Genomic DNA, 115,343 nt, shown 5'->3' with positions numbered 1-115,343 from the left:
ACGTAGAGGGTCATATATCAGGCCAGGAACTTTCCGACCAGCTGGGAATATCAAGGACAGCCGTTTGGAAGCATATGAACGAATTAAAAAAGGACGGATATGAAATTGAAGCCGTCCAACGTAGAGGTTATAAAATTTTGTCTTCCCCCGATAAGATCAGTGAGAACACCCTTAGGTGGGGATTGGGCACAAAATGGATCGGTCATGAATTGCATCATTACGACCAGGTAGAATCTACCCAGGAAATTGTGCATCAGCTTGCTAAACAGGGAAAACCCCATGGAACCGTAGTCATTGCAGATGAGCAAGTGAAAGGGAAAGGGCGAATGTCGAGAAATTGGGATTCACCGAAAGGAAAGGGGATATGGATGAGTGTCCTCTTACGCCCGAATCTACCTCCTGTGCAAGCACCTCAAATCACTCTCCTGGCAGCAACTGTATTAGCAAGGATGATTGCAGAAAGGTCTGCGTTGGTTCCACAAATCAAATGGCCCAATGATTTATTGATCAATCATAAGAAAGTGTCCGGAATTCTTACTGAAATGCAAGCAGAACAGGATACCATCCAATATATTGTGCTGGGTATGGGAATGAACGTAAACCAAGAAGACCGAGAAATCCCTGCAGATATTAAATACAAAGCATCTTCACTGAAAATCGAATCCAGACAGCATTGGAATATTCAACAAACGGTTCAGCACATTCTCCGTCTTTTTGAAGAAACGTATGAACGGTTTGAGGCCAATGGGTTTGCATCCATTAAAAAAGATTGGGAGCACTTCGGATACAAAATCGGCGAAGAAGTGACCATATCTACAATGAAAAAAACGTGGCAAGCGACCCTTATAGGAATTGAGCCTGATGGAGCTTTGCGCGCGAAAAGCAAAGACGGAGAAGAAGAGAAACTATATTCAGCGGAAATTCACTGGGGAGAGGGAGGATATCATGCGTAATAAGGGACAGTTCCTTCGTATGAAGCATGACAAAGATAAAATCGTTATGATCACAAGTTATGATTATCCATCAGCGAAAATGTCAGAAGAAGCGAATGTTGATATGATTCTCATCGGAGACAGCTTGGGAATGACGGTCCTTGGTTATGACTCAACGATCCCGGTGACGATGGAAGATATGATCCACCATGGAAAAGCGGTCTATCGTGGTGCACCTGACACATTCAAAGTCATAGATATGCCCTTCATGTCCTATCATATTTCCACAGAGGATACGTTGAAAAATGCGCGTAGACTTTATCAGGAAACAGGAGCTCAGGCATTGAAGCTTGAAGGAAGCGGCGAGGTCTCTGAAGTGATGAAAAAGCTTGTCCATGCCGGGATACCTGTGGTCGGACATATCGGTTTGACTCCGCAATCGGTCAATGTTCTCGGGGGTTACAAGGTTCAGGGGAAAGATCAGGGATCAGCCGAACGACTCATCGAAGAAGCGCTTGAAATCGAAGCGGCTGGTGCAATGGCTCTTGTTCTAGAGTGTGTTCCTAGGCAGTTAGCAGAGAAAATTACGAACCGCTTGTCCATCCCAACAATCGGGATTGGTGCCGGGGCAGAGTGCGATGGCCAGGTTCTCGTTTACCACGATATACTAAAATATGGGGTTGATCGATTACCAAAGTTCGTCAAGCCATATATTGACAGCAACCATCTTCTAGGAGAAGCGGTACAATCTTATGTGAAAGATGTGAAGATGAAGGCATTTCCTGAAGAAGCCCATACATTTACGATGAACCTTAATGAACTGCCAGAGGAGTAAGGTGTAAAATGAAAGTATTAAGAGAAATAGATCAAGTGAGCACATTAGTTTCAGAGTGGACGAAAAATGGGGAGAGTATTGGCTTCGTCCCTACGATGGGCTACCTTCATGAAGGGCATATCCGCCTTATTAAAGAAGCGAAGAAGGAAAATGATAAAGTGATTCTCAGCATTTTCGTGAACCCGCTGCAATTTGGGGAAGGGGAAGATTTGGATACATACCCTCGTGATGAGGAACATGATCGAAAGGCAGCAAAAGTAAACGGTGTTGATCTTGTTTTTCTTCCTACCAATGAAACGATGTATCCGCAGTCATTATCCGTTAATATGACGGTTACCAAACGGACGAATGTTTTATGTGGAAAGACCCGTCCGGGTCACTTTGATGGGGTAGTTACCGTCCTCACTAAGTTATTCAATATTACAAGACCTGACAACGTCTACTTCGGAATGAAGGATGCACAACAGGTAGCTGTCGTAGATGCGTTGATCAAAGATTATAATATGCCTGTCAATCTCATCCCTGTCCCTACGGTAAGAGAGGAAGACGGTCTTGCGAAAAGCAGTAGAAATGTCCGTCTCTCCGATAAGGAACGAAGAGAGGCTCCGTCCATACAGGAAGCGCTGCAGTATGGCAGGAGACTTGTTATGGAAGGACAAAGGTCCAAAGAATTAATCATTGAGGCGACAGAGAAGTTTCTTGAACAGAAAACTCGTGGTAAGATAGATTATATTGAATTATTATCTTATCCTGAGTTAGAATTTATAGAGAAGATCGATCGTCCTGTGATTCTCGCTGCGGCTGTATTTTATGACAATGTGAGGTTGATTGACAATGTCGTTTTCGATCATGAAGGACATGTCATTTATGGGTGATCGTCAAGGAGGTCATTTCATATGTTACGTACAATGATGAAAGCGAAAATACACCGGGCACGCGTAACGGAAGCGAATTTGAATTATGTTGGAAGTGTGACGATCGATCAGGATTTGCTTGATCAAGTCGGTATACTTCCCCATGAAAAAGTGCAGATTGTTAACAATAATAATGGTGAACGTCTTGAGACCTATGTGATTGCTGGTGAGCGTGGGAGTGGTGTTATCTGCCTGAATGGTGCAGCGGCCCGCCGTGTCCAGCCGGATGATATTATCATTATTGTTTCCTATGCGATGCTTAATGAAGAGGAACTTGAAGAATTTCGTCCAAAGATTGCCCTGATGGATGAGAATAACAAGGTCGAGAAAATCATCGAGGAAGAACCACCTTTACAAGCATTGCCATTATAAGAAGTGACTAGCGAGTGAAGAAAGGATCTATGCCACGGTCTTAGGCAAGGTCCTTCCTTTTTGTTGTGAAAGTAGGGATGAACATGAAAAGATTTGCAATTGTGGATTTAGAGACAACAGGAAATGCGGCTTCAAAAGGGGATCGCATCATAGAAATCGGTGTCGTTGTTATGGAGGAAAATGGGACCATCGTGGAAGAGTTTTCTTCCCTTGTTTATCCAGAAAAAGAGATCCCTCCGTTTATTCGGTCATTAACCGGAATTGAAAATGACGATGTTTTAGATGCACCGCTCTTTTCTGAAATTGTAGGGGATGTCTATCCTCTGTTTCAACATGCTTACATTGTGGCGCATAACATCGAATTCGATCTGGGTTTTCTAAATGATGAATTGGTACGGTGCGGTTATCAACCTTTACATAATCCGATTATTGATACCGTAGAATTCGCACGCATTCTTATGCCGACTTCTCCTACTTTCAAGCTGGGACAGCTGGCAGAACGGTTAGAGATGGGCCATGATCGACCACACCGAGCATTGTCAGACGCTCAAGTAACCGCTGATCTGCTCCTTTATTTATTGAAAGAACTTCAGCGTCTCCCAGAGCGCACGATCCAGCATCTGTTAAAAATCGAAGGGAAATTGAAAAGTGATTTCAGAGAGTTCTTTCTGAAGTATTTGGAGGAAAAGCGGTATGGCAGCAACAACGAATCTGATGTGATGCTTAAGCACGGGATTGCCGTCCGTAAGCAAGTACCGGATCGTGCACCTAAAACCATTCAACTTCCACCGTTCAATACGTGGAAAGCGCAAGTGTTTGAAGGAGAAAATGGCCTTGGAAGTCTGCTTCCTGATTATGAAATCCGCAAAGGACAGCAGGATATGACAGCAAGTGTCAAGCAAGCTCTTGAAGAGAACAATCATGCGATATTAGAAGCAGGTGCTGGAACGGGCAAGTCAGTCGCTTACCTACTATCCGCAGCTTTCCAGGCTATGGAAAGTGGAAAACGTGTCGTCATTTCCACCCATACGACGAGTCTGCAAAAACAATTGCTGGAAGAAGAAATACCTAAGGTCGAGCGGATGTTTCCCCGCCCGATTAAGGCTGTACTTTATAAAGGGAAATCTCATTACATTAGTTTAATTCACTTCCATTATGAGCTTGAGAGGTCGTATCAAGATAATTATGATATTGCACTGACAAAGGCGATGATTCTCGTTTGGTTGACCATAACCCGTACGGGGGACGTGGATGAAATTCAACTTCCGTCTAATGGCAGACAATTTTGGCATAAAGTATCATCGGAACAGTCAAGCAAAACCGTAAGGCTCGGTTTTACTGACGACAGCTTTTTCCAATGGGCCCAGGAGAAAGCGGCTCAAGCGGACCTTGTGATTACAAATCACGCTCTTCTTTGCATGGATATAATGAAAGAGGAATCAGCCCTGCCGGATTATGAGCATGTGATTATTGACGAAGCTCATCATTTGGAAGCAGTGGCTAGTCGGTACTTTGGAGTACGAATGAATTATCGTGAACTTCAACGGCATTTGACCCAATTTGGAGAGATCTTTCATAAGAGTCTTTATAAGGAATGGTCTTTGCAGGAAGATTTTTATATGAACCTGATGAAAGGCCAACAATCTATTGATGAGGCGAAAGAAGAGCTGAGTCATCTTTCGCGTTATATTTATCAAAGTGTCAAAAAGCAGAAGAGGTTTGGGAAAGGGAAGAGTGATATTGGACGTACCCAGCTTCTTTTAAAACCTGGAGAGATGCCGTCATTCATTGACACAGCTAAAGAAATGTCCCATCGTTTCTTAGCTATGATAAAAAAATTGATTGTCCACATGGGAAAAATGGAAGAACAACTGAGAATGCAGCTTGCGGTTAGAGAAGACTACAGTATTCCCATTCTTCTCTCACGGTTGAACAATCAAATTGATGTATGCCACCAGATTCGCTCCCAGCTCATTCATTATTTTGATTTCACAAGAGAAGAAGAAGTGAAATGGGTGGAAATTGAAGGAGAAGGAGCCGTAAACGCGATCTATTTATTTAGTGAACCTTACGATGTCGCTCACCTTCTCGAACAACGGCTTTTTAGTAGAAAGCGTAGTGCAATATTGACGAGTGCCACTTTATCAACAGATGGTTCCTTCCAGTACATTCGAAAGTCCTTGGGGTTAAAAGACTTTGCCAATACCATTGAAGCTGTCATTCCATCTCCCTATCAGTTTAAGGAGCAGGTCCAGCTTATGGTACCGAATGATTTCCCAAACATAAAAAATGATCCCGACTCGTTTGTTGAAGCTCTTAGTGAAGCCATTTATTCTGTTGCTGAAGTGACAAAAGGGAGAATGCTTGTTTTATTTACTTCTTATGAAATGCTTCGTCAAACCTACACACTTCTAAAAGAGTTTATTGACCCAGAAGAGTTCATGGTTTTCGCACAAGGCGTATCAAGTGGAAGTAGAGATCGTTTGAAAAAAAACTTTCAAGCGTTCGATCAGGCTATTCTCTTAGGGACGAGTTCTTTCTGGGAAGGTGTGGACATACCTGGAGAAGATCTCTCCTGTCTAATGATGGTCCGTTTACCTTTTCAACCACCAGATCAGCCTATACAATCGATGAGGAACGAACGAATGCAAAAAGAAGGGAAAAATTCCTTTATGGAGAAATCCCTGCCTCATGCAATCATCCGGTTCAAACAAGGTTTTGGAAGATTAATTCGAAGCAGTTCTGATCGAGGAGTCGTCTTTATTTGTGATCAACGGTTGATAGAGGCAAGGTATGGGAAATACTTCCTGAATTCCTTACCAGAAGTCCCCGTATCTTATGAGTCCACCCGTCAATTGATTAATAAGATTGAAAAATGGCTCTGACGCTAGCGCATTGGACTAGACGAACCTGTTATAATAAAAAGCGGACCCCGCACAATGGAGGTTTTTAACCGATGGAAAATAAGATTGAAACGTTATCGACGGTCAGAATCCAAAAGTCTGATGATCTTTATAAAATTGTCGATACATTGAACCGCACACTGAAAGAAAATAATCTGATGTTTGGGTTGGCACTGGATGATGACGATGCTGAGACCGCAGTCTTCACCATTTACCGTACCTAGTTGGTTGAAGTGGAGCCTTGCGATAGTAGGAATCCTCTTTATTCTAGCTTTTATCCTTTTCCTATGGGTATATATAGATGTGAATCAGGACCGGAAAGAGGGTCACCCTCAAGCGGAAGCGATTGCTAGAGAACAAGGGGACCTTACAAGGATCGACCATGTTTCTACATACCATGGCGCAAGAGAATTTCATATCGTCCAAGGAATCAACGAATCCAAAGAAGCATCAATTTTATTCATGGACATAAAGGAAAAAAAGATCCTTGATGAGGTTCCTAAAGAAGAAGCGCTGCCTTTGGAGGAGATGCGCTCCCGGTGGGGGAATACTTGCTCCAATTGTACATTCAAAGATATACAATATGGTTTTGAGGAAAACGAACCTGTCTTTCAATTGACTTATATCGATGAACAGAACCGTTACGTACTGGATTATTTTACATTGCAGGGTGAAGCGTTTGATCAGCGTTTTGCTTTCAGACAGAATGAGTAAAAGGAGTGAACGTTTATGGAATTAGCACAACGCGTGCAAGCTTTAACACCATCAACAACATTGGCAATCACAGCCAAAGCGAAAGCATTGAAGGCAGAAGGTCATGATGTGATTGGATTGGGAGCTGGCGAGCCCGATTTCAATACACCCTCTTATATTTTGGATGCTGCCAAGCGTGCGATGGATGAGGGAATGACGAAATACACACCAGCTGGCGGTGTTCCTGAGCTGAAGAACAGCATTACAGCAAAACTGAAACGCGACCAAGACCTAACCTACACAAATGAACAAATTATCGTTACCACAGGTGCGAAACATGCATTGTTCACTTTGTTCCAGGTCCTTTTGAATAAGGGGGATGAAGTCATCGTCCCGGCTCCATACTGGGTCAGTTATCCAGAACAGATAAAACTCGCTGAAGGTACGCCTGTGATTGTTTCAGCAGAGGAATCCAATGACTTTAAGCTTACACCAGAGCAACTGAAAGAAGCCATCACACCAAAAACGAAAGCTGTGATCATTAATTCACCAAGTAACCCGACAGGTATGATGTACTCGGAATCAGAATTAAAGGCGCTCGGAGAAGTGTGCCTTGAGCATGATGTCCTCATTGTATCGGATGAAATCTACGAAAAATTGATCTATACAGATGAAAAACATGTTTCCGTAGCTCAGCTGTCAAAAGAACTCTATGATCAAACGATTATTATCAACGGGGTTTCCAAGTCCCATTCTATGACAGGGTGGAGAATCGGTTTCGCTGCGGGAAATAAAACGGTCATTAAAGCGATGTCCAATATGGCTTCCCATTCGACATCCAATCCGACGACCATTGCCCAGTACGCAGCACTCGCTGCTTATACGGCATCTGAAGAAAAAGTAGACGAAATGAAAGAAGCGTTCAAAGAGCGGCTGGACGTGCTTCACAAGCGACTTGTTCAAATTCCTGGTGTGAACTGTGCGAAACCATCCGGCGCTTTTTACCTTTTCCCGAATGTGAAAGAAGCGGTTGAACAGGGTGGCTTTGAGAACGTGGATGCATGGGTGAAAGCTCTATTAGATGAAGAAAAAGTTGCGCTCGTCCCTGGGTCTGGATTCGGAAGCCCTGATAATGTGCGCCTGTCCTATGCGACATCTCTGGATCAGCTTGAAAAAGCAGCTGATCGAATCGAACGTTTTGTAAACAAACATCAATCTTAAGCTTTTGGAGGTTTTAGTGTGAAAACAACTATTTCTGAAGTATCAAAATATGTAGGCGAAGAAGTGACGTTAGGAGCCTGGCTTAGTAACAAACGCTCCAGTGGTAAAATTGCATTCTTGCAACTTCGTGATGGAACAGGATTTATGCAAGGGATCGTCGTTAAAGCAGAAATCGGGGAAGATAAGTTTCAAGATGCTAAAGCTTTAACACAGGAGTCTTCCCTTTATGTGACAGGTGTGATCGTGGAAGATACTCGTTCGCCACTTGGATATGAAATGCAAGTGAAAGATTTTGAAGTCATTCATGAAGCTGTCGACTATCCGATCACACCAAAGGAACACGGTCCAGAGTTCCTGATGGACCACCGCCATTTGTGGTTACGTTCTAAGCGTCAACATGCCGTCATGAAAGTACGAAATGAAATCATTCGGTCCACTTACGAATTTTTCAATGACAATGGGTATGTCAAAATTGACCCACCTATCCTTACGGGATCATCGGCGGAAGGAACAACAGAACTCTTCCATACGAAATATTTTGATGAAGATGCCTACTTGTCTCAAAGTGGTCAGCTTTACATGGAAGCTGCGGCCATGGCGTTTGGACGTGTATTCAGTTTCGGACCAACGTTTCGTGCTGAGAAATCAAAAACCCGCCGTCATTTGATTGAATTCTGGATGATTGAGCCTGAAATGGCCTTCATGGACCATGAAGACAGCCTTCAAGTACAGGAACAGTATGTTTCTCATGTGGTTCAATCGGTTCTTAAAAACTGTAAGATTGAACTTGATGCACTCGGTCGTGATACAGAAAAACTTGAAAAAATCCAAGCTCCATTCCCGCGCATTAGTTATGACGATGCCATTCAACTTTTGAAAGATAAAGGATTTGATGATATCGAATGGGGAGAAGACTTTGGAGCCCCACATGAAACAGCCATTGCGGAAAGCTATGATAAGCCTGTTTTCATTACGAATTACCCTGCTGATATCAAAGCGTTCTATATGAAGCCAGATCCTGAGCGCCCAGAAGTGGTTCTATGTGCAGACTTGATCGCTCCTGAAGGATATGGTGAAATCATCGGTGGATCTCAAAGAATTGATGATCTAGAGTTAATGCAGCAGAGGTATGAAGAACATGATCTCACAGGGGATGCGTACAAATGGTATTTACAATTACGTGAATACGGCAGTGTTCCACACTCCGGCTTCGGATTAGGACTTGAACGTACGGTCGCTTGGATTTCAGGAGTCGAGCACGTTCGCGAGACTATTCCATTCCCTCGTTTATTGAATCGACTTTACCCGTGATCACCAATCATGTGGATGAACGAACACCGATTTAACGCCTGTGGCGTATCGGTGTTTTTCATTCCATAAAGATTAAGAATGGAGGGATTGATTTGGCTAAATACCAAAGCTTTCAAAACATCATGGATAACCAAATGGTCGTTCCAACCAAACTTCTTGAACATTTTCATCAGCTGAAGTTGAATGAAACAGAATTGGTCGTTCTTTTGCAAATCCACCGTTTTCGCACAGAAGGCAACGGTTTTCCTACACCTGAACAACTGGCAACTCATCTTTCCATTACAGCGCAAGAATGTTCAAGAGTGCTTAGAAGCCTGATACAAAAAAGAATGATGACCATTGAACAAAATCAAAATGAAGATCGTGTGCTTAATGAGTACTATTCATTGGAGCCTTTGTGGGAAAAACTTTTTGCTGCATCACCGAAACCTCAAACGAATGACCGGTCGTATGATGAGAATATTTTTCCGTTGTTCGAGCAAGAATTCGGGAGACCCCTGTCTCCATTTGAAATTGAAACCATCAATATATGGCTTGATGAGGAAGATCAATCCCCTGCATTGATCAAGGCCGCGTTAAGAGAAGCTGTATTAATGAGCAAATTGAATTTTAAATACATTGACCGCATCCTGAGGGAGTGGAAACGTAAAGGTGTCAAAACGGTGGAGCAAGCCCGGGAACAGGGCAAGCAGTTCCGCCAAGGCCAACAGGCACCAAAAACACAAAAGCAGGAAAATAAGAAGCGGGATATCTCCCTTTACTATAACTGGTTGGAGGAGGATTCTTAAAACACACGATGTTGAATAAACAGCAAATCCGTCATTGTTTAGATACGTTTGAGGAAATGTTTCCTGAGGCCGAGTGTGAATTAACACACAGCAATCCTTTTGAACTCCTCGTTGCTGTCGTTCTCTCTGCTCAAGCGACAGATGCATTAGTGAACAAAGTGACCCCTCAACTTTTTGAAAAATATAAAAAGCCCGAGGACTATATCGCTGTTCCATTAGAAGAGCTCCAGGATGATATCAAACGAATCGGCTTATACAGGAACAAGGCAAAGAACATAAAGAAGCTTTCCCAAACACTTGTGGAGAAATTTAATGGGGAAGTTCCCCCGACAAAAAAAGAGCTGGAAAGTTTAGCTGGAGTGGGGAGGAAAACGGCAAACGTCGTAGCTTCCGTTGCTTTTGATGAACCTGCCATAGCAGTGGATACACACGTGGAGCGTGTTTCCAAACGCCTCGCTCTTTGTCGATGGAAAGATTCTGTTTTGGAAGTCGAAAAGACGTTGATGAGGAAAATACCAGTGGAAGAGTGGAGTGTGACCCATCACCGGATGATTTTTTTCGGCCGCTATCACTGCAAAGCGCAGCGTCCCAATTGTGAAGAGTGTCCTTTATTATTTCTGTGCAGGGAAGGACAAAAACGAATGAAAAAGAAAGAGAAATCCTAATAAAAATACCCTCTCGAATTTTCGAGAGGGTATTTTTTGTTTAGGCCGCATCTTGTTGATTATCCTGATCGTCTTCGGCTGGCGGTTGTTCTTCATCAGAACCACTGTTCCCGTCTGAACCACTGTCTCCACCTGAACCAGAACCATCATTTTGATTTTGGTCATCGTTTTCACTGTCATCATTATTGTCAGATCCATCGTCTTGGCCATCGTTTTGTCCATTGCCTTGACCGTTGCCTTGGCCTTCGCCTTGACCATTGTCTTGGCCATTGTCTTGGCCTTCGCCTTCGCCTTGGCCATCACCGTTATTATTATCGTTTCCGTCGTCATTGTTTTCTTCAGGAGGACCTTCACCTTCAGGGTTCTCTTCTTCATCTTCCTGATTTTCTCCCTCTTCGGATTCATCAGGAGTTTCCTGTTCAAGAGAACCAGGCGCTTGAACCGTGACGGTAGCCGGATCACTATTGGCTGTATTATCGTCATCACTGACGACCACAACAGAAAATTCGTAAGAGGCCCCAGGATCGACATTCGTAATCTCGACGCTTGTATCTTTCGTTGTTGTCAGTTCTCTCATTTCTCCACCATCGATGGAGGCAGCAATACGGAAACTGATTCCATCTGTATCTCCGTAGGACCACGAGAGATCTATACTGGATGTTTCTTCATTGAATTTACCAGCCAACGATTGGACGGGATCCAATTGCTGGTAAGTTTCTGATACTTTGGATGGCTGATTGTCTACATGGAATAGTTCTGTGACAATGCGGCCCGAAGGTGTATATTCACTAGGTAAACGTGCAGGTCTGGAACCTTTTTCTACATCCACCCAGGCCACAGAATCCGGTTTAGTAAAGTCAGCCGTTTCTATTTCTTGCGATAATTGAGTCATCAAAGGCTTGTAAATCTGTTTGGGTATATCTTTTGCCGCCTGAGACATCGGATCTTCTTCATCGTAACCTGCCCATATGGAAATGGAATAGTTCGTTGTGTATCCATTAAACCAGGAGTCAGAGGCATAATCACCACGGTTTGTCGTTCCGGTTTTTCCTGCGTCAGGCACACCAGGTACGTTAGCTGCGGTACCTGTACCTTCACTCATAGTCGTTTGCAGCATGTTAGAAATCATGAAGGCTGTATAGCTGTTCATCGCTGATTCAGGCTCTGGAGTAAGTTCGATCGTTCCTTCACCAGGTACCTCGACTTTTGTTACGGTATGTGGTTCGTTATACACGCCTTCGTTACCAAAAGCCGCGTAGGCGCCAGCCATTTCTTTAGGGTTGGTTCCCACTCCTCCTCCAATAGCATCTGAAAGCATAAAACCTTTATCCGGCACTTCAAAACCGAGGCCCTTTGCAAACTCTTCGGCTTTATCAATACCTACTTCTTCCATTAATTTAATCGTAGGAATATTTAATGAACGACTTAGTGCATATCTCGCTGATACCCAACCTCTAAACTTATTATCAAAATTATTGGGTGTCCATCCGTTATTGACATCAAATTCAGTTTTTTCATCTTTAATCTGATGATAGGTGGACATTTTATTATATTGAATTGCTGGACCATAAGCTGTAATCGGTTTAAATGTAGAGCCTGGCTGGCGGTTAATTCGAGTGGCCGTATTGAATTGGCCTTTTTGATAGTTACGGCCTCCGCCAATTGCTCGTATAGCACCTGTCTGTGTGTCAGTGACAGCAATTCCCGCCATTAATTTTTCATCCGGCCACGGAGTAGGGCCTTCATTACTTAAGAGCTGCTGAACTTGTTCCTGAGCTTTAGGATCGAGCGTTGTATAAATTTTCAACCCGTCTTTATATATATCTGAACCATCCATTTTCTCTTTAATTTCACGTTCCACTTCATCCAGGAACGCTTGGAATGGTGCTTCTTTTTCAGGTTGTCTTTCAATCAACATGTCTTCGATCTTCACTTGTCGTGCTTCTTCTGCTTCAGCTTCTGTTATTTTCCCGTGCTGTACCATCAAACTAAGAACCGTGTTCATTCGATCCTTCGCTAAATCTGGATTCTCAAAGGGCATATAGCCGCTTGGTCTTTGCGGAAGACCTGCCAATAGGGCAGCTTCAGGCAATGTGAGTTCACTCAGGTCTTTCTTGCCGAAATAAGTTTCCGCTGCTTCAGCAACGCCGTAGGACCCAGCCCCATAGTAAATCTTATTCAAATACATTTCTAAGATCTTTTCTTTGGAATATTCCTGATCTAACTTAATAGCCAAATACTGTTCTTGCACTTTACGTTTTATGGTTTTATCTTTCGTCAAAAATGATTCTTTGACGACTTGCTGTGTAATTGTACTTGCTCCTTCAGCACCGAACCCGCCAGTGATGTTCGCCAGTACGGCGCCTCCGATTCTTCGAAAGTCAATTCCAATATGATCGAAAAAGCGTACATCTTCGGTCGCTAATACAGCGTCTTCAAGAACGGTAGGAATGTCGTTGTATGTGATTTTCGTCCGTCGTTCGTCTCCGGCTAAATCAGCAAACAAGTCTCCGTTTTTGTCATAAACTTTGGAAGAGAATGGATCGGATAATTTCGATTCATCTAAACTTGGAGCCGTAGCGACATAATAGGCAAATAGTGCTCCAACCCCTAACATCAGAACAACTCCGATGGTTAAGAGGGTCATAAAAATCCTTTTGAATTTTGAATTGCTTTTTCCTTTTTTCGATGATTTCATTTGTTTTCTTCTTGATGTACGTGACTGGCTATCGTTGGCCATTTACATTTCCTCCATTTCAGAAATAAAGCTTATCGATGGCAGTGGCATAGTGAACCCTAGCCTGATAATGAAAAGGGATTTTGATTCCTTCATTTGTAATGTAAGCATAAGGAATCGATTTCCTTCCACCATTCCACTGATCTTCCCAAAAAGAAAAAATCGCTGAGGATGGAAGGAGGTATGTCTCGTCCAGAGGTGTGAACTTTATGATCATAAAGCTGACTCCACCATGTGCTTGGACAGCCCTCATATGGTCAATCTGGTGTTGGTGAACGTTACTTAATGGAAAAGACGTTTTGTTTTTCGTTTCTTTAGCCTCAAAATCGATGTACTTCCCACGATAAACTCCATTAAAGTCTGTCGTTGAGGCTTGTTTGAAATACGCTTCTTTAATGACAGCGGCGCTACGCTTCGGGTAATCCACTTGTACAATTTGAACAGGCGTGGGTTTTTTATGGACCACCGCGACTCCTGCTTGCAGATAATATTCATTTGTTACATTAATATCTTCTTCCAGTGACATTCCCCTGTTACTGAAATCCGGTTTTGTTTTTCCTTTGGGAGCTAAATTTGTCTTGGAACCACGTCTCCCATTGGGATAATTCACAACCAATCCCTCCCTATAGCCATGAGAGTATCATACCAAATTTTCGTGTCCAAGAATATATACATGCGACTCATTTTATTTAGACGTATAAAAGAAAGGAAAGTTTCACCTGTTCACACGATTGACACATATAAGAGAACCGCCATGACTATCTTCCCTTCCATATTCCATTCAAAACCCTAATCATATTCCTTCGATAATGGAAGGGGTTTTTTGTCTCGTGTAGAGAGTGAATGGTATCCTTTACTCCCGAAATTATTAAATTTTATAAAAAAAGCTGCTGCTATAAAAAATAGCAACAGCATCTGTCCAATCACGTAGAAGGGCGGTTCTCACCAGCTAATTTAGGATTGTCCGTTTTTGCTGGTGTCGGTTTCTTATTTTTCTGTTCTTTTTTCTTAGCCATATGCTTTTCTCCTTTTATGTCGAAGATTAAAGTCTGGTTTGACTTGTTTTGTTGCTTTAGTTCTAGTCTTGTCATCCGTAGAGGAGTTATGCATGCAATAGAGAATTTGTATAACACCAATAAAAGGGGGAGTAGTGTATGAAGAAAAATAGTGTCATCACACCAAATGAATTTGAGGAACAGCTCTCGCACTTACAGGAAAAATTCTCCTTACTTGAGCGCAGGTTGTCGATCAAAACAGATGAAATCGTGTTTAATATGGCCGTCTCCCACCGTAAAGAAATGGATGAATTGAAGAATGAAGTCTTCGGGCTTCGTGATGAATTAAGGAAGATGAAAAGAGAACGACGGTTTGAATATATGGGTAAGGTTGCTCAACAGGCCAGACGTCGTTCCGTAGGTTGATTTTGATACCCTTTGATCCCTCATGATATTATGAAGGAGGAAAGGTGTGGGAAGTAATGAATTTAAAAGCCAATACGAACGAACTGAAGCGTCTCATTGATGAACGTCATCAACGCTTTTTAAATACGGAAGGTCCCGTTGATAAAAAGAGCTATGACTTTTTTAATCAGGTTAAAAAGGAAACGGATCCGATGTTTCAGATGACTAACGAATGGGTGAAAGAAGCGGAAGCTTTCGTGAAAGACCGGAAGACGAACGTCCACCCGAACCAAGTGAAATCAACACATGAAAACATTGAAATGATCATCCTTCATAGTTATTATCTGGATGTTCACCGCAAAAGGTTCAAGGAATTATATCAATCCTCCCATTACGTTTTGGATATGGTCCTTAACGATATAGAACAAAATGAAAAAAGCTCCCAGTAAGGGAGCTTTTTTCATTTGACTGAAGCTTTACTCTTTAATCACTCTTCTGCCAGTTATTTTCTGGATATTAACAAGTAAAAAGAGGGGACAAGCAGCAGCGTGAGTACTGTTGAAAAAGCAAGTCCGGAAACGATCGATACCGCCAATGGTTTGAATAGCACATCTCCTGTATAAATGATTGGAGCCAGGGCTGCAATCGATGTTAACGACGTCAGGACTATCGGACGGATCCTTGCCCTGCCTGCTTCAATAACAGCTTCTATATTACTGCTGTATCGTTCACGGTTTTGCTCAATAAACTCGACAAGGATTACTGAATTTCTTACAACAATACCTGAAAGAGAGACGATACCTAATACAGCTAGGAAACTGAGAGGTTCTCCAGAAACGAAAAGTCCGATTATGGCCCCTGTCACAGCTAAAAATACGGTTCCTGTAATCAGTAAAGGCATAAGCAGAGAATTGAACTGGATGGCAATCGTTAAGTAAATGAGGAACAAAACGATGACAAACAGTTTTGTTACTTCTATAAAGAACTCGGACCGTGCATCGGATTCGCCGCTTTCAACAAGCGTATAACCATCTGGTAGGTCATTCTTGATTTCGTTTATGACTTCCGATGTTTGTTGGTTGAAACTGCTTTCCATTCCCTCTACAGGATAGGCTTCAACTGTGATGGTCCGATCTCCATCCAAGTGCGGTATGACACCGATCCGTTCGGTTGAATCTGTCGTGATGATTTCATCAAGGGTAAGGATTTCTGGTGGTCCATCGCCTTGGCTGGCCTGTTGACTGACAACGTTCAGCTCAGAAAGGGCTACACCATCCTCTACACCGTCGTCAACCATTATCTCGATCGGTAAGCGTTCTACCCCATTATCAAAGGTTCCCAAAGGAACTCCGATGTTTGCCAGTTGGAGCTGAGATGTAATTTGGTTGATCGCAATGTCATTTTCCGCAAGCAGTGTACGGTCAGCGCTGTATTCCGTAAAAGGCTGTGTCTTCGCATTGAGTGTAGCTATTTCTGCGCCTTCAAGATCACTTAATTTATTTTTTGCATCCTCTGCCTCGGAAATCAACGTTTCTATCTCTGGACCTTGGATTTGGATCTGAACAGGTGGCGAAGGTGGAGGACCAGAGACAATGGTCTCAAGGAAAATTTCACTTTCTGGAAACTCCTCCCTCAAAGGCTCCTCCCATTCCTCTATAAAATCACTTGCGCTCGTCTGGTCTCTGTCTACCCGGACAAGCACTTGACCTGTATTTTCACCTGAACGCTGCAATCCTGAACTGAATAAGTTAGGAAGGCCACTGCCTGAATAAATGGCTGTTTCAGTAATGGTTTCTTCAGATTCCTCTAAGAAGTCAGTTAATTCTTGCAAGCCTTGTTCTGTTTCCTGAATCGTAGTTCCTTGAGGATTCTCAACAGAAATGGTGACCTCAGGACGATCGGCAGCAGGGAAAAATTCAAAAGGAATCCGAATGGCCAGTGTGGCTAATAGGGCACACACAACAAGACCAATTAAGGAAGTGACGAGTGGCTTCTTCGTAGTAGTAGGAAGTATCCTATCAGCGTAGATACGTTCTACTCGATCAAACAAACCACCAAGAAGTCCAGACTTTGCCTTTTTGGATTTTCTCCTCCGTTTTTTCCTTGCATATTGAACGGTAGGGATGAAGGTCAGAGCAATGATGGTGGATGCCAACACCGTAAAGATTAATACAGATGGCAGGGCTCTGATGAAATCTCCGTTCGATCCCGATAGAAACGTCAAAGGCAGGAAACTGAAAATGATCATGAGTGTTGAAGTGATGATGGACTTGCCGACTTCCTTCACACCTCGGATGGTACCTTCCATCGGGCCATCTCCGAGTTGGAACCTTCTTTGAATGTTGTCATTAACAACAATAGCGTCGTCTACCAATATACCGATGGCTATAATCATTCCGATGACTGAAATTTGGTTCAAATCGACTCCAACATACGGAAGCGGAATTAAACCGATCAGAATGGATATTGGGATCGATAAAGCAACGAGAATCGCTGAAGACAATGGAAGACCCAATACCATGATAATGATGACAGCAAGAAACGATATGGCAAAGGAAGTGATCAGGTTTGAAAACACTTCATCAATAATCGTACTCTGTGTATAAAATCGATCGACCTGGATCTCTGCCGGCAACTGTTCAGACAAAACGTTAACCTTGTCTGTCAGTTCTTCTTGCAGGGCACTAATGTTTACTCCTTCTTCAGTAAGTATGGTGACGGATAGAGCAGCCTGGTCTTTATACGTAATCAGGTCTTCGACTTCTTGGTTCGTCATTTCAATGGAACCAATTTCAGCGAGAGTGACAGGCTCACCTTCCGAGCTGTTTCCGACAAATAAACGTTCCAGCTCTTCAATGTCCGAATATTTTTCAAAGATGAGTTGATGGATGGTGCCATCTCGTTGTTCCGTACCAATTGGTGAAGGACCCAATTCTTCATTCAAAGAACGGATGACGGAAGATGGAGGAATTTGCAACTCATTCAATTGGTCATTATCCAAACGGACGGAGACCTTTTGATCAGGTAAGCCTTTAACCAGAATGGAGTCGACACCAGGTGTCTTGGTTAATTCCGCTTTCCATTCTTGCATTTCTTCCCGCAATTTATATAATTCCGTTCGATTTTCACTGTAAAGGTGATAGGAAGCAACAGCTGACATGGTTGTGTCCGTGTTCACATCAGGGGATTGGACTTCGTCTGGAAAAGTCCTTGATACATCTGATACGGCCTGTCGGATCTTAGCATTCGTTGTGTCTACATTTACATCTCCGGATAGAGTAGCAGTCACGGTACCAAACCCTGTTGTGGATGCAGACGTGATTTCATCAATCCCTTCTGTATTCAAAAGCTCTTCCTCTAAGGGGTTGATGATTGTCCGTTCCACTTCTTGGGGAGTTGCCCCCGGATAAACCGTGGAAATTGATGATACATTTACATTAATTTCAGGAATTTCCCGTTTTGGTAGTTGAAGATAAGTGAAAATACCTGTGAAAATCAATAACAAAATAAAAATCCAAATGATTTTGTTGTAATTTAAAATTGATTTCATTTTGTTCCTCCTGATCCATATGATTTTTATGCTCTTTCAGTATAAACTTTTTTCCGACACATGTGTCAATTATATGCTCCCCCGATGTGCTATAATAAAACCGAATATGAAACCGCTTTACATTTTGCCAATATTCATATATAATGACCTTCCCATGAGTAGGGAGGGATGTAAATGGAATCAAACCAACTAATCAATGAAGCTAAGAAGATAAGGGAAAAAGCTTATGTCCCTTATTCAAATTTCCCCGTAGGTGCTGCTCTAGTCACAGAAGACGGAACCCTTTATACGGGATGCAATATTGAAAATGCCGCCTATCCTGTTACCTGTTGTGCTGAAAGAGTGGCGATTTTCAAGGCTGTTTCTGATGGACATAACAGTTTCAAGGAACTAGCGGTTGTCGCTGACACGAAAAGGCCGGTTCCACCATGTGGATCTTGTCGTCAGGTCATGAGTGAATTTTTCCAGTCAGATGTTAAAATTCATACGACAAATCTGCACGGAGATACAAAAACATTCACAATGGATGAAATTCTTCCATTCTCGTTTTCATCTGCTGATCTATCCGAAGAAGAAGCGAAATAAGCAGGAAAAGGATGAGACTCTCATCCTTTTTTTATTGGCAAAATTAAAAAAACAATGTCCACGCGTAGAACTTGTCCCCACCCTATTCGTCTAGTACATTTACTGGAAATAAAAGTATGCTTCTAATGATGATATCCATGTTTCTATGTAAGTGAGTGGGTATCTGTCGATAAGAAAGTAAAGGATATGATGATATCGCCTAGTACATTCACGCTCTTTGTGACATACGCTGATAAGGAATAAAAGAACAAGGAGTGAAAGCACGATGCATCAATATTCTATGCAGGACTCTTGCGGCTGTGGACCGATGTCTTCTCCAGCCGGAAACCGTAGACCGATCGTCTGTCCTGTCCAAAATTGTGTGGTAGATAACTATTTCAGTGAAAACCAAGACTACATTCATCCTACCCACATTCTCGTTCGAAATAATCATACGTTGAACAATAACCACTATTTCCCATATATGGTTTCTGAGCAAAACAACTTCCGAACTCAAGACTTCGCTTTTCCTCAAGGGTCTTCACCAGACTATAACTGGATGGATTATATGAATCCTCAAGATATGGGTCAAATGCCTTCGGGTCAAGGCCAAATGCCGATGATGAACGAAGAGGATATGGAAGAGATGGAAGGTATGATGGGCCAAGGTGGTCAAATGCCAATGACGGCTCAGGGTCAAATGCCGATGATGGGTGACGGTCAGATGCCAATGATGGGTCAAGGTCAAATGCCGATGATGGGTGACGGTCAGATGCCAATGATGGGCCAGGGTCAAATGCCAATGATGGGTCAAGGCCAAATGCCGATGATGGGTTCAGGCTCAAATAGTTAAGATGAGATAAGCCACGAAACAGTGGCTTATTTTCTTATTTCTAGGAAACATATTAAAATAAATGAAGGGTAAGGAGGAAGAACATTGAAAACCATTGTTGTGACGGGTTATAAACCGATGGAAATGGGTATTTTTAAGCATAATGATCCAAAAGTTGATTTCGTAAAAGAGACTATAAAAAGAAGATTACGTACTTACATAGAAGAAGGTTTGCAATGGGTGCTCATTTCAGGACAAATGGGAGTCGAGTTATGGACGGCTGAAGTCGTGCTCGATCTAAAAGAAGAGTATGATGTGAAATTAGGCGTTCTTCCACCTTTTGAAAACCAGGAAGAGCGATGGCCTGAAGATCTTAAGCTTGTTTATGAGGAAATAACAATGACCGCCGATTTCTACCAGCCGATCTATAATAAAGGGTATGAAGGTCCTTATCAATTCAGAGCAAAAGATCAATTTCTAATCGATCACTCGGAAGGATGTCTCGTTTTATATGATGAAGATACAGAAGGTAGTCCACAATATTTCTTAAGAGTTGCGAAAAAGTCTCAAGACCATGGGGAGTATGAGATCGTTTATATTACTCCATTAGACCTGGAAGAGACGGTAGAAGAGCTTCGGATGGCCGATCCAGATTTCTGGAGTCAATAAATGTTCCAGATTTGAAATTGACATTTTCGTTACCTTTTGAAAAAATGGATGTAATGTGTGAAACAGAGGTGAGAAAAATGAACTTAGAAGAGTATCATTTAAGCGGTAAGGATATACTTGAGAAAGACTTTAAAACGTCTATGAGAGGGTATAACCAGGAAGAAGTAGATGAGTATCTGGACTTGATCATTCAGGATTATGACCGTTTTCAGCAGGAAATTGAACGTCTACAGCAGGAAAATGACCGTTTGAAGAAGGTGTCATCACGTGAAACGACACAGAGACAAAGGCAACCATCCACGAATAATCATCAAGTGAATTATGATATTTTGAAGCGTGTTTCAAACTTAGAGAAGGCTGTTTTTGGCAATAAATACGCTGACTAGTATTCAATTTTTTCCAATGACAAGCGTGTAAGTGTCTGTTATAATGGTTTAGCACGTCTTAAGAGGCGTAATGACAAATGTTAATGCTCATTTGAATACTCGGGTAATCGCTGTATAGGTTTCTATACAGAGGAAAGTCCATGCTCGCACAAGCTGAGATGCTTGTAGTGTTCGTGCTTGACGAAACCATAAGTCAAGGGAGTTCTTTAGAACTTACGGCAGGGAAAATTCCTAAGTCTTTGATATGGAATGACTACCTTGAAAGTGCCACAGTGACGGAGCCGGAGTAGAAATACTTCGGGTGGAACGAGGTAAACCCCACGAGCGAGCAACCCAAATATAGGTAGGGGCACTTTTCAATGGGAAATGAACCAGAGAAGAGGCCGTTTGACGGCAGATAGATGATTGCCACCGGAGTACGAGGTTGACCACCGTTTGCAGTACAATGGCACAGAACATGGCTTACAGAGTATTCAAAGGTCGCTAATGATACAGATGACACCCTTCTGAAAAGCCGTATGCTTTTTAGAAGGGTTTTTTCTTTTTGTAAAGCATTTATTAGTGAAGGAAATCGTTTTTGTTTGTTCATGCTACATATGAAGGAGGTTCATTATGTCGAAAAAAGTTACGTTGATTGCAACGGCAGCTATGGGACTTGAAGCCATAGTGGGTAAAGAGGTTAAAGCTTTAGGCTATGAAGACATTCAGATAGAAAATGGAAGAGTTGTATTTGAAGCGGACGTTTCAGCAATACCGAGAGCCAATCTTTGGCTTCGAACAGCGGATCGTGTCAAATTGCTGGTTGGAAAGTTCAAAGCCACATCATTTGATGAACTTTTTGAAAACACGAAGGCATTGCCGTGGGAAACTTTTATAGAGGAAGACGGAGAATTTCCGGTTGTTGGTAAATCGGTAAAATCGAAGCTATACAGTGTTCCGGATTGTCAATCGATTGTTAAGAAAGCGATTGTAGAACGATTAAAGGTCAAACATGGCATTGATTCATGGTTGAAAGAAACCGGGGCCTTTTACAGAGTAGAAGTGGCGATTCATAAGGATGAAGCGTTATTGACAATTGATACATCGGGAAGTGGACTGCATAAGCGAGGATATCGCGTAGGCCAAGGGGAGGCGCCATTAAAAGAGACACTAGCCGCTGCACTCGTACAGATTACAAATTGGACCCCTGACCAACCGTTTGTGGATCCGTTTTGTGGTTCAGGGACGATTGCCATAGAAGCCGCATTAATTGGTCAGAATATCGCACCTGGTTTTAACAGGGAATTCGCTTCAGAGAATTGGAGTTTCATACCGCAGAAGGTTTGGGATGATGCGTTTCAAGAAGCGGAAGATTCAGCGAATTATGACCAGCCGCTTCAAATCTTTGGCTCTGACATTGACCCCGACTTGATTGAAATCGCGAAAAAAAATGCAATGGAAGCAGGACTCGGAGAATTGATCACTTGGAAACAAATGCAGATGAGTGATTTCAAACCGAAGCAGGAAAACGGGTACCTCGTGTCTAATCCTCCTTATGGAGAGCGTATGGGTGAGCGGGAAGAAGTGGAAGAGATGTATCGCAACCTTGGTACGATTATGCGTGATCATCCATCTTGGAGTGTGTACATTCTTACTTCTCATGAAGGATTTGAGAAACTTTACGGTAAGCCTGCCACTAAAAAACGGAAGCTCTTCAATGGCTTTATCAAAACGGATTATTATCAATATTTCGGAAGGAAGCCAAAATCGAAGCCTGACAATGGCAAAGGATTTGGTTTCTAATTTGTTTGATAAAGTTATTCATTTAGGTGAAGGGGAGAGGTAGATTTGAGTCAAACAACCGAACAGAAATTTATGGAGCTATTAAAAGAACAATCGGCTTATGGGGAAGCGATCGGGCTGATGGCTTGGGATATGAGAACAAAAGCCCCACGAAAAGGAATCGAAGGTCGTTCGGAAGTGATCGGGGTCATGTCCCAAAAAGTTCATGAGATTCAGACCTCGGAGAAAATGCGCCATTATATTGATGAACTGAAAGGAAAGACCCAAGATCCCATTTTAAAAAGAGCGGTGGAAGAAGCGGAGGAAACGTACAACAAAACGGCTAAGATTCCAGCCGATGAGTATAGAGCTTATGTGACGCTCCAAACCAAAGCTGAATCCATGTGGGGAGAGGCGAAAAGCAACAACGACTTCGAAAGTTTCCGCCCATACTTGGAAAAGTTGGTCGAGTACAACCGCAAATTCGCAGATTATTGGGGATATGAAAACCATCGTTATGATGCTTTGTTGAACAATTACGAACCGGGAGTAACTGTGAAGGTCCTGGATGAAGTGTTTCCAAAAGTGAGGGAAGCTTTATCTTCTCTTCTTAAACAGATCAAAGAAGCGCCAAATCAACCTGACCCCTCAGTCCTGCAGGGCCACTTCCCGAAAGAATGCCAAGCTGAGTTCAGTGAAGCGATTTTAGAGCGTATGGGTTATGATTTTGATGCCGGACGTTTAGATGAGACGGTGCACCCTTTTGCGATCGGACTGAATACCAATGATGTGAGGGTAACAACGAAATACGACGAAAAAGATTTCCGGACAGCTGTCTTTGGAACGATTCACGAAGGAGGACATGCCCTTTACGAACAGAACATCGATCCAAAGCTTGCTTTTACACCACTTGCGGACGGGACTAGCATGGGTATTCATGAATCACAATCTTTGTTTTGGGAGAATTTCATCGCTCGTAGTGAAGGCTTTTGGAGAAATCATTATAATTTGTTCAAGACCTATGCCCCTGAACACTTCCAACACTTACCCCTTGAGAAGTTTTATCCAGCTGTCAATGAAGTGAAACCATCCTTGATTCGGATTGAAGCGGACGAGTTGACGTATTGTTTGCACATTATGGTCCGCTATGAGTTGGAAAAAGCTTTGATTGCTGGTGAAATTGAAGTGAAGGACCTCCCTGAACTGTGGAATCAAAAGATGGAAGACTACCTTGGAATCACGCCTGAGAGTGATTCTGAAGGAGTCCTTCAAGACATTCACTGGTCGGGTGGGGATTTCGGCTACTTTCCATCCTATGCATTAGGATACATGTATGCGGCCCAGTTGAACTCCAAGATGAGAGAAGAAATTGATGTGGATCGTTACATTGAAGAAGGCGACTTCCACAAAATAAAGGAATGGCTGACGGAAAACGTCCATCAGTATGGAAAAATGAAAAAACCGCTGCAAATCTTAAATGACATTACTGGTGAAGGATTGAATCCTGATCATCTTATAGATTATTTAACAAATAAATATAAAAAAATCTATCAGTTTTAACATGAAAAGAGCCCGGCTGGATAAGCCGGGCTTTGCTTTATTTAAGACATTTCTTCCATCAAATCTGGAGTTGCTGGGAAACCAGCTTCTTTAAGGATTTCATTGAACTGATCGTTGAATTCCGTGAATTTCTCTTCAGCTTCCGTAAAGTCAGCATTTTCCGTGTTTTCATTCAATGCTTTCTCTACACCTTCATAATAAGCTTGAAGGGAAGGCAGCGTTTCTTCGAATTTTGTCATGACATCTTCAGGTAGATCAGCTTCAACTGTATAATTGTCGACCATGGAAGAAGCTTCGTTTGCTGCTGTCTTAGCTTCTTCAGCTGCAGATTGGATCGCTTCTGGATCAGGTTCTTCTGCTGAGACAGCTGCTTTATAAGCAGAAATTTTCTGTTGATATGGTTTGAAAGTGTTCGTCAGAGCCATTTGAGCACTGAGCAATTCTTTCTTCACCTTTTGTTCATCATTTTCCTGATTTTCTGTCGTGTCTTCTGTCTGGTTTTCTGTGTCTGCGTTTGTGCCTTCTTCCGTGTCATTGTTACATCCTGCTAAAACAAGTGCTCCGGAAAGACCTAAAGCTAACAACCATTTTTTCATACAGACAACCCCCTTTTTTTCTATTGACGATTTTCATTCTATGTCAGGCTTTCCCTTATGTAAAGAAATTGCAAAAATGTTATACTATACTGAAAATTCAACACTATTGATGGAGGCTATTGAAATGTACTTACCAGACTTTAGATTAGAAAAAAAACTTGCTGTGATTACAGGAGGAACGAAAGGAATTGGTAAAGCCATCACTCTCGCTTTTGCAGAATCTGGTGCGGATGTGATTGTGATCGCCAGAAACTTGAAAGACCTTGAACAGACAAAAAAAGAAGTGGAAGAGCTTGGACAACAGGCGTCAATCATCTGTAAGGATATTAACGATTATAAGGAGATCATCCAGGAGGTTGAGAACGTTCGTGATGGGCGGGATCTTGACATATGGGTCAATAATGCAGGGATGAATATCAGAAGTGAAGCAGAAAGGGTAACAGAGGAGGAATGGGACCAGATTATATCGACGAATATGCGCAGTGCTTTCTTTCTGTCTCAATATGCAGGTCAAGTGATGAAATCCTCTAAGAAGGGGAAAATTATTAACATCTCTTCTGTCGGGGGCCATACAGCTTTACGTACGGGAGTCGTTTATGCCATGACGAAAAGCGCGCTTATCCAAATGACGAAAAACCTGGCCCTTGAATGGGGGAAATATAATATCAATGTCAATGCGATTGGCCCCTGGTATTTTCCAACCTCGCTCACAGAAAGACTCCTTCAGGATGAATCCTATGTCCAGGAAATTCTTGAACGAACACCACTGAAAAGGATTGGTAAATTAGAGGAATTGAGCGGTGCCGCTGTATTCTTAGCTTCAGACGCTGGAAATTATATGACAGGTCAGACGTTGTTTGTTGACGGAGGTATGACCATTTACGGATTTTAATCGAACCCTTTACTCACCTGGGTGTGAGCTCCATAGCGTGACATAGCAAAAGCGCCATAAGAAAATGGCGCTTTTGCTATGTCATCCATGGTTTTTCTTCAATTATTAGAATCAAAGAAAGTTGATGTTCCTGTTCAATGCTCAAAGGGATCAGAAATCCTTTACTGAAATCTTCCACCTTTCTTTTTCTTACAATGACCGTCGGTGTAGTGATATCAATGGACAGTTCATGCTTAGAATTGAGTAAGGCAGGCAGTAATAGACTGTTTAAAAGATCTCCGAATCCTCTCCAAAATAGATTGATTTGACATAGGACCATCGTGCCGCGAAAGACGCCATTTCCAGACATAATTTCCTCCTTTTTTGTACATAGTAAAAAAAAGGAGGATGAAAATGCCATACATACTATCTTCAGGCGTTCAATGTGCTGACTATTCCTGTAATCAATCCGATGTTCAAGAGCTCGTTTATGAATTGTTTCCTCTAAAAGATCACGAGAAAAAAAGGTTGATGCCGATTTTTGAACACGCAAATATTGAAAAGCGGCAATTCGCTGCTCCATTAGAGTGGTTTAAAGAAAATCATGGATTAGAAGAGAGGAACCATTTATACCATACGAAAGCATTAGCCTACAGTTTACAAGCGGTCGCTTCTTGTTTAAAGAACCTAACGGGAGAGAATGAATTTTCTACAGCAGATATCGACCATCTCATTTTTGTTTCTTCCACTGGCATTTCCACCCCTACCCTCGATGCTTATATTATGAATGAACTCGGTTTCAGGGAGGATACGAAACGAACGCCTTTGTTTGGGCTTGGATGCGCAGGAGGAACAAGCGGTGTCGCTAAAGCTTATGAATGGCTGCTCGGCCATCCGGATCAGAATGTTCTTGTTATTTGTGCAGAACTTTGCAGCTTGACCTTTCAGGCGGAGGATGCCAGAGTGAGCAATTTCGTAGGTACTGCTTTATTTGGAGACGGAGCTTCCGCTGTCTTAGTAGCGGGGGACCAATCCCTCTTATTGAAGAAAAAAAAGCATCCTCTTCCCAAAATTATCAATTCCAGTTCCAGAACAAAAGCTCACAGTACAGATGTGATGGGATGGAGGGTTGTAGATACAGGTTTTGAAGTTATTTTTAATAAAAGTATCCCCCGGTTAGTCAAGGAATTTTGGAGTGTACATGCGGAACAAGTCGTACACAACAATGGATGGCTCGTTAAAGACCTGCCTTTCATTGTTGCTCATCCCGGCGGTAGAAAAGTGTTGGAAGCCTACGAGGAAGTATTTGATTTGAATGAGGAGGCTTTAACTATTCCGAGAAAGGTGTTATCCGCTCATGGGAATATGTCCTCCCCAACGGTACATTTTGTGCTGCATGAAGTCTTAAAGACGAAACATGAAAAAGGGACGAAATCGATCATGACTTCTCTCGGACCTGGATTTAGTTCAGAAATTGTCAGTTTGGAGTGGGAATAGAATGGAGATTTTTTTATGGATGATCTTAGCTTTTTTAATATTTCAGCGGTTAGGCGAACTTGCCCTGGCTAATCGTAATCGTAAGTGGATGGTGGAAAGAGGTGCAAAGGAGTGGGGGCAAGGTCACTATTTCTTGTTCATTCTTTTACACAGCTCATTTTTTGTATGTGTCATTGCTGAGTTCGTTTGGACTCCATATGTTCAGCAACCATTTTTTTATATCGCGCTCACTGGATTCTTCGTGTTACAGATTCTTAGAATCGCTTGCATTCGAACTTTAGGAAAACGGTGGAATACGAGAATTCTCGTATTACCGGATGAAGAGCCCATTCGGAAGGGGATCTACCGGTTTGTGAAACACCCGAATTACGTGATCGTCTTTTTTGAATTGATGGTCATCCCTGTGTTGTTTCATGCTTATTTAACGGCACTGATTTTCCCATTCCTACACTTGCTTGTCCTCACGGTGAGAATTCCTGCCGAGGAAAGGGCATTACAGGAACGAATGTAAATGTGCAAAAAACATTGCTCATTTCTTGAATGTTTGTTAAGATTCTAATTAGAAATGAAATTCATTTTCAATTAGAAAGGTGAGAACAAAAATGGTGGTTTTCATAATGTTAACGGTCGCCGTTTACAGTAGTTTGATGATTTTCGTATTAGCTAAGTTGGGAAGCGTCCCTGCTCAAACCGTGATGAATGTCTTCAGAATGAAAAACCAAAGTTCTCATTTCTACCACAAAAAAAGATATGAACGGACCGTTTCAGCCAGGTGAATGCACCTGGCTTTTCTTATGGTTGAAATTGTTGAAAGGAATGAAAAAATCGCGAAAAATTCAGGTCGGACTGCCGATAACTTCGAATTTTTTGTTATGATATAGAAAAATGTCGAAAATACATACCGATGACGGATAAGGTTAGGAGAGTATTATGGATAGAAACACGTTAGCTTACTTCTTAGAAGACCTTTGGAGTAAGGGGTTTAAATTGAGTGATGAGGATGTACAATTTATATATTTTGGGAATAACTCTTCTAATGCTCCTGAATGGAAAACCATTGTAGCTGTAAACATGACTTTGAAAATTCAACAGTCCTTCGACCCAAGTTTTTTCATTAGTATTTTAGAACTTATTTCGAATCCATCCATTACTAGTAAAAGAAAGGCTTATGAATCCATTGAAGAACAACTTTCCATTGCAAGGACCACACGCAAATAAAAAATACCCAGATCACTGCTGATCTGGGGTTTGTTTCGTCTGCAGACACTCTCTGGCAAGGCGGTCTGCATTTTTGTTTTGTTTGTCAGGAATCCATTTATAAAAAACATAGGAAAAGTTTTCTTCAAGGTTCATAATCTTTTCAAACAAGGGAAGGAATTTCTCATTCTTTGTGTATCGTTTATCCATGGTATCTACGGCGATTTTTGAATCAGACCTGATCGAAATGATTTCTCCGGGATACTTCTTCTTGCAAATTTGCAAAGCATGGATGATTGCTAGGAACTCCGCTTCATGATTCGTCCAAGTCCCTAAGTGAAATTGATATTCTTCCGTTTTTTGGCCTTGTTTAATGACCACTCCTGCAGCACTTGGCCCAGGTTCTCCACTGCAGGCAGCGTCTGTGTACACTTCTAACATAGCACATGACCTCCTCATTCAGAATGCGGCATTTTTTTGGCCATATAAAAGAATGGTGTATCCAAAGCTGCCACGATGAACTTGATGATATAGGTTGTTAGGAAAATCTCAAGCCAAATCTCGAAAGGATACAAACCGAAAAAAGCGATGAAACAAAAAATGCTCGTATCTAACAATTGACTGATCATCGTACTCCCATTGTTCCTGATCCAAAGCGCACGATCAGACGGGAAGAGCTTTTTCAGTTTGGCATATAACCATACATCAAAATATTGGCTTACAATATAAGCAAGCATGCTGCCAAGTGCAATTCTTGGAACAAGACCAAATAAAGCCTGCAACGCTGGTTGAGCGATGTCGTTTTCGCCAGGATTGAAAAGAATGGCGAACTGCATGATGATTGTCATAATGATTAATGTGGAAAAGCCCATCCACACAGCTTTTCTCGCCTCTTTTTTCCCGTATTTCTCGTTAAGGATATCGGTAGCTAGAAAGGCTGTTCCATAGACAATATTTCCTAGAGTGGCATTTAAGCCGAACATCTCTACTGTTTTGACTACTTGGATATTGGCAAGGACGGTGGACATTCCGATCCACACAAATAAGCCAGGTTTTCCGAACAATCGATAAACTCCAATTAGTAATGCGAAATTAATTAGTGCAAATAATATCCAAAGTACTTCGTTACTCATCGTATTTCCTCCTTAGTTTTGGTATCGCGGGAGTTCCCGAACCGCGGGCAAATAGAACCAACAGCGATCCATTATACGATGGTACGAGCCATTTGACAAGAACCATTGCCCTTATTCAATAATATGGCAGGATTGTGTAAGACTTGATTTCGAGACTTTTGTGGAAGTGTAGGGGCTGCGGGAAACAGTTCGCTTTCCATGGGGCGGGCGGTGAGCCTCCTCGGACTTCGTCCTGCGGGGTCTCACCTGTCCCACACTCCCATAGGAGTCTCACCGTTTCCCTCCGCCCCTTTACCATACGAGGTTCTCGAAATCCCTCTAACAGTAATCTCCCGAGCTCTGTAAAAAAGCCCTGTTCGCCAACGCCGTTATAGAGTCGTTTTGACCATAGATCCAGCAAGAATAAGGCGTGGGAACAGGGTCTGGGAAACGTCCGCATGAAAAACGAATGGAGACATGAACGTGTGTGTTTTTCTACTGACTGCTTCAAAGCACTGCAAATCGTCGTTTCCCTGACCCCGTATCCATGGCCAGGAATTGTCATTCATTATTTCAAATAGGCCAGGCTTCCTTTAAGGATGCGCGGTATGTGCCCTAGTGCTCCCGCGGAAAGCGAGTCATTCCCCGCAGCCCCCATCCACTCTACAAAAGTCTCGAAATGGAGTCTTCCACAATCGGGAGCTAATATTCAATATTGAGTGGGGGAGTTATGTGGATTGTTGGTCGTTAGAGTGTAAAGAAAAAGCAATCTCCGGGGAGATTGCTTTTGATGAAACATCTATTCTTTCACAACGTTCGCAGCTTGTGGGCCGCGGTCGCCTTCTACGATTTCGAAAGTAACAGCTTGACCTTCTTCTAGAGATTTGAAGCCTTCTTCCTGGATAGCAGAGAAGTGTACGAATACGTCGTCTCCACCCTCAACTTGAATGAAACCGTAACCTTTTTCTGCGTTGAACCATTTGACTGTACCATTTTGCATGATTTGTTCCTCCTAAATCTTGCACGTAAAACGTGGAAATTACAAATATCAGATCGAAAAAACCTCATAGAAGGTCGGAACAATAAATTCCGAAGCACTTCTATGAGGAGTTACCTGTCATTTATGTTTCCGATCTTGTTATTTGCTTACCTCAAATATATCGTATGAAAAAAGGAGCGTCAACATTCTGCTTCTAATAAATTTCAACAACTTGTAACCGCTTCCCAGGATGGGGTACTATAACTCATAACGAGAGTCAGGTACAATGATAGAAGATACATAAGGAAAGGAAAGATCTTCAATGAAATCCGATATAGAAATTGCTTTGGAAGCTAATATGAAACCAATCCATCAGATAGCTGCACAGTTGAACTTATCAGAGGAAGACTGGGAACCTTATGGACACTATAAGGCTAAATTGTCGGACCAACTGTTGAATAAACTTTCGGATCGAAAAAAGGGGAAAATCATCTTAACGACATCGATCAACCCGACACCTGCTGGAGAAGGGAAATCCACGGTAACGGTCGGATTGGGACAAGCCTTGAACAGGCTGAATCAACGTGCTGTGATCGCACTGAGAGAGCCTTCCCTTGGCCCCACGATGGGAATTAAGGGTGGGGCAGCGGGAGGAGGCTATTCCCAAGTTGTACCGATGCAGGAAATCAATCTGCACTTCACCGGGGATATCCATGCCATAACATCAGCGAACAACGCACTTTCTGCTTTTATCGATAATCATATTCATCAAGGAAATGAACTCAACATCGATCCCCGAAGAATTTCGTGGAAGCGTGTGATGGATTTAAATGACAGAGCTTTAAGGGAAGTGATTGTTGGTCTTGGTGGCCCTGTGAAAGGAGTTCCGAGAGAAGATGGTTTCAATATCACTGTTGCTTCAGAAATTATGGCCATTCTTTGTTTAGCGAAAGATCTTACTGATATGAAGCAAAGACTTGCTGAAATTGTCATTGGATACACCTATGATAAAGAGCCAGTTCAAGTCAAACAATTAGGAGTGGAAGGGGCTTTGACACTTCTTTTGAAGGATGCGATCAAACCAAACCTTGTCCAGACCCTTGAGAATACACCAGCCATTATTCATGGAGGACCATTTGCGAATATTGCCCACGGATGTAACAGTGTGATGGCCACAAACTTAGCTGCAAGACTTGGAGATTATGTGGTAACAGAAGCTGGTTTTGGAGCTGACCTTGGAGCAGAGAAGTTTTTGGATATTAAAACAAGAGCAGGTGATCTTGAACCTGATGCAGTTGTTATTGTAGCTACGATAAGGGCCTTGAAAATGCATGGAGGTATGGAAAAAGGGTTGCTTGAGAGTGAAAACATGGAAGCTCTAAAGGATGGGATCGGAAATTTGAAAAAGCACATGGAAACCATCCACCAGTATGGACTTCCATTTGTTGTGGCGATCAATCAATTCCCTTCAGATACAGATCGGGAAATTGAGTTTCTTACTCAATGGTGTGAAGGACAAGGGGTGGAGGTATCCCTTACAAACGTCTTTGCCGAAGGTGGTGAAGGTGGTTTGGACCTGGCAGAAAAAGTGATGGGTGCTTGTGAGAAGAAAACCGCTCCTATGAAATATATTTATGAATTGGAAGATTCGATCGAAGAAAAAATCGGTAAAATTGCGACGAACGTTTATGGAGCTGAAGGTGTTGATTTTTCATCAAAAGCTGAGAAACAGATTCGTCAACTGAAAGAACTCGGATTTGGAGATCTGCCTGTTTGTATGGCTAAAACTCAATATTCCTTATCTGATGATCCTAAAAAACTGGGGCGTCCGCAAAATTTCAGGGTAACCGTCAGAGAGATCTATCCATCAGTAGGGGCCGGTTTCCTTGTCGCTTTAACGGGGGACGTCATGACCATGCCAGGGTTGCCTAAACAGCCTGCCGCTTTGCGGATGGATGTAGATGACAAGGGCATTATCCATGGTTTATTCTGATACAAGGCTCGGCAATGATCTGCTATAATCATTCAAGCCGACCATTTTATATATGGGTTTGAAAATGAAACAGGGAAAAAACGGTTAATCGAAGGTAAGGGGGATTACAGGTGACAATACGCATTGGTTTGACTGGATGGGGAGACCACCCCGCTCTTTATTCGGACCGGACAAGACCTGAGGAGAAATTATCCGCTTATGCTTCCCACTTTCCTGTGGTTGAAGTAGATACAGCCTTTTATGCAATCCAACCCGTTTCCCGGTATGAAAAATGGATGAAGGAAACGCCTGAGTCCTTTTCATTTGTCATTAAAGCATTTCAACAGTTGACAGGTCATGACAGAGAATCAAGGACGGTTCAGGAAGCGAAGGATTTGATGAAGCGTTATGAAGAATCGATCCAGCCCGTATGGGAAAGCGGACAAGTGTACGCTTTATTATTTCAATTTCCGCCATGGTTTGATGTGCGAAAAGAGAACATAAGAAAACTTCGTTATATCCGGGAGTGGATGGAAGATTATCCACTGGCACTGGAGTTTAGAAACCGTACGTGGTTTGAGCCTTCCTATTATGAACAAATATTATCTTTCATGAAAGATCAGCAATGGATTCACAGCATATGTGACGAACCACAAGCAGGAGAAGGCTCTGTACCACGCATTCTTGTACCTACCCATCCTGAAAAGACATTGGTGCGTTTTCATGGACGAAATATTCACGGCTGGAACAAAAATGGTCGTAAAGACTGGCGGAGCGTCCGCTTTTTGTATAGGTACAATGAGGAAGAATTGCAGGAGTGGAAAGATCAGGCGTTAAAGCTCGAAAAAATGACACCTGAGGTCACTCTTTTGTTTAACAACAATTCAGGTGGCGATGCCGCAGATAATGCTAAGCAAATGCAGGAGCTTCTTGATATCAAGTATGAAGATCTTAATCCACGACAAATGGACCTTTTCAACTTTTAGGAGGATATCATGGACAAAAGGGAAGCACTGGAAACAATCAGGCATTTCGTTAATGATCTATTTCGTGATGATACGAGTGGCCACGATGACATCCACATGAAACGCGTGGCCGCATGGGCGAAATACATCGCGGTCAATGAGGGTGATGATCCATTTTTATGTGAAGTGGCAGCCCTCCTTCATGATGTAGGAGATCATAAATTGTTCTCCAATCCTGAACAGGCGATTCTTCAAAGGGATAAACTCCTTGTGGATGTCGGTTTTTCAGAAAAAGAGGTCGATCTGATCGCGGATGCGATCCGAACGGTATCTTTTTCAAAAGGAGCTGTTCCGAATTCGAGAATCGGAGAAATCCTCCAAGATGCTGACAGGTTGGATGCCATCGGAGCGGTCGGCATTGCACGAGCCTTTGCTTTTGGTGGTACCATCAATCAACCGATATATAAGGGAGAGGAAAAGGATGCCATTGACCATTTTTATGAAAAACTTTTGAAACTAAGAGAATTGATGCATACCGAAAGTGGAAAGCAAGAAGCGGAAAGACGTCATCAATTTATGCTTCAATACTTAAAAGAGTTCTACCGTGAACAAGAATGCAGAGAGGAGACCAGCCATGTCAAAGAATGAACAGGCTTATTTAAATATGTGTGAACACGTGTTGAAAGAAGGAAACTCAAAAGGAGACCGAACAGGAACCGGTACCCTTTCTGTTTTTGGACATCAGATGCGGTTTGATCTTCAAGAAGGTTTTCCGCTCATGACCACAAAGCGTGTTCCTTTCAAGCTGATTGCTAGTGAACTGTTATGGTTCATGAAAGGGGATACGAACATCCGCTATTTATTGGAAAATAAGAATAACATTTGGAACGAGTGGGCCTTTCAAAAATGGGTGGAGAGTGAAGACTATCAAGGCCCTGACATGACTGATTTTGGACTCCGCAGCCAGAAGGATGAGGAGTTCAAAAAGCAATACAAAGAGCAGATGGACACGTTCAAAGAGAAAATCCTAAAAGACGATGCCTTCGCAAAAGAGTTCGGTGACCTCGGCGCGGTTTACGGAAAGCAATGGAGGGAATGGGAAACAAGCAGAGGCGAAACCATCGATCAGCTTCAAAATGTGGTAGAAAGCATCAAAAATAACCCTGACTCAAGACGACATATCGTAACCGCATGGAACCCGGAGGATGTTCCCTCAAACATGGCTTTGCCACCTTGTCATATCCTTTTTCAGTTTTATGTCGCAGATGGTAAGTTATCCTGCCAGTTGTATCAAAGGAGCGGGGACATTTTCTTAGGAGTACCGTTCAATATTGCAAGCTATGCGTTGTTAACCCACCTGATCGCCCATGAATGTGGATTGGAAGTCGGTGAATTCATTCACACTCTTGGAGATGCTCATATATACAGCAACCATATGAATCAGATCCATGAACAATTATCGAGAGAACCTAGAACCCTGCCGTCCTTGTCCTTGAACAAGGAAAAAGAAAGTATATTTGATTTCGATATGGAGGATATCACCATCGAAGGTTACGATCCCCATCCAAGCATTAAAGCTCCAGTAGCTGTTTAACATGAAGTAATTTATCGCGAATTCAATATAAGCTTCCTTTAGTTGAAGACTCAGTTTCGAGACTTTTGATGAGCAAGGTTGGGGCTACGGGGGATGACTCGCTTTCCGCGGGAGCGCACTTAGCCTCCTCGGACTGCCTTCCTGCTGCGGGGTCTCACCAAGCACTCACTTCCAGCAGGAGTCTCCCCATCCCCCGTAGTCCCTTGCTGTAAGAGGTTCTCGAAACTACCTTCCAGGAACAGGAACTTTCATAGATAGAATCCTATACTGACGCGGTTTAAACAGGACTTTACAACATAACTAGGCAGGGTACTATAGAAGGGATTTCGAGAACATCATATGGTAAAGGGGCGGAGGGAAACGGTGAAGACTCCTATGGGATATGCGGGCCAGCTGAGACCCCACAGGACATAGTCCGAGGAGTCTCAGCGCCCGCCCCATGGAAAGCGAGCCTTTTCCCGCAGCCCCTAGAATCTCACAAACGTCTCGAAATCGAGTCTTCCTTAATCCTGCCATATACTTTAATAACCAATAAATAAAACCAGCGTTTAATAAAGCAAATCTTAATAAAGAGGTGTTAAGGATGATTTCATTCATATTTGCAATGGATAAAAACAGATTGATTGGGAAAGACAATGATTTACCATGGCATATTCCGAACGACTTTAAATTTTTCAAGGACACCACATGGAGGAAAACAATCATTATGGGAAGGAAAACATTTGAGTCCTTTCCACAACCTCTTCCTGAGCGGGAGCACATCGTTATTACAAGCAATGAGAATTATGACCGTGAAGGATGTACAGTGATCCATTCCATTGATGAAATTCTTCAAATGGAGAAGAATAATCCGGATAAAGAATGGTTCGTGATCGGTGGAAGTGTACTTTTTGAAAAAATGCTTTCTTATGCGGACCGTATGTATTTGACTTATATCGATGCAAGCTTTGAGGGGGACACTTATTTTCCGGAATATGACGAAGCCGAGTGGACCCTTGTTTCTGAGACGAAGGGTCTGAAAGATGAAAAGAACCCGTATGACTATTATTTCCGTACCTACGACCGGAAGAGCTCCTGATGAAACAAAAGGATTTGTGTGGAGTGATTCTCAATGGGGGAGGATCAACAAGAATGGGGACCGCTAAATCTTCTTTGACTTTCGATTCTATAACCTCATTGGAGTTGATTGCTTCGACTCTTTCAAAGGTAACCGACACCATCATAGTGAACCAGAATGCACGAAAAAACGTCCCTTTCCCGGTCGTCGAGGACATTTACGAAGATGCAGGCCCCCTCGCTGGATTGCATGCGGTCATGAAAGAAAAGCCGGCCACCTGGTTTATCTTGGCTGCGTGTGATACTCCTTTCGTAAGTGAAGAGGTTTATCGTCATTTAATCCAAGAGGCAGGTGAAACGGTTGATGCGGTAATTCCTGTCTATGATGGTCGATTTCAGCCTATCTCCGGAGTGTATCATATCCGTATTTTAGACAAACTTGAGTCTTATCTATCTCAAGGCGGCAGGAAAGTCCGAGGGCTTTTTGATGATATTAAAACAAAAGAATTGTCTACTTATCCAGGCATCGATCACGAGAAACTTTCCATGCACTTTTTTAATATGAACACACCAGGGGAATACGCGTTAGCAAGAGATTTGTTTAAAAAGTGGAAGAGGTAGAGACAATAGAATACAGGGCATGATATGATAGGAAAGATAAAGATGGTAAGAAATTTTAGGTGAAGTTGTTTCTTTTCTTTGTCTACTCTTGTAAAATAGATTTAAAGTACGTGTTGAAGGCGGTGAATGGACATGCTGTCAAGTATCGGAATACCAGGTCTGATTTTGATTTTGACGATTGCGTTAGTCATTTTCGGCCCGAAGAAATTGCCTGAAATCGGGAAGGCTGCTGGAGAAACGTTGAAAGAATTTAAAAACTCTGCTCGTGATCTAACAAGTGACTCTAGTGAAGAAAAAACGAATAAATAACATAAGCATAATTTTCTTAAGACATAACTAATGGAGTGATTGACCATGTTATCAAGCATTGGTGTACCAGGTCTCATTCTGATTTTAATCATCGCACTTGTCGTTTTTGGCCCTTCAAAACTTCCTGAAATCGGGAAGGCGTTCGGTAGTTCCCTTAAGGAATTCAAGAAAGCTACAGGCGACATTATGTCTGATGATGAAAGCAGTAAGACAGAAAAGAAAACCAAAGAATAAAATGAATAAAGAAGGTGTAAGGGGCTTTCCCTTACATCTTCTTTTTGTCAGGCTCCTATCAGCCTGGAGGTGAATGTAGTGTCAGAACAAAAGATAACTCAGGATATCGAAATGAATGTCACCGATCACTTGAGTGAGTTGCGAAAACGCGTATTATGGACGTTAGCTTTTTTTATCACTTTCTTCATTGTAGGCTTTATCTATGTTGAAAGAATACAAACATTTTTCATTAAAGATTTACCGTTTGAATTGAATATGACGAGTCCAGGTGAAATCATTTGGATCATTTTTACGATTGCAAGCCTTGTAGCGATCGTTGGGACATTGCCCATTTTATCGTTACAAATATGGTTATTCGTTAAACCCGCCTTAACACCGAAAGAGCGGAGGGTTTCGCTTTCCTACGTGCCCGCGATCTTTTTATTGTTCCTTGCGGGTCTCACATTTGGCTACATCGTATTTGTTCAGTTGATTCTGCCGTTTCTCTTGTCCCTCAATAATGGAATGTTCAATGAAATTTATACGGTCGAGCGATATTTCCGCTTTCTTTTCAGAGTAACAATTCCTTTTGCGGTATTATTTGAGATACCGATCATCATCATGTTCTTGACGAGCCTCGGCATCGTCAATCCAGTCTTTCTGGTGAAAGTACGGAAATATGCGTATTTTATCTTGATCATTATCGGAACCATCATTTCCCCACCGGATTTCATCCTGCAATTGGTGGTTGCGGTTCCTTTGATTCTCTTGTATGAGGTAAGCATCATCCTATCGAGGATCGTCTACCGTAAGAAGCTTAAAAATCACCGGGAATTCATGGAATCTGAAGAATAGATATTCAGAGAATAAAGAGGCACTTGGAGTGGCCCAGAGATGCACATCTCTGGGCTTTTTATTTTAACATTTTCAAAAAGGTGTAGATTTTTGTTTTTACACTATTATCTTTTGCTGTACAGGCCGGAACATGATAAAAATAATGTAGGAATATGCGAGGAGGAACAAATCCGATGAGATCTTTTTACCACTATATGATGAGATACAGAGGGAACAAGAAAAATAATGATGAAAAACAACTCGCTGAATGGATGTTCGATGACCACAGTTTCCCGAAGCAGGCGAAATCTTATGATGAAATCAGTTCCTATTTAGAGTGGAATGCACCATTTCCTTCTGCTTTATCCGTTTTTGATCAATTATATGAGAAATACAAAATAGAAGAAGAATAAAAGAGAGGTGAACCCATGAAAATTTTACACACGGCTGACTGGCATTTGGGAAAAATCGTGAACTATGTACATATGACTGAAGACCAACGCTATATTCTTCAGCAATTCGTTGAAATTGTAGAGAGAGAAAAGCCGGATGTCATCATTATTGCAGGGGATCTCTACGATCGTTCCATCCCACCAAAACAAGCGGTGGAATTACTGAATGAAACGTTGACGACTCTCATTAATGACTTCCAGGTTCCTGTTCTTGCGATTTCGGGTAACCATGACAGTCCTGATCGGTTGAACTTCGGCAGTCAAATGTTCAGGAAGCAAGGGCTCTTCTTAGATACGATGTTACAAAAAGAGAGAGAACCTGTCACGTTGTACGATCAAGACGGACCTGTTCATTTTCATCTCATCCCTTATGTAGAGCCTGCTGAAGTGGCGTATGTGTTTGAAGATGAAGCTATTAAAACTCATCAACAGGCAGCAGAAGTTCTGATCCGGGATATCGAGCAACGCTTTAACATGGATGATCGTCATGTCTGGATTGGCCACTCTTTTTTAGCCGGGGGGATGGAATCGGAATCTGAAGAGCGCTTGTCTATGATTGGTGGGAGTCCTTATGTGGATGCCCGTTTATTCAATGCTTTTTCTTATGTCGCCCTCGGTCACCTTCATCAGCCTCAGAGAGTGACGGAGGATTATATAAGGTACAGCGGATCGATTTTGAAATATTCGTTTTCTGAAGTCAATCATGCGAAATCTGTGACGCTGATTGATATGGATCGGGAAGGTTCTTGTGAATTAGAAAAAATTCCACTTACGCCGCTAAGAGATTTCGAAGTCATTGAAGGTTATTTTGAAGACCTGCTTATTGGAGAAGCCACTGGAAATCCCGAAAACTACTTACATGTGCGCCTCTTAGATGATGGGCAGCTTGTGGATCCCATGGGCAAATTACGAAAGGTGTACCCGAATATTCTTCACTTGGAAAGACGCAGGTCAAAGACGAACCTGCAAATGGAAGAACTGCAGGAAGTCAAAAAGCGTCAAAAACTATCACACGCCGATCTTTTCGCTTCTTTTTATGAAGACATTAAAGGGGAATCGATCCCGCTAGAACGGAAAGAATTGATCGAACAAGCCATAGATAAGCTGAGAAAAGAAGAGAGGGGGAAATAAGATGAAAGCACTCACTCTTACAATGGCAGCTTTTGGTCCTTATCGTCATAAGCAGGTGGTTGATTTTACAACTTTAGGAGAAGAGTCGATTTTCCTCATTACCGGTCCTACAGGCGCAGGAAAAACAACGATTTTTGATGCGATGTGCTTTGCCCTCTATGGACGTGCGAGTGGCAGCGATCGGGACCAGGACTCGATGCGCAGTCATTTCGCAGATTCAGGAGAGCCAACCTATGTAGAATTCACTTTCGAACTAAGAGGTAAAACGTATCGCATTGTGCGGATGCCAAAACAAATGAAAAGAAAAGAGCGTGGTGAGGGATGGAAAGAAGACCCTGCCCGTGCCGATTTTTATATCATTCAAGACGAAGAAGAGAAACTGGTAGCATCGAAAATCAAAGAAGTGAATGAATACATTGAAGAAATTCTCGGTCTTGATTATGAACAATTTCGGAAAATGATCATGATTCCACAAGGAGAATTCCGAAAGTTAATCTCTGAAAACAGTAAAGAGAGAGAAGAAATTTTACAGCGCATTTTCAAAACGGAGTTTTTCGCAGAAGTGACCGACTACTTCAAGAAACAATCGAAGGCACTGGAAACGGAGATCAATCAATTTGAATGGAAAATTTCTCAGGAGAAAGAGAGAATCGTTTGGGGCGAAGAGGCAGATGCTCAATTGGAAAACGAGGAACTCTCAAAAGTCCGGGAACGATTGAGTCAACGAATCGCTCATCAGAAACAATTGGTTTCTGATGAAAAAGCCTATATGCATCAGCTTCAGCAAAACACAGATCACTTGCAAAACCAGTACTATGAATCAAAGCAGCTCCTGAATCTTTTTGAAGAAAGGGACAGGTTGTCCATTGAGGAACAAAAACTCGAAGAAAATTCGGCTGCCATCAAAGATTTGGAGAAAGAGCATGCCGATGCAAAACAGGCAGCGGAGGTCCGGCCCTATGAAAAGCAGTACGAAGAACGAAAAAGAGAACTTGATCAGCTTCGTTCGACTCAAAAAGAAAGAGAAGAAACATACAATCGTGTGAAGTCAGAGTTTCATGATATTCATGAAAAATATGTGAAGGAAGCGGATCTACAAGAAGATCGTGACAGGTTAAGAGAAGCCTGGCAACAAAAATTAAGAGAAAAAGAGCATTTGGAAGAGTTTTTGAAAAAGAATCAAGGACTAGAAAATCTCGAAAAGGAGATGAACAAGAACCGTCGTTCCCTCTCAGATTTAAAGGAAACGGAACAAAAGATTCATGAAGACACGAAATGGATGAAAGAAAAAATGAAAGGCGAAAGGTCTTTAAGAGAAGCGGCTTATGAGAAAAAGCAGTCTTATCAGAACTTGAAAATCAGAAAAGAAACCGTTGAGCGCTTATCCAAAGAGTGGTTCCAATTGTCCAAGCTACGCACGAAATATCAATCTATTTCCAAAAACTATCAAGAAGAAAAACAAACGTTACAGTCATTGAAGGAGACTTATGAAAAAGCGCTGGATGATATTAGAAAACATCATTCGTACACCCTATCCTTACATTTAAGTGATGGCACACCGTGTCCTGTGTGCGGCTCATCTGAACACCCTGATCTGGCAGGAAAACCGGATGAGGTGATGAGTGAAGAACAGGTGGACCGTCTTAGGGAGCGTCATAAAGAAGCAGAACGATCCTTCGAGAAGGTACAGGATGATTTGATCCAGGTGAAATCTGAAGGAGAAGCACAGCGTCAATTGACGGAAAGCATCTGGAGCGATTTAAAAGTGGAGCACGAACTCTCCGAAGATTCGATACAAGAAGAAAGACAGACCTGCTCTGATGATATGAAAAAAACCCTAGAAGAATATAACGACCTTAAAGAAAAAATAGAAGATATTCAAACGATCGAGAAGAAAGTGGACCAAATGGATCAGCAATTGGAATCGCTGCAAAAAGAAAAAGACGCGCTACAGCAAACCATCAATGACCAACAACAGGAGCAAACCAAGCGAAAAACAGAGTTGGAATCATTAAAAGAAAACGTGTCTTCCACGACCGATCATCCTGGTGAATTAGTTGAAGAAGCGGCCAAGCTTGAAAACTTATATAAAGATGCAGATAAGAAATGGAAAGATATCCAAAGCTTATATCAAAGAAAACGGGACGAATGGCAGAAGATCCAAACTTCTGTAGAAGAAGGACAAAACTACTTGGAGCAAGGAAAAAAGGCTCTAGAACAACGGAAAACGGAATTTGATCAAACGCTTGTTCAATTTTCTTTTGAATCAGTCGAGGAATATCAATCCGCCATTAGAGCGCCTCAAAAGATGGAACAAATGATAAACGAAATCCAGCAGTACCAACAAAGGGTGCATGTCGTCAATGAGCGACTGGAAGAGTTGAACCAAAAGCTGAAAGAAAAAGAAAGGCCAGAATTAAACGCCGCTCAAGAGAAATTGGAAGAAATGCAGGAAAAACTGAACGCGCAACGGGAAGTCGTGAATCATCTAAACGTATCTCTGCAACAAAATGAATCTATACGAGAAAACATACGGGCGCTTGTGGAAGAACAAGGGGAGCTGGCTGCGAAATATTATGATATCGCTGAGTTAGCTCAGATTGCTAACGGGGACAATCATTTGCGCCTCTCATTGGAGAGGTATGTGCTGGCTTCTTATTTGGATGAAATCCTCATACAGGCCAATTTGCGCCTCGATCAGATGACGGATCACCGTTACCAACTCATCCGGAGCGATGCTATCGCTAAGCGCGGGGCTCAAAGTGGACTCGATCTTGAGGTGATCGATCATCATACAGGGCAGCAGCGTTCAGTAAGGACATTATCTGGCGGGGAAGGATTCAAAACATCCTTAAGTTTAGCTCTTGGAATGGCTGATGTCGTCCAGGCTCACGCCGGTGGTGTGCAGTTGGACACACTGTTCATCGATGAAGGTTTCGGAACACTGGATGATCTTTCGTTAGAACAAGCGATTGGCTGCCTGAGAAGTCTGCAGGACGGCAATCGGATGCTCGGTATTATTTCTCACGTGCAGCAATTGAAAGAGGAAATCCCTGCGAAATTGCAGATTGATGCCGGCCCGGAAGGATCGAAAGTTGAATTTGTCTTTCAATAAAGGTAGGAATATTTCCTACTCTTCGAATTGCCTTGTCTGAAAAGCGCCAATGTTCAACAGTACTCCCCAAATTCTCTGTTCATGATAAGCAAATAAACAAAGATACGTGTCATATTCTGCGCTTGCCCGGGAAATATCTGAACTTTCCAGCGGGAAATGCTCATGAAGGAGGTGTTCAGATGATCCAACCAGCCAATGATTGGGCAGATCGCCTGAACGAAGAGTTTACTAAAGATTATTTTAAAAAATTGCAGAGTATGATAGAGACGGAATACAAAACCCATTCCATCCATCCTGCCTATGATGATGTTTTCGCAGCCCTAAGACACACACCTTATGCATCAACAAAGGTAGTGATTCTTGGTCAAGATCCTTACCATGGAAAGAACCAGGCTCATGGGCTAAGTTTTTCAGTCCGGCCAGGCAACCGTATCCCACCATCCCTTCGTAATATTTACAAAGAACTAAAGGAGGATCTGGGTGTTCAACCTCCAGGTCATGGCTCCCTTCATTCTTGGGCAGACCAAGGGGTGTTACTTTTAAACGATGTCTTAACAGTGAGGGAAGGGGAACCGAATTCGCATAGAGGGCTAGGTTGGGAAACATTCACAGATGCAGTCATTCAAGCATTGAATGAAAGAAAGAAGCCGGTTGTCTTCTTTTTGTGGGGGAAACATGCACAAAAGAAAGGCTCTTTTATTGATCGAGAAAAACATTTAGTGCTGACTTCGTCTCATCCCAGTCCATTTGCCGCACATAGAGGCTTTTTCGGTAGTCGGCCATTTTCTCAGGCGAATACTTTTCTATGCAACAACGGGATGGATCCGGTGGATTGGTCGTTACCACCTTCTAACATAGAGACAGGAGCCCAAACCAGTTCATAAAAAAGGCATATGCTAGAGTATTCTAACGTTTCGGAGGGGTTTTTATGTTTCCGACAGGTCAACCGCCTTTCCCTCCTATGGGCCAGTTCCCAGGGTTTCAGCAAGCTGCACCGCAAATGATGCGCTCGATGGCCCCGTATCTAAATGCGGGCAGCCGGGGTTTTGGCGGCTTTGGAGCTCCAGGCTTTTTAGGAAATACAGGTTTCGGCGCCGGATTCCCAGGAGTTCTCGGTGGAGGTGGAGGTACTGGTTTTGGTGCACAGGCTCTTGGTGCTGCAGGGACAGCTGCAAAAACAGGAGGAGCTGGATGGCTTGGTCATATGCAGACTGCCCTTAAAGCCATGCAATCGGCAGCACCAATGATGCAGCAATACGGACCGATGCTGAAAAACATTCCAGCAATGATCAATATGATGAAAATCATGAATGAACCAGACGATGATGATGAGAGTCTGGTACCATTGGACGAAAGCAGTAAGAAACCGTCTGTTTCTCAGGAATGGGAATCAACGAGTGTTCTCGATAAAAAAGAGAAAAAACGATCTCAAGGTGCATCACAGCCTAAATTATACATTTAGGCTGTGCGTGTAGCTTGATTTTTTTTGTAGAGTTAGCAAGAATAAGAACATATCTAATTATAGAAATGAGCACCTATGCCTTAGGAGGTTATATATTGAGTACACAATTAGAAAAAGCGACATTTGCCGGGGGATGCTTCTGGTGTATGGTCGAACCTTTTGATGAACGCCCTGGAATCGAATCCATTGTATCAGGCTATACAGGGGGACATACAGAAAACCCGACCTACTTGCAGGTGGTCACGGAAACGACGGGTCACAGGGAAGCGGTACAAATCACTTTCGATCCGGCTATTTTCCCTTATGAGCGACTGGTTGAGCTTTTCTGGCAGCAAATCGACCCCACCGATGCCGGAGGTCAATTCGCCGATCGAGGCCACTCCTATACGACAGCTATCTACTATCACAGTGAGAAACAAAGGCAAGTGGCTGAAAAGAGTAAAAATGAGCTTGCATCATCTGGAAAATTCAAGGACCCGATTGTAACGGAAATTTTGCCGGCTGAAACGTTTTATCCCGCAGAAGACAAGCATCAGGATTATTATAAAAAGAATCGTTTTCATTACAAACGGTATAAGAAAGGATCCGGGCGAGCTGATTTCATTAAAGATCGCTGGAGTTATGAAAAAGACCAGGAAGAACTAAAGCAACGCTTAACCGACATCCAGTATAAAGTCACACAGGAAAATGCAACCGAGCGGCCTTTTCAAAATGAGTTTCATGACCATGAAGAAGACGGCATCTATGTTGATATTGTTTCGGGCGAGCCATTGTTCAGTTCCAAGGATAAGTATGATGCAGGCTGTGGTTGGCCAAGCTTTACGAAACCTATTGAAAACCAGCAGGTGAAAGAAGAAGTTGACAGGTCTCACGGAATGTTCCGTACGGAAATTCGAAGTGACCGGGCGGACTCCCATCTCGGCCACGTGTTCGAAGATGGACCTAAAGATCAGGGAGGATTGCGTTACTGCATCAATTCTGCTGCATTGAAATTCATCCCTAAAGAAGAGATGGAAGAAAGAGGATATGGATATTTGACGTACCTTTTTCAATGAGTTCCTTCGGGTCCCCCTCTTTCCTTTGATGATGATATAATGAAGGAAGCTTGAGGAGGTACCGAATTGGGAAGAAAACGAATTCTTACAAAAGAAGAAATTCTAAAAGAGACAGGTGTTTTGCTCAGGAAAGAAGGGATCCACGGGGTTCATTTTAAAAAACTTTCGACGGAGCTCCAGGTGAGCAGAAGTACCCTCTATGAATATTTTAAAAATAAAGAAGACCTCATTCTCTCTTACATGAGAAACATGATGGAAGAGATGACCAAACAAATCGAAGCGATTCCGGAAGAGGAAGCGCCAAATAAAAAGCTTTACAGTCTTCTATACATTTTTCTTGACCATGCAGAAACCCATCATATTGATCAGATGATCCGGGAACTGCAAAATAGTGATCAGACCTTAGCCTTATTCTATCGCACAAAAATCCATGAAGATCTAATGGGAACGTATAACCAAATGTTGGATTGGATCGATGATGCGAAAAAAACAGGCATATGGAAAGATAATATAGAAAGCGAGATGGTTGCTGATCTCATTTTCCATTCCATATTATTTCCTACCAGGCATAAATATGGAGTGAAAGAAATGACGGATCAACTTTTTAGAATGATCGAATATGGTGTTAAAAACGAATAGCTTAACCGCTTCCCGAATGGGGAGCGGTTTCTTATATTCCTCTCATTCTTCGTTGATCTTTTTAGATTTTCTGAAAGGAGCGGTGGCTCCATGAAACCTTCGAACAAAATGAAAACTTATTTGATCGCATTGCCAGGCGGTCTTTTGTTCGATTTTTTGAACATCCCGATCCCATGGATATTGGGACCGGTCGTGTTCGTTGTACTCGCTAAATACTTCACGGCATTGGAATCGGAAACTGTACCGGCAGCAAAAAACATCGCCTTTGTTCTACTAGGAATCCAGATTGGTCTTACATTCAGTGCGGAAACGTTTCGTTCTATCGGTCCTTATCTCTTCCCTTATACCATTCTTACATCAGCAATGATTACACTCAGCTTAGTAGCCGGTTTGTACATAGCCAAGTTTGGGACTGTAGACAAAACGACCGCGCTTGTAGGAAGTTCTCCAGGTGGGCTGTCTGCCATGATTGCCGTTAGTGAATCTATGAAAGGAAATAGCGCGCTTGTGACGATATTTCATACGTTACGTTTGATCAGTGTTCTTTTTATCATTCCTTTTTACGTCACTCATGGAAATTTCGATGTTTCAACAGCTGTCGTTGCTGGTGTAACGGAAGGGGTGAATAAAGGCTCTTATTTTACCATTCCTTTATATTTCGTAACTTCTTTCATAGCCTGGAAGGTGAGAGACTGGATCCCTGCTTCGCTCGTCATCATACCCATGCTTATTATAGGTTCATTACAGACAGCAGGTGTCCCTTTCTATCCCTTACCTGGCATAATTTTTACTCTTGCTCAATTTTTCTTAGGCACATACTTAGGACATACGGTTTCTTTAAGAGAGATCATTTCAGCTGGAAAGACCTGCATTGCTTTCTTAGTTTTGGCTGTTTCCATGATTGGAGTGGGAATTGCGATGGCCTTTGTATTAAGCTGGTGGACAACCATGGACATAAAGACAGCAGTTTTGGCCTTGGCACCTGGCGGCCTTGTAGAAATGGCCATCACTGCTGAGCAAACTGGGGGTGAGCCTGCCATAGTGAGCTCTTTGCAGACGATTCGTTTATTGATGATCGTACTCCTGCTCCCCTGGTTGTTCAAAAAACTAAGAACATGAGTTTTGACATTATCTCGAATTAAAGATAAAATGAAGGTAGGTTGAGATTAGTTTTCCATAAAAATATTATGTAAATTAGAACGGAAGGGATGAAGCACAATGAATATGAAACATATTTTCCAAAAAGGTAATTCAGAACGGACCTTGTTGCTTCTTCATGGTACAGGGGGAACAGAACAAGATTTGCTGCCTATAGCAAAGATGATTGACCCGGATGCATCTGTTCTATCTGTAAGAGGGAATGTATCGGAAAATGGAATGCCACGGTTTTTCAAACGTCTAAGAGAAGGAGTCTTCGATGAAGAGGACTTGATTGCAAGAACGGATGAACTAAACGCTTTCCTTGATGAGGCCAGTAAAGAGTACGGGTTCGATCGTAACCATATTATCGCTGCCGGATATTCCAATGGAGCGAATATCGCAGGAAGCCTTCTTTTTCATTATAAAGAAAGCTTGCGGGGAGCTTTGCTGTTCCATCCGATGGTGCCGCGGAGAGGTATTGAACTCCCTAACCAATCAGGACTTCCCGTATTTATCGGTGCGGGTGAAAATGACCCGATCTGTCCATCTCAAGAAACAAAAGATTTAGAGGAGCTATTAACTGAGGCTGGAGCGGATGTCACCGTCCATTGGGAGCGTATGGGACATCAATTGACAGAAAATGAAGTGAAAACAGCGGCAGATTGGTATAAAGGCCAATTTTAATCGTCTATAATATTGAGTCATCCCTTTGTTCATTGTATGATAGGTACACAGAAACCAAGGAGGATGTCCTATGATTCACAAAAACTGGGAAAACAATGAAACCATCAAACAAATCGAATGTGTTCATAACGATGCAAAAAAATTCGTCGTGAACAATGTACTAACTCCAGGCAAGGTGTATGATGTAAAAAACGAAAGTGAAGAGTTTTACTTTGTCATTGATAATTCCGGCCGCATGGGCGGTTTTTATAAGGAGTACTTCAAAGAGGTATAATTGACTGTTAAGCCAGGGACTTGATCCCTGGCTTTTTGTATGGCTGAAAATCTCCTTCAAATCCCTCTCGAAAAATAAAATCTTTACTATAGGGATTTGTTCTCATGTTTATACAAAAGATTAAGTGGGGTAAGGGTAATTAAAAAGTTCTCGAAAGGAAGCGTATGCCATGATTTTGGATAACGTTAGGATCTACCAGCCTTATCAAACTTATGAGAGTAACCGCACTTATGCGATTAAAGTGGAAGGGGAGAAGATTGAAGCCATCTATGACTCGCCTTACAATGGAGAGGAAGCTGTGGTAGATGGAAGAGGACGAGTCCTTTCTCCTTCCTTCAGTGATAGTCATATGCACCTGCTCCGTTACGGGCTGTTAAAAAAAGAATTAGACCTTACCCAAGTAACGAGCTGGGAAGAAATGAAAGCTGTTGTCGAGAACCATTATGATGAACTTCAACAGTACGATTGGATCTTTGGAAAAGGATTCAATGATGGAAACTTTGATGATATCGACCACCTGTTAACAGCAAAAGATTTAAATGAAATTCAAGTGAATGCATATATGTACTTCATGCATCAGGATGGGCATGAATGTGTCATCAGTGAACAAGCAATGGAATTGTTGAAAAAAGAAGAGGACTTTAAGAAAGAGCCAGATGAATTCAAAGAAAAAGATGAACATGGTCACTGGAATGGCCGCTTCAAAGATACGGCGGTTCATTACATCAAACACCATTTTTGGGGACGTTCTGCTGAAGATGCAAAAGAAGCCTTAAAAAAAGCGCTGCCTCATCTTAGCGAACATGGCATCACATCTGTTCATACAGATGATATTAATTTTATCGGTTCTTATGAACGGTTGTGGCAGGCTTACACAGAATTGGAACAAGAAGAAGCCTTGCCGATCGATGCCCAGCTTCATCATTATGTGTTCAATATCCATGACATGAAAACATATTGTGCAGAGAATGATCTTCGCACAGGCCACGGAACTCCTCAAGTCACGGTAGGATCTTTCAAGATTTTCTTGGATGGTACTCAGAGGCTTTATACAGCAGCCATGAGGAATCCCTACCCTGTCGAACCAAGTGCGGACGGCCGTTTGATTTATACTCAAGAACAGCTCGATGAGATGGTCAAATATGCAAGCGACAATAATATGCAGGTTGCTATGCATGCGATCGGCGATCGAGCTGTTGAACAGGCGATCACAGCCCTTGAGAAATCCAAGGAGGCTACGAAACGTTTACGACACCGGATCATCCATGCCCAGACGCTTGCTCCCGATCTGATTGCCAGGTTGAGAGAGTTGAAACCTTACATTGAAACACAACCTTCTTTCCTTCTGGATGAATGGAGTGAAAAAGGGAAATGGACACCGGAAAGCCTTCAGCCTTACTGTGATGCGTATCAAAGCCTTTTGAAAGAGCATATTCCATTAACGTTGAGCTCTGACCTTCCCATCGGTGCGCTGAATCCTTTCACGACCATATTTACGGCTGTCAATCGGACAGACCTTAATGGAAACCCTGAAGGCGGCTGGATGCCGCAAGAAAGATTGAGCCTAAAGGATTCCTTCCTAGGGTTTACACAAACTCCAGCGGAGCTCGAATATAAAGAAGAAGAAAAGGGTAAAATAGAACCTGGTTATCAAGCTGATTTTCTAATTCTAGACAAGCATCCAGAGGAAATAGAACCTGAAAAGTTGAAGGATATAAAAGTACTGGAAACGTGGCATAGAGGAAAGTGTGTCTATCGGAAGTGATGTCTTCTACAACTTTCCTTGTCAACACTCGTTCCATCAGCCATAATGGACATAAGTGATGGAAAGGGGAGGATGGGTAGCAATGGAGAAGTTATTTTTAGTGCGTCACAGTGAAACAGAAGGTCAACATGAAGATTCCCCGCTGACGAAGACGGGCATCAGGCAGGCCCAAATGCTCGCGACTTTTTTAGAGAATTACGGGCACAGCATCGACCGCATCCTATCTAGTCCGTATTTGCGGGCGATTGAAACGATCAAGCCTTTTGCCAGAAAAAATAATGTAACCATCGAAATGGATGACCGCTTAGAGGAGCGTGTCCTCAGCCGTGAACCACTGGATGACTGGGAAGAAGTCCTTCATGATACGTTTGTCGATCCTGAGCTGAAATTAACGGGAGGAGAATCTTCTACTGAAGCGAAAAAACGTGTCCTTTCTCTGATTGACGAACTTGAAAATGAAGATTGTGGGAACGTTCTCCTTGTTACTCATGGGAACTTGCTCGCCTTATTACTGCAAAAATATAACCGTGAAATCGGTTTTTATGAATGGAAGCGTCTCTCCCGTCCAGATGTTTTTCTTGTGCAAAAACAAGGCGGAGAATATACTGTCGAACGTATTTGGGAAGACTGACTTCATTCTTTCCCTTTCTTTTCAGTTCGATGCGAAAATGGTCGAACGACTACGGGAATTGCGATTTTTTATCAAAATCGTTATAGTATATTGTGGTGTTTATCTTAGCCAATAAGGGTGAATAGTATTTTATAAGCACACGAAATTCTATAAAAGGAGGAGAAATAGATATGGCCTTTGTAATCACATCCCCTTGTAAAGATGAAAAAGCTGGAGAATGCGTGGATGTGTGCCCAGTTGATTGTATCGAAGAAGGGAAAGATATGTTCTATATCGACCCTGCGATTTGCATAGATTGTGGTGCGTGTGAAGCGGTGTGTCCAGTTGAAGCGATTTATATCGAGGACGAGGTACCAGAAGAAGAAACTCCATACATCGAGATTAACCGTAAGTTCTTTGAAGAACAATAAGTATCATAACCAGACCGTCTCTTTCCCAAAGAGACGGTCTTTTTCATACCACCCTTTACTTTCCTTCTTTCACTAAAGCTCCCGACTGTGGAAGACTCGGCTTCGAGTTAACCGGGGTTCGTTTGCCGTATTTGGAGTCAGGGGGTGGTTGGGAAGCCACTCGCTTTCCTGTGGGGGAGTGGCGAGCTTCCTCGGGCTAACGCCTATCTCCTTCTCCCACGGGAGTCTCGCAGCTTCCCATCCTCTCCAAAAACATCTGGAAATCAGGTCTTCAACTATCCTGAGATATAGCCGAATAGTTACGCTGCCTTTTGAGCCAGTTGGTTCTTGGGTGAATAATTTTTCTTTATGCAGGGTAGATAGAAAAGGAATGATTACAAGGGAGGACATAATTCATGACAAATCTAAAAAACCAGACAGCGATTATAACAGGTGCAAGCAGCGGAATCGGCAAAGCGATTGCCCATCATTTAGCAAATGAGGGTGCGAATGTCGTATTAGCAGCTAGAAGAGCAGAAAAATTGAATGAACTGGCAGAAGAAATTACTGAACAATACAATGTCGAAGCAAAAGTTATAGAAACAGATGTGACGAAACGAGAAGATGTAGAGAAGCTCGTTTCCGAAACGAAATCAGCGTTTAATACGGTGGACCTTTTCATTAATAATGCAGGAGTCATGCTGCTCTCCTTCTTAAAGAATGACCATGTGGATGAATGGGAACAGATGGTTGATGTTAATATAAAAGGGGTTTTATACGGCATCCACGCAAGCTTGCCTACGATGATTGAACAGGAGTCCGGTCATATCGTCAATGTTTCTTCTGTTGCGGGTCATGAAGTTTTTCCATCCAGTACCGTTTACAGCGCGACAAAATATGCTGTAAAAGCTCTTTCGATGGGAATGGAAAAAGAACTTTCTAAATCGGGAGTCCGGGTGACGAACGTTTCACCTGGGGCGGTGGATACAGAGCTGACTGACCACATTACGGACGGAGATGTTATTGAAATGTTCAAAAACCGTAGTATGGATCCATTGGAAGCCGATGACATTGCCCGTGCAGTCGCCTATGCCGTGACTCAGCCGTCATACGTTAATGTGAATGAAGTCATCGTTCGTCCCATGCATCAAAAGTAAATGGAAAAAAAGATGACCGCAGGGGTGCGGTCATCTTCATTGTACGACTTTAAATTTTTTATAGTCATTGATTTTACCCTTATTTTTAACGTCGAGAGCTTCCACTTTACTGAATGGCGTAGGGCCCTCATCGATTTTTTTTATGAACTCCTGTAATTTTCCATGTTCTCCTTCCGCTTCAATAAGAACGGTACCATCTGGCTGGTTTTTCACCCATCCTGAAACACCGATCTGTTCAGCGATCTGTTTGGTAGCAGCACGGAAACCGACTCCTTGAACGCGGCCGTGAACAGTTATTTGATTGTTCTCCATTCTTCCACCTCCTCATCTATCCTCTTGTTTCCCCATAAATAGAATTCGGCAAACCTTTAGAAGGAGTGGATTTATATGAAAGAGATCGATATCACGGAAATTGAGGGATTTGTTTTTGGTCAAAAAGAAAGTGAAGATCATCACACAGGGTGTACAGTCATCCTGAGTCAAGATGGCGCCACGGCAGGTGTGGATGTCCGGGGCGGGGCACCTGGTACGAGGGAAACCGATGCGTTGAAATCCGAAAATCTTGTTCAGCAGGTTCACGGCCTATTTTTGTCTGGAGGCAGTGCCTTTGGCCTGGATGTTGGAGCGGGAGTGATGAGATATTTGGAAAAGGCAGGAACCGGTTTTGATGTAGGGGTGACTCGAGTACCCGTCGTCCCAGGTGCCATTTTATTTGATTTAAGAGAAGGTGACCAAGGGATGCGCCCGGATGCTACAATGGGGTTTAAAGCTGCAGCATCCGCCTTTGAGCATTCCCATTTGAAACAAGGGAATTATGGTGCTGGTGCAGGGGCAACTGTTGGAAAAGGGAAAGGACCTTCTTTTAGCATGAAAGGCGGATTGGGGCACTATGCCATTCAGATCGGAGACGTGAAAGTGGGAGCTGTCATCGCTGTTAATTGTTTTGGGGATGTCATCAACCCTGAAACTGGCCAAATCATCGCCGGTTTGCAAAAAGACGGAAATTTTTTAAATAGTGAAGAAGTCATGATGAGTCAAATCATGGAGGGGCAGACCAATCGCTTTCGTGGGAATACGACCATCGGAGCCGTCGTTACGAATGCGAAGGTAGATAAACCAGCAGCAAATAAACTTGCGGACATGTCGCATAACGGGCTCTCCCGTACCATCCGTCCTTCCCATACGTTCGTTGATGGAGATACGATGTTTTTTGCGGGGGCAGGAAAAGTAACATGTGACTACAACAGCCTGGGAGTCATGGCTGTAAGAGCTGTTGAAGGAGCGGTCCTAAATGCAGTGACTCATGCAAAATCAACAAAGAGTTTCTTATCAGCTAAAGATTTACAGTAGGAGGAACATTGAAATGAAGGTTTTTGTTTACGGTTCACTTTGCAAGAATCAGGAAAATCATCATTATATGAAAGAAGCGACGTTGCTTTCTGAACAGGCTTTTGTGAAAGGAACGTTATATACGGGTCACTCTTATTATCCCCTTCTTCTAAAAGATGCACAGGAGATCACCTATGGAGAATTGTACGATATTCCATCGTCTTTACTAGAGGAATTGGATGAATTAGAAGGCTATTCCAAAGAAACGGAGGACCCTTATTTCGTGCGAGAGACGTGCGAAGTTTCCACACCTCATGGAGTAAAGGAAGCGTTTGTTTATTATTGGCCGCGTGAAGCACAGGGGGAAGTGGTCCACAATCACGATTGGAAAGTCCATCGGTACATTCAAAGCGACCATCTCTACTATTTTGCTTACGGGTCATGTATGGACAATTCCAGATTATGCGACCATGGAGTTGACCATTTATTTACTACAATTAAAGGGAAAGGAAAGCTCAGCGATTACAGGCTCGCTTTTTCCACTCATTTTGAAGACGGGTCGAGAGCCGACATTATCGAAGATCCCGGGGCTCACGTGGAAGGCGTTGTCTATGAAGTCGGAAAAGAGGCACGTGAGTATTTATATCAAAGGGAAGGGGTAGAAACGAAAGTCTACAGACCAACGATTGTCCATGTGGAAGGAGACGACGGAATCACCTTCCAGGCCCTTTCGTTTACGGTCATTGAAAAACGAGCAGAAATCGCACCTCCTTTTCATTATGCAGAAGAAATTCATCGCGGAGGATCAAAATACCTCTCGGAAAATTATATGAAATCCATCGAACATAAATTTTTGGAAGAATGGAAAGTGCCTGAATTCAGAGCGTACCTGCAAAGAAAGGGATGGAAAGAATGACAGAGACCAAATGGTCCAGTTATATAGCCAGGGATTTTACTCGTTTGCAATATGCGGTTCTTAAGAAAAGAGACTCTTCCAAGGAAGCGATTATTATCGTACACGGAATTACGGCCGAGTTTCATCATCATGAAGCGTTTGCTGATGAATGTCTACGCTACGCTGATATTTATTTCCCTGTGTTGAGAGGCTACGACAAGAGCCCAAAGAGAGGGGACATTGATTATATAGGGCAGTATGATGATGATTTATTCGATTTCATCCATTTCATTGAAAAGAAAGGATATGAAAAGGTTACCTTGGCCGGACACTCCATGGGATGTGCCAACCTATTAAGATTAATTCAAAAAAACAAGAGGGCCGCCAGTGAATACTTGTTTATCGCTCCCTTCTTCCATCCTACTTTGCCTGTGTACCATGAGGATGCGACAGAACAGTCCACTGATCGAACTGATGTGGATTATACAGTATTCGACAAAAAAGTCATGCTTCTCATGACTTTGTATAAGATGAATATCCATCGATTCAATGACAGGACAGTTGCGGAGATTCCGGACGAATTCAACAAAAGTGAAAAACTAACCTTGAGTTTCCGGCTCCTTGCCTCGAGGTTTCTCGAAAGAATCCCTCCAGAATTGCTGAGTGATATAAAGGATAGAGTATCCATTTATGTCGGGAGTAAGGATGAAGTTCTATTACATGACGAGTTCAAACGTTACGTGAAAGAGCACTGGAATGTTAAGGTCCACATCATTCAAGAAACAGATCACAACCATATCCTTCATCATCCTCAGTTGCATGAGGAATGGGCGGGAAAATGAAACCTTTTTATTCCCAGTTGATCGCGTTTCGCGGTCGTTATGATGACTTTGGGTACGAACAAGGAGAACAATTAAAACGTACGCTGTTATATAAACATCATGAACAAAGACGGAGACGCTCGAGGCTTCGATACGATGTGGACATTCAAGTTGTTAAAGAACAAATGGACCTTTATTGCAAAGGTCTTTTCGATGAGCTAAGGGGGCTTGCTGAAGGATTACAATGGTCGTTGGAAGAAGTCATTCATGAATACAGTGGGTATCAGCAGGATTGGGAAGGTTCAGGCTGTTCCATTTTAACGGGAAACGGGTACTTTGCCAGAAATTACGATTACCATCCCAAAACGTATGAGGGTCGTTTAGTTTTGTTTCAGCCCAAAGATGGCTATGCGAGCATTGGCCCATCCCAACGCATCATAGGACGCACAGACGGGATGAACGAACACGGACTTTGTATTGGATATAATTTCGTAAACAGAATTCACCCGGAAGACGGGTTTATTTGTTGTCTGCTGACTAGGATGGTCTTAGAAACATGCAAAACAACCAGCGAAGCGGTTCTCTTATTAAAGAAACTCCCTCATAGACATTCGTTTAACTATGTCGTATTCGATGCAGAAGGCACATCAAAAATTATTGAGGGCTCTCCTCGCGGGGTCATCGTGAAAGAGGGGTTGGCTTGTACCAATCACTTCACAGAAATTGCCCAGGAAAACCGCAGGCATCTGTCCAATTCACAGGAAAGACTGGATGATCTGAAAAGTCGTCAAGCTTATATCCTTGATGAATTAGGGGCTTTTCATTTATTGAATGACTCATACGGTCCGATCTTTTCTCATGGGTATAAACAATGGACCGGTACGATCCATACATCTTGTTACAGTCCTGAATCATTAACTCTTCATTTCGGACTCGGTGGAGATACAGTACCATCCGTGATTTCATTACGGGATTGGCTGAATGAAAGAACAGCTCTTCCAAATAGAGTTTATGGGGAATTGAACACGGATGCAGCGATTCCCTATATGGATGACCCATCGTTTTGAGTATCTCCCTCTTGAGGAAACATAGCTCTTAAGAGTAGAATGAGGGAGGACATTGTACGGCAAAGGAGACGAGACATGAGCCATTTGACAGATATAAGCATCGATAAAATTCAGAATTTATACGCTTTTTTAAAAGATCAAGGAGATGAAGAACAAAAAGAGAAGGTATTGGATTTATATGAAAAGTTGATTCATGAAGAAATGATGATCGGCTTTGCTGGTCACTTTTCAGCTGGTAAGTCGACATTGATCAATACGTTATTAGATAATGACCTTCTCCCTTCAAGCCCCATTCCCACTAGTGCGAATATTGTCCGGTTGAAGACAGGCGATCCCTATACGCTTGTTCATTTCCAGGATGGAACGGTCGTCCGGTATGATGCGGGTATCGATCTGGAAACGATTAAAGCGCTCTGTAAAGATGGGGAGAAAATTACAGGACTTGAAATCTCACAACCAGGGCAGTCCTTGCCTCCCCATGTATCGATCGTCGATACACCCGGGGTGGATTCAACGAATGACGCCGACCGATTGATTACCGAATCATCTCTTCATTTGATGGATTACATGTATTATGTGATGGATTATAACCATGTCCAGTCTGAAGTGAATCTTATGTTTTTATTGGAAATGCAGCGTCGTAAGACACCTTTTTCAGTGGTCATCAACCAGGTGGATAAACATGTAGAAAGAGAGCTTTCTTTTGAAACCTATCAAAAAACGGTAACGAACGCCTTTGAAAAGTGGGGGATTGCCCCTGAAGAAATCTACTTCACATCCTTGAGAGATTATTCCCTTCCTTTCAATGAGTTTCAAGCGTTGAAGGAAGACTTCCGTATTCTCCTTTCGAAACCCCAACTTGAGAGACAAGCGGAAATACAAGTGGGATGGATTGCCGAAGAAGCGGTGATGCATTATTCGGATTTGCTCGAAGATGAGATGGCACAACTTCGAGAAGAAAAGGAAAATTGGGAGGAAATAATCGATGAAAGTCCTTTCCATTCCAAAGAACTTGAAAACCAACAAGCTCTCCATGAAAAAGCAGAAGCAGACTTTCAGGAGAGAGTCAGTCAATTCATTTCGAACGCCTACCTCATGCCGAGCGCTCTTCGTGAATATGCAGAGGCTTATTTAGAGTCCGTACAGCCGGACTTTAAAGTGGGAATTCTTTTTACACAAAAGAAAACAGAAGAAGAACGGTTGGCAAGAGAACAGGCGTTTTACACGAAGCTCACAGAGTCTGTGGAGAAAAACCTGTACTGGCCGCTTCGTGAACGAATGCTTCAGTTGATGGAACACTATTCTGTCAGTGACCAGAAGCTTCTTGAACACGTGCAAAAGGAGACCTTCCATTATCCGAGGGAGCGGTTATATGCGCTTGTCGAACGGGGGGCGTCTGTCACAGGTTCTTATGTTTTACGCTACACCGATGATGTATCCAAAGATATCCAAAAGGAAGCGAGGCGTTTCATACAAGAATGGAAGCGTTTATTCCTCGTAGCAATTGCAGCCAATCAACAAGAAATGGTCGAACAGCATAAAGAAGTTTTTGAAGCGGCTGATAAAAAGCAAGAAATGGATAAACAACTAGAAGTTTTAAATGAAAGAATCAAAGAATACCGTTACAACCTAGAAGAATATCTGAAAGAAGAAAGCACGGAAGAAAATACGTTATGGATCAGGGATGCATGGAAGAAGCGGAAAGAGAAGGTGATCCGTAGGAGTGCGGATGAAATTCCTGCTGAACATTCGATCGTTAAAGAAGAGGAGATTGATCCTCGTCCTACGCTTTCTAAAAAGAGTGGATCTTCCATCGAACAGGCGCTCCACAGGGCGGATGAAACACTGAAAAACATCCATTCACTAGAAGGTACAAAGCGACTTTATGCTCAATTAGAGAAAAAACGGAACCGTCTGGATGACAGACATTATACCATCGCCCTATTCGGAGCATTCAGTGCGGGGAAATCCAGTTTTGCGAATGCTTTGCTTGGAGACCTGGTCCTGCCTGTTTCACCCAATCCGACCACGGCGACGATCAATAAAATATCTCCATCCAATAAGGAGAAACCGGATCGCTCGATTGATGCTTATGTGAAGATGGAAGCGGAGATGCTTGAGGATTTATCTCCTATTCTGGAGGACCTTGATCTCAGGGCTCATACCCTTCAAGATGTACACACGAAAACTAAAAACTTGAAAGAAAAAGACTGGCAGGCGCTTGATCATAAGAAACATTCTTTTTTACGTGCCTTCATAGACGGTTATCCGAGTATGAAACCGAATCTAGGGAAACGTATCGATGTTTTATGGGATGATTTTTCTACGTATGTTTCTAAGGAAGAAAAATCCTGCTTTATCGAGTCTATGGAACTTTTCTATGACTGTCCGTGGACGGAAGCGGGAGTTACTCTCGTTGATACACCTGGAGCGGATTCCGTCAACGCGCGTCATACAGATGTGAGCTTTGAATACATCAAGGATTCTGATGCTGTTTTATTTGTCACCTATTATAACCACCCATTCTCACATGCTGATGAGACGTTCCTTAAACAACTAGGCCGTGTGAAGGACAGCTTTACTCTTGATAAAATGTTCTTCCTCATTAATGCAGCCGATTTAGCCTCATCTGACGAGGAACGGAAACAGGTGGAATCTTATGTGAGAGCGCAATTGAATGAATTCCAAATTCGTCACCCGAAACTTTTCTCTATTTCGAGTTTGCATGCACTGGAAGAAAAGATGGAAGGCAAGGATATGGATTCAGGCATTCAAGCGTTTGAAGAAAGTTTTCACTCCTTCCTTCATGAAGATCTCGCACAAATGATGATTCATGCGATTGATGAAGATATTAAGAGTATAAGGCAAGTCGTCGAGAACTTCATCGCTGCAAGTCAGCTAAGTGAACAAGAACGCCTTGAAGAAATAAAGAAGAGTAAAGAAGAACAACATCACATTTCCGGGACCCTTGAGAAGAGCTTCGACCAGGGAGCGGAAGATGCCATCCATAACAAAGCAGGTAAACAGATTCACTACGTACATGAACGAATGATGTTGAATTTCAATGATTTGTTCAAGCGTCATTTCAATCCAGCGACCATTCAAAACCATGGGGATGCCAAAGAGTCATTGAAGGCTGCTCAGATGCAGCTCCTTGATGAATTGAGTTTTGAAATGCTTCAGGAAGTCAAAGCGGTCTGTGTCCGTATGGAGCGCTTCATGGACCAGTTAGTGAATCAGACGAAAGAACGGATCGAAAGTGATCTATATAAAATCCGTCCGACCCTTCAACTGTCGATGATCGAAGAAGGAACATTTCCTCTTCCAATCCTCAGTGGACATGTTGACATGGAGGAAAAAGAAAAAGCAAGCCTGCGAAAATTGTTCAGAAACCCTAAAGCTTTTTTTGAAAGAAATGAGAAAGAAGAGATGAAGGATTCCATGTCAGCCATCATTTCCAGAGAATTGAAAGCTCAATTGGAAACGCTCGAATCATTAGTTGTCGATCATTATACAGAGTTATGGCGGAGAAGGTACACGGAATGTATGTATATATGGAAAGAAGATGTATCGGATCATTTTACCCAGCTTCAATCCCACCTTGAGCGACCAGAAAACACCCAGGATCTTGAACACATCCTTTCTCAAATTCCGAAGTTCTAATTCTCTGAACCAACACATAAGGTAATACATCAGCATCCCCCTCTTCTAAGGATTACTTCCTCCTCCTCGGAAAAGGGGGATTTGCTATGCACTGACTCCATTGGTCTAAGGGCGAAGCGGAGGTCATAAGAATAGACAGAAAGGAGGATGTTGTTTATTGTATATCCAAAACGGCCCGTATAGACAAACGTATGCTTCTGAAACGGCACAGGCAAAATTTTTAAGTAGTCCACTTGCTCCCAACTTGAAAGGGACCATCCAATTTTACCAAATGCCTTACGGAGTCGAAGTCTTTGTTCAGGTGGAAGGGCTGCCTGATTTCAAAAAGCCAAAAAACGGAAAGCAGGTCGGACCTCATGGGTTTCACATCCATGAAAAAGGAGTTTGTGAAATCGGGGACGGCAAAGATCCCTTCGCCTCTGCCGGGGGACACTGGAATCCAGACGAGCAGCCGCACGGGAATCATGCGGGAGACTTCCCTGTATTGTTTTCCAATCAAGGAAGAGCAAGAATGATATTTTTCACGGACCGCTTTAACGTGGGTGACATTATCGGGAAATCGGTGATTATCCATGAAGGGCCTGATGACTACGAGTCCCAGCCAAGCGGAAATGCAGGAAAACGAATCGCTTGTGCCATCATAGAAAGATCATAATCTAATGGAATAATTCGCCTTCACACTGTATATACTAGTCGTGTAACGTTAATAGCGCGCTCTGCTTGACTTCACCGGTGAGTCATAGTATAGTGAATAAAAGGATAAAATTTACCAATATTCAGAAGTTCGCACTTCCAATCACCTATTATAAAGAGTGATCAATCTTATTGGTACTTTTTATAATATGTGATTTTTTCTTTATTGCAAAACGCATATTAATTTTTGAAACATTGGAGGATCCATCCCTATGAAAACAGGTACAGTGAAGTGGTTTAACGCGGAAAAAGGTTTTGGTTTTATCGAGGTTGAAGGTGAAGACGATGTATTTGTACACTTCAGCGCGATCAACGAAGAAGGCTTCAAGTCTCTAGAGGAAGGTCAAGCTGTAGAGTTTGAAGTGACAGAAGGAAATCGCGGACCACAAGCTGCAAACGTCACGAAACTATAATAAAAAATAGAAAGAGACTGGCTTTTGAAGGTCAGTCTCTTTTATATCATGACATTCTAAAGGGGGGGCTACGCCGATGGCTTTCGGAAAGAAAAATCAGGCTGAGATCAAAGAAGAAGATACGAAGATATGGGTTTGTACATCCGAAGATTGCAACTGTTGGATGAGAGACAACTTCAGAACCAATAATAACAAGAAGTGTCCAATGTGCGGAAGTGATATGGAAGAAGAAAACAAAGTGCTTCAAGTTGTAGAAAACAATAGTTTATACTATAAAGCAGAGTCATAATAAAAAAAAGCGATTGCTTCTCAGGCAATCGCTTTTTCTTATATCTAAGGGAGGAGAGACGATGGACCAGAAAGTAAAGCAGATGCTTGAAACAAAACAAATGTTAAGAAAGAATTCGCTGTCTACTGTTTTAGACAAATTTGATGGGGAGATAATGGCATTAACGGAGAAAGAGCGAAAGAAGAAATATAACAAAATGAAAGCAGATCCTTACAGCTTTTTCAGAGGAAGCGCCTACCTGTTCTTTCATGATACGACAGACCTGCCCTTTACCTTTCATACACCGGGGGACAGACCGACATGGATCATGGGAGATTTACATTTCAACAACTTCAGTGTTTTTCAAAACGAAAACAAGCAGATCGTCTTTGATGTGGACGACTTCGATGAAGGATACCTTGGTTCTTATCTTTACGATGTCTTACGCATGGTTGTTAGTATACGTCTGATGATGCATTCCCTTTCGTATGACGATGAGGCTAAAGAACAGATGGTCCATCGTTACTTGAAAACGTACTTAAAACAAATGCAAGCCTACCATGATCGAGAATTAAGCCCGGAAAAAGTCCAATTTACGAAAGAGTCCGCGAAAGGTCCTGTTAAAAAGGCGATAAACAATGCGGAGCAAAGAAGTTTGGCACATGAACTGGAAAAGCAGACCATTATCAACCACGATTCCATTCGGTCTTTTGATATTGGGAAGGACAAGCTGTCTTCTGTTCCTAAACACGAAAAACGATTGTTAGAAAAAGCATGGGAAGACTATTATCATTCTCTGGACGCTAAGAAAAAGAAGTCGAAGGACTATTACCGGATCAAAGATGTGGTCAAAAAGACAGGAGCGGGAATCGGTTCGACAGGTTTGAAAAGATATTACATTCTCATTGAAGGCGAGTGTCACGAAGACCATGAGGATGATATTATCCTTGAAGCGAAAGAAGCACGAACTCCTGTACCTGCTTACTTCTTTCCTTATGATGAGGCATTCTGGAACAATCACAAACACCAGGGAAGAAGAGTCATTCACACCCAGCAGGCGATGCACCACCTTTCCGATCCATTTCTCGGATATTTCACCATGGACGGAAAAGACTTTTACGTCCGGGAACGCTCGCCTTTTTCAAAGGATGTAAAAGAAAAGCATTTAAGTGATCTTAAGTCTGTCAAACAGACAGTAAAGACGATGGCAAAAGTGAGTGCGAAAATCCACGCAAGGGCTGATGTGGATATTGACGAAGGAATGCTCGACTATCATAGTGAAGACAGCATTATGGAAGCGGTCGGGACTGAGAAAAAGAGGTTCCGACAGCAGCTCAGTTTATGGGCCGAGCATTATGAAGAAAAGGTATATGAAGATTATGATTTGTTTCTTGAGTGGGGAAGCGAGCGTGGATATTTTTAATATCTCAGGCGGCTATCATACAACGCTCAAGAATGATATAATTTCTATGTTATAGAAACGAGAGTACTGGAGGATTATCACATGTTAACAGTAAATAATGTAAGTCTTCGATTCGGCGACCAAAAGTTGTTTGAAGACGTAAATATAAAATTCACCCCCGGCAATTGCTATGGGCTGATTGGCGCGAACGGTGCAGGGAAATCTACATTCTTAAAGATTTTGAGTGGTGAGATCGAAGCTCAAACAGGTGATGTAAGTTTGAAGAAGGATCAGCGTTTGGCCGTCTTGAAACAGAACCATTTCGAATATGACGAATATCAAGTACTTGAAACCGTCGTTATGGGTCATACACGTCTATATGAAGTGATGAAAGAAAAAGATGCCATCTATATGAAAGGCGACTTTTCAGAAGAAGATGGTATGCGTGCAGCGGAACTTGAAGGAGAATTCGCTGAAATGAATGGATGGGAAGCGGATTCTGATGCGGCCCGTCTATTGAAAGGGTTAGGCATTGGCGAAGAGCTTCATGATAAGAAAATGAGTGAACTGCAAGGGTCGGAAAAAGTGAAGGTTCTTCTTGCACAAGCGCTGTTCGGTAATCCGGATGTTCTTCTTCTCGATGAGCCGACCAACCACCTCGATATTAAAGCGATTCAATGGTTGGAAGACTTTTTGATTGATTTTGAAAATACAGTCATTGTGGTTTCCCACGACCGTCACTTCTTGAACAATGTCTGTACTCATATCGCAGACCTTGACTTTGGAAAAATCCAGGTTTATGTCGGAAACTATGACTTCTGGTATGAGTCCAGTCAATTAGCGCAGAAAATGGCTTCAGAACAGAATAAGAAAAAAGAAGAAAAGATCAAGGATTTGAAAGAGTTCATTGCGCGTTTCAGTGCCAATGCCTCCAAATCCAAACAAGCGACGTCACGTAAAAAGCTACTAGATAAAATCACGCTGGATGATATCCAACCTTCTTCCAGAAAGTATCCTTACATTGCATTTAATGCGGACCGTGAAATCGGAAATGACTTGCTTACAGTTGAAAACCTTTCGAAGACGGTTGATGGCGAAAAAGTATTGGACAATGTCAGCTTCACCCTTAATAAAGACGATAAAGTGGCCCTTGTTGGTTCAAATGAAGTTGCCAAAACGACACTTTTCCAAATCCTTATGGGTGAGGTTGAACCGGATGAAGGTACCTATAAATGGGGGGTAACGACTTCTCAAAGTTATTTCCCTAAAGATAACTCGGAATTCTTCGAAGGTTCGAATTTGAATCTTGTCGAGTGGCTGCGTCAGTATTCACCAGAAGATGAAACAGAAACGTTTTTACGCAGCTTCCTTGGACGTATGTTGTTCTCAGGTGAAGAGGCACTTAAGAAAGCCAATGTCCTTTCAGGGGGAGAGAAAGTGCGCTGCATGCTTTCTAAAATGATGCTTTCTGGTGCGAACGTTCTTCTTCTAGATGAACCGACAAACCACCTTGATCTAGAGTCCATCACTTCCTTGAACAAAGGATTGATTAACTTCAAAGGTTCTGTCATTTTTGCATCCCATGACCATGAGTTCATTCAGACAATTGCCAACCGTATTATTGAAATTACGCCAAATGGTAAGATTGTTAATAAAGAAATGACGTATGATGAGTTCTTGAATGACCCGGACGTTCAAAAGCAAGTGGCAGCTAAATAAGAATGAGATAGAAGCACAGATCCTACTAGGATTTGTGCTTTTTTTCGCTAGAATATGTTTTTTTCTATCATTTTCGGGTAAAAAATCTAAGAATAGGCAAACATTTATTTTGTTGAATAATGACGAAGTATAGAAGAAATAGGGCATTTTTGACCATTTCAAGGTGCAAATGCTCCTTTTGTAATGGCTGTGAAATATGGATGTTATGTTTGCAAACAAACTGTTGCTTGTTTGTTCTTAATTTATCCTGAGATTCTGTTAATCTTGTAATTGTGAACGGATCACCTAAATACATAGGGATCGACCAATCAAGAGGAGGCAGAATTTCATGAAAAAAACTGTATTTTCTGTGGTAGCAACTGTCGCATTAACTGGAGCATTCGCCACAACGGTAAGTGCCCACGAAACGGAATATAAAATCGATAAAGGGGATACTCTTTGGGGAATCTCCCAGAAATATGACGTCAGCGTTCAAGACTTGAAGACATGGAATGGTTTAAATTCAAACCTTATTTACCCAAATCAAACATTAAAAGTAGCTAATGAGTCTAAATCCAGCACACCTTCATCTACTACGTCTTCCAACACATCCACTTACACAGTGAAGTCTGGAGACACGTTGTTCGCCATTTCTCAAAAATTCAATATTTCAGTCGATCAGCTGATGGCGTGGAACAACCTGACTTCCACCCTCATTCATCCTGGCGACCAGTTCAAAGTTGATGGACAAGCTGTACAAACGTCTGCTCCAAGTTCGAACAGCAGCTCAAGCAATAGTTCTAGCAGTAATTCAAGCAACAGCACATCAACAGCAACGCAAACAAGCACAAGCCAAGATACAAGCAATGATGTGGTGAAAGAGTTTACGGCTGAAGCTACGGCTTATACCGCTTACTGCACAGGATGCAGCGGTGTAACAGCTACTGGAATCGACTTGCGTGCGAACCCGGATCAAAAAGTCATTGCTGTAGACCCGAACGTCATTCCACTTGGATCTAAAGTATATGTCGAAGGTTATGGAACGGCAATCGCTGGAGATACTGGCGGTGCCATCAACGGCAACCGTATCGATATTTTCATGCCTTCCCGTGAAGATGCACTTGACTTTGGTAGACAATCAGTTAAAGTTCAAGTACTTGCAGACTAATTTCATATAGTATAGAAAACTCCTTTCTGTGGATTCAGAAAGGAGTTTTTCTATGCGATTTATTTTGCTAACCAGGCACTTATTGGTAGACTGAAGACAATTGTAAAAGAAGGGAGAAGATATGAATGAGAGCAATTGTACATGAAGAAAAAGAAGGACTTGAGGGTTTGAAGGTAAAAGAGATGCCAGAGCGTCAAATCAGTGACAATGAAGTGAGAGTAAAGGTACATACAGCAGGGATGAACCGCAGGGATTTAGCGGTCGTCACGAAGCGGCATAAAGCAGATGATCCTGCTTTAATACCTGGGTCAGATGCTTCCGGTATTGTAGAAACAGTAGGAGGAAATGTCACCAAGTTTCAACCAGGTGACGAAGTCATTGTCAATCCTGGACTCGGTTGGCAGAAAAACAGCGATGCTCCTCCAGAAGGATTTGAAATCGTCGGCCTTCCGGATCACGGGACATTTGCAGAATTTTACACATGTACAGAGGACCATCTTGAACGAAAACCTGAGCATTTGTCTTTTGAAGAAGCAGGCGTTCTTCCATTAGCCGCACTGACCGCCTACCGCGCCTTGTTTACAAGAGGGAATCTTGAAGCGGGCCAAACGGTCATGCTGCCGGGAATTGGCAGCGGAGTCCTTACCTTTTGCCTGAAGTATGCGAAAGCAATCGGGGCAAGAGTCATCGTAACTTCCCGATCAGAAAGCAAACAAAAGGAAGCCTTGAACCTTGGAGCTGATCTTGCCATTTCTACAGAAGAAGATTGGCAGGAGGCTCTAGCTTCCGAACAGGTGGACCTGCTCATCGAAACTATTGGTAATGCTACGTTTAATAAGTCATTGGACGTTATTCGTAAAGGAGGAACAATTGTCACTTTTGGGTCGACGACAGAAGATGAAGTGACGTTTAATATCCGCCAGTTCTTCTATGGGCAGTATAATTTGCTAGGTTCCACGATGGGAAGTGCCGAGGAATTGCGTGAAATGCTCGGTTTTATAAGCGAACACAAAATAAAACCTCAACTGGATAAGATGTTTACGATGGATCAGTATAAGGAAGCTTTCGAATACATTCAAGAATCCAAAAATTTCGGAAAAATTGCCATTAAAGTACGTTAACTTGTTCTACTTTAAACTTAGTAGCAACTCCGAATTTAAAAGAAAAACATAATATTTAAACGAACGAATGTGCGTATAATTGGACAATTCATCCATCTTTTGTTGTAGAATGATAGAAAGACCATTTTATGACAAGGGGTGGATGATTTTGTCTCATAAAAACAATCCGAAACGATTTGCTTTAAACATGAGTGCCGCACAATTTACGAAGTTTTATATCATGCACCTGTTACAAGTTCATCAGCCGATGATCAGTGAACATTTCAAAGCAGAGTTCAAAAAACTTACGAAGAATTGGATTCCCGCACCTTCCACATTACTAGATACCCTCCATGAAATGACAGAGCAAGGTTTATTATACCGTAAGGATGATTACAAATCACATGATAAGAAAAGACAAAAGGTTTACTGGTATTACCTTACGGATGATGGCAAAGAAGAATTCGATGTATTAAAGAAACGTTATAAGCTTTTATTCGAAGAACAGATGCAAATACTAAAACAAATTATGGATGACGTGTACAAATAAAAGAAAGGTGAGCTTGCATTGAAACTAAGTGTGCTTGATCAAAGCCCGATCTCCGAGGGGGACTCTGCTCAAAAAGCGTTACAACAATCAGTGGAATTGGCAAAATACACAGAGGAATTAGGATTTCACAGGTATTGGGTTGCTGAACATCACAATACCAATGGCCTTGCCAGTACGTCTCCTGAAATACTTATATCCATGATTGCCCAATCCACAACAACGATTCGAGTTGGATCAGGTGGTGTCTTACTTCCACAGTACAGCCCATTGAAAGTAGCTGAAAATTTCCGCATGCTTGAAGCTTTTTTTCCTGGAAGAGTCGACCTTGGTCTCGGCCGTTCCCCAGGAGGTGGGCCAAAGACAAGGCTTGCCCTAACTGATGGAATTGAGAAGCCCCTCAGTTCTTTTTCGAGGCAAGTGAAAGAGTTGAAACAGTTCTTACAAGGATCCACTCCTAAAGATGATCGATTCTTCGGTGTAAAAGCTCGGCCGGAAACCGAACATCAGCCTGAACTATGGGTCCTTGGATTGACGGAGCGAGGTGCCAAACATGCAGCTCTGAATGGGACAGGGTTCACTTTTGGTCATTTCATCAATCCTGATCATGGAAAGGCATCCATTGCCACCTATAGGGAGCGATTCAAAGGATCGGATATGAAAGAACCAAGCGTGAATGTTTGTATATTCGTCGTTTGCGGAGAAACAGAAGAAGAGGCAGAGGAGCTGGCCAAAAGCCAAGACCTCTGGTTGCTTCAAGTGGAAAAAGGGCTGGATACCCATGTACCCTCTATAGACGTGGCCAGAGACTATCCTTATACAAAAGAACAGATGGAGAAAATAAGTAAAAATCGAAGACGCTGCATTATCGGAAACCCAGATCAAGTGAAAACTCAATTGGAAGAACTGTCTGAATACTACGGTACGGATGAGTTTTTAATTATTACGAATATATTCGACTTTGAAGAAAAGAAAAAATCCTACAACAGAATCGCTCAGTTGTTTCAGGATTAATTAAACCTCATTATAAATAAGCTCCCGATTGTGGAAGACTCAGTTTCGAGATGTTTTTCGGGCTTCGTTTGCTATAATGGGAGTCAGGGGTGGCTGGGAAACAACTCGCTTTCCTGTGGGGGAGCGCCGCGCTCCCGCGGAAAGCGAGTCATTCCCCGCAGCCCCATCCACTCAAAAAAATCCAGAAACTGAGTCTTTGGTTGAAAGCATTTATACGCCTAATCATCAGGGAGCTAAGCCTTTTACCCATACCGATTCTTACCCATTTTCATATAAAGAAGTAAAGGGGGGAATTGGAATGAGTAAAGGATATGGTGGAGGCTTTGCGCTAATCGTTGTTTTGTTTATTCTCCTAATTATTGTAGGAGCTTCTTGGTGGTATTAATCACTTCAAAGCGTGGCAGATGCCACGCTTTTTCATTTATAATAAATCATCGTTTTAAAATGGATCGATGTAAGCTATAATAAGTACCATTACGTTACGATAAAGGATGAAATTACATGAAAGATGTCAATATATTGGGAACAATCCAACAAGGAAAAATTAAAAAGAAAATCACAGAAGGCTTCATTGTTGATATTCAAAATGAAGAGTTTGTACTCCTGGACGAAGATGTAACCGAAGAAATTGAACTGGACGAAAGCAGAGACATGTTCATTTATGAAAATAAGAAAGGACAAGCTTCCGCGACAATGGAAATTCCGGAAGTTACCAAAGATACTTATGGATGGGCTGAAGTCGTAGAAGTTGTTCCGAATATGGGTGTATTCGTTGATATCGGTTTAAACAATAAGGATATTCTTGTTTCCTCCGATCATCTACCTCTTCTTAAATCCGTTTGGCCAAAAGAAGGTGATCATTTATTTGTCAGTTTAGAACTAGATAAAAAAGGTCGTCTTTTGGCAGAACCTATTTCTGAACAAGAAGTCATGGATGATCTGGAACCTGCCCCCAAAGAAGTTCTTGGACAAGAAGTGACCGCTCGTGTGTATCGAGCGACGAAAGCAGGTTCAACGGTATTATCTGGAGAGGGCTACCGAGGGTTCGTCCACCCAAGTGAAAGGAAAGAAGAACCAAGACTTGGAGAAACGATTACAGCTAGAATCATTGATGTAAAAGACGATGGGACAATCAATTTATCTCTTCGTCCTCTAAAACAAGAGGGGATGAAGGAAGATGCAGAGATTATCTACGAATACTTACAAGAAAACGATGGGGTGATGTTCCTTCATGATAAAAGCGATCCAGAAGACATCCGGAAAACGTTTAAAATCAGTAAGGGAGCATTCAAGCGCGCCATCGGACAATTAATGAAAGAACGAAAAGTCGTTCAAGAAAATGGTAAAACCATGATCAATCACGATCGCACTTAAAACTTAGTAGCAACTCCAAAACTATATAAAAAAAACAAGCATCTAAGTCATGTGAACCAAGGTGCTTGTTTTATTTTACATTATTTTAATCTTCGTATTCTGCCTCTAACCCGTTGCTATAAACAACCCTCAACTTGAATTCCTTATATGTTTCATCAAGTCCAAAAACCTGTAAAACATCCTCAATCACTTCTTGTTCAGATGAATCTTCATCAAAACTGAGTTCCATGAAATGAGGAGTCAGTTGATCAAGTGCTTTTTCACCTGAGATTTTCTCTTCGCCGATTTCGTTAATGATTGCTCTAGTTTGAGCTTCATTGGATACATATTTGATTTGATATGAAAGCGTATCTACATAATCAATTTCCAAATCAAATTGTTGAAATGGGAGAGCTTTTATCGCATTATCCACTTTTTCGTTTGTTTGATCATTCATATCATTGAGTGAATCGGTGGTGGGGGCAGTTGATAATGGCTGCTGTTCATAATCCATCATTTGCTTTCCATTTTTATCAGCCGTACATCCGCTCATGACAATGAGGCATAGGGCCAGTATTGAGGTTACAGTTTTCATTCATGATCCCTCCATTCATATCCTTTTCTTAGGATGGACGAAAATGACTGATTTCATAACTTCGTTTACATATGATGAGCATTGGAATTTTTTGATTATAAGATCCCATGGTAAGATGAAGATAGAAATTCTTTTATTTAGGGAGGAGAAGGAATGAAAAAGATGACAGCAGGAGCGATCACCATTCTTTTATTATTAAGTGTCGGCGTCCTTTTCTTTTTCAATAAAAATTCTGGAGCTTCTACAACCATCGATTCTGAAGGTGCGAAGAGAATAGAGTTATATAACGGTGAAATTGTAGAATATTCTCAGCAGGACTTGAAAACTAAACTAACAGATATCCAATATGAAGTAACACAGGAAGACGGGACAGAAAAAGCTTTCGATAATGAAAACTGGGATAATAAGAAAGAGGGCATTTATGTAGATATTCTCTCAGGAGAGCCACTCTTCAGTTCTACAGAAAAATACAAATCAGGGACAGGTTGGCCAAGTTTCACAAAACCGATCGCGGAGGAATACATCACCACAAAGGATGATCCAGGGATTTTCGGAATGAGGACAGAAGTAAGAAGTAAACAAGGAGATAATCACCTTGGTCACGTATTTGAAGATGGCCCAGAACCAACAGGGTTGAGATACTGCATGAATAGTGCAGCCATGGAGTTTATTCCTAAGCAGGAGATGAAAAAGCGTGGATATGGAGAGTTCTTGTATTTGTTTGAAGAAGAAGGGTAATGCGCCTTTCTTCTTTTTTTATTGAAAATGATTCTCATTGACGAAGTACGATCCTTCCTTTACAATAATATTGATAATGATAATCTTTATCAATTATTTAGGTGAAAGGGAGTTTTTTTATGAAAACATGGCAGATGCTATCATTATTATTGCTGGTTCTTTTCTTAGCCGCATGTGGAGAAGAGGGATCTAGTGAGGAAACTGCTTCTTCTGAATCCTCAACCTCAGAAGAAACGAGAACGGTTGAAAGCAGTACAGGGGAAGTGGAGATTGAAGGTACACCGGAAAAAGTTGTCGTTTTAGAGTGGTCCTATGTTGAACATATGCTTCCCTTACATATTCAGCCCGTTGGAGTAGCAGATAAAGAGGGGTACAACAAGTGGGTCAATGTAGGTGAGCCACTTGCAGATGAGGTGCAGGATGTCGGTACGCGTTCAGAACCGAATTTTGAAGCCATTTCACGCCTCGACCCTGACTTAATCATTGGTGCGAAGTACAGGCACGAAGGATTTGAACATCAATTGAACGAGATCGCTCCTACTATTATGTTTGCACCTTATTCCGAAGAGGGAGCAAGTGATCAGTATCAGCACTTAAAAGATGAATTCAAAAAAATGGGTGAAATTTTCAAAAAAGAAGAAGAAGCTGAAAAATATCTAACCCAAATGGAACAAAGAATTTCTGCATTGGTTAAAGAGATTGGAGAGGACAGTAAAGTGGAGGCCGTTGTAACGCAAGCTTTCACCTCTCAAAACACACCTACGATGAGGTTGTTTACAGACAATTCTGTAGTAGCTGGTGTTTTGAATCAAATGGGGATCAATAACGCGGTAGAAACGGAACAACCTGAAATTTATGGGTTTGTAAATTCTGATGTAGAGTCCCTTCAAAATTACCAGGATTCTCATTTCTTTTATCTTGTTCAGGACGACGATCCCATTTTTGATAACTTGGCCGACAATCCAGCATGGACAAATTTAAACTTTGTAGAAGAAAACCGTACGTACAAGCTTCCAGGAGATATGGGTACCTTTGCCGGTCCTCTATCTGCGGAACGACTGGCTGAAGAAATCGCTGAAAATTTAGAATAATAGATGAAAAAAGCTACCTCAACATAGGTAGCTTTTCTTTTGTGTATGCATGAACCAACCTTATCATGATTGCTTATTTAAAGGAATAAACCTTGACAAAACCACTGAGAACGATTATCATTACCGTAAATAAAACTTTAGATACGTAGGTGAGAGGTATGGAACAAACAAAAACAGAATTAGCTAGAATCATTCGTGAACGTCGCTCCGTGAAGAGTGGATACTTAGATAAAGAAGTACCAACAGAACTTGTTACTGAACTGTTAGATGATGCAAGATGGGCACCAACACACGGCTTACGTGAACCTTGGAGATTCATTTTCATTCCTTCTCACGAAAAAGAAGAATTTGTGGAATCTCTTGTACAAACATTTCCTCGTGACATGCAAGAAAACCGCAGAAACTATTTCAGCCAGCCGGCTGCTTTCCTTATAGCGATTATGAATGAAGACCCTCGTCAAAAGCAGTGGGAGGAAAACTTTGGAGCGATCAGCAGCATGCTTCAAAACTTCCAATTATTAGCCTGGGAACGTGAATTGGGTGTATGTTGGCAAACAAATCCACAAATTCACGAGCCGAAAGTTCGTGAACTTTTAGGTGTTCAACCTGGGGAAAAAATTGTAGGTTTCATCCATATGGGCTTCTTTGAGCAACAGCCAAAACAGAAAACTCGTACACCAATTGAAGAAAAGTTAACGATTTATAAAAAGTAACGATTCACTGAAGGTGAACGATGCCATTCAAAAAGACGCCGATTTCGGCGTCTTTTATTTAGTCTTTATACTTGGAATCGTAGGCGATCAAAACAACATTCAGTTGATTTTCAAGCTCTTTTACCCTTTGCAGCTTTTCTTTCGGCAGCTCTGCATAATCAAAAGCCATCCTCAAACGCCTCCTTGGGTTATATCTTTTGCCTTTCGCACAAGGAATATTCCGTCTTTGGACTAATTTTATATGGCAAGCCTTTACAATAGACGCAGCTATGCTCGCCCATTTATTATTAAGATAACACTATATATAAAGGAGATCGACATGAACTTTGTAGCTCTTGATTTTGAGACAGCCAATTCTTCAAGAGGATCTGTTTGTTCCATTGGTATGGTGGAATATGAACAGGGCTTTAAAAAAAGAGAATATTACAGGTTAGTGAAACCAAAGAAAAATTATTTTGCACCCATTAATATCCGTGTACATGGAATAACTAAAGGCGATGTTGAAGATGCCGAGGAGTTTGATGTGTTATGGGAGCGCGAGATCAGGTCATGGCTTGAAGGAAAGTTTGTCGTTGCTCATAATGCTCAGTTTGATATGGGGGTTTTGCGTGCTGTATTGGATCAATACAACCTCAGCTATCCGATGCTTGCGTATAACTGCACCGTCAACATATCTAAGAAAACGTGGCAACTGCCGAAATACAAGTTAAATATCGTATCCAGTTATCTTGGTTTTACGTTCAGTCACCACCATGCATTAGAAGATGCGAAAGCTTCTGCTCATATTCTTATGTCAGCGAAAGAAGAGCTTGGAGCGACTGATGCTAAAGACCTTGTAGACAAAACAGGTACAACAAACGGGATGATGTTTGATGGAGGCTATGAGCCGGCGAGAATAAATAAAAAGAAACGTGCGAAAAAAGCACATCCATCTTCCTACGTGGCAGCAACCAATCAGTTCGATCCATCACACCCTTTTTATAACGCAGCTGTTGTGTTTACTGGAAAGTTAAAAGAAATGAAAAGAGATGAAGCCAGTCAAAAAGTTGTTGATTTAGGTGGAAAACTTCACACAACGATTGAATCCAATACGAGCTTTGTAGTCGTCGGCGAACAAACGTTCGAATTGTACAAAAATGGCAAAAAAACAAGTAAACTCGAAAGAGCAGAGACGCTGTTGAGCCAGGGATATCCAATTGAAATTATTTCAGAATCTGACTTTCACCAATATTTAACACGCTCATCCAATAAATAGGATGAGCGTGTTTTATTTCTTAGATAGATATCTGCGATCTTTCAGCCGCTCTGGGTGCACTGATTTAGCATGAGGATAAATTTTGCCTAAATTGACACCTGCACCAAAATAATAAGATTGCCACACGATTTTTGTGCAATACTGTTCCTCGTTAATCGTGCTTAAAGGCGTCCATATCTTATAGTTGGCATCAGGGTGTTCTCTTTGCAGTTTTACCGCATAATCAGCAGCAGCGCCCCCTGATTTCCTATCCTGGGCTGAATAGATGCGTATATTGCTGAATTTGTTAAAATAAGCCTCCATTTGATCTTGCACGACTCCTGAAGGAATGGAATGAATAACTTTATTATCTTTCGTTACAATCCCTACATGACCTATATAACGCGATTCTTTTTTACCGATTGGAGAAAACAGCAAATCCCCAGGTGTAATGGATAGGTTTGTACCTGGATAAAGATGTTCATGTTCTTGAATCACTGGTGCAACAATTTTCTTAGGCTTTATGATCATTGCCATTAATACAGTACTCACGAAAAGGATCAGCTTTTTCATAAACACCTTCCTTTGGTTTCTTATATCTTCATCCTAGCTGATCAAATGCGAAATAACAAAGTGAAAGTGCTAAAAATTATCCTTAAGAACATATGTTCGGTATAATTGAAATGAACGAACATTTGGGAGGGGACCATAATTGAATAGACCATTGAGAAAAAGAACAATGTCCAAAGTAGAAATTGCTCAAATGTATAAGGGCGGTGAGAGTACAACTGTTATTGCTAAAAAGGCAAATGTTTCACCTGGTTATATTCGTATCGTACTAAAAGAACTAGCAGTTCCATTAAGACCTAGAGGCAGCTGGAAGAGGAAGTTTAAGGTCAACGAAGACTATTTCAAAACGTGATCCAACAACATGGCGTATATTTTAGGGTTTATTGCAGCAGATGGAATGATTTCAGATCATGCGCAGTTAATTAGCATAGCACAAAAGGAAAAAGAAATACTGCTGGATATTAAGCGCGAAATGGATTCCAGCCATCCGATAACAAAATGTAAGAGGTTACTTTGATGGAGACGGAAGTATCAACTATCAGAAGAAGCAAATTGTGTTTGTAGGCGGTTCACATCAATACTTTGAAGAATTAAACAAACTGATGGAAACAAGAGGTTTTAGAAGTTATCTTAAAGTATATCAAACGTACACAAGGTTGATCATTAGTGGAAGAAAATCAATAAAAGGTTTTGGAGATTGGATTTATGCAAACAGCGACTTAAGATTAGACAGAAAATATAATGAATATCTAAAAGAAAAACAAAATTATGATGAGCTCGAGGACGGTAAACATGTGGTATCCAAAGCAGCCATTAAAGCCAGAAAGGAAAAGTTCCTTATCAACTTTATTAAAAAATGAACTTAACATTAAAAAAGAAAGAGGAGAATAACTCTTCTTTCTTTTTTAATTCTACTTTACATAATATTTATTATACTTACTCATTTTATAAATGTTCATTTTGTCTCATTACAAAAGTATACTCATGATATTGAGACAAAATAGAAATAAATAAGCTGAAATTCAACATCGCAATTAATCGGTCTTATTTATGTTTAAAGATCATTTGTCTTTCGATATTTTTGGCATTGGGATCACTACAAAAAATCTGACTTAGTATTTTCCAGCTCCGATTAACTTAATATGATTTTTAACACCCTTAACATTTCATAGCAATCTCATAAAGTTTGCTCTAATATCTCCAGCAAACAGCTATATCATTATTAAATATATCACTGTACGTTTCAGCTTGATATCATTAAACTTACTTTCGCTTATCGGATATACATCACCCGATACACAAATTGATTGTAATTACATTAATCTTTGTATTTGTGACACACATTTTGACATTCATACTCTCGAACCTATTATTTGATTAGCACTTGGATTAAGGTCATTCACCTAACACCCATGATTCAACTTAAATAAGGGCGTGTTTCGCATGCTGGTCTTCTCTTCAATAGAATCATTGCAAATCCGTGTACCTCCCTCCTTTCCTGCTCCGAAAATGTCGCGTTAATTGCTATCCATCTTTTGTTAGCCATTTACATTGATACATGGGGATCAGATTATTGATTGTTTTTTTCTGAATATTTTCGGAGTTGCTACTAAGTATAAATAGATAATATTTAAAAGGTGCTAATTTCACGGGGATTGGAACATATGTTCTGTTATTGAATGTGGTTTTATATGTTTGGAGTTACTACTAAGTTTTTAATTTGAACAAAGCAAAAGAAAAGTCACAGAGCGCTTACTCTGTGACTTTAACCTTTGATTTTTTTGACGTTGTTGCTGCCTGCTCTTCATACACCTTTAACGTCTTGTAATAATACTCAAGGATCTGCTCCGAAGGTTTTTGCCAGCTATACTTTTCAGCTTCTTGCCGTGCATTTTTGCAAAGTCTCTGATATAACTCCTCATCTTCCAACCTTTGTATCGCTTGAATCATACTGTCGGTGTTCTCATTTTCAAACAATAGACCAGTTTTGCCATCTTCCACTTGCTCCATAGTCGGACCGCTCTTTGCCGCAATGACAGGCAGACCAGAAGCCATAGATTCCAATATGACGAGGCCCAGCGTTTCTGTAACCGATGGAAAAATCAGAGCATCAGAAGAAGCGAAAGCTTGAGCAAGCTCTTCTCCGTGCATAAGCCCAGTAAACACCGTATTGGTATCCTTGAAAGTTTCCTCTAATTCATCTTTCACCGGACCATCTCCAACGATGGCAAGAGAGATGTCGTCCCTCTTTTCCAATAATGGTTTGATTTTATGAATTTCTTTTTCAGGAGCCAGTCTACCGACAAAAACAAGCAATTTGTTTTCTTTCCTGCCTGCGGACAATCGCTCCCTCATTTCTTCACTTTTATGTCGAGGATGGTAATGATCGACAGCGACTCCACGGTCCCATACACTCACATTATGGAAGTTCTTTTCATCCAGCTCCGCCTTAATGGCTCTTGAAGTACACAAGTTCACATCTGCATAGTTGTGTAACTTTCTGAAATACCACCAGACAAGAGGCTTAAACGGATATAATCGGTAATAATCCAAGTATTTAGGAACGTGAGTATGATAGGAAGCAATTAACGGATAGTTCAGTTTATCAGCATAATAGACGCCGGAAACCCCTACAAGAGCTGGATTGACCACATGAACGAGGTCAGGATCATGTTTTTGCAGCAAGTCCTTCACTCGTCGCTGTGGTAAACTGAATTCTCGATACCTGTAGAAAGGCATTCTTGTCGTTTTGACCCCTTCGACGATCGCCCCTTCATATTCCGTCACACCAAAGTCTGGAGCAATGACGACGACCTCATGATCTTGGTTTCGCAAGTATTTGATGGACTCTTTTAATCGTGTGACGACTCCATCTGTTGATGGTAGGAATGTTTCTGTAATGATGGCGATTTTCAAAGCGGAAAACTCCTTACTTCCAAGTGATTGACGGCAATACGTTCTCTTCAATGATACGGTTTTTATTTTCGACGGCAGTGCGCAAAATGTCACGAATGACATCGTCTGTCAACAAGTGAGGTTCTAGGCCAAGGTCACGCAGTTTTGTATTCACAGCGTTGTAATAATGGTCTTCATTCTCGATCCGAGGATTCTCGATCTTTTTCACTTGTGTATCAAGGCCTTCTTCTTTGGCGATTTTTTGAACGCGTTCAGCAAGATCCTGAACAGAGAACCACTCAGTAAATTGGTTGAACACGCGGAATTCACCTTTGTCAGCTGGGTTCTCAGCCGCGATCTCTACACATCTTACTGTGTCTTCAATATTCAGGAACGCACGTGTCTGCCCCCCTGAACCATAAACCGTGATGTCATGGCCGATTGCTGCCTGGTTGACGAAACGGTTCAGAGCCGTCCCGAATACGCCATCGTAGTCTACACGGTTTACAAGCATCGGATCAAGACGAGTTTCGGCTGTATGTAAACCGTATACGATTCCCTGATTCAAATCTGTGGCACGGATGCCCCAAATTTTACATGCAAACATAATATTATGGCTGTCATGAACTTTGGATAGGTGATAGAAGGAACCAGGTTGTTTTGGATATGGAAGGGTATCCTTCCGTCCCTTATGTTCAATTTCAATATATCCTTCTTCGATATCAATGTTAGGAGTTCCATATTCGCCCATTGTACCCAGTTTGATCAGGTGACATTCGGGAGCGAATTCTTTGATTGCATAAAGAACGTTCAAGTTCCCCATGACATTGTTCGTTTGTGTATAAACCGCATGCTCGCGGTCGATCATTGAATATGGAGCTGAACGTTGTTCAGCGAAGTGAACGAATGCTTCAGGTTCCGTTTGGCGGAAAACTTCGCTAAGGAAATCATAATGGTTCAAGTCACCAACGAAAGTTTTTATTTCTTTTCCTGAAACTTCTTTCCATTTAGCTACCCGGTCCTCTAGTGATGCAATCGGTGTAACTGAATTCGAACGTAGTTCATCATCATACTTTCTGCGTACCAAATTATCTACGATGGTTACATCATGTCCTTGTTTGGATAGGTATAATGCTGTTGGCCAACCGCAAAAACCGTCTCCCCCTGCTACAATAATCCTCATAATCTACCTCCTAGTTACGTCTTGCATACTCGTATTCCATTATAGAATGACTCTAATGACTGTTCTATCGTCTTACCAATCGTCCTTCGCTTGAAGACGGAAAAAAGTCAAGGTCTCTACGTTTTTGACTTTACCATTAATTTAATTTTGAAACAATTAATTCTTTGTTAAACCGTCGATTCTATGTAGAGATATGCACGTGAGACCTGAAACCTATTTACCCCAAATGAAGAACGCTTCAAACCTACTTTACAATAAAAGCCTGCAGAACAACAAGTTCTGCAGGCTCAGCAATTATTTTTCCCCTTCCGGATCTTTGGGAATGGAAGGTCCTTCTTCCTTATCCTCCTGATCTTCTTTTGTAGCAGCCGCTTCCTTCATTTCATCACCAGAAGCTCCTCCAAATTCATGGACAGCTCCCCTTGATACGTAACTTTCAAGCATCGCTTTCAAATCCATGCCTGTCGTTTCTTTTAATGATTCCTGAATGCCAAGCATTGTGGAAGTCACACTGTTTGCTACTTTCGCAGAACCACCGCGTGAATCGCTTCCTCCCATATCGATAACCTTCATGTCTTTAATTTGACTGATCGGTGCCGATACTTTTTCAGCATACTCAGGCAGTACTTTAATGAGCATTTCCATGATGGCCGCTTCGCCGTAATGTTCCATCGCTTTCGCCATACGTTCTTTTGATTCAGCTTCAGCAATTCCTCGTTGACGGATAACTTCCGCTTCGGATTCCCCTTTAATTCGTTCATTATCAGCTTCTGCCTGTGCACGTTTTGTCACTTCATAAGCTTCAGCATCAGCGATGGAGCGACGTCGTTTGTTCTCTTCTTCTTCTAATTCGACCGCTCTCTGTTTTTCAATGTACTGAACTTTCAACTCTTCTTCTTTGATTTGCTGGGCTAGTTTCTGTCTTTCCAATTCCCCTGCCTGATCTGCATTCGCTTTTGCACGGTTCGTTTCTGTCTGGAATTCCGCTTCTTTGATGTCTTTTTCCTTCGTCGATGCAGCAACGGCAGTCAAACGGCGGTTTTCTTCATCTTGTGCTTCCTGGTCGTTTTTCGCCTGGTAGATGCGAGTCTCTTTCGTTGCATCGGATTCTGCCATGTTCGCTTTCTTTTGCACCTCAGCAATATGAGGACGACCGAGCGCATCGATGTATCCATTTTCGACATCCACATCCTCAACATCATTCAATGCGAAAGAAGTGATTTCAAACCCCATGCCTTTCAAATCGGATTCAGCGATTTTTTTCACCTGAGTGTTGACTTCCTTAAAATCATTATAAATTTTTTCAATCGGAAGCGATGCGATGATTGAACGTAAATGACCATTGAGGACATCTTTCAACTCCGATTCTCTTTCTTTTTGTTTTTTCCCAAGGAACTTCTCAGCAAAATTGGCCATGATTTCAAGCTCACTGCCAATACTGATGACGGCAGTACTTGCAACTCTGACCGGTATCCCTTCCTTCGTATAAGCTTTGTCTGAATTGACTTGCAGCTGAAAGGATGTCAAATCAATCGGTGTCGCCGTCTGAAACATTCGCAGGCGGTACCCTCCACCACGAATAATTTTGACCGAACGTCCATTATCATCCTCAAATACATTCTTTTCTTGTTCCGGATCCCCAAGCTTCGGCCCTGTAACAATCAATGCCTCATTCGAACTTGCTGTCTTATAACGCATACGGAAGACGATAAAGGTTATGATTCCTCCAACGAGAACAACAGCTCCAATCACACCTAAAATGACTAAAAGTAACGCACCTTCAAACAAATGATCACTCCTCTTTTCTTTCTCCCTATTTATGTAACAAAAGGGGTTATATTACATAACGATTACAACTCTATTAAAGTTTCAGGAAATTTTCAATGTTCGACTAATTTTTTATTAAGGAAAAGAAATCCTTGAATCCATTCAAGAAGGAGATTCCGTTATAATAGTAATTAGAACATTCTGAAAAAGGAGGCGCATTTATGAGTACATTCTCCAATGCATGGACCCCTACAACAGAACAGAAAGAATCGACGCGATTATTCAAATGGATGAAAAAGCATGGCTACAGCTGCTATGATAACTTTCACTCGAAATCCATTGAGGATATTGAATGGTTTTGGGAAGAAGCAGTCAAAGAGCTGGACATTAAATGGTACACCCCTTACAAAAGGGTATTAAATCAATCCCGTGGGCCTATGTATCCTCAATGGTTTGAAGCAGGAGAGCTGAATGTCGCGCACATAGCCCTTGACCGCTGGGCGGAACATCCGTCTAAAAAGAATGACACCGCTCTTTACTGGGAAGGAGATAACGGACAAACGGCCGCCTACTCCTTTAAAGACTTGCAAAAGGAAGTGGATGCTGTCGCTTATGGACTAGAGAATTATGGAATCACTGAAGGCGATATTGTTACATTGTATCTGCCTATGCTCCCTGAAACGCTCATTGCTATGCTGGCCATTTCCAAAGTGGGGGCGATTTTCTCCCCTGCCTTCTCTGGTTACAAAGCAGATGCCGTCACCACAAGAATCCATGCAAGTAAGTCGAAAGCGATGATTACAGCTGATGGTTTTTACCGTAGAGGAAAAATGATTCCTATGAAAGAAGAAGCAGACCTTGTTGCAGATCAATGCCCTTCTTTAGAGCATGTTTTCGTCGTTGAACGTACAGGAGCGAAAGTAAACTGGAAAGAACCTCGTGATGTTCGCTGGACTGATTTGAGAAAAAAAGAGACCGATTACAACGCTAAAGTGAAACAAGCGAATGACCCTTTTATGCTCATTTACACCTCAGGCACGACAGGAACTCCGAAGGGAGCTGTCCATACGCATGCAGGATTCCCCATTAAGGCTGCCTTCGATGCTGGCCTATGCATGGATGTCACGAAAGAAGATACTTTATTCTGGTACACGGATATGGGATGGATGATGGGGCCTTTCCTCGTGTACGGAGGATTGGTGAATGGAGCATCCATCGTCATGTTTGAAGGTACCCCTGATTATCCAGAACCCAACCGTTTATGGGAGCTTGTGGAAAAATATCAAGTGACCCATTTAGGAATATCTCCCACACTTGTCCGCTCCATGATGAAGCATGGGGAATCTTGGATCGAGAAACATGACCTTCAGTCCTTGAAACTTATTGGATCGACAGGAGAACCGTGGAATCCGGAGCCGTGGCATTGGCTTTTCAAGCATGCGGGAGATTCGCGTATTCCGATTTTCAACTATTCAGGCGGAACAGAAATTTCAGGTGGAATCCTCGGGAACGTACTCGTCAAACCGATTCAACCGGTAACCTTCAACGCTGCTCTTCCGGGTATGGATGTCGATGTCTACAATGAAAAAGGGCAATCCCTTGTCAATGAAGTTGGCGAACTGGTTATCAAATCCCCATGGGTCGGAATAACAAAAAGCTTTTTTGAAGACGACGAGCGTTATGAACAAACGTATTGGAGCCGCTTCAAAGATACGTGGGTTCATGGCGATTGGGTGATCAAAGATCAAGATGGTTACTATACGATCACCGGACGATCCGATGATGTCTTAAACGTTGCGGGTAAGCGTTTGGGGCCTGCTGAAGTTGAATCCGTCCTCGTTGAGCATAGGGCTGTTATTGAAGCAGGAGTTATTGGAATTCCCCATGAAGTGAAGGGAGAAGAACCAGTCGCTTTTGTCGTCCTTCAAGATCATCGTCATTCCGAAGACCTTATTGAAGAATTAACGATGTACCTCTATCAAAAACTAGGCAAAGCGCTCGCACCCAAAAAGATATTCGTTGTCGATGATCTTCCAAAAACAAGGAACGCTAAAGTTATGAGACGCGCCATTAAGTCTGCATATTTGAACAAACCTTCTGGTGACTTGAGTGCACTCGTAAACCCAGAAAGCGTCAACCAGATCCGGAGCATTGGTCAAAATGTTTCTCCAATATGATAACAGTCAGAAGCTTGAGTGCGGTGTCGCTGGTATGGACAATTGATCTACAGCTTAGAATTAAATCATTCCCTATATAACCAAAAAGGTTCCTGGACTTTGATCGTCCAGGAACCTTTACGTTATACCGGATATACGCCGTGTTTTCTTTCTGTAAATAAAACATCTTTCGTTTCATAGGCATCATATCGAGTGGAAAGCTCTTCGCGCAGCTTATTCGGCTGAACGATATCATCGATGACCATTTCAGAAGCCAAACGATAGATGTCAATATTCTCTTTGTATTCTTCATGCTTTTCTTTAATAAAAGCTGGTCGCTCTTCTTCAGGCAGTGCGGCGATCTTATTGGCATACACAGCGTTCACAGCCGCTTCCGGCCCCATGACAGCAATTTGTGCGGTAGGTAAGGCAAGACATGCATCCGGCTCAAACGCCGGCCCTGCCATCGCATAGAGCCCTGCTCCATAGGCTTTGCGCACTACAACAGAAATTTTAGGAACGGTCGCTTCACTCATCGCAGAAAGCATCTTCGCCCCGTGACGGATGATCCCAGCGCGCTCCACCTTTGTTCCAATCATGAACCCTGGAATATCGGCAAGGAAAAGCAGCGGAATATTAAAAGCATCACAGAGCTGGATGAATTTTGCAGCCTTATCTGCGGAATCAGGAAACAGGACGCCTCCTTTTGCTCTCGGCTGGTTGGCAATAATTCCGACAGGCCGTCCTTCAATTCTCGAAAGTCCTGTAATGAGCTCAGGCGCAAACTTTTTCTTAATTTCACAGAATGAATGATCATCAATAAGACGATCAATCAACTGATACATATCAAACGGCGCATTTTGGTTTTTAGGAATCAATTCTTCCACACTTTTTTCGAATGGAGCAGGTTCTCTCGAATCCGCCTTTTTCGGAAGTTCCCTGTAGGATTGTGGGAAATAGCTCAAATATTTTCTGGCAAATGCAATCGCATCACTTTCGTCTTTCGCTAAAACATCTCCGCATCCAGAGACAGAACAATGCATGTTCGCGCCGCCCATTTCCTCAAGTGTCACTTTTTCACCAATGACTTTCTCTGCCATACGCGGAGATCCTAAATACATGGATGCATTTCCATCGACCATGACGACGATGTCGCAGAAGGCAGGTATGTAAGCCCCGCCTGCTGCGGATGGTCCGAAAAGCAAACAGACTTGTGGCACACGGCCGGATAGTTTAATTTGATTATGAAAAATACGTCCTGCCCCGCGGCGGTTAGGAAACATTTCAACCTGATCGGTAATCCTTGCACCCGCAGAGTCGACAAGGTAAAGCATCGGTACATTCAGTTTTAATGCGGTTTCCTGGATCCGTATGATCTTCTCAACCGTCCGGGCGCCCCAGGAGCCTGCTTTTACGGTTGAATCGTTGGCCATTACGCATACTTTTTCCCCGTTGATTCGCCCGATACCTGTGACGACACCATCAGCAGGTAGGGAATCATCCTGGCAATTGGCAAAAAAAGCATCCTCGATATCGATGTTGTCATCAAACAAAAGCTGAAGACGTTCACGGACGAACATTTTCCCTTTTTCCGCGTTCTTAGTATGGTATTTTTCAGCACCACCTGAAGCAATTTTCTTCGCTCGTTCTTCTAACGTCTCATTTGTAGGCATCGTTTTTTCCACCTTTTATTCTCCTTTGTATTCCGGTTTCCTTTTTTCCTTGAACGCTTGAAGTCCTTCCACCCGATCATCGGTTGGAATCGTCTTTTCATAACAGGCACGCTCAATCTCAAGGCCTGAAGACAAATCGGTATCATATCCTTGATTGATCGCTTTTTTCGCCTGCTTCATGGCGACCGGTCCATTCCGTGCGATGCATGCCGCCAGATCCTTCGCTTCTTCCATAAGGAACTGCGGTTCGTGAATATATTCGACAAGACCGAGGGAATAAGCGCGCTTCGCTTCCACCGGCTTCGCTGAATAGATTATCGCTTTGGCCTGACCGATTCCGATCAGCCTTGATAGACGTTGTGTTCCACCAGCCCCTGGTATGATGGCAAGCGATGTTTCCGTCAGACCCACTTTCGTCGATGTGCTCATCATACGTAAGTCGCAGGCAAGTGCGAGTTCTAATCCTCCGCCAAACGCGACCCCATTGATAACAGCAATCGTCGGTACATGAATGTCTTCGATCATTCGAACCGTATCTCCGATTTTTGTTACGGTTTGGACGACTTCTTCGTCACTCATTCCCCTTCGTTCTTTCAGGTCAGCACCTGCACAAAACGCTTTGTTTCCTTCCCCAGTCACAAGAACGACCCTGATCTCCTGACGACGGTTGATTTCGTGTGCTTTTTCCTGCAATTGATTCAGCAACTCAGAAGACAATGCGTTCGCTGCATCAGGCCGGTTCAATTTCAGTACATACACGTGAGGGGAAAGCTCTTCTAACGTGACAAGTTCCTCCATCCGTTACACCCTTTCTTTGTTTACCACTTGCATTTGATGACTCGGCAATGACTTATTCAGCACACGCTGGATATAAACAGCCGCTTCCTTCAGTTTTTCTTCATCGATCCCTGTTTCAATGCCCATTTGATGGAGCATGTGCACAAGGTCGTCTGTTGCTAAATTTCCGGAAGCTCCCTTGGCATATGGACAGCCTCCGAGCCCTCCAAGGGATGCATCAAAAGTGGTGATGTTATGCTGCATGGAAACTAGGACGTTGGATAAGGCCATCCCTCTCGTATTATGAAAATGCATGGCAAGCTTATCGAAAGGCAGCCATTGCTTCCATTCGTGAAGGGCTTGATCGACTTGTCTTGGATTTGCGACACCGATCGTGTCTCCCAAAGATAGTTCATCAATGCCCATATCCAAAAGACGTTCACTGACCCTCGCGACCTGGTCTGTATCAATGGCTCCTTCATATGGGCAGCCAAAAACCGTAGATACATAACCTCTTACACTCTTTCCTTCTAATTTTGCTTCTTGGACGACTTCTTTGAGAATCGGATAGGTTTCTTCGATGGACTTGTTGATGTTTTTTTTGTTGTGCGTATCGGAAGCAGACATGAAGACAGAAACTTCATCCACGTCCGTATCAATCGCTCCTTCAAGCCCCTTCCGGTTGGGAACAAGGGCGGCATATGTGATCCCTTTTTTTCGTGAGATCATTGCTGCCACTTCTTTTGCATCTTTCAATTGTGGAATCCACTTCGGATGGACGAATGAACTGAACTCGATGTATGAATACCCCGCGTCAGACAAAAGGTTGATCCAGGCAACCTTATCTTGAAGCGGTACTTCTACAGATTCATTCTGCAGGCCATCACGCGGACCCACTTCTTTGATTGTGACTTTTTCAGGCCATTCCAACATAAGAACCTCCTGTTTATTCGATGATTGCGATAACGTCCCCTTCGTTGACGAAATCCCCTTCACTCACTTTCAACTCTTTGACCGTCCCGGATGTTTCTGCGGGGATCGGAATCTCCATTTTCATAGATTCCAGGATGGCGATGTCCTCCCCATCATTTACTTGAGCTCCTTCGCTTGCAACAATTTTCCATACACTTCCTGCCATGGATGCTTTGATTTCTGTCATGATTGTTCCTCCTTAATGATTCGTCAATGTTGGTAGGTAATAGTTTTCTACAAATGTGGTTTTCGTTTCGCCTTCCTTGAACTTCTCATGGGTGACGACGCGCTTCAGCATCGTCAAGTTGCATTTGATGCCTTCAATCTCGTATTCGTGAAGGGCTTTTGTAAGACGTTCAATGGCATCTTTTCTGTTCTCTCCATGAACGACGAGTTTCGCAATCATAGGATCATAGAATGGAGTCACTTGTGAATCTCCTTCGACCGCTAATTCATGCCGGACTCCTGGACCTTCAGGCAGCACCATTTTCGTCAATTTTCCTGGAGAAGGATAGAAGGTATTCGGATCTTCCGCATAGATTCTCACTTCAATCGCGTGTCCGTCGATGATCAAATCTTTTTGTTGGATGGATAAATGTTCTCCATCCGCTACCCGCAGCTGTTGTTCAACAAGATCGATCCCTGTGATTTGTTCTGTGACGGGATGCTCAACTTGTAAACGTGTATTCATCTCAAGAAAGTAAAAGTTCTCTTCATCATCCACGAGAAATTCAATTGTACCGGCATTGGAATACCCGAGAGAAGCCACGGCCTTCAGTGCGCTTTCTCCCATTTTCTCTCGTGTTGCCTCAGAAAGGACCGGTGATGGAGCTTCTTCGACGACTTTTTGGTGCCTGCGTTGAATGGAGCACTCTCTTTCAAACAAATGAACGGCGTTTCCGTGACGATCAGCAAGCACTTGGATTTCGATATGACGCGGATGCTCGATCAATTTTTCGATGAACATTTTCCCGTCACCGAAAAAGGCCTGCGCCCGTTTGGAGTTTCCTTCAAACGCTTTTTCAAGCTCTTTATCATTATAGACCGCCTGCATGCCGATGCCACCGCCTCCAGCAGCCGCTTTCAGCATGACGGGATAACCGAATTCACCAGCAATTTTCTTGGCATCGTCTGTGTTCGCGACAGCATCTTCCGTTCCAGGGATAATCGGAACGCCAGCCGCTTTCATTTCCGCCCTTGCGGCAATTTTATCTCCCATTTTCGCAATGACATCCGCATCGGGTCCGATAAACGTGAGGCCGGCTTCTTCGGTTCTTTTTGCGAACTCAGCATTTTCACTCAAAAGACCGTATCCCGGGTGAATCGCTTCTGCTCCGGAATCCTTAGCTACTTGTAAAATTTTATCGACGTTCAAGTACGATTCATTCACGCGTGGCTTACCAATGAGATGACTTTCATCCGCCATTTGTACGTATGGAGCATGTTGATCAGCTTCCGAATAGACAGCGACCGTCTGGATGTTCAGCCTTTGACACGTCCGAATGATTCGGGAAGCAATTTCTCCCCGGTTGGCAATTAGAATTTTTTGAAACAACAGTGATCACCTCTTTATTAGGATTTTAAGTTCATCATTTCAAGCGCATGTTCCCGGAGTCTGAACTTCTGAATTTTTCCGCTCGCCGTCATTGGGTACTCATCCGTGAAGCTTATATATCGAGGAATTTTATGTTTCGATATTTTCCCTTCGCTAAACGACCTGATATCGCTTTCATTTAATTGCTTGCCATCTTTCGGAATGATCCATGCCATGATCTCTTCCCCGTACTTCTCATCCGGAACTCCGACCACTTGCACGTCGAGAACATCTGGATGCTGATACAAAAATTCTTCAATTTCTCTCGGATAGACGTTTTCGCCTCCGCGGATAATCATATCCTTAATTCGACCGGTAATTTCGATGTATCCGTTTTCATCCATGACTGCAATATCCCCTGTATGAAGCCAGCCATCCGGATCAATCGCAGTCATCGTCGCTTCCTCATTTTTGTAATACCCTTCCATGACGAGGTACCCTCGTGTACAAAGTTCACCAGGAATCCCCGTTTTGACTTCTTCACCTGTTGCGGGTTCGATGATTTTCACTTCGACATTCGGATGGGCACGGCCGACGCTGCTCACTCGTAAATTGATCGGATCATCGGCTTTCGTCTGTGTAATGACAGGGGAGGACTCCGTCTGTCCATAGGCAATTGTGATCTCTTCCGCTCCCATATCCTCAATCACACTCTTCATGACTTCCATCGGACATGTGGATCCCGCCATGATTCCTGTTCGTAAAGTCGTCGGCTTCAAATCTTCATATTCCGGATGGTTCAATTCGGCAATGAACATGGTAGGCACTCCATGGAGGGCTGTACAGTTTTCCTCTTTCACAGCCTGCAGCACTTTTTTCGGATCAAATTGTTCCAAGATCACCATTGTCGTCCCCTTGGAAACGGCAGCCATCGTTCCTAGCACACATCCGAAACAGTGGAAAAATGGAACGGGAATACAAAGGCGATCCTCTTCTGTTAATCGCATACAATCCGCTACCTGGTTTCCATTGTTCACGATATTGTAGTGACTCAACATGACCCCTTTTGGAAAACCTGTCGTTCCAGAAGTGTACTGCATGTTGATCACATCACGATGATGAAGGGTTTCTTTCCGTTCTTTTAGTTCCCCCTCACTCACGGTCATCCCCATATCTAGGATATCCTGCCATGAATAACAACCGCGATAGGACTTGTCACTCAAGACGACGACATTCTTTAAAAATGGCAGGCGATCGCTTTGAAGATCTCCTTTTTCAGAGGTTTCAAGCTCCGGACAGATTTCTTTCAAAATATCAATATATGAAGTTCCTTTGAAATCCTCAGCAAGAATCAATGTGGACGCATCGGATTGTTTTAATAGATATTCGAGTTCCTGTGCACGATAGTTCGTGTTGACGGTGACAAGGACGCCACCCATTTTCCCAGAAGCGAATTGAGATTGAAGCCATTCCGGTTTATTATCAGACCAAATGGCGACATGCTCTCCTTTTTCAATTCCAAGAGCCATGAATCCCTTAGCTACTTCATCGGTCATATCATTGAATTCAGCATAGGTTTTTCTAAGACCTAATTCAGGATAAACGAACGCCTCATGGTCGGGATAAGCTTCTGCCTGCTGTTCTAACAATTCACCAACCGTCTGCTCTAATAGGGACATAACATCTCCTCCTTTAAAAATTTTAACAGCCTAACTGACGGGCAATGACCAAGCGCTGGATTTCTGATGTACCTTCACCAATTTCGAGAAGTTTCGCATCACGTAGAAAACGCTCGACTTCGTATTCTCTCATGTATCCGTATCCACCATGAATTTGGATGGCCTGATTGGCAGAGCGGAAAGCCGTCTCTGAAGCAAAGAGTTTCGCATACGCCGATTCTTTCGTAAAATTCCTTCCCTGATCTTTCAACCAGGCTGCTTTCAGGACCATATTACGTGCAAGCTCTACTTCCATAGCCATGTCGGCCAACTTAAACTGAATCGCCTGGAATTTTGTAATCGGCTGACCGAACTGTTTTCGTTCTTTGGCATAGGCGAGGGCGCGATCCAATGAAGCTTGTGCGATTCCTACCGCCAGGGCAGCAATGGAAATCCTTCCGCCATCAAGCGTATATAGGAATTGCTTGAACCCTTTTTCCGGATCGCCGAGAATATTTTCTTTCGGTACTTTTACATCCTCTAAAATAATTTCAGATGTGTTCGATCCACGGACGCCCATTTTGTCGTATGGACTCGTTATCGTCATGCCTGGTGTATCTTTTGGAACGATGAAAGCGGAGATAATGTTTTTCCCGTCTTCACGTTTTCCTGAAACTGCCGTGACCGTGATGGACCTCGCATATTCAGCATTTGTAATCCAGCACTTTTCTCCATTGATAACATAGTGGTCACCTTTCAATTCGGCACGCGTCTTCGTTCCTCCTGCATCTGAACCGGCATTCGGTTCTGTCAATCCAAAAGAAGCCAACCCTTCTCCTTTAGCCAGAGGGGTTAAGAATTCTTGTTTTTGCTCTTCTGTCCCGAAATAATAGATAGGACTCGCTCCTAGAGAAACAGCCGCTGCGTAACTGAGGCCCGTAGAGCCACATACACGACCGATTTCTTCAACAGCCAGAGCATAACTGACTGTATCTCCACCTGATCCGCCATACTCCTCAGGGAATGGGATACCAAGAAGTCCAAGTTTGCCCATTTCATCGAAGATATCCTTCGGAAATTCACTGTTGATGTCGATATCCACCGCTCTTGGTGCAATCACATCCTCTGAAAAATCACGGACCATCTTCCTTGTCATTTCCTGCTCTTTCGTTAAATCGAAGTTCATATGATTCCTCCTTAGGGAAGTAAAGACCGACTGGTTGGTCTGTTGTAATGATAAATATAATGAAAGCGGTTACTCGCTTTCATAAAAAAAAGGAACTTTTAACATATGACGGAAGTATCCACTGTCTTCTTTACCTGGAAGCAAAAAGTGCAGCACCAGATCAGTAAAAACTTCTGCGATTTGATCGATGGTGTAAGTCCCATCCCTCCGGTACCATTTATAGATCCAGTTGACCATACCTAAGATAGCCATGCCTGTGATCTCAAGCGGCAGTTCTCTGCGGAAATGGCCGGTTTTTTGACCTTCTTCGATGACATTGAACACCATGCGTTTGAATTCATCACGCTTTCCCTTGATCTCTTCCTCATATGCCGGTTTTAAATACAGGCTTTCCTGATAAAACACCGAAATATGCGGTTTGTACAAGTCGAAAACTTGGACAAACGATTGAATGATTGCCTGGACTTTCGGTATAGGGGAAGAATGAGTAACGTTAGCGGCCTGTGCTTCTTTCAATACATATGTAATAAACGTGTCGTGAATGACGAATAGAAGTTCATCCTTTGACTGAAAGTGATGATAAAAGCCGCCTTTCGATGTATTTGTTTCCTGGACAATTTGTTTTACTGTGACGCCGTGAAAACCATGGCGGTCGAACAGCTCTAAAGACGTCTGGATAATCTTTTCTCTCAAATCGCTCATACATCAACTCCCATCTGCTGAATATACACTCATTTTATCACATTTTTCTGAAAATACAACGGTCTAAAGAATGACATCATTCGTGCATTACTCTCAATTACAAAATCCCCCAGTTATCAGGCGGGAAGGTTCATGAACTGATTTTATCCTCTTTCACTCCATAGTGAACTTTCACTGATGGAATAGAAAGATTTACCCCGGGCAATGGAAAGTCGCTTATTCCCCCAACAGATCCTCTTACACCTAAGTAAAAAAGCCCTCTGCATTCAGAGGGCTTTTCTCATCATTGTGTATCAGATTCTGTTTCAAACGGAACACGGTAGACCGGCTTGATCCACGCTTCTTCCGCTTGCCCTTTTTCTTCGGTATCCAGGACATAAGAACCGTTGCTGTAACGATCATTCGCTTTAAAGTCCATCGTGTTAACGACGATGGTCTCTTGTTTTTTCGTCATGATCATCACTTGATCATCTCTGTTTACAAGGTGCACATCCACCAACTGGTGCGGATTCTTTTTCAACTCTCTTAACATGAGCACCCCTCGTTTAGCACGTGTTGTTCGTTCAAACTCTTTCAAACGCATCCGCTTCACCGCGGCACGGTGGGTCGTTAGAAGGATCGATGGATCTTCGGACGCTCTGAACAATTGTCCAGACACAACTTCATCGTCTTCTTTCAAGTTGATCGCTTTTACCCCTGCCGCTCTTTGACCGACGGTGTTCACTTCCTCTTCATGATACCAAAGACCATAAGCTTTCTTTGTAGCAATAAACAAATCCGACTGCCCATCCGTTTTGTGGACATCCACCACTTCATCATCATTTTTCAGATTGATGGCAACGAGTGCTTTGGAATGGCGCTGGGCTTGATAGAGCTGTAAATCGCTCTTCTTAACCATTCCGTTCTTCGTGAAGAAAAGAAGGTATTCTTGTGATGTGAAGTCGCGAACAGGTATGGCCTCTACAATATATTCGTCCTTTTCCACCTGTACGATGTTGGAAATGTACTGACCAAGGTCTTTCCAACGAATATCCGGCAGTTTGTGAACAGGCAAGAACAAATATTTTCCGAGGTTGGTAAAGAGTAAAATGGTATCTGTCGTATTGATTTCAAATAGACCTAACAGGTGATCGCCGTCTTTCATGGCGAAATCTTCCCCGTTTGATGCTGCATAGGAACGCAGGCTTGTCCGCTTGATATACCCATCTTTCGTCACGGACACGAGCACATCTTCACTCGCGACCGTCACTTCAAGGTCGACTTTCAATTCTTCTACCTTTTCTTCAATCTTCGTCAAACGGTCATCATTGTATTGTTTTTTCATGGAACGAAGATCCGCTTTAATGACCTTCATCATTTCGTTTTCACTGGATAGCAGTTTTTCTAAATACTCGATTTGCTTCTTCAGTTCATCTGCCTCTTTTTGCAATGCTGTAATATCTGTATTCGTCAAACGATACAGCTGCAAGGTAACGATCGCTTCTGCTTGTTCTTCTGTGAAATCGTAACTTGCGATGAGCTGTTGCTTTGCATCCGCTTTGTCTTTGGAGCTGCGAATCGTTGCGATGACATCATCCAAAATGGAAATCGCTTTGATCAGACCTTCCACAATGTGAGCACGAGACTTTGCTTTATTCAAGTCATAAATGGATTGTCTTGTGACCACTTCCTTCTGGTGCTTGATATAGGCGTCAAGCATCATCGGAAGACTCATAAGGCTCGGTGTCCGCTCATGAATGGCGACCATATTGAAGTTGTAAGAGATCTGAAGGTCCGTATGCTTGTAAAGGTAATTGAGAACTCCTTCACTGTTTGCATCCTTCTTTAGGTCAATTACGACACGGAGGCCGGTACGATCCGTTTCATCACGGACTTCAGCGATTCCTTCAACTTTTTTATCGATTCTCAGTTCATCCATTCGTTTGACCATGCTTGCTTTATTCACTTCAAAAGGAATTTCGTCGATGACGATTTGTTCCCGTCCTCCACGCTGCTCTTGAATTTCTGCACGTCCTCGCAAAACGATTTTTCCTCTTCCTGTTTCATAGGCTTTCTGGATCCCATCGATTCCTTGAAGAATCCCGCCTGTTGGGAAATCCGGACCTTTTAATTTCGTCATCAGTTCAGGTACAGTCGCTTCAGGTTTATCGATCCTCATGATTACCGCATCAATCACTTCCCCGAGATTATGGGAAGGGATTTCTGTCGCATAACCTGCGGAAATCCCCGTAGAACCGTTGACAAGAAGATTCGGAAACTTGGCCGGAAGCACGGTCGGTTCATCAATCGTGTCGTCAAAGTTCGGAATGAACTCCACCGTCTGCTTTTCAATGTCCCTGAGCAGTTCGGATGAAATAGCGGAAAGTCTTGCTTCTGTATAACGCATAGCGGCGGGCGGGTCACCATCGACACTTCCGTTATTTCCGTGCATTTCTACTAAGGACTTTCTCACTTTCCACGTTTGGCTTAAGCGGACCATCGCATCGTAAACGGATGTATCCCCGTGGGGGTGATAATTACCGATGACGGTACCGACCGTTTTCGCGGATTTCCGGTAAGCTTTGTCGTGAGTGTTCTTTTCCTGGTGCATCGCATAAAGGATACGCCGCTGTACAGGCTTCAACCCGTCCCTGGCATCAGGGAGGGCACGTTCCTGGATAATGTATTTACTATATCTCCCGAAGCGGTCTCCGAGAACCTCTTCTAATGGTAAATCTAAAAACTTCTCTGCCTCTGCCAACAGAAGGTCCCCCTTTTACGTCTGTATTTTATCGTTTTCCAGTATGCTCGCTTCATCTTCAAGACCAAAAGCGACATGGGATTCAATCCATTTTCGGCGAGGTTCAACCTTATCTCCCATCAACGTCGTCACCCTGCGTTCGGCGCGGGCGATGTCGTCAATCGTAACCCGAATCAAAGTGCGTGATTCCGGGTTCATCGTCGTTTCCCAAAGCTGATCAGCGTTCATTTCACCTAAACCTTTATATCGTTGGATCGAATAGCCGTTTTTGAATTCCTTCAATATCTTTTGCATGCCTTCTTCATCCCACGCATATTCGACTTTTTCTTTCTTCCCTTTTCCTTTTGAAACTTTATAAAGGGGAGGAAGTGCGATGAAGATTTTTCCTGCTTCTACAAGCGGACGCATGTATCGATAAAAGAAGGTTAGTAAAAGCACCTGAATGTGTGCCCCATCGGTATCGGCATCGGTCATAATGACGATTTTATCATAGTTACAGTCTTCCAGCGTAAAGTCCCCACCAACTCCAGCACCGATGGTATGAATGATCGTTGAGATTTCTTCATTTTTAAAGATATCCGCGATTTTCGCTTTCTCTGTATTGATCACTTTTCCTCGCAATGGAAGAACGGCCTGGAATTTACGGTCACGGCCCTGCTTTGCTGATCCGCCCGCTGAGTCCCCCTCCACGAGGTACAACTCATTCTTTTTGGCATTTTTGGATTGAGCAGGGGTAAGCTTCCCGCTTAAAAGGGTATCCTTACGTTTCTTCTTCTTCCCTGAACGAGCATCTTCTCTAGCTTTTCTGGCGGCTTCTCTCGCTTCTTTCGCTTTGATCGCTTTTTTAATGAGCATAGAAGCGACATCCGGATTCTCTTCGAGGAAATAGGATAACTGTTCAGCGACGATTCCATCAACGGCGGAGCGGGCTTCGGATGTACCGAGTTTGCTCTTGGTTTGACCTTCAAATTGAAGGAGTTCTTCTGGAATTCGCACAGATATAACCGCGGTAAATCCTTCTCTGATATCGTTTCCTTCCAAATTCTTATCTTTATCCTTCAGAAGTTGGGCTCTTCTGGCATAATCATTGAACACTCTTGTGATGGCCGTTTTAGCTCCGGATTCATGGGTTCCTCCATCTTTCGTGCGTACATTATTGACGAAGGATAAGATGTTCTCTGCAAACCCGTCGTTGAATTGAAAAGCGAAATCAGCTTCAATTCCACTATGACTGCCCTCGAAAGAAACGACCGAATGCAGTGTATCTTTTTCTTCATTTAAATACTCGACGAATGAGACCAGTCCGTCATCATATTGATACTCTTCTCTGACCGTTTCTTTTCGTTCGTCCACAAGGATAATGCGGAATCCCTTCAGCAAGAAGGCCGCTTCTCTTAAACGTTCGGATAATGTTTCAAAATTAAACTTCGTCATTGAAAAAATGGAAGGATCCGGTTTGAAGCGGATCGTTGTTCCTGTTTTGCGGGTGGCTCCTTTATTTTCTAAAGAAGTGACAGGGACGCCCCCATTCTCAAATCTTTGATAAAATTTCTCGCCATCCCTGCATATGTGAACTTCCAGCCATTCGGATAAAGCATTCACCACAGAAGCACCAACACCATGCAGGCCCCCTGAGGATTTATAACCTCCTTGTCCGAACTTACCTCCTGCGTGAAGAACGGTCAAAATCACCTCAGGTGTCGGTTTTCCTGTTTTATGCATCCCTGTAGGCATCCCACGGGCTTCGTCCTGAACCGATACACTACCATCTTTATGGAGCGTGACAGTCATTTTTTCGCCGAATCCAGATAACGCCTCATCGATAGCGTTATCTACAATTTCGTGAACGAGATGGTGCAGACCTCTATGATCCGTGGATCCAATATACATCCCCGGTCTTTTCCGAACGGCCTCCAATCCCTCCAGCACTTGAATAGAATCATCTGAATACGTTTGATTTTGACTCGACAATTTACCATCGGCTCCTTTCTCTAACACACTGCTACATCAATAATAGAACAAACGTTCGATTATGTAAACGATGAGTGCAACTCCAGGTGCTTCAGCACTCACGACATAAGTCAATCAACGGTGTGGAGGATCTTCCACTCCATTGATTGGCTTATGATCCAGAAAAGGCTGAAGACCCATGCACAATGCTGGGATGAATAAAAGCATCCCTGCTGATTTCGCTTACATTTCTTATTCTTTCTTAGACAACCCCTCTGTTAAACCATAGCACTCCAAATAAGAATAGTCTTTCTTAGAAGGGACCTCTTCTGGTTTATTGAGCTCATCGATGTCTATAATAAAAAACGCCGCTTGTTATATTGTAGCGATTTTATAAGGTTTCGCAAACATAAATCTTCCAAAAAACATGAAAAAACCCCTGGATGAACAGGGATTTTTTCATTTTCATCGTTGTTTTATTAACGGTAAATCGCATGGGCGACCTTAATGCAAGAGTCCATAATGACAAGCTTTGAATCATCATTCAAGATGCGGTCTGCTTCTTCTGAATACACCCCTTGCTGAGCCCAGAAGGCTTTAGCCTCAATATTTTTCGATTCCTCTGCAATTTGCGGCAAATGTTCGGATCGTCGAAAGACATTGATAATGTCGATTGGTTCTTTGATATCTCGCAGGCTCGCCACTGCTTTTTCACCAAGGGACTCCGTGATTTGAGGGTTCACCGGGATGATTTTATACCCGGCGTTCTGCATCGCTTCACTCACTTGATAGGATGTGCGGTGCGGCTTATCCGAAAGGCCTACGACAGCAATCGTCTTCGATTGTGCCAATAGATCACGGATCTCTGCCTGAGATGGATTTTCAAAACTCATCTTTAAACCTCCTATTCGTCAATTAATCCTTCATCGACCAGATACTCTCTTGCCACTTCTTCAGGAGCACGGTCTTCAAAATCAACCTGGTAATTCATTTCCCTCATTTTATCGCCAGTAATCTTTCCTCCCAATTGATTCAGGACATCCTCAAGTTCTGGATATTGGTCCAAGGTTTCCTGTCTCATCAATGGAGCGCCCTGGTATGGCGGAAATAGATTTTCCGGATCCTCTAATACTTTTAAGTTGAGGTCAACCATATAACTAGCAGTAGCGTAAGCGTCGATGATGTCAACTTCACCACCTTCGATAGCTCCCTGCCTCAAGCCAGGGTCCATCGTACGGACTTCCCCTAGGTTCAAGTTATATACTTCTTTCATACCCTGATACCCGTCTTTACGATCATTAAATTCCAGTGTAAAACCAGCGGTAATTTGATCTTCAACCGGCTTCAGATCCCCGATCGTTTCAAGATCGTATTGCTCTGCAAGCTCCTGGGTAGTCGCGACAGCGTAAGTATTGTTGAACTCCATTGGTTGTAAAAAGGCCATATCATAGGTTTCTGCCATGCCTTCTTTCGCCTGTCCATATACTTCTTGTGGTTCATTGCTGTTTGCTTCCTCTTCTAGGAGAGATACGATGGCTGTTCCTGTAAATTCAGGATAAATATCGATACTTCCTTCCTGCAAGGCACTGAAAACCAAATCTGTTTTTCCTAAGTTCGGTTCAAGACCTACACTCAAGTCTGTTTCTTCTTCTATTAAAAGCTTATACATGTTAATGAGAATGGCGGGCTCTGATCCAAGCTTAGCTCCCAATGTTAAGTCATTCTTCACTTTTCCACCGAACGCTAATGGACCAACAGCAATCAATGCTGCAATCACTAATAAACTGACGAGTGAACGGAAGCCGGATTTGGCTGAAGTTCGTTCAAATAGACGAAGAATAAGATCCAAAATAATAGCTAGTAACGCAGCCGGAATAGCTCCCAGCAAGATAAGATTGGCATCTCCCCCTCTATCCAAACCAAGTAGGATTAAATCCCCGAGGCCTCCTGCACCAATAAGGGCAGCAATGGTAGTTGTCCCTACGATCAATACCATGGATGTGCGTATTCCAGCCATAATGACAGGCATGGCGATCGGTAGTTCAATCTTAGAAAGACGTCTGAATGATTTCATGCCCATCCCCGTCGCCGCTTCCTTTAAAGCTGGGTCAACTTCCCTGATTCCTGTGTACGTGTTTCTAAGGATAGGAAGGAGCCCGTAAGCAGCAAGGGCAATGATGGCTGGTGTTTGTCCAATACCGAAAAATGGAATGAGGAAAGCCAGCACAGCAAGGCTTGGAATCGTCTGCAAAACGGCCGTCATGCCGATAATCGGTTCCGCAACTCTCTGCTTTCTCGTCAGCCATAAGCCGAGGGGTACGGAAATTAAAGTAGCAATCACTAATGCAATAATGGATATTTGTAGGTGTTCCCATATTTTCTCTAATAGAATGCCCTGTCGTTGGTTAAAAACTTCTAGAAACTCGCTCATTTATTCTCTACCTCCTCTTCCTTTTTACGTGACTGCTCTTTAAGGTAGAGGACAATATCCCTATAGGATAAGGTTCCGATCAGTTGATCACCTTTGACGACTGGTAGTATGGAAGAGTGGTCTTCTTCAAAGATTCGAACAGCGTCTCTCAGAATCATATCATTGGATAACGGGGGCGCCTGCACCTGATTCCCATCCTCGATCATTCCTCGATACGTTCCGTCGTGACTTTTAAGGGCAAAAGGCCCATCCAGGACAACATGACCTTCTTTGAATTCTTTTTCGGATAAGACACGCTTCTCGGCATGACTCATAATGACATCAACAGCTGTCTGCCATGGAGTTTTTCTTCCTCCGATGAAATCTTCAACAAACTCATTGGATGGATTCAGTATGAGGTTTTGTGGAGTATCCAACTGGACGATTTCTCCTGCTTTCATGAGACAGACACGATCGCCAAGCGCGAGAGCTTCGTCCATATCATGAGTGACAAAGACGATCGTCTTCTTAATTTCCTTCTGCAATTGACGGATGTCGGTTTGCAACTGATCTCTGCTGATGGGATCGAGTGCACTGAATGGTTCATCCATCAAAATAATATCCGGGTCTGCAGCTAAAGCCCGGATAACCCCTACTCTTTGCTGTTGGCCGCCGGAAAGTTCACTCGGCTTTCTTTTCCGGTGTTTTTCTGGATCCAGTCCCACCATATTCATCAATTCATCAATACGTTTTGAGAGGTCTTTTTTCTTCCACTTTTTCATTTCCGGAACGACCGAAATGTTTTCTTCTACTGTCATATGTGGAAAGAGAGCAATTTCCTGCAGCACATAGCCGATATTCCACCGTAGTTCGTGAATGTTGTATTCTCTAATATCTTTGTTATGTATGGTTATGGTTCCTTCCGTCGGATGAATCAGACGGTTAATCATTTTCATCGTTGTTGTTTTCCCGCAGCCGCTTGGACCGATAAGCGCAAGCAATTCTCCTTCTTGCACTTCCAAGTTGATGTTTCTCAACGCTGTCGTTCCATCCGGGTAAGTCTTCGTTACATCAGTGAACGTGATCATCGTTTTCCCCCTAAACAAAAAATAAAAGACCTATTTCTATAACCACATTTCCATAAGTTGAAACATTTTGCAATTCTCCTGCATTCTAATCATGCCCGAATCTCTAAAACGTCATCCGGCTGGTTCTCTTCCCCTCTCCCGTAAAACAACTTGATACCTGGTACTAAATTGATATAATAGAGAAGCTGTCTTATGAAATAAGAGTTCTTTATCTATCTAGCCCATGATAAAATAGTAGAAAGCGCAGAAGGAGTTGAACTTATTGGAATATGTACTCTATATCCTCATCGCCTATCTCCTTGGGTCCATCCCTTCAGGGTTAATTGTAGGTAAAATCGGTTACGGTACGGATATACGCGAACACGGAAGCGGAAACCTTGGAGGCACCAACACATTCCGGGTTTTAGGGATCAAAGCAGGTTTAATTGTTACGATCGCTGATATTTTGAAAGGGACTGCAGCCGCCGCTCTCCCTTACTTTATGGGAGCTGAGGTCATTCCTCTTGTGATTGGGATTTTTGCGGTAGTTGGTCACATGTATCCTGTATTTGCGGGCTTTAAAGGTGGAAAAGCAGTTGCTACATCCGGAGGCGTGATCCTTGGTGTCAACCCAATCATATTTGCCGTGCTCTTATTATCCTTTTTCATTGTCCTCTATTTAAGTAAATACGTCTCCTTATCTTCGATGATAAGCGGGATCGTTGGGATTGTCGCGACTTTGGTCGTGAAGGATTACGGCTTGACCATCATCATATCCTTGTTTACCATCTTTGTAATCTACCGCCACCGCGCAAACATCAAGAGGATCATCAATAAAACAGAGCCAAAAATCACATGGATGTAAAAACGATTCAAGTTTAAAAAGGGTAACGATTGCGGAGATAGTCTATCCCATAAAAGGATAGGCTTTCTTTTATGGTGTATTCTATAAATGCACACTCATCAAGCAATCCATTGTATATTCAGAAATACATATTGTATACTTTGACATAGAAAGAAGGCCTGAAAGGAGTCTTTGTTATGAATAAGACTGAATTGAACCAGAACAAACAATTGCCATCAAAAAAAGAACGCCATAAATTATTCGGCTCAGTGGAGCCGGGTCCTCGGACAAAGCCTATGGAAAAAGACCAGATGGCTGACCTTCAAAACTCGAAAAAAGACTTTTTATTTGATATCGATATGGTTGGGATTTCCAGTGTCAAACACCCCATTCGTATTCCAAGCACAATGACGCCTGAAATTCAAACAACGATTGGAACCTTTTCATTCGGATCCTCGATTGCTCAAGGAAGTAAAGGCACAAACATGAGCCGCTTCACGGAGCAGCTTGATAAATACCACAATGAAGGATTTGCCGTTGACATTGCAACACTGAAACAATTCACCGAAGAGCTAGCCGGCCGTCTAAAGCAAACGGATGCGGAAGTGGAAGTGACATTTCCATGGTTCTTTGAACGAAAAGGCCCATACTCGGGTCTTGCAGGGATGAACCATGCGGATGCCACGATCCGCGTGGAATATGACAAGGAAACGGGACATGATGTCACCGTTACTCTTACTGGAAAAATTACAACGCTCTGCCCTTGTTCCAAGGAAATCAGTGAATATAGTGCGCACAACCAACGCGGAAACGTGACCATGAGTGTGAAATTGACAGATGACTTCAAAGAGCAGGAAATCGATTGGAAAGCGGCGCTTTTAGAAGCAGCAGAAAGCAATGCAAGTGCCCGCATCCACCCAGTATTGAAGCGTCCCGATGAAAAGATGGTAACAGAACAAGCCTATGAAAACCCTCGATTTGTCGAGGATATCGTACGACTTGTCGCTGCCGATCTTTATGAGTATTCATTTGTAGAAGCGTTCACAGTCAAGTGCCGCAACGAGGAGTCCATTCACCTGCATGATGCGGTGGCGACCCTCAGTTATGATAAGAAACAGGAAGCTGAGTAAGTGACCCGATGAAGCAAATCATGATTGCCTTGATTCAATTTTACCGCAAGGGCATCAGTCCTTTTTTTCCACCATCATGCAGGTTTCAGCCGACGTGTTCAGAATACGGCCTGGAGGCTTTTCGACGTTTCGGTTTTTTCAAAGGCAGCTATTTGACTGTCAAAAGAATTCTCAAGTGCCACCCTTTCCATCCGGGAGGATTCGACCCTGTACCCATGAAGCAACCGAATCATAACTCTGATCCGTCTTCTCGTAAAAAATAGGTTTATGAAACGACGACAGAGGAAAGAGACAAACACGGAACCCCATTACAGGAGTTGATCTAATGAACTTAACAGTAACAGAAGAAGCAGCCAAATGGTATGAAGAGGAACTGGATATCGATGGAAACGTCGATCTAAGATTTTACGTCCGTTATGGCGGCGTCGGTGGCCTTCAGCCTGGTTTTTCCCTCGCCATCAAACTTGAGGACCCAGAAGAACCGATTGCAGAAACAACGACAGGTCCAATCCATTTCTACATTGAAGCGGATGATGAGTGGTACTTCGATGATCATTCATTGGAAGTTACCTTAGACGAAAAATGGAATGAGCCATCCTTTGAATATAAAAAATAAGACGCCACTATGGCGTCTTATTTTTGTGCAATTGGAAGCGATGTATGTGCTCCCAGTATCCTTCTTCTTCCAATATGTGCAACTGCCGTTCTCCAAATAAATCAAAATGAGGAAACCGAGGATCTTTATGAATCCATTCCGGTTCTAAACCGTATTGTTTTCCCCATGCCTTCAATTTGTTAAGATCACAGCAACCGACTTTTGTGACTGTATCGCAACCAGGGAAACGATCATCCAGCCAAAAATGAGTCAAAAAAGCAATCTCTCCTCGCTTTACTTTCGCTTTCCAATCCATGAGTTCTGTTTTTTTTACACCGAAAGCCATTAGGATTGCGTCTCCATGGCAGCCAAATAAGCTTCGTGCCATTCAGGAAAACTCCGCCTGATCGATACTGGTTTGAAGTTATCTTTTTTGACGATGACGTGTTTCGTTACACCCGTGACCGCTATATCCCCGTTTTTAAACGCCACTTCGTAGCCGTAGGAAACACGAAGACCATCATAATTTTCCACCCATGTCCGTACATGGACAGGGTCTCCGTATTTCACAGGTTTTTTAAAACTCATTTGAGCATCAATGACAGGAGAAACGACGCCCTGTTTTTCGATTTCAGAATACATAAATCCAAGGTCTTCAATGAAGGATGTTCGTCCAATCTCAAACCAGACTAAATAGTTGGCATGGTAAACGACACCCATCATATCTGTTTCCTGATACCTTACTTGAATCGGTGTTTCGACCACTTTCATTAGGAAGACTCCCTTCGCACCATATGCCATGCTTTTTCTAAATCGACGAGTTCAAGTTCATTCATATCTTCCGCTTCATTCTCCATGATTCGAATTGCTTGAAATTGAATCGCTTCGTTCACAAGATTATTGATGAAGCGTCCGTTCCCCCTGACTTTGTGATCCGTGTATTTTTCTAAGAGGAATGACTCGGCCCACTCATTGAAATGGTACCCGTATTGTTGTGCCTGATAGTGGGTCATAGCAATCAGCTCTTCCTCTGTATAATCCGGGAAGTGGAAATATTTTTTGAACCTTGAAGAAAGACCCGGATTGCTTTCCACCAACTGCTCCATTTCGCGTTGATAACCAGCAAGGACAACGACGAGGTTTTCATTGTGTTTCGTCATTTCGTCGACGAGGGTTTCAATAGCTTCTTTGCCAAAATCATCCCTGCCTCCGTTGTATAGCGAATAGGCTTCATCAATGAACAAGACACCGCCGAGAGCTTCCCGGATCTTCCGTTTTGTTTTGATGGCTGTCTGTCCTACATAGCCGGCGACAAGATCGCTTCTGGAGACGACCACGGTATGGCCCCTCTTTAACAACCCGCATTCTTTCAGGACATCTGCATAGATTTCTGCGACCGTTGTTTTTCCGGTCCCTGGATTTCCTGAGAATACAGAATGCAATTGGATAGGGACGACAGGATACCCTTTTTCTTTTCTCTTTTGTTGGGCTTGAACGAAGGATGACAGTTTTTTCACTTCTTCTTTGACATTAGACAATCCAATCAGTTCATCCAATCGTTGCATAGGAGAACGTTCGTCTTCATTCGTTTCCCTGTCCCATGCAAGGTCCTCCGCAGATATCCTCATATGATCCAGCCAATGATGTTTATCCTGTTCTGCTTCCTTCGCTCCTTTTTGGAATACAGTTTTTAATACTAAGTTTTTGACCGTGCGTGCATTACCGAAGGAGTCATCCACACGCTCTCGATCAATGAGTGAGGTGAATTCGTTTAATGCATGTGTTGTGAAAAAGAAATCATTGTCAGTTGCCGTCTGCTCAGCAATCGTCAACAGTTCATCCATGTGATAATCAGGAAGTTCGATATGATTTTGTTCAGGGAAACGACTCCGGAGGCCTGGATTTGACCATAAAAACTGGCGCATTTCTTCAGGATAACCAGCAAGAATGACAGCGAACTTGCCTCCGTATTCTTTGCTCGTCATCGCAGAAACAAGGGTGTCAATGACCGCTTGTCCATAATCATTTCCTGTTTGACCTTCCCTTTTCAGGCTGTAGGCTTCGTCAATGAACAAAACACCACCGATGGCCTGTTTGACGTAGTTCATCGTATTCTCTTCACTTTGCCCGACATAAGACCCGACAAGGTGGGATCGATTCACTTCCACGACTTCTTTCGTATCTAAAATTCCAAGCTCATGATAAATGTTAGCGAGCAGCCGGGCAATCGTCGTTTTTCCGGTCCCGGGGTTTCCAGTAATAATCATATGTAATCCAGGCTCATCGACCATGGAAAAACCATAGTTCTTTCTTTGCTGCTGGTATCTTAAGAAGTGATAATAACGCCGAATATACGTTTTCACATCATGCAGTCCTACCATTTGATCGAACGCTTCCAATGGATTTTGAAACGATTGATTTGTCAGAAAGTTTGGCAATCGTTTGTAAATCTCATCCTGATTATCGGAAAGACGCCTAGTACGCTCGTTGATTTCTTTCACAGGAACACGGATCCGTCTATTTTCAATAGAATTGATGGCTTCTTCCAACATCTCTTCCAAATCAGACAATTCTTCATAAACATCTCGATACAAGGTCAACCGGCTGGAAGCATCGATGATTGTTTTTTGGGCTAGATCTTCGTCCCACTGCTCCTTCAAATCACAAACATCAGAGTATATAGCTTTCGCTTTTTTTGCTTTTGCAGAATCATGATCGGTTTCATGAAGAATCCACTGATCAAGTGGCGTTTTTTTCAATAATGTATAGGCCTGCATCAACTGTTGAGACTCATACAATTCCGCCACTAAAGGATGCGAGGGATTGAGAACCCGTGCCTCATCGATGAATTGCTCCGCAAGAGGATCATCTCCCGGGTGTCTCTTAATCCGGTGGTAGGCAAGCGTGACATAAAGCAAAGCTTTTGCTTCTTTCTCCTGCTCCCACCCCGTTTGGTCCATATATCGTAAAGCCTCCACTTCGGAAATAGGAGGCTGTTGTTCTAAACTGTCCCACTGTTTCAGTTGTTCTAACATCTTCATCACTTCCTTTTCTATCGCCGATATCCATTTTATCATAGTCGAGATTTCATGTAGATGAAGATGCCTTAAGAATACAATCTATAGACAAAAAACCGCTCCTCTTGAGAGAAGCGGTTGATCAGAACGTTAATATTGTTGATGACGAGCTTCGTCCTTAATTTCGTCACGCATAGCTTCTAACGATTGATTTCTTCGTTTGTTTTTCTTTTCGATATTTCTCTTTTCTTCTTCTGATGCAAACCGCATTGCATCATGGGATTCTTCGATGTTTTCAATCGTGTTCGTCACTTTTTCTTGGAGACGATCGACGTTATCTGCGCGATTGTCAGGATTTGGTTTTTGATTCGCCATATGCTGTTGTTTATGGGACATGTTCGTTCCCCTCCTGTAAATTTCAATGGACCCTTGATGAGTCATCCCTTACTTTTCCCAGGAAGGAGACGAATTATGAAAAGAAAAAGGAAGGAGCATGCTCCTTCCCTTATGATTTACTCTATGTAAAAAACAAACCCCACTTAAGATGGGATCTGCTTCATACGCTCATTGTGACGCTTCTCAATCCGTTCATCGATTTGATCCAACAGCTTTTGATCAGCTTTGATGGAGCGGATATTTTCTTTCACACGTTCTTCAAAAGATATGCTTTTGTGTTTTCTCATGGATATCTCTCCTTTTATAGGTAGGATTTCCATGATTTGATAAAAATATTCCTATTCCAGTGCATCTTTCTTCTTTTCCATCATTTCATAGGTCATCGGGCCAACAATTCTTGGTTCTTGAATGACGCCATCTGTACCGATGAAATAAGTGGTAGGGATGGATAGAATCTGGTATGTCTTATTAATCTCGAGCTCCTTGTCCAGTAGTATAGGAAATGTATACCCTCCGTCTTTGACAAAACGGTCAACATCTTCCCTTTTTTTCTCTGTTCCGGTACCGTTAACAGACAACATGACCACTTCATCCCCATATCTTTCATGGAACTTCTGCATTTCAGGCATTTCTTCGCGGCAAGGTGGACACCAAGTGGCCCAATAATTAAGAAAAACTTTTTTTCCTCGAAAATCAGAAAGCTTAACCGTCTCTCCGTTCAACGTCTCTAAGGTGAAATCCGGAGCCTGCTCCCCTACTTGTAATCCATCGGGTGCATTAGGTGCAACCATCCCTGTTTCCTGACTTGCCGAAGAATTTTGTTGTTCCACCTCATCTTTTTCAGAAAAGGTTGTAAAAATAATGAGACCTAAAAGGATAACTAGGAAAGCTGTTGCCAACCATTGTTTCATGATGATAGCCTCCGTCCATGATCCAAAACGTTTCTTTTTATGTATAAGAATAAAGAAAACCATTTATGCTTGTAAAGCTTTAATGGGAAATGTAAGAAAAATGTTGTAGATGTTTTGTTTTTTTAATATATTTCGGAGTTGCTACTAAGTTTAAAGGAAGACCTATGGTTTCCATATGAATTTGTACTTTCTTCCTTCATCAGTAATCGGAGCACATTTGCGGTTATCAAACGCCTGGTTTTGAGAAGAATAAAAAGATCGCCCTTTTAAAAGGGCGATCCTCAGAAGGAAATTTAGTTCAATTTGTTACGTAGAACCATTTGTAGAATACCACCGTGGCGGTAGTAATCGACTTCCACTTCACTGTCAAAGCGGGCGATCACTTCAAATTCTTTCTTATTGCCTTCTTCATCTGTAGCAGTCACTTTGACAAGGTCACGTGGTTTAACATCTTCACCGACTTCAACGTCGAATGTCTCACGACCTGTCAAACCAAGAGATTCAATGCTGTCTTCCGGCTTAAACTGCAATGGAAGAACACCCATCATGACAAGGTTTGAACGGTGGATACGCTCAAAGCTTTCGGCGATGACCGTCTTAATTCCAAGAAGATCTGTCCCCTTGGCAGCCCAGTCACGGGAGCTTCCCATACCGTAATCATTACCGGCAATGACCATCAATGGCGTCTGGTCTTCCTGGTACTTCATAGCCGCTGTATAGATCGGCATCACTTCTTCAGTCGGCCAGTACGTAGTGAAACCACCTTCAGTACCTGGAGCTAACTGGTTACGGATACGGATATTTGCAAACGTACCACGCATCATAACTTCATGGTTACCACGACGGGAGCCGTAGGAGTTGAAGTTTCGAGGACTTACACCATTGTCTTGCAAGTACTCCCCTGCAGGCATATCTTTTGGAATCGCACCTGCTGGTGAAATGTGGTCTGTTGTTACGGAATCACCGAATTTACCGATGACACGCATACCTTCTAGTGGCTTAACCGCTTCAGGGTCACTGGAAAGCCCTTCGAAAAACGGAGGATTCTGAATGTATGTGGATTTGTCGTTCCAATCATACAATGGTTCATCCGTTGTTTCGATTTCGTTCCATTTCTCATTCGAGTTGAATACATTTTCATACTCTTTACGGAAAATTTCAGGTGTAACAACACGGGAAATTTCTGATTTGATCTCTTCTTGAGAAGGCCAAATATCATTGAAATAAACGTTGTTTCCTTCAGTGTCTTTTCCGATCGGCTCATTTTTAAGGTCAATATCCACAGTACCTGCAAGTGCATAAGCAACCACAAGTGGCGGTGAAGCCAGGTAGTTGGCTTTTACTAGAGGGTGGATACGTCCTTCGAAGTTACGGTTACCAGACAAGACAGAAGAAGCTGTCAAGTCACTGTCAGCAATCGCTTTCTCGATTTCCGGCAGTAACGGTCCGGAGTTACCAATACATGTTGTACATCCATATCCAACAAGGTTGAATCCTAGGTCATTCAAATAGGTCATCAGGCCTGAATCTTCAAGGTAGCGAGTAACAACCTTGGATCCTGGTGCCAATGATGTTTTCACGTAATCAGGAACCTGCAGCCCTTTTTCAATCGCTTTTTTAGCGACAAGGCCCGCCCCTAGCATAACGTGAGGGTTGGATGTGTTCGTACAAGAAGTAATGGCAGCAATTGCAAGAGCCCCTGTCTTCATGACGGACTTGTCTCCATTATTGAACTTCACTTCAACTTCTTTGTCGAACTCAGATTTATCCAAGCCAAAACCATGGTTTCCTGCTGGACCTGTAATCGCCTTTTCAAATGATTCTTTCATTTGAGAAAGAGGAATCAAATCCTGAGGACGTTTTGGTCCAGACAAGTTCGGCTCCAACTCACCGAGATCGATTTCAACCAGTGACGTGAATTCCGGGTCCTCAAAGGACGGATCATACCAAAGGCTGTTCTTCTTGCAGTATTCTTCTACAAGCTTGATTTGCTCTTCAGTGCGTCCTGTAAGGCGAAGGTACTCAAGAGACTCCCCATCAACCGGGAAGAAACCACATGTTGCACCATATTCAGGAGCCATGTTGGAGATCGTCGCACGATCAGCCAATGGCATTTCCTGCAATCCTGGTCCGAAGAACTCAACAAACTTACCGACTACATTTTGTTCTCGAAGTTTTTGAGTGACTTTCAGGGCTAAGTCTGTTGCTGTTGTTCCTTGTGGGAAGCTTCCATTCAGCTTCACTCCAATAACTTCTGGAGCTGGGAAGTAGGAAGGTTGACCGAGCATGCCGGCTTCTGCTTCTATACCACCAACACCCCAGCCCAGGACACCAAGACCATTGATCATCGTTGTATGTGAGTCCGTTCCGACAAGTGTATCAGGATAAGTATCATAAGAGCCGTTCTCGTTTTCTTTCGCGTGAACGACGTTTGCGATGTATTCAAGGTTTACTTGGTGAACGATACCTGTTGCAGGTGGAACAGCACGATAGTTATCGAACGCTTTTTGAGCCCAGTGTAGGAACTCATAACGTTCTTCGTTTCGTTCAAATTCAAGCTCCATGTTCACATTCAGTGCATCTGGTGTTCCATACTTGTCCACTTGAACAGAGTGGTCAATAACAAGATCAACAGGAACTTCCGGGTTGATTTTGTCAGGGCTTCCCCCCATATCCACCATCGCTTTTCTAAGAGATGCCAGATCGACCACGGCAGGTACACCGGTGAAGTCTTGTAAAATAACACGGGAAGGCTTAAATGGAACATCTTCCCCTTTGGATTTCTCCGTTCCCCAGTTTGCTAGACTCTCGACGTGATCATCGCTGATGACGCGTCCGTCATGTTGACGTAATAGAGATTCTAGTAGGATACGGATGGAGAAAGGTAGACGGGAAATCTTACCATGTCCCGCATCTTCTAAGGCTTTCAAATCGTAATAGTTGTACGTTTGGCCATTGAGTTCAAATTGTTTGCGAGCATTAAAAGCATTGCTAGCCATATTCCTTTTACCCCCTCATCAATATTCAATAGTGAACCTTTTTTAAGGTTTCACCATTCCCCAAATTCTTACATTTGTTCCCTTTGTATAAAACAAGTTCACAAATCTGCAATCCTTATTGTAAATGAAAACGATTTATAAGTAAAATGAATGACCACAAATTTTTCTGAATTCGATAAATTTTATACAATTATCTACAAAAACGCATGCTTGTATTTAAAGGATCAACCTTTTATAATGAAATTAGAGAAGTCTAAGACAATGAAACAGGTGATAGTATGTCAGGTGGATTTGCCCTATTTATCGTTGGGTGGATTGTCATCATGATTGGTCTGATGAGCATTGGCGGTTTTTTTATGTTCCGCAAATTCCTGAAGCGTCTTCCAAAAGAGGACGGAAAATCAATCATTGATTGGGAAGAATATTACGTGGACAAGACAAAACACATGTGGTCCGCGGAGCAAAAAGACTTATTAGAAGAGTTGATCTCTCCTGTTCCTGAGCTTTTCCGGGATGTAGCAAGACAGAAGATTGCTGGACGCATCGGGGAAATTGCCCTGCAGAAAAAGAAAAAGAAAATCACGCAGGAGATTTTAATCGAGGGCTACATACGTGCGACCCCGAAGCGGGACCATAAATTTCTCGTTAAAAAGTTAGAGGAGAAAAAAATAGACATGAGCCCTTACGACCCATTGATCGAACGTTAAAAAGGACCCGGCTTACGCCAGGTCCTTTTTTAGTTCCAACTTTTTCTCTAAGTGTAAGTATTGTTTCAACATGACGATACGCCAGGTCATAATCATCCCGAAGGCAAGCAGAAAGAACATTCCACTCGTCTCTCCAAAGGAAACATGCTGCCCTATAATGAGCTTAAAAACGACTCTCAATATCAGGAGACTAAAAAGGATGAAAACAAAGGCCCTTGATGGCTTTAAGTAAATATCTCCATCCCTCACCTCAAATTTGGAAGTACGAATGAGGAAAATAGAAAAAATAACACCAATGAGCATAGCCTCAAATACTTGATTCCATTCGACTCTGAACACCGGAAATACAAACATGAGGGCTCCTGTGCTCATCATGAAAGGGGGCAGAATGATTTTTTTTACACTTGCCGGTTTTTTTGCCGCCCGCAATCGGACGAAAATCATCGCTGTAGCCATACCAGCAGCCACAATGGTACTTGCAATTAACCAAAACATAACGATTCACTCTTTCTACACTGTCCTTAATATCAGTTCAACACAAGATCGATGGCATTCAGGACATGAGCTTCATCAAAGGGTTTTACAACGAAGTTTTTTGCTCCACGTTTACTAGCTCGTAATACCTTTTGTAACCAAATCTGGTTGAAGTGAAGCATATTTTTCCACCGCTTCCCCTGCAATTAAAACTTTAGTCATGTCAGCCTGCCGCTTTTATTCCCTATCGTAGGCAATGGTCAAAATGATCGTCATTGTTACCCCTACAACAGCTAGATAAACACCTAGGTCGAACAAAAGAGCTGTAGCAAGTTCGGTCTTGCCTAAAATCGGCAGTTGAAAATAAGCGAACGTTTGGGTGAGGAAAGGCGCGTCAAAAACCATTCCACCAATCCCGGTTGCTGCCGCTACCATCAATCCAACAGGAATTAGAAAACGGAAATTAATAGGCAGAATCTTTTCCATCGCCTTACTTCCATAGGCCATATACATGAGGATAATTGCTGCAGCAGTCATTAAACCACCGATAAATCCTCCACCTGGAGCATTATGGCCAGCAAAAAATAAATAAACGGAAAACCCTAGTAAGATAAAGGCTATAAGTGTGGTTGTTGTTCTTAATATAATATCGTTGGTCTGGGTCATAAAAAAGCTCCTTTAATTTTTCTCTAGTATCATCTTAATATAAATCCTCTCTAAAATCCACGGCTTAGAACCCCTGAAAATCAAAGAGTCCTGCAAGATAGGAAGTAAGCATGGTCATCCAGTCAAAATAAAGAGCAATTCCGACGAGGATCATAATATACCCGCCTATCTTAACAATTCCCGTACTATGGTTTTTAATCCAACTCAATTTGCCAATAAAGAACGACAAGGCTAAGAAAGGAATGGAAAAACCAAGGGAATAAGACAGCATCATGACTAAGAAAAGTTCCGGAGAATCAGCCGCTAACGAAAGGACGGACGCTAGTATAGGACCTGTACAAGGCGTCCAACCGAGTGAAAATGTAAGTCCGATAAGAAACGTGCCTATGTAACCAGAGGGTCTATTCTTGAAAGTTATCTTCCGGTCTTTCATCAAAAAATCAAAGTTGAATACGCCAATAATAACAAATCCGAAGAAAATAATCAGAATGGATCCTAAACGCCGGATCACGGATTCATATTGTATGAAAAACTGTGCAAAAAACGACCCTGAAAATCCTAAGATCAAAAAGATCGTCGTAAATCCTAATAAGAATAAAACCGTATGGATCAAACTTGCTCTTTTCAACATCCCATTGTCTTCTTTTAATTCATGCACACTCATCCCAGTAATATAGGAGAGAAATGCAGGATACAGAGGAAAAACACAAGGGGATATAAATGATAAAAACCCTGCTCCGAAAGCAAGGAAAAGATTCACATCCATTCAATCATCACACCTTCATTCATAGTCGCCCCCTATTGTATCAAAGCTTCAGGCCTAACACGATGTTTATCTTGTGAACATCTAAAGAAGTTCCCATAGAGAAAGCCTTCTTTCATTCACGAAAGAAGGCTTAGTGTCATTATTTCATTTGATTGTTCATTGAACGCATCATCTGATTGATTTTCTTCTGAGAAGGCTTTTGGCCCATCTGCATCATCAGTGTGCGTAACATTTGTTCGTTAATTGGCGGGTTCTTTTTCAAATAGTTCATCATATACTTTCTTGCGATGAAGAAGCCTAGAGCTGCACCACCGACAAGAGTCAATAAAGCAATGATGATGACCCAAACGATCCCCAATGTCATGACTTCGTCTTCCTCCTTCGTGTTGTCTCCCATAACAGTATAGTAAAACGTTCTCTAGAATACAATAGTCGTTTCAATATGACCGTAATCCAGACGCTACTAAACGAATCAACCGTTCATTAGATAAGCAAAAGCACCCCACATGGAAAAAGGATCTCATCTTCTAGGAACGACGATGACCGTACCAGAGACAACAATCATTCTTATGCCTATTATATCACATAGAGCAGGGAAATCGAAAATGGTTGTCCCTACTATTTACCGCGAATTTTCAAGAGCAGATTGAAATTCACGGCATAAAAAGAAGCTGCCTTAGGAACAGGCAGCTTCTCCCTTGTTTATTTCATCAAGTTTTCCGCATGCTTCACTACGTTTTCTACAGTGAAACCATAGTTCTCAATCACAGTATTCCCTGGAGCAGAAGCACCGAACTTGTCGATTCCGATGACGGAGCCATCCAAACCTACATAACGGTCCCAACCGAACGATGCGCCCATTTCAACTGCCAGACGTTTGCGGACAGAAGAAGGAAGGACTTGTTCTTTGTATTCTTTAGGCTGAGCTTCAAAGCGATCGAAGGAAGGTACACTGACAACACGGACGTCGTAACCATTCTTCTTCAATTCCGCTTGAGCTTCAACAATCAATTGTACTTCAGAACCTGAAGCAAGTAGGATCGCATCCGGCTCTTCTTTATCGGAATCGCTAAGGATGTACGCCCCTTTCTTCATTCCTTCGTATGCAAGTTCCTCTGTACCTTGAAGGGTCGGTAACCCTTGGCGAGTTAGGACAAGTGCTGTTGGAGTCGATTCAGACTCTAAAGCAAGTCTCCATGCCGCATTGGTTTCGTTCCCATCCGCAGGACGAAGAACGGAAAGGTTAGGCATCGCACGAAGAGAAGCCAATTGTTCCACAGGTTCGTGCGTCGGACCGTCTTCTCCAACGGCAACAGAGTCATGAGTGAAGACGTAGTTCACAGGTAGGTTTTGCAGGGCGGATAAACGGACCGCTGGACGCAGGTAGTCACTGAAAACAAAGAATGTACCAGCATATACGTTAAGTCCACCATGAAGTCCCATTCCGTTTAAGGCAGCCGCCATGGCAAATTCACGAACTCCGAACCAGATGTTTCGACCTGCGTAGTTGTTACGTGAAAAGTCTTCTTCATCTTTGACGGCCGTTTTATTTGAACCTGCAAGGTCGGCACTACCACCAAAGAAGTTAGGGATAACTTTTGAAAGAGCGTTGATTGCATCTCCAGAAGCTGCGCGTGTCGCAGGACTGTCTTCGCCCACCTGATAAGTTGGAAGACTTTGATCCCAGCCTTCAGGAAGCTCTCCGCGAATCGCACGCTCAAACTCTTCCGCAAGCTCTGGATGTGCTTCTTTGTAATGAGCCATTAGGTTGTTCCAAGATTCTTCTTTATCCTGACCATTTTGCTGAACCTTTTCTTTAAAGTCCTGATAGACCTCTTCAGGTACGTGGAATGGCTCGTGATCCCACTTGTAGAACTGTTTAGCTGCCGTTCCTTCCTCTTCTCCTAAAGGAGCACCGTGGGAGGCAGACTTACCAGATTTATTAGGAGATCCATACCCAATAACCGTTTTCACTTCGATCATTGTTGGTTGATCTGTATTCGCTTTTGCTTTCTCAAGTGCCTGAGCAATATCCTCTGTGTTCGTACCATCCTCTACGCGGATCACCTGCCATCCATAGGCTTCATAGCGCTTTTCAACACTCTCGCTGAAGGAACGATCAAGGTCGCCATCAAGAGAAATATCATTGGAATCATAAAGAACGATCAATTTACCTAGACCAAGGTGACCGGCAAGAGAAGCAGATTCCTGGGATACCCCTTCCATCAAGTCCCCGTCACCACAAATGGAATAAGTGTAATGGTCAACGACATTATAACCTTCACGGTTATATTTCGCTGCAAGGTGAGCTTCAGCCATTGCCATTCCGGTCGCCATTGCAATACCTTGTCCAAGGGGACCTGTAGTTGCTTCTACACCGTCTGTGTGACCAAACTCTGGGTGACCAGGGGTTTTGGAATCCCATTGACGGAAGGACTTAAGGTCGTCCATCGTCACGTTATAACCGGATAAGTGGAGCAAGCTGTAAAGAAGCATAGATCCGTGTCCAGCAGATAGGACGAAACGGTCGCGGTCGAACCAGTTCGAGTTTTTCGGATTATGATCCATGAACTGAGTCCATAGCGTATATGCCATCGGTGCTGCACCCATCGGCATCCCCGGGTGTCCGGAGTTTGCTTTTTCTACTGCATCGATTGTTAAAGTTCTAATCGTATTGATTGATGTTTGTTCAAGGCTGTTTGCCATGTTCAACATTCCCCTTTCGTTTCAGGTATATGTACCATGTATTATCCTATAATGAAATTCATTTTGAAACAAGCGTTGTGCGAAATCTTTGCACAACCTCCTACCTAATTTCCCCCTTATTAAGGGTTTTAAACAAAAAAATCCGCATTCGAAAATTATCGAACACGGAGATTTAAAAATTAGTTCTTTTTTTCGTTTTCCTGCATTTGACGAAGCTTCTTAGGTGTCACGTCATCCCCATTCGGGTCGATGACGGTAACTCCTTTCAGCTGATTCTTGAAAGATTGACGAGCATTTTTCAAGTATTCCTGACGCAGCTTCTGCTGTTCCGCTTTTTCTTCCTTCGAAAGCTCTTCCTGCTTTGATTTATTCGCTAGTTCATTTATACGATTAATTTTTTCTTTAGATAACATAGATCCTTCTCCTTTACTCATAGTCTGGATCGTAAAAACATGAAAAAGACAAGAAATCCACAGATCCTTGTCCTTAAACTATATATTACCGTGATTCTTCTTCTTTTTCAAGCGATAGGTATTCCTTGTATCTGCGATGAACCGTAGCCTTCGATACATCATATCCAAGGCCTCTTAGTGTCGCAGCGATATCTTTAAACGTCAGCTCATTTTTCCTTAACCGGACAACTTCTTCAATAGGAAATTTGATTCTCTCACGACCTGGCGCCTGGTCCCGATTGGATAAATTGATTGATGGGTCATAGCCGCCCTCAACGGCTTTTCTCATTCCCCGGCGTATTTTCATATTATGTATTTTCCTCTGGTATTCCTCTACGATCCCCACAATCTGTAAAACCATAGAATCCGACTCTGATAACTGCAACTCTCCCTGATTTGATAAAGAATACACCTTAATATTCAACCGATTCAATTGATGAAACAATGCGATTTTCGTATTCCCACGTCCCAATCGAGTCTCATCCTGAATTAACAGAGCTTCCGCACGCCCGGAAGAAAAACATTCCAGCATACGGAAGATCCCGTCCCGCTCAATATCGTAACCACTCGCTTGTTCTTCAATACATTCCACAACTTCAAATTCGTGACTGTCTGCCATTGAAGTCAACTCGGTTCTTTGGCGGTTTAATGATGTCACTTGAGCTTCTTTTTCCGTACTTACCCTGCAGTATAAAATCACCTTCAATTGAATGTTCCTCTCTCTTTCTCTATTAAACAGCTGTGACCATAGAATAATAGAGAATGATAAAACTAACAATAAAAAGAATAATGTAGGTGTAATCCAGCTTCGATAATTTGTTAAACATACATAACC

General features: G+C 42.6%; 117 protein-coding genes and 1 other RNA gene (1 of these 118 cut by a window edge). 77 read left to right on the top strand and 41 right to left on the bottom strand.

What is annotated here, in order from left to right; genetic code table 11:
• The 11 genes from DYE48_RS09065 to nth all read left to right on the top strand — a co-directional run.
• Positions 1 to 953 carry the 3' portion of a biotin--[acetyl-CoA-carboxylase] ligase gene (locus DYE48_RS09065; RefSeq protein ID WP_115823326.1) on the top strand. It extends 40 nt beyond the left edge of the window, so the window shows 953 of its 993 coding nt (coding positions 41-993); the start codon falls outside the window, past its left edge; it ends in the stop codon at positions 951 to 953.
• Entirely contained in the window at positions 946 to 1,767 is an 822-nt protein-coding gene (gene panB / locus DYE48_RS09060) for a 3-methyl-2-oxobutanoate hydroxymethyltransferase (protein ID WP_115823325.1), read from the top strand. Before DYE48_RS09065 ends, panB begins: the two co-directional genes overlap by 8 nt.
• Before the next feature lie 8 nt (positions 1,768 to 1,775).
• Positions 1,776 to 2,642, top strand: a complete 867-nt coding sequence (panC, locus tag DYE48_RS09055) for a pantoate--beta-alanine ligase (protein ID WP_115823324.1) — start codon at positions 1,776 to 1,778, stop codon at positions 2,640 to 2,642.
• A 21-nt stretch (positions 2,643 to 2,663) separates the two neighbouring features.
• Positions 2,664 to 3,053, top strand: a complete 390-nt coding sequence (panD, locus tag DYE48_RS09050; RefSeq protein WP_089652554.1) for an aspartate 1-decarboxylase — start codon at positions 2,664 to 2,666, stop codon at positions 3,051 to 3,053.
• 83 nt (positions 3,054 to 3,136) lie between these two features.
• Complete coding sequence (gene dinG, locus DYE48_RS09045; RefSeq protein ID WP_115823323.1) at positions 3,137 to 5,938, top strand: ATP-dependent DNA helicase DinG; 2,802 nt, start codon at positions 3,137 to 3,139, stop codon at positions 5,936 to 5,938.
• 71 nt (positions 5,939 to 6,009) lie between these two features.
• A complete protein-coding gene (locus DYE48_RS09040) occupies positions 6,010 to 6,180 on the top strand; it encodes a YpmA family protein (protein WP_089652552.1) in 171 nt (56 codons plus the stop codon).
• Entirely contained in the window at positions 6,143 to 6,670 is a 528-nt protein-coding gene (locus tag DYE48_RS09035; protein ID WP_167449477.1) for a cell wall elongation regulator TseB-like domain-containing protein, read from the top strand. Before DYE48_RS09040 ends, DYE48_RS09035 begins: the two co-directional genes overlap by 38 nt.
• A 15-nt stretch (positions 6,671 to 6,685) precedes the next feature.
• A complete protein-coding gene (locus DYE48_RS09030; protein ID WP_115823322.1) occupies positions 6,686 to 7,870 on the top strand; it encodes a pyridoxal phosphate-dependent aminotransferase in 1,185 nt (394 codons plus the stop codon).
• Between the two features lie 18 nt (positions 7,871 to 7,888).
• Positions 7,889 to 9,181, top strand: coding sequence for an asparagine--tRNA ligase (asnS, locus tag DYE48_RS09025; RefSeq protein ID WP_115823321.1), 1,293 nt, complete (start codon positions 7,889 to 7,891; stop codon positions 9,179 to 9,181).
• A gap of 92 nt (positions 9,182 to 9,273) precedes the next feature.
• A complete protein-coding gene (locus DYE48_RS09020; protein WP_115823320.1) occupies positions 9,274 to 9,969 on the top strand; it encodes a DnaD domain-containing protein in 696 nt (231 codons plus the stop codon).
• A gap of 8 nt (positions 9,970 to 9,977) precedes the next feature.
• Positions 9,978 to 10,634 carry an endonuclease III gene (nth, locus tag DYE48_RS09015; protein WP_115823319.1) on the top strand — a complete coding sequence of 219 codons (657 nt, stop codon included), beginning with the start codon at positions 9,978 to 9,980 and terminating at the stop codon, positions 10,632 to 10,634.
• A gap of 40 nt (positions 10,635 to 10,674) precedes the next feature.
• Here nth and DYE48_RS09010 read toward each other — a convergent pair whose 3' ends face one another.
• Complete coding sequence (locus tag DYE48_RS09010) at positions 10,675 to 13,374, bottom strand: PBP1A family penicillin-binding protein (RefSeq protein ID WP_115823318.1); 2,700 nt, start codon at positions 13,372 to 13,374, stop codon at positions 10,675 to 10,677.
• A 16-nt stretch (positions 13,375 to 13,390) separates the two neighbouring features.
• The gene (gene recU / locus DYE48_RS09005) at positions 13,391 to 13,981 is read right to left on the bottom strand and encodes a Holliday junction resolvase RecU (protein ID WP_115823317.1); all 591 of its coding nucleotides are present in this window, start codon (positions 13,979 to 13,981) and stop codon (positions 13,391 to 13,393) included.
• Between the two features lie 544 nt (positions 13,982 to 14,525).
• Here recU and DYE48_RS09000 point away from each other — a divergent pair.
• Together DYE48_RS09000 and DYE48_RS08995 are read left to right on the top strand one after the other, a co-directional pair.
• Positions 14,526 to 14,792, top strand: coding sequence for a hypothetical protein (locus DYE48_RS09000; RefSeq protein ID WP_115823316.1), 267 nt, complete (start codon positions 14,526 to 14,528; stop codon positions 14,790 to 14,792).
• Positions 14,793 to 14,848: 56 nt separating this feature from the next.
• Complete coding sequence (locus DYE48_RS08995; protein ID WP_115823364.1) at positions 14,849 to 15,220, top strand: YppE family protein; 372 nt, start codon at positions 14,849 to 14,851, stop codon at positions 15,218 to 15,220.
• Between the two features lie 53 nt (positions 15,221 to 15,273).
• On the opposite strand, the gene DYE48_RS08990 is transcribed toward DYE48_RS08995, so the two are convergent.
• Entirely contained in the window at positions 15,274 to 18,321 is a 3,048-nt protein-coding gene (locus DYE48_RS08990; RefSeq protein WP_115823315.1) for an efflux RND transporter permease subunit, read from the bottom strand.
• 174 nt (positions 18,322 to 18,495) lie between these two features.
• On the opposite strand from DYE48_RS08990, the gene DYE48_RS08985 reads away from it, so the two are divergent.
• From DYE48_RS08985 to DYE48_RS08955, 7 genes are all read left to right on the top strand, one after another.
• On the top strand, positions 18,496 to 18,906 hold the full coding sequence (locus DYE48_RS08985; RefSeq protein ID WP_115823314.1) for a cytidine deaminase: 411 nt from the start codon (positions 18,496 to 18,498) through the stop codon (positions 18,904 to 18,906).
• Positions 18,907 to 19,171: 265 nt separating this feature from the next.
• A complete protein-coding gene (locus tag DYE48_RS08980; protein WP_115823313.1) occupies positions 19,172 to 19,738 on the top strand; it encodes a CotD family spore coat protein in 567 nt (188 codons plus the stop codon).
• An 84-nt stretch (positions 19,739 to 19,822) separates the two neighbouring features.
• Positions 19,823 to 20,386 (top strand): SLOG family protein, encoded by a 564-nt coding sequence (locus DYE48_RS08975; RefSeq protein ID WP_115823312.1) that lies wholly within the window; start codon positions 19,823 to 19,825, stop codon positions 20,384 to 20,386.
• A 77-nt stretch (positions 20,387 to 20,463) separates the two neighbouring features.
• Positions 20,464 to 20,772: a cell division regulator GpsB gene (gene gpsB / locus DYE48_RS08970; RefSeq protein WP_115823363.1), complete on the top strand. Its 309-nt coding sequence runs from the start codon at positions 20,464 to 20,466 to the stop codon at positions 20,770 to 20,772.
• A gap of 95 nt (positions 20,773 to 20,867) precedes the next feature.
• Positions 20,868 to 21,242, top strand: an RNA gene (rnpB, locus tag DYE48_RS08965) — RNase P RNA component class B.
• 142 nt (positions 21,243 to 21,384) lie between these two features.
• On the top strand, positions 21,385 to 22,554 hold the full coding sequence (locus DYE48_RS08960; RefSeq protein ID WP_115823311.1) for a THUMP domain-containing class I SAM-dependent RNA methyltransferase: 1,170 nt from the start codon (positions 21,385 to 21,387) through the stop codon (positions 22,552 to 22,554).
• A gap of 72 nt (positions 22,555 to 22,626) precedes the next feature.
• Positions 22,627 to 24,093: a carboxypeptidase M32 gene (locus DYE48_RS08955; RefSeq protein ID WP_167449478.1), complete on the top strand. Its 1,467-nt coding sequence runs from the start codon at positions 22,627 to 22,629 to the stop codon at positions 24,091 to 24,093.
• 41 nt (positions 24,094 to 24,134) lie between these two features.
• Here the strand turns inward: DYE48_RS08955 and DYE48_RS08950 are convergent, their stop codons facing one another.
• Positions 24,135 to 24,689, bottom strand: coding sequence for a hypothetical protein (locus DYE48_RS08950; protein ID WP_115823309.1), 555 nt, complete (start codon positions 24,687 to 24,689; stop codon positions 24,135 to 24,137).
• 124 nt (positions 24,690 to 24,813) lie between these two features.
• Between DYE48_RS08950 and DYE48_RS08945 the strand changes: the two genes are divergently transcribed.
• Entirely contained in the window at positions 24,814 to 25,581 is a 768-nt protein-coding gene (locus DYE48_RS08945; protein ID WP_115823308.1) for an SDR family NAD(P)-dependent oxidoreductase, read from the top strand.
• Between the two features lie 76 nt (positions 25,582 to 25,657).
• Here DYE48_RS08945 and DYE48_RS08940 read toward each other — a convergent pair whose 3' ends face one another.
• The gene (locus tag DYE48_RS08940) at positions 25,658 to 25,930 is read right to left on the bottom strand and encodes a hypothetical protein (RefSeq protein ID WP_115823307.1); all 273 of its coding nucleotides are present in this window, start codon (positions 25,928 to 25,930) and stop codon (positions 25,658 to 25,660) included.
• A 44-nt stretch (positions 25,931 to 25,974) separates the two neighbouring features.
• Between DYE48_RS08940 and DYE48_RS08935 the strand changes: the two genes are divergently transcribed.
• From DYE48_RS08935 to DYE48_RS08925, 3 genes are all read left to right on the top strand, one after another.
• The gene (locus DYE48_RS08935) at positions 25,975 to 27,057 is read left to right on the top strand and encodes a type III polyketide synthase (RefSeq protein WP_115823306.1); all 1,083 of its coding nucleotides are present in this window, start codon (positions 25,975 to 25,977) and stop codon (positions 27,055 to 27,057) included.
• A gap of 1 nt (position 27,058) precedes the next feature.
• A complete protein-coding gene (locus DYE48_RS08930; protein WP_115823305.1) occupies positions 27,059 to 27,568 on the top strand; it encodes an isoprenylcysteine carboxyl methyltransferase family protein in 510 nt (169 codons plus the stop codon).
• A gap of 419 nt (positions 27,569 to 27,987) precedes the next feature.
• Positions 27,988 to 28,275, top strand: a complete 288-nt coding sequence (locus DYE48_RS08925) for a DUF6123 family protein (protein ID WP_115823304.1) — start codon at positions 27,988 to 27,990, stop codon at positions 28,273 to 28,275.
• A 12-nt stretch (positions 28,276 to 28,287) separates the two neighbouring features.
• Here the strand turns inward: DYE48_RS08925 and DYE48_RS08920 are convergent, their stop codons facing one another.
• Both DYE48_RS08920 and DYE48_RS08915 read right to left on the bottom strand, forming a co-directional pair.
• Entirely contained in the window at positions 28,288 to 28,695 is a 408-nt protein-coding gene (locus DYE48_RS08920; protein WP_115823303.1) for a ribonuclease HI family protein, read from the bottom strand.
• A gap of 14 nt (positions 28,696 to 28,709) precedes the next feature.
• Entirely contained in the window at positions 28,710 to 29,387 is a 678-nt protein-coding gene (locus DYE48_RS08915; RefSeq protein ID WP_115823302.1) for a queuosine precursor transporter, read from the bottom strand.
• 437 nt (positions 29,388 to 29,824) lie between these two features.
• Here DYE48_RS08915 and DYE48_RS21480 point away from each other — a divergent pair, with 437 nt between their 5' ends.
• Positions 29,825 to 29,947, top strand: a complete 123-nt coding sequence (locus DYE48_RS21480) for a hypothetical protein (protein WP_279629295.1) — start codon at positions 29,825 to 29,827, stop codon at positions 29,945 to 29,947.
• 218 nt (positions 29,948 to 30,165) lie between these two features.
• Here the strand turns inward: DYE48_RS21480 and cspD are convergent, their stop codons facing one another.
• Positions 30,166 to 30,366 (bottom strand): cold-shock protein CspD, encoded by a 201-nt coding sequence (gene cspD / locus DYE48_RS08910; RefSeq protein WP_115823301.1) that lies wholly within the window; start codon positions 30,364 to 30,366, stop codon positions 30,166 to 30,168.
• A 301-nt stretch (positions 30,367 to 30,667) separates the two neighbouring features.
• Between cspD and DYE48_RS08905 the strand changes: the two genes are divergently transcribed.
• The 23 genes from DYE48_RS08905 to DYE48_RS08795 all read left to right on the top strand — a co-directional run bounded on the left by DYE48_RS08905 (position 30,668) and on the right by DYE48_RS08795 (position 51,803).
• Positions 30,668 to 32,338 carry a formate--tetrahydrofolate ligase gene (locus tag DYE48_RS08905; protein WP_115823300.1) on the top strand — a complete coding sequence of 557 codons (1,671 nt, stop codon included), beginning with the start codon at positions 30,668 to 30,670 and terminating at the stop codon, positions 32,336 to 32,338.
• 110 nt (positions 32,339 to 32,448) lie between these two features.
• Positions 32,449 to 33,303, top strand: a complete 855-nt coding sequence (locus DYE48_RS08900) for a DUF72 domain-containing protein (protein WP_115823299.1) — start codon at positions 32,449 to 32,451, stop codon at positions 33,301 to 33,303.
• 9 nt (positions 33,304 to 33,312) lie between these two features.
• Positions 33,313 to 33,930, top strand: a complete 618-nt coding sequence (locus DYE48_RS08895) for an HD domain-containing protein (RefSeq protein ID WP_115823298.1) — start codon at positions 33,313 to 33,315, stop codon at positions 33,928 to 33,930.
• Positions 33,917 to 34,876: a thymidylate synthase gene (locus DYE48_RS08890; protein WP_115823297.1), complete on the top strand. Its 960-nt coding sequence runs from the start codon at positions 33,917 to 33,919 to the stop codon at positions 34,874 to 34,876. The genes DYE48_RS08895 and DYE48_RS08890 overlap by 14 nt, the downstream gene beginning before the upstream one ends.
• A 583-nt stretch (positions 34,877 to 35,459) precedes the next feature.
• Positions 35,460 to 35,954: a dihydrofolate reductase gene (locus DYE48_RS08885; protein ID WP_115823296.1), complete on the top strand. Its 495-nt coding sequence runs from the start codon at positions 35,460 to 35,462 to the stop codon at positions 35,952 to 35,954.
• The gene (gene mobA, locus DYE48_RS08880) at positions 35,954 to 36,553 is read left to right on the top strand and encodes a molybdenum cofactor guanylyltransferase (RefSeq protein WP_115823295.1); all 600 of its coding nucleotides are present in this window, start codon (positions 35,954 to 35,956) and stop codon (positions 36,551 to 36,553) included. Before DYE48_RS08885 ends, mobA begins: the two co-directional genes overlap by 1 nt.
• A gap of 132 nt (positions 36,554 to 36,685) precedes the next feature.
• On the top strand, positions 36,686 to 36,862 hold the full coding sequence (locus DYE48_RS08875) for a twin-arginine translocase TatA/TatE family subunit (RefSeq protein WP_089652603.1): 177 nt from the start codon (positions 36,686 to 36,688) through the stop codon (positions 36,860 to 36,862).
• A gap of 45 nt (positions 36,863 to 36,907) precedes the next feature.
• Positions 36,908 to 37,096, top strand: coding sequence for a twin-arginine translocase TatA/TatE family subunit (tatA, locus tag DYE48_RS08870; RefSeq protein ID WP_089652525.1), 189 nt, complete (start codon positions 36,908 to 36,910; stop codon positions 37,094 to 37,096).
• Between the two features lie 111 nt (positions 37,097 to 37,207).
• Entirely contained in the window at positions 37,208 to 37,930 is a 723-nt protein-coding gene (gene tatC, locus DYE48_RS08865; RefSeq protein ID WP_089652602.1) for a twin-arginine translocase subunit TatC, read from the top strand.
• Between the two features lie 173 nt (positions 37,931 to 38,103).
• A complete protein-coding gene (locus DYE48_RS08860; protein ID WP_089652524.1) occupies positions 38,104 to 38,322 on the top strand; it encodes a YozE family protein in 219 nt (72 codons plus the stop codon).
• A 15-nt stretch (positions 38,323 to 38,337) separates the two neighbouring features.
• On the top strand, positions 38,338 to 39,492 hold the full coding sequence (locus tag DYE48_RS08855; RefSeq protein ID WP_115823294.1) for an exonuclease SbcCD subunit D: 1,155 nt from the start codon (positions 38,338 to 38,340) through the stop codon (positions 39,490 to 39,492).
• 1 nt (position 39,493) lies between these two features.
• Positions 39,494 to 42,607 carry an AAA family ATPase gene (locus tag DYE48_RS08850; protein ID WP_115823293.1) on the top strand — a complete coding sequence of 1,038 codons (3,114 nt, stop codon included), beginning with the start codon at positions 39,494 to 39,496 and terminating at the stop codon, positions 42,605 to 42,607.
• A gap of 179 nt (positions 42,608 to 42,786) precedes the next feature.
• A complete protein-coding gene (locus tag DYE48_RS08845; RefSeq protein WP_115823292.1) occupies positions 42,787 to 43,491 on the top strand; it encodes a uracil-DNA glycosylase in 705 nt (234 codons plus the stop codon).
• Positions 43,492 to 43,535: 44 nt separating this feature from the next.
• A complete protein-coding gene (locus DYE48_RS08840) occupies positions 43,536 to 44,069 on the top strand; it encodes a YqfQ family protein (protein WP_244157175.1) in 534 nt (177 codons plus the stop codon).
• 95 nt (positions 44,070 to 44,164) lie between these two features.
• Positions 44,165 to 45,124 carry a peptide-methionine (R)-S-oxide reductase MsrB gene (msrB, locus tag DYE48_RS08835; protein ID WP_115823291.1) on the top strand — a complete coding sequence of 320 codons (960 nt, stop codon included), beginning with the start codon at positions 44,165 to 44,167 and terminating at the stop codon, positions 45,122 to 45,124.
• Between the two features lie 66 nt (positions 45,125 to 45,190).
• Positions 45,191 to 45,763, top strand: a complete 573-nt coding sequence (locus DYE48_RS08830; protein WP_115823290.1) for a TetR/AcrR family transcriptional regulator — start codon at positions 45,191 to 45,193, stop codon at positions 45,761 to 45,763.
• A gap of 90 nt (positions 45,764 to 45,853) precedes the next feature.
• Entirely contained in the window at positions 45,854 to 46,882 is a 1,029-nt protein-coding gene (locus DYE48_RS08825) for an AbrB family transcriptional regulator (RefSeq protein WP_115823289.1), read from the top strand.
• A gap of 105 nt (positions 46,883 to 46,987) precedes the next feature.
• Positions 46,988 to 47,587 (top strand): alpha/beta hydrolase, encoded by a 600-nt coding sequence (locus DYE48_RS08820; RefSeq protein ID WP_115823362.1) that lies wholly within the window; start codon positions 46,988 to 46,990, stop codon positions 47,585 to 47,587.
• Between the two features lie 70 nt (positions 47,588 to 47,657).
• Positions 47,658 to 47,861 carry a DUF6501 family protein gene (locus DYE48_RS08815; RefSeq protein ID WP_089652517.1) on the top strand — a complete coding sequence of 68 codons (204 nt, stop codon included), beginning with the start codon at positions 47,658 to 47,660 and terminating at the stop codon, positions 47,859 to 47,861.
• 169 nt (positions 47,862 to 48,030) lie between these two features.
• Positions 48,031 to 49,626 (top strand): amidohydrolase, encoded by a 1,596-nt coding sequence (locus DYE48_RS08810; protein WP_115823288.1) that lies wholly within the window; start codon positions 48,031 to 48,033, stop codon positions 49,624 to 49,626.
• Between the two features lie 82 nt (positions 49,627 to 49,708).
• A complete protein-coding gene (locus DYE48_RS08805) occupies positions 49,709 to 50,257 on the top strand; it encodes a histidine phosphatase family protein (protein WP_089652515.1) in 549 nt (182 codons plus the stop codon).
• Between the two features lie 170 nt (positions 50,258 to 50,427).
• Positions 50,428 to 50,667, top strand: coding sequence for an indolepyruvate ferredoxin oxidoreductase subunit alpha (locus tag DYE48_RS08800; RefSeq protein ID WP_089652514.1), 240 nt, complete (start codon positions 50,428 to 50,430; stop codon positions 50,665 to 50,667).
• Between the two features lie 395 nt (positions 50,668 to 51,062).
• Entirely contained in the window at positions 51,063 to 51,803 is a 741-nt protein-coding gene (locus DYE48_RS08795) for an SDR family oxidoreductase (protein WP_089652513.1), read from the top strand.
• Between the two features lie 36 nt (positions 51,804 to 51,839).
• Here DYE48_RS08795 and DYE48_RS08790 read toward each other — a convergent pair whose 3' ends face one another.
• The gene (locus tag DYE48_RS08790; RefSeq protein ID WP_115823287.1) at positions 51,840 to 52,115 is read right to left on the bottom strand and encodes an acylphosphatase; all 276 of its coding nucleotides are present in this window, start codon (positions 52,113 to 52,115) and stop codon (positions 51,840 to 51,842) included.
• Positions 52,116 to 52,190: 75 nt separating this feature from the next.
• On the opposite strand from DYE48_RS08790, the gene DYE48_RS08785 reads away from it, so the two are divergent.
• The 16 genes from DYE48_RS08785 (at position 52,191) to DYE48_RS08705 (ending at position 69,255) form a co-directional block, all read left to right on the top strand.
• On the top strand, positions 52,191 to 53,153 hold the full coding sequence (locus DYE48_RS08785) for a P1 family peptidase (RefSeq protein WP_115823286.1): 963 nt from the start codon (positions 52,191 to 52,193) through the stop codon (positions 53,151 to 53,153).
• 13 nt (positions 53,154 to 53,166) lie between these two features.
• Positions 53,167 to 54,048, top strand: a complete 882-nt coding sequence (locus DYE48_RS08780) for a gamma-glutamylcyclotransferase family protein (protein WP_167449476.1) — start codon at positions 53,167 to 53,169, stop codon at positions 54,046 to 54,048.
• Complete coding sequence (locus tag DYE48_RS08775; RefSeq protein WP_115823284.1) at positions 54,045 to 54,869, top strand: alpha/beta hydrolase; 825 nt, start codon at positions 54,045 to 54,047, stop codon at positions 54,867 to 54,869. Before DYE48_RS08780 ends, DYE48_RS08775 begins: the two co-directional genes overlap by 4 nt.
• Positions 54,866 to 55,915, top strand: a complete 1,050-nt coding sequence (locus DYE48_RS08770) for a C45 family autoproteolytic acyltransferase/hydrolase (RefSeq protein ID WP_115823283.1) — start codon at positions 54,866 to 54,868, stop codon at positions 55,913 to 55,915. Before DYE48_RS08775 ends, DYE48_RS08770 begins: the two co-directional genes overlap by 4 nt.
• Positions 55,916 to 55,990: 75 nt before the next feature.
• On the top strand, positions 55,991 to 59,578 hold the full coding sequence (locus DYE48_RS08765; protein ID WP_167449475.1) for a dynamin family protein: 3,588 nt from the start codon (positions 55,991 to 55,993) through the stop codon (positions 59,576 to 59,578).
• 157 nt (positions 59,579 to 59,735) lie between these two features.
• On the top strand, positions 59,736 to 60,233 hold the full coding sequence (locus DYE48_RS08760; protein ID WP_115823281.1) for a superoxide dismutase family protein: 498 nt from the start codon (positions 59,736 to 59,738) through the stop codon (positions 60,231 to 60,233).
• 250 nt (positions 60,234 to 60,483) lie between these two features.
• Positions 60,484 to 60,684 (top strand): cold-shock protein, encoded by a 201-nt coding sequence (locus DYE48_RS08755; RefSeq protein ID WP_027954344.1) that lies wholly within the window; start codon positions 60,484 to 60,486, stop codon positions 60,682 to 60,684.
• Positions 60,685 to 60,760: 76 nt separating this feature from the next.
• A complete protein-coding gene (locus tag DYE48_RS08750) occupies positions 60,761 to 60,973 on the top strand; it encodes a cold-shock protein (protein WP_089652505.1) in 213 nt (70 codons plus the stop codon).
• A gap of 61 nt (positions 60,974 to 61,034) precedes the next feature.
• A complete protein-coding gene (locus DYE48_RS08745; RefSeq protein WP_115823280.1) occupies positions 61,035 to 62,375 on the top strand; it encodes a DUF2252 domain-containing protein in 1,341 nt (446 codons plus the stop codon).
• A gap of 81 nt (positions 62,376 to 62,456) precedes the next feature.
• Positions 62,457 to 64,073: an ABC-F family ATP-binding cassette domain-containing protein gene (locus DYE48_RS08740; protein WP_115823279.1), complete on the top strand. Its 1,617-nt coding sequence runs from the start codon at positions 62,457 to 62,459 to the stop codon at positions 64,071 to 64,073.
• 328 nt (positions 64,074 to 64,401) lie between these two features.
• Positions 64,402 to 65,220 (top strand): 3D domain-containing protein, encoded by an 819-nt coding sequence (locus DYE48_RS08735; RefSeq protein WP_115823278.1) that lies wholly within the window; start codon positions 64,402 to 64,404, stop codon positions 65,218 to 65,220.
• Positions 65,221 to 65,345: 125 nt separating this feature from the next.
• The gene (locus DYE48_RS08730; protein ID WP_115823277.1) at positions 65,346 to 66,341 is read left to right on the top strand and encodes a zinc-binding dehydrogenase; all 996 of its coding nucleotides are present in this window, start codon (positions 65,346 to 65,348) and stop codon (positions 66,339 to 66,341) included.
• A gap of 142 nt (positions 66,342 to 66,483) precedes the next feature.
• Positions 66,484 to 66,870 carry a helix-turn-helix transcriptional regulator gene (locus DYE48_RS08725; protein WP_244157174.1) on the top strand — a complete coding sequence of 129 codons (387 nt, stop codon included), beginning with the start codon at positions 66,484 to 66,486 and terminating at the stop codon, positions 66,868 to 66,870.
• 18 nt (positions 66,871 to 66,888) lie between these two features.
• On the top strand, positions 66,889 to 67,881 hold the full coding sequence (locus DYE48_RS08720; protein WP_115823276.1) for an LLM class flavin-dependent oxidoreductase: 993 nt from the start codon (positions 66,889 to 66,891) through the stop codon (positions 67,879 to 67,881).
• Positions 67,882 to 68,179: 298 nt separating this feature from the next.
• Positions 68,180 to 68,266: a YjcZ family sporulation protein gene (locus DYE48_RS08710; RefSeq protein ID WP_008640034.1), complete on the top strand. Its 87-nt coding sequence runs from the start codon at positions 68,180 to 68,182 to the stop codon at positions 68,264 to 68,266.
• Between the two features lie 116 nt (positions 68,267 to 68,382).
• Positions 68,383 to 69,255 carry a CvfB family protein gene (locus DYE48_RS08705; RefSeq protein WP_115823274.1) on the top strand — a complete coding sequence of 291 codons (873 nt, stop codon included), beginning with the start codon at positions 68,383 to 68,385 and terminating at the stop codon, positions 69,253 to 69,255.
• 85 nt (positions 69,256 to 69,340) lie between these two features.
• Here the strand turns inward: DYE48_RS08705 and DYE48_RS08700 are convergent, their stop codons facing one another.
• On the bottom strand, positions 69,341 to 69,829 hold the full coding sequence (locus DYE48_RS08700) for a YusW family protein (protein ID WP_115823273.1): 489 nt from the start codon (positions 69,827 to 69,829) through the stop codon (positions 69,341 to 69,343).
• Between the two features lie 153 nt (positions 69,830 to 69,982).
• Here DYE48_RS08700 and msrB (DYE48_RS08695) point away from each other — a divergent pair, with 153 nt between their 5' ends.
• The 4 genes from msrB (DYE48_RS08695) (at position 69,983) to DYE48_RS08680 (ending at position 73,626) form a co-directional block, all read left to right on the top strand.
• The gene (gene msrB, locus DYE48_RS08695; RefSeq protein WP_115823272.1) at positions 69,983 to 70,567 is read left to right on the top strand and encodes a peptide-methionine (R)-S-oxide reductase MsrB; all 585 of its coding nucleotides are present in this window, start codon (positions 69,983 to 69,985) and stop codon (positions 70,565 to 70,567) included.
• A 119-nt stretch (positions 70,568 to 70,686) separates the two neighbouring features.
• Positions 70,687 to 71,658, top strand: a complete 972-nt coding sequence (locus tag DYE48_RS08690; protein WP_115823271.1) for an ABC transporter substrate-binding protein — start codon at positions 70,687 to 70,689, stop codon at positions 71,656 to 71,658.
• A gap of 158 nt (positions 71,659 to 71,816) precedes the next feature.
• Positions 71,817 to 72,371, top strand: coding sequence for a nitroreductase family protein (locus tag DYE48_RS08685; RefSeq protein WP_115823270.1), 555 nt, complete (start codon positions 71,817 to 71,819; stop codon positions 72,369 to 72,371).
• 319 nt (positions 72,372 to 72,690) lie between these two features.
• Entirely contained in the window at positions 72,691 to 73,626 is a 936-nt protein-coding gene (locus tag DYE48_RS08680; protein WP_167449474.1) for an exonuclease domain-containing protein, read from the top strand.
• Between the two features lie 12 nt (positions 73,627 to 73,638).
• On the opposite strand, the gene DYE48_RS08675 is transcribed toward DYE48_RS08680, so the two are convergent.
• The gene (locus tag DYE48_RS08675; protein WP_115823268.1) at positions 73,639 to 74,178 is read right to left on the bottom strand and encodes a YiiX/YebB-like N1pC/P60 family cysteine hydrolase; all 540 of its coding nucleotides are present in this window, start codon (positions 74,176 to 74,178) and stop codon (positions 73,639 to 73,641) included.
• A gap of 139 nt (positions 74,179 to 74,317) precedes the next feature.
• Here DYE48_RS08675 and DYE48_RS21390 point away from each other — a divergent pair, with 139 nt between their 5' ends.
• From DYE48_RS21390 to DYE48_RS21385, 3 genes are read left to right on the top strand one after another with little or no spacing between them, the layout of a single operon-like run.
• Positions 74,318 to 74,527, top strand: a complete 210-nt coding sequence (locus DYE48_RS21390; RefSeq protein WP_244199400.1) for a helix-turn-helix domain-containing protein — start codon at positions 74,318 to 74,320, stop codon at positions 74,525 to 74,527.
• A 9-nt stretch (positions 74,528 to 74,536) separates the two neighbouring features.
• A complete protein-coding gene (locus tag DYE48_RS21635; protein ID WP_482793342.1) occupies positions 74,537 to 74,692 on the top strand; it encodes a hypothetical protein in 156 nt (51 codons plus the stop codon).
• A 37-nt stretch (positions 74,693 to 74,729) separates the two neighbouring features.
• Entirely contained in the window at positions 74,730 to 75,035 is a 306-nt protein-coding gene (locus tag DYE48_RS21385) for a hypothetical protein (protein WP_244199399.1), read from the top strand.
• An 892-nt stretch (positions 75,036 to 75,927) separates the two neighbouring features.
• Here DYE48_RS21385 and DYE48_RS08665 read toward each other — a convergent pair.
• From DYE48_RS08665 to DYE48_RS08655, 3 genes are all read right to left on the bottom strand, one after another.
• A complete protein-coding gene (locus DYE48_RS08665) occupies positions 75,928 to 77,091 on the bottom strand; it encodes a glycosyltransferase family 4 protein (RefSeq protein WP_089652489.1) in 1,164 nt (387 codons plus the stop codon).
• 13 nt (positions 77,092 to 77,104) lie between these two features.
• Positions 77,105 to 78,253 (bottom strand): NAD-dependent epimerase/dehydratase family protein, encoded by a 1,149-nt coding sequence (locus DYE48_RS08660; protein ID WP_089652488.1) that lies wholly within the window; start codon positions 78,251 to 78,253, stop codon positions 77,105 to 77,107.
• Positions 78,254 to 78,547: 294 nt separating this feature from the next.
• Positions 78,548 to 80,041: a flotillin family protein gene (locus DYE48_RS08655; RefSeq protein ID WP_115823267.1), complete on the bottom strand. Its 1,494-nt coding sequence runs from the start codon at positions 80,039 to 80,041 to the stop codon at positions 78,548 to 78,550.
• Between the two features lie 200 nt (positions 80,042 to 80,241).
• Between DYE48_RS08655 and DYE48_RS08650 the strand changes: the two genes are divergently transcribed.
• Entirely contained in the window at positions 80,242 to 82,197 is a 1,956-nt protein-coding gene (locus tag DYE48_RS08650) for an AMP-binding protein (RefSeq protein ID WP_115823266.1), read from the top strand.
• Between the two features lie 122 nt (positions 82,198 to 82,319).
• On the opposite strand, the gene DYE48_RS08645 is transcribed toward DYE48_RS08650, so the two are convergent.
• The 13 genes from DYE48_RS08645 to DYE48_RS08585 form a co-directional block, all read right to left on the bottom strand.
• Positions 82,320 to 83,849, bottom strand: coding sequence for an acyl-CoA carboxylase subunit beta (locus DYE48_RS08645; RefSeq protein ID WP_115823361.1), 1,530 nt, complete (start codon positions 83,847 to 83,849; stop codon positions 82,320 to 82,322).
• Positions 83,850 to 83,864: 15 nt separating this feature from the next.
• Positions 83,865 to 84,647, bottom strand: coding sequence for an enoyl-CoA hydratase (locus DYE48_RS08640; protein WP_115823265.1), 783 nt, complete (start codon positions 84,645 to 84,647; stop codon positions 83,865 to 83,867).
• A gap of 3 nt (positions 84,648 to 84,650) precedes the next feature.
• Positions 84,651 to 85,559, bottom strand: a complete 909-nt coding sequence (locus DYE48_RS08635; RefSeq protein WP_115823264.1) for a hydroxymethylglutaryl-CoA lyase — start codon at positions 85,557 to 85,559, stop codon at positions 84,651 to 84,653.
• A 13-nt stretch (positions 85,560 to 85,572) separates the two neighbouring features.
• Complete coding sequence (locus DYE48_RS08630; RefSeq protein ID WP_089652483.1) at positions 85,573 to 85,785, bottom strand: acetyl-CoA carboxylase biotin carboxyl carrier protein subunit; 213 nt, start codon at positions 85,783 to 85,785, stop codon at positions 85,573 to 85,575.
• 12 nt (positions 85,786 to 85,797) lie between these two features.
• A complete protein-coding gene (locus DYE48_RS08625; RefSeq protein WP_115823263.1) occupies positions 85,798 to 87,153 on the bottom strand; it encodes an acetyl-CoA carboxylase biotin carboxylase subunit in 1,356 nt (451 codons plus the stop codon).
• A gap of 17 nt (positions 87,154 to 87,170) precedes the next feature.
• Positions 87,171 to 88,811 carry an AMP-binding protein gene (locus tag DYE48_RS08620; RefSeq protein WP_115823262.1) on the bottom strand — a complete coding sequence of 547 codons (1,641 nt, stop codon included), beginning with the start codon at positions 88,809 to 88,811 and terminating at the stop codon, positions 87,171 to 87,173.
• A 22-nt stretch (positions 88,812 to 88,833) separates the two neighbouring features.
• On the bottom strand, positions 88,834 to 89,976 hold the full coding sequence (locus DYE48_RS08615) for an acyl-CoA dehydrogenase (protein WP_089652480.1): 1,143 nt from the start codon (positions 89,974 to 89,976) through the stop codon (positions 88,834 to 88,836).
• A 69-nt stretch (positions 89,977 to 90,045) separates the two neighbouring features.
• A complete protein-coding gene (locus DYE48_RS08610; protein WP_115823261.1) occupies positions 90,046 to 90,678 on the bottom strand; it encodes a TetR/AcrR family transcriptional regulator in 633 nt (210 codons plus the stop codon).
• A gap of 283 nt (positions 90,679 to 90,961) precedes the next feature.
• On the bottom strand, positions 90,962 to 93,418 hold the full coding sequence (gene parC / locus DYE48_RS08605) for a DNA topoisomerase IV subunit A (protein ID WP_115823260.1): 2,457 nt from the start codon (positions 93,416 to 93,418) through the stop codon (positions 90,962 to 90,964).
• A 15-nt stretch (positions 93,419 to 93,433) separates the two neighbouring features.
• The gene (gene parE / locus DYE48_RS08600) at positions 93,434 to 95,389 is read right to left on the bottom strand and encodes a DNA topoisomerase IV subunit B (protein ID WP_115823259.1); all 1,956 of its coding nucleotides are present in this window, start codon (positions 95,387 to 95,389) and stop codon (positions 93,434 to 93,436) included.
• 458 nt (positions 95,390 to 95,847) lie between these two features.
• On the bottom strand, positions 95,848 to 96,261 hold the full coding sequence (locus DYE48_RS08595; RefSeq protein WP_115823258.1) for a CoA-binding protein: 414 nt from the start codon (positions 96,259 to 96,261) through the stop codon (positions 95,848 to 95,850).
• An 11-nt stretch (positions 96,262 to 96,272) separates the two neighbouring features.
• Entirely contained in the window at positions 96,273 to 97,799 is a 1,527-nt protein-coding gene (locus DYE48_RS08590) for an ABC transporter permease/substrate-binding protein (RefSeq protein ID WP_115823257.1), read from the bottom strand.
• A complete protein-coding gene (locus DYE48_RS08585) occupies positions 97,796 to 98,866 on the bottom strand; it encodes an ABC transporter ATP-binding protein (protein WP_115823256.1) in 1,071 nt (356 codons plus the stop codon). Before DYE48_RS08585 ends, DYE48_RS08590 begins: the two co-directional genes overlap by 4 nt.
• 262 nt (positions 98,867 to 99,128) lie before the next feature.
• Between DYE48_RS08585 and plsY the strand changes: the two genes are divergently transcribed.
• The 4 genes from plsY (at position 99,129) to DYE48_RS08565 (ending at position 101,435) form a co-directional block, all read left to right on the top strand.
• Positions 99,129 to 99,710, top strand: a complete 582-nt coding sequence (gene plsY, locus DYE48_RS08580; RefSeq protein ID WP_089652473.1) for a glycerol-3-phosphate 1-O-acyltransferase PlsY — start codon at positions 99,129 to 99,131, stop codon at positions 99,708 to 99,710.
• A gap of 176 nt (positions 99,711 to 99,886) precedes the next feature.
• On the top strand, positions 99,887 to 100,819 hold the full coding sequence (gene folE2, locus DYE48_RS08575; RefSeq protein ID WP_115823255.1) for a GTP cyclohydrolase FolE2: 933 nt from the start codon (positions 99,887 to 99,889) through the stop codon (positions 100,817 to 100,819).
• 8 nt (positions 100,820 to 100,827) lie between these two features.
• The gene (yidD, locus tag DYE48_RS08570) at positions 100,828 to 101,082 is read left to right on the top strand and encodes a membrane protein insertion efficiency factor YidD (protein WP_115823254.1); all 255 of its coding nucleotides are present in this window, start codon (positions 100,828 to 100,830) and stop codon (positions 101,080 to 101,082) included.
• A gap of 62 nt (positions 101,083 to 101,144) precedes the next feature.
• Positions 101,145 to 101,435, top strand: coding sequence for a HesB/YadR/YfhF family protein (locus DYE48_RS08565; protein WP_089652470.1), 291 nt, complete (start codon positions 101,145 to 101,147; stop codon positions 101,433 to 101,435).
• A gap of 7 nt (positions 101,436 to 101,442) precedes the next feature.
• Here DYE48_RS08565 and DYE48_RS08560 read toward each other — a convergent pair whose 3' ends face one another.
• The 7 genes from DYE48_RS08560 to acnA all read right to left on the bottom strand — a co-directional run bounded on the left by DYE48_RS08560 (position 101,443) and on the right by acnA (position 108,737).
• On the bottom strand, positions 101,443 to 101,760 hold the full coding sequence (locus DYE48_RS08560; RefSeq protein WP_115823253.1) for a hypothetical protein: 318 nt from the start codon (positions 101,758 to 101,760) through the stop codon (positions 101,443 to 101,445).
• Positions 101,760 to 102,185: an acyl-CoA thioesterase gene (locus DYE48_RS08555; protein WP_089652468.1), complete on the bottom strand. Its 426-nt coding sequence runs from the start codon at positions 102,183 to 102,185 to the stop codon at positions 101,760 to 101,762. The genes DYE48_RS08560 and DYE48_RS08555 overlap by 1 nt, the downstream gene beginning before the upstream one ends.
• A complete protein-coding gene (locus tag DYE48_RS08550) occupies positions 102,185 to 104,449 on the bottom strand; it encodes an AAA family ATPase (RefSeq protein ID WP_115823252.1) in 2,265 nt (754 codons plus the stop codon). Before DYE48_RS08550 ends, DYE48_RS08555 begins: the two co-directional genes overlap by 1 nt.
• A gap of 132 nt (positions 104,450 to 104,581) precedes the next feature.
• Positions 104,582 to 104,827 (bottom strand): small acid-soluble spore protein Tlp, encoded by a 246-nt coding sequence (gene tlp / locus DYE48_RS08545; protein WP_374189734.1) that lies wholly within the window; start codon positions 104,825 to 104,827, stop codon positions 104,582 to 104,584.
• A gap of 143 nt (positions 104,828 to 104,970) precedes the next feature.
• Entirely contained in the window at positions 104,971 to 105,114 is a 144-nt protein-coding gene (locus tag DYE48_RS08540) for an FbpB family small basic protein (RefSeq protein WP_160912244.1), read from the bottom strand.
• A gap of 51 nt (positions 105,115 to 105,165) precedes the next feature.
• A complete protein-coding gene (locus DYE48_RS08535; protein ID WP_115823250.1) occupies positions 105,166 to 105,738 on the bottom strand; it encodes a TlpA family protein disulfide reductase in 573 nt (190 codons plus the stop codon).
• Between the two features lie 293 nt (positions 105,739 to 106,031).
• Positions 106,032 to 108,737, bottom strand: coding sequence for an aconitate hydratase AcnA (acnA, locus tag DYE48_RS08530; protein ID WP_115823249.1), 2,706 nt, complete (start codon positions 108,735 to 108,737; stop codon positions 106,032 to 106,034).
• Between the two features lie 278 nt (positions 108,738 to 109,015).
• Between acnA and DYE48_RS08525 the strand changes: the two genes are divergently transcribed.
• Positions 109,016 to 109,444, top strand: a complete 429-nt coding sequence (locus DYE48_RS08525) for a DUF2621 family protein (protein WP_089654989.1) — start codon at positions 109,016 to 109,018, stop codon at positions 109,442 to 109,444.
• Between the two features lie 12 nt (positions 109,445 to 109,456).
• Here the strand turns inward: DYE48_RS08525 and DYE48_RS08520 are convergent, their stop codons facing one another.
• From DYE48_RS08520 to DYE48_RS08490, 7 genes are all read right to left on the bottom strand, one after another.
• Positions 109,457 to 109,939, bottom strand: a complete 483-nt coding sequence (locus DYE48_RS08520) for a CcdC family protein (protein ID WP_115823248.1) — start codon at positions 109,937 to 109,939, stop codon at positions 109,457 to 109,459.
• 216 nt (positions 109,940 to 110,155) lie between these two features.
• Positions 110,156 to 110,584: a Na(+)/H(+) antiporter subunit B gene (locus DYE48_RS08515; protein WP_089654991.1), complete on the bottom strand. Its 429-nt coding sequence runs from the start codon at positions 110,582 to 110,584 to the stop codon at positions 110,156 to 110,158.
• 64 nt (positions 110,585 to 110,648) lie between these two features.
• Complete coding sequence (locus DYE48_RS08510; RefSeq protein ID WP_115823247.1) at positions 110,649 to 111,350, bottom strand: cytochrome c biogenesis CcdA family protein; 702 nt, start codon at positions 111,348 to 111,350, stop codon at positions 110,649 to 110,651.
• Positions 111,351 to 111,489: 139 nt separating this feature from the next.
• Positions 111,490 to 111,714, bottom strand: coding sequence for a YneF family protein (locus DYE48_RS08505; protein WP_035505139.1), 225 nt, complete (start codon positions 111,712 to 111,714; stop codon positions 111,490 to 111,492).
• Between the two features lie 338 nt (positions 111,715 to 112,052).
• Positions 112,053 to 114,056, bottom strand: coding sequence for a transketolase (tkt, locus tag DYE48_RS08500; protein WP_115823246.1), 2,004 nt, complete (start codon positions 114,054 to 114,056; stop codon positions 112,053 to 112,055).
• Positions 114,057 to 114,235: 179 nt separating this feature from the next.
• On the bottom strand, positions 114,236 to 114,469 hold the full coding sequence (locus tag DYE48_RS08495; RefSeq protein ID WP_089654994.1) for a DUF896 domain-containing protein: 234 nt from the start codon (positions 114,467 to 114,469) through the stop codon (positions 114,236 to 114,238).
• A gap of 85 nt (positions 114,470 to 114,554) precedes the next feature.
• Positions 114,555 to 115,214, bottom strand: coding sequence for a YneB family resolvase-like protein (locus DYE48_RS08490; protein ID WP_115823245.1), 660 nt, complete (start codon positions 115,212 to 115,214; stop codon positions 114,555 to 114,557).
• Between the last annotated feature and the right edge of the window lie 129 nt (positions 115,215 to 115,343).

The sequence above is a fragment of the Halobacillus trueperi genome (genome assembly GCF_003386945.1).
GTDB classification, from domain to species: Bacteria; Bacillota; Bacilli; order Bacillales; family Halobacillaceae; genus Halobacillus; species Halobacillus aidingensis.
The sequence above is the reverse complement of the archived record's forward strand: the minus strand, read 5'-3'. Positions and strand labels throughout refer to the sequence as shown.

Coding starts and splice junctions, on each gene's coding strand:
- DYE48_RS08595 (WP_115823258.1), bottom strand. CDS start 96,261: ATGAGTTTTGAAAATCCATCTCAGGCAGAGATCCGTGATCTATTGGCA.
- DYE48_RS08815 (WP_089652517.1), top strand. CDS start 47,658: ATGATTCACAAAAACTGGGAAAACAATGAAACCATCAAACAAATCGAA.
- DYE48_RS08840 (WP_244157175.1), top strand. CDS start 43,536: ATGTTTCCGACAGGTCAACCGCCTTTCCCTCCTATGGGCCAGTTCCCA.
- DYE48_RS09030 (WP_115823322.1), top strand. CDS start 6,686: ATGGAATTAGCACAACGCGTGCAAGCTTTAACACCATCAACAACATTG.
- DYE48_RS08620 (WP_115823262.1), bottom strand. CDS start 88,811: ATGTCCCTATTAGAGCAGACGGTTGGTGAATTGTTAGAACAGCAGGCA.
- DYE48_RS08885 (WP_115823296.1), top strand. CDS start 35,460: ATGATTTCATTCATATTTGCAATGGATAAAAACAGATTGATTGGGAAA.
- DYE48_RS08780 (WP_167449476.1), top strand. CDS start 53,167: ATGAAGGTTTTTGTTTACGGTTCACTTTGCAAGAATCAGGAAAATCAT.
- mobA (WP_115823295.1), top strand. CDS start 35,954: ATGAAACAAAAGGATTTGTGTGGAGTGATTCTCAATGGGGGAGGATCA.
- DYE48_RS08700 (WP_115823273.1), bottom strand. CDS start 69,829: ATGAAAACTGTAACCTCAATACTGGCCCTATGCCTCATTGTCATGAGC.
- DYE48_RS08520 (WP_115823248.1), bottom strand. CDS start 109,939: ATGTTTTGGTTAATTGCAAGTACCATTGTGGCTGCTGGTATGGCTACA.
- DYE48_RS08860 (WP_089652524.1), top strand. CDS start 38,104: ATGAGATCTTTTTACCACTATATGATGAGATACAGAGGGAACAAGAAA.
- DYE48_RS09010 (WP_115823318.1), bottom strand. CDS start 13,374: ATGGCCAACGATAGCCAGTCACGTACATCAAGAAGAAAACAAATGAAA.
- DYE48_RS08650 (WP_115823266.1), top strand. CDS start 80,242: ATGAGTACATTCTCCAATGCATGGACCCCTACAACAGAACAGAAAGAA.
- DYE48_RS08930 (WP_115823305.1), top strand. CDS start 27,059: ATGGAGATTTTTTTATGGATGATCTTAGCTTTTTTAATATTTCAGCGG.
- gpsB (WP_115823363.1), top strand. CDS start 20,464: ATGAACTTAGAAGAGTATCATTTAAGCGGTAAGGATATACTTGAGAAA.
- DYE48_RS08515 (WP_089654991.1), bottom strand. CDS start 110,584: ATGACCCAGACCAACGATATTATATTAAGAACAACAACCACACTTATA.
- DYE48_RS08705 (WP_115823274.1), top strand. CDS start 68,383: ATGAAAGATGTCAATATATTGGGAACAATCCAACAAGGAAAAATTAAA.
- tatA (WP_089652525.1), top strand. CDS start 36,908: ATGTTATCAAGCATTGGTGTACCAGGTCTCATTCTGATTTTAATCATC.
- DYE48_RS08950 (WP_115823309.1), bottom strand. CDS start 24,689: ATGAAAAAATGGTTGTTAGCTTTAGGTCTTTCCGGAGCACTTGTTTTA.
- DYE48_RS08765 (WP_167449475.1), top strand. CDS start 55,991: ATGAGCCATTTGACAGATATAAGCATCGATAAAATTCAGAATTTATAC.
- DYE48_RS08660 (WP_089652488.1), bottom strand. CDS start 78,253: ATGAGGATTATTGTAGCAGGGGGAGACGGTTTTTGCGGTTGGCCAACA.
- DYE48_RS08645 (WP_115823361.1), bottom strand. CDS start 83,849: ATGCCTACAAATGAGACGTTAGAAGAACGAGCGAAGAAAATTGCTTCA.
- DYE48_RS09035 (WP_167449477.1), top strand. CDS start 6,143: ATGCTGAGACCGCAGTCTTCACCATTTACCGTACCTAGTTGGTTGAAG.
- DYE48_RS08740 (WP_115823279.1), top strand. CDS start 62,457: ATGTTAACAGTAAATAATGTAAGTCTTCGATTCGGCGACCAAAAGTTG.
- DYE48_RS08920 (WP_115823303.1), bottom strand. CDS start 28,695: ATGTTAGAAGTGTACACAGACGCTGCCTGCAGTGGAGAACCTGGGCCA.
- DYE48_RS08895 (WP_115823298.1), top strand. CDS start 33,313: ATGGACAAAAGGGAAGCACTGGAAACAATCAGGCATTTCGTTAATGAT.
- DYE48_RS08640 (WP_115823265.1), bottom strand. CDS start 84,647: ATGGAGGAACTTGTCACGTTAGAAGAGCTTTCCCCTCACGTGTATGTA.
- panB (WP_115823325.1), top strand. CDS start 946: ATGCGTAATAAGGGACAGTTCCTTCGTATGAAGCATGACAAAGATAAA.
- DYE48_RS08710 (WP_008640034.1), top strand. CDS start 68,180: ATGAGTAAAGGATATGGTGGAGGCTTTGCGCTAATCGTTGTTTTGTTT.
- DYE48_RS08905 (WP_115823300.1), top strand. CDS start 30,668: ATGAAATCCGATATAGAAATTGCTTTGGAAGCTAATATGAAACCAATC.
- DYE48_RS08925 (WP_115823304.1), top strand. CDS start 27,988: ATGGATAGAAACACGTTAGCTTACTTCTTAGAAGACCTTTGGAGTAAG.
- DYE48_RS08985 (WP_115823314.1), top strand. CDS start 18,496: ATGGAATCAAACCAACTAATCAATGAAGCTAAGAAGATAAGGGAAAAA.
- folE2 (WP_115823255.1), top strand. CDS start 99,887: ATGAATAAGACTGAATTGAACCAGAACAAACAATTGCCATCAAAAAAA.
- DYE48_RS08820 (WP_115823362.1), top strand. CDS start 46,988: ATGAAACATATTTTCCAAAAAGGTAATTCAGAACGGACCTTGTTGCTT.
- panC (WP_115823324.1), top strand. CDS start 1,776: ATGAAAGTATTAAGAGAAATAGATCAAGTGAGCACATTAGTTTCAGAG.
- DYE48_RS08945 (WP_115823308.1), top strand. CDS start 24,814: ATGTACTTACCAGACTTTAGATTAGAAAAAAAACTTGCTGTGATTACA.
- DYE48_RS08590 (WP_115823257.1), bottom strand. CDS start 97,799: ATGAGCGAGTTTCTAGAAGTTTTTAACCAACGACAGGGCATTCTATTA.
- DYE48_RS08525 (WP_089654989.1), top strand. CDS start 109,016: ATGTCAGGTGGATTTGCCCTATTTATCGTTGGGTGGATTGTCATCATG.
- DYE48_RS08495 (WP_089654994.1), bottom strand. CDS start 114,469: ATGTTATCTAAAGAAAAAATTAATCGTATAAATGAACTAGCGAATAAA.
- DYE48_RS08775 (WP_115823284.1), top strand. CDS start 54,045: ATGACAGAGACCAAATGGTCCAGTTATATAGCCAGGGATTTTACTCGT.
- DYE48_RS08795 (WP_089652513.1), top strand. CDS start 51,063: ATGACAAATCTAAAAAACCAGACAGCGATTATAACAGGTGCAAGCAGC.
- DYE48_RS08610 (WP_115823261.1), bottom strand. CDS start 90,678: ATGAGCGATTTGAGAGAAAAGATTATCCAGACGTCTTTAGAGCTGTTC.
- DYE48_RS08990 (WP_115823315.1), bottom strand. CDS start 18,321: ATGAAATCAATTTTAAATTACAACAAAATCATTTGGATTTTTATTTTG.
- DYE48_RS08995 (WP_115823364.1), top strand. CDS start 14,849: ATGAATTTAAAAGCCAATACGAACGAACTGAAGCGTCTCATTGATGAA.
- DYE48_RS08825 (WP_115823289.1), top strand. CDS start 45,854: ATGAAACCTTCGAACAAAATGAAAACTTATTTGATCGCATTGCCAGGC.
- DYE48_RS08875 (WP_089652603.1), top strand. CDS start 36,686: ATGCTGTCAAGTATCGGAATACCAGGTCTGATTTTGATTTTGACGATT.
- tlp (WP_374189734.1), bottom strand. CDS start 104,827: ATGTCCCATAAACAACAGCATATGGCGAATCAAAAACCAAATCCTGAC.
- DYE48_RS08810 (WP_115823288.1), top strand. CDS start 48,031: ATGATTTTGGATAACGTTAGGATCTACCAGCCTTATCAAACTTATGAG.
- yidD (WP_115823254.1), top strand. CDS start 100,828: ATGAAGCAAATCATGATTGCCTTGATTCAATTTTACCGCAAGGGCATC.
- DYE48_RS08680 (WP_167449474.1), top strand. CDS start 72,691: ATGAACTTTGTAGCTCTTGATTTTGAGACAGCCAATTCTTCAAGAGGA.
- DYE48_RS08935 (WP_115823306.1), top strand. CDS start 25,975: ATGCCATACATACTATCTTCAGGCGTTCAATGTGCTGACTATTCCTGT.
- DYE48_RS08785 (WP_115823286.1), top strand. CDS start 52,191: ATGAAAGAGATCGATATCACGGAAATTGAGGGATTTGTTTTTGGTCAA.
- DYE48_RS09040 (WP_089652552.1), top strand. CDS start 6,010: ATGGAAAATAAGATTGAAACGTTATCGACGGTCAGAATCCAAAAGTCT.
- DYE48_RS08635 (WP_115823264.1), bottom strand. CDS start 85,559: ATGTTGGAATGGCCTGAAAAAGTCACAATCAAAGAAGTGGGTCCGCGT.
- DYE48_RS08585 (WP_115823256.1), bottom strand. CDS start 98,866: ATGATCACGTTCACTGATGTAACGAAGACTTACCCGGATGGAACGACA.
- DYE48_RS08505 (WP_035505139.1), bottom strand. CDS start 111,714: ATGACATTGGGGATCGTTTGGGTCATCATCATTGCTTTATTGACTCTT.
- acnA (WP_115823249.1), bottom strand. CDS start 108,737: ATGGCTAGCAATGCTTTTAATGCTCGCAAACAATTTGAACTCAATGGC.
- DYE48_RS08685 (WP_115823270.1), top strand. CDS start 71,817: ATGGAACAAACAAAAACAGAATTAGCTAGAATCATTCGTGAACGTCGC.
- DYE48_RS08615 (WP_089652480.1), bottom strand. CDS start 89,976: ATGAACTTCGATTTAACGAAAGAGCAGGAAATGACAAGGAAGATGGTC.
- DYE48_RS08955 (WP_167449478.1), top strand. CDS start 22,627: ATGGAGCTATTAAAAGAACAATCGGCTTATGGGGAAGCGATCGGGCTG.
- DYE48_RS08725 (WP_244157174.1), top strand. CDS start 66,484: ATGATTTTGTCTCATAAAAACAATCCGAAACGATTTGCTTTAAACATG.
- DYE48_RS08565 (WP_089652470.1), top strand. CDS start 101,145: ATGAACTTAACAGTAACAGAAGAAGCAGCCAAATGGTATGAAGAGGAA.
- dinG (WP_115823323.1), top strand. CDS start 3,137: ATGAAAAGATTTGCAATTGTGGATTTAGAGACAACAGGAAATGCGGCT.
- DYE48_RS08550 (WP_115823252.1), bottom strand. CDS start 104,449: ATGTTAGAACAACTGAAACAGTGGGACAGTTTAGAACAACAGCCTCCT.
- DYE48_RS08540 (WP_160912244.1), bottom strand. CDS start 105,114: ATGAGAAAACACAAAAGCATATCTTTTGAAGAACGTGTGAAAGAAAAT.
- nth (WP_115823319.1), top strand. CDS start 9,978: ATGTTGAATAAACAGCAAATCCGTCATTGTTTAGATACGTTTGAGGAA.
- DYE48_RS08845 (WP_115823292.1), top strand. CDS start 42,787: ATGATCCAACCAGCCAATGATTGGGCAGATCGCCTGAACGAAGAGTTT.
- DYE48_RS08980 (WP_115823313.1), top strand. CDS start 19,172: ATGCATCAATATTCTATGCAGGACTCTTGCGGCTGTGGACCGATGTCT.
- DYE48_RS08745 (WP_115823280.1), top strand. CDS start 61,035: ATGGACCAGAAAGTAAAGCAGATGCTTGAAACAAAACAAATGTTAAGA.
- DYE48_RS08805 (WP_089652515.1), top strand. CDS start 49,709: ATGGAGAAGTTATTTTTAGTGCGTCACAGTGAAACAGAAGGTCAACAT.
- DYE48_RS08560 (WP_115823253.1), bottom strand. CDS start 101,760: ATGGCTTTCGGTGTAAAAAAAACAGAACTCATGGATTGGAAAGCGAAA.
- tkt (WP_115823246.1), bottom strand. CDS start 114,056: ATGGCAAACAGCCTTGAACAAACATCAATCAATACGATTAGAACTTTA.
- DYE48_RS08915 (WP_115823302.1), bottom strand. CDS start 29,387: ATGAGTAACGAAGTACTTTGGATATTATTTGCACTAATTAATTTCGCA.
- DYE48_RS08690 (WP_115823271.1), top strand. CDS start 70,687: ATGAAAACATGGCAGATGCTATCATTATTATTGCTGGTTCTTTTCTTA.
- DYE48_RS08960 (WP_115823311.1), top strand. CDS start 21,385: ATGTCGAAAAAAGTTACGTTGATTGCAACGGCAGCTATGGGACTTGAA.
- DYE48_RS08555 (WP_089652468.1), bottom strand. CDS start 102,185: ATGAAAGTGGTCGAAACACCGATTCAAGTAAGGTATCAGGAAACAGAT.
- DYE48_RS08755 (WP_027954344.1), top strand. CDS start 60,484: ATGAAAACAGGTACAGTGAAGTGGTTTAACGCGGAAAAAGGTTTTGGT.
- DYE48_RS08790 (WP_115823287.1), bottom strand. CDS start 52,115: ATGGAGAACAATCAAATAACTGTTCACGGCCGCGTTCAAGGAGTCGGT.
- DYE48_RS08940 (WP_115823307.1), bottom strand. CDS start 25,930: ATGTCTGGAAATGGCGTCTTTCGCGGCACGATGGTCCTATGTCAAATC.
- panD (WP_089652554.1), top strand. CDS start 2,664: ATGTTACGTACAATGATGAAAGCGAAAATACACCGGGCACGCGTAACG.
- DYE48_RS21635 (WP_482793342.1), top strand. CDS start 74,537: ATGGCGTATATTTTAGGGTTTATTGCAGCAGATGGAATGATTTCAGAT.
- DYE48_RS08535 (WP_115823250.1), bottom strand. CDS start 105,738: ATGAAACAATGGTTGGCAACAGCTTTCCTAGTTATCCTTTTAGGTCTC.
- DYE48_RS08855 (WP_115823294.1), top strand. CDS start 38,338: ATGAAAATTTTACACACGGCTGACTGGCATTTGGGAAAAATCGTGAAC.
- DYE48_RS08800 (WP_089652514.1), top strand. CDS start 50,428: ATGGCCTTTGTAATCACATCCCCTTGTAAAGATGAAAAAGCTGGAGAA.
- DYE48_RS08770 (WP_115823283.1), top strand. CDS start 54,866: ATGAAACCTTTTTATTCCCAGTTGATCGCGTTTCGCGGTCGTTATGAT.
- DYE48_RS08510 (WP_115823247.1), bottom strand. CDS start 111,350: ATGGATGTGAATCTTTTCCTTGCTTTCGGAGCAGGGTTTTTATCATTT.
- DYE48_RS08630 (WP_089652483.1), bottom strand. CDS start 85,785: ATGACAGAAATCAAAGCATCCATGGCAGGAAGTGTATGGAAAATTGTT.
- cspD (WP_115823301.1), bottom strand. CDS start 30,366: ATGCAAAATGGTACAGTCAAATGGTTCAACGCAGAAAAAGGTTACGGT.
- DYE48_RS08890 (WP_115823297.1), top strand. CDS start 33,917: ATGTCAAAGAATGAACAGGCTTATTTAAATATGTGTGAACACGTGTTG.
- DYE48_RS21480 (WP_279629295.1), top strand. CDS start 29,825: ATGAAAAACGAATGGAGACATGAACGTGTGTGTTTTTCTACTGACTGC.
- DYE48_RS08675 (WP_115823268.1), bottom strand. CDS start 74,178: ATGAAAAAGCTGATCCTTTTCGTGAGTACTGTATTAATGGCAATGATC.
- DYE48_RS08730 (WP_115823277.1), top strand. CDS start 65,346: ATGAGAGCAATTGTACATGAAGAAAAAGAAGGACTTGAGGGTTTGAAG.
- DYE48_RS08750 (WP_089652505.1), top strand. CDS start 60,761: ATGGCTTTCGGAAAGAAAAATCAGGCTGAGATCAAAGAAGAAGATACG.
- msrB (WP_115823272.1), top strand. CDS start 69,983: ATGAAAAAGATGACAGCAGGAGCGATCACCATTCTTTTATTATTAAGT.
- tatC (WP_089652602.1), top strand. CDS start 37,208: ATGAATGTCACCGATCACTTGAGTGAGTTGCGAAAACGCGTATTATGG.
- DYE48_RS08735 (WP_115823278.1), top strand. CDS start 64,402: ATGAAAAAAACTGTATTTTCTGTGGTAGCAACTGTCGCATTAACTGGA.
- DYE48_RS09000 (WP_115823316.1), top strand. CDS start 14,526: ATGAAGAAAAATAGTGTCATCACACCAAATGAATTTGAGGAACAGCTC.
- DYE48_RS08850 (WP_115823293.1), top strand. CDS start 39,494: ATGAAAGCACTCACTCTTACAATGGCAGCTTTTGGTCCTTATCGTCAT.